Here is a 111,095-nt window from a genome sequence, read left to right on the forward strand (position 1 = left end):
GGCATTTCTCGGTGCAGACGGTCGGCGTCGCCAACCGCCTCGGCCGCGCCGGCAGCCCGATCTATCAGCGCTGGCAGGAGCAGTTGCTGAAGTACCGCGAGGGCAAGCCGCCCAAGTACGGTGCGATCTGGCTCACCTACTACCCGCATGTGATGGTCGAGTGGTATCCGCACGTGCTCACCGTCTCGACGCTGCATCCGGTCGGCCCGCAGAAGACGCTCAACATGGTCGAGTTCTTCTACCCCGAGGAGATCGTCGCCTTCGAGCGCGAATTCATCGAAGCCCAGCAGGCCGCCTACATGGAGACCTGCGCCGAGGACGACGAGATCGCCGAGCGCATGGACGCCGGCCGCCGCGCGCTGATGCAGCGCGGCGACGACGAGAGCGGCCCCTACCAGAGCCCGATGGAAGACGGCATGCAGCAGTTCCACGAATGGTACCGCCGCGAGATGAAGAGCCCCTGAGGCGATGCAGGCACTCTGGATGGTGCTGGGCGCACTGGTCTTCGCGACCATGGGCGTGTGCGTCAAGATCGCCTCGGCCTGGTTCTCCAGTGCCGAGCTGGTGTTGTACCGTGGCCTGATCGGCATCCTTTTCCTGTGGGCGCTGGCGCGCAGCCGCGGCGTCTCGCTGGGCACGCGCTATCCGCTGATGCACGGCTGGCGCAGCCTGATCGGCGTGGTGTCGATGGGCGCGTGGTTTTACTCTATCGCCCACATGCCGCTGGCCACCGCGATGACGCTCAACTACATGAGCAGCGTCTGGATCGCCGCCTTCCTGATCGGCGGCACGCTGCTGGCCTGGATGCCGGTGCCCGGGCGCGACGGCAGCCTGCCGCGGCCGCCGCTGCAGGGGCCGCTGATCCTCACCGTGCTTGCGGGCTTCGTCGGCGTGGTGCTGATGCTCAAGCCCAACGTCAACGACAGCCAGGGCTTCGCGGGCCTGGTCGGGCTGATGTCGGGCCTCACGGCCGCCTTTGCCTACATGCAGGTGGTGGCACTCTCGCGGCTCGGTGAACCCGAGGAGCGAACCGTGTTCTATTTCGCGGTGGGCTCGGCGATCGCCGGCGGCCTGGCCACGCTGCTCGGTGAAGCCACGCCGTGGGCCGAATGGACCTGGATGCATGCCCTGTGGCTCGCGCCCGTGGGCGTGCTGGCGGCGGTGGGCCAGCTGTGCATGACGCGCGCCTATGCAAGCGCCAAGACCGAGAGCGGGACGCTGCTGGTCGCCAACCTGCAGTATTCGGGCATCGTCTTCGGCGCGATGTACAGCGTGCTGCTGTTCGGCGACCGCATCGACGCGATGGGCTGGGCCGGCATGGTGCTGATCGTCTTCAGCGGCATCGCGGCCACCGTGCTGCGCCAGCGATCGCTGCCGAAGGCGCCGGCCGAAGAGCATTGAAGGATTTCGCATGTACACGACCCTGATCACCGCCGAGCAACTGACCGCCCTGCAGCGCAGCGCAGCGCCGCTGATGGTGTTCGACTGCAGCTTCGAGCTGATGAAGCCCGAGGCCGGCGCGCAGAACTACCGCGCGGCACACATTCCCGGCGCGCTCTACGCCGACCTCGACACCGACCTCAGCGCGAAGCACGGCATGCCGGGCGCGCACGGCGAGGTGGTGGTGGCGCAGGACGAGGGCCTGCCCGCATCGGGCGGCCGCCATCCGCTGCCGAGCCGCGAGAAGTTCGCGGCCTGGCTGTCGTCGATCGGCTTCGCCAACGGCATGCAGGCCGTGGTGTACGACCGCAACGGCGCCAACTACTGCGGCCGCCTCTGGTGGATGCTCAAGTGGATGGGCCACGAGGCCGTGGCCGTGCTCGACGGCGGACTGCAGGCCTGGCAGGCCGCGGGCGGCGCGGTCGCCAGCGGCGACGAGCCCGCGCGCTTCCAATCCAACTTCGTGGCCGCTGCGCCCTTGGTGGTGCTCGCCGACACGCAGCGCGTGCTCGCGCGGCTCGACCAGTCTGACCAGACGCTGATCGATGCGCGTGCCGCTGCGCGCTATCGCGGCGAGGTGGAACCTCTGGACCCGATCGCAGGTCACATCCCCGGGGCCCTGAACCGGCCCTTCACCGAGAACCTCGGCCCCGACGGCAAATTCAAGCCGGCCGCCCAGTTGCGCGCCGAGTTCGAGACCTTGCTGGCGGGCCGGGATCCGGCCACGGTCGTCCACCATTGCGGCAGCGGCGTGAGCGCGCTGCCCAACCTGCTCGCAATGCAGATCGCGGGCCTCGGGTCGACCGCGCTCTATGCCGGCAGCTGGAGCGAATGGAGCAACACGCCGGGGCTGCCGACCCGGCAAGGCGCAAACGCATGAATCCTGCACGGCTGCTTTCCACCTTCGCACTGCCTGCGCTGCTCGCGCTGCCGATCGCGGCCATCGCGCAGCAGGCACAGCATGCGCACGTGCACGGCCAGCTCAGGCTCGATGTCGCGATCGACGGCCCGACCGTGGTCATCGAGATGGATTCGCCGCTCGACAACTTCATCGGCTTCGAGCACGCACCGAAGACCGATGCCGAAAAGAAAACCGCAGACGACGCCGTCGCCCAGCTGCGCGCGGCCGACCAGCTGTTCAGGATCGACCCCGGCGCCAACTGCAAGCTCGGCCCGGTGACGCTGCGCTCCGCGGCGCTCGGCCTGGGCAAGGCGGACGCCGACGCCGCCGAAGGCCATGCCGACCTCGACGGCACCTTCGCCTTCAACTGCACCAATGCGCAGGCGACCAAGTTCATCGACGTCGCGCTGCTCGATGCCTTCAAGGGCATCCGGCAGATCGACGTCCAGATCGCCGCGCCGCAGGGCCAATTCAAGCGCACGCTCAAGCGGCCGACCACGCGACTGACCTGGGGCAAGTGATCTCTTCGTGACCCCGCTGCTCGTCGCCGAATCGCTGCGCTTCGGCTGGCCGGGTGCCGGCGTGCCCTGCATCGACATCGAACACCTCGAGGTGAGCGCCGGCGAGGCCGTGTTCCTGCACGGGCCGAGCGGCTGCGGCAAGAGCACGCTGCTGTCGCTCTTGGCCGGCGTGCTGGTGGCGGACGCGGGGCGCATCACGCTGCTGGGCCACGACTGGGCCGAGCTCTCGGGTTCCGCGCGCGACCGCTGCCGCGTCGCACATGTGGGCTACATCTTCCAGCAGTTCAACCTGCTGCCCTATCTCAGCGTGCTCGACAACGTGATGCTGCCCTGCCGCTTCTCGGCGCGGCGCATGGCGCAGGCCTCGACCGACGGCCCGGCGCGCGCGCAGGCCGAGCAGCTGCTCGAGCGCATGGGCCTGGACCGGAGCCTCTGGCCGCGCCAGGCCATGCGGCTGTCGGTCGGCCAGCAGCAGCGCGTGGCCGCGGCGCGCGCACTGATCGGCCATCCCGAAGTGGTGATCGCCGACGAGCCCACTTCGGCGCTGGACGAGGACCGCCGCGAAGCCTTCCTCGACGTGCTGCTCGCGGCCTGCGAGGCGAACCGCAGCGCGCTGGTGTTCGTGAGCCACGACCAGCGCATCGCGGCGCGCTTCGGGCGCCACGTGCTGCTGCCGCAGATCAACCGCGCGACGCAGGGGGCACTTCCATGAGGGCCCTGCTGGGCATCGCGTGGCGCAGCGCCTGGAACCGCCGCTTCACGCTCGCGCTCACCGTGCTCTCGATCGCGCTGTCGACCTTCCTGCTCCTGGGCGTCGAGCGCATCCGCACCGAGCTGCGCGAGAACTTCTCGTCCTCCGTCTCCGGCACCGACCTGATCGTGGGCGCGCGCACCGGCTCGACGCAGCTGCTGCTGTACTCGGTGTTCCGCATCGGCGCGGCCACCAACAACGTGCAGTGGAAGAGCGTGCAGGCGCTGGCCGCGCATCCGGGCGTGGCCTGGGTCGTGCCGCTCTCGCTCGGCGATTCGCACCGCGGCTTCGCGGTGCTGGCGACCACGCCCGACTACTTCGAGCATTTCCGCTACGGCAACCGCCAGCCGCTGCGCATGCGCGAGGGCAGGCCCTTCAGCGATCTGTTCGATGCGGTCATCGGCGCCGAGGTCGCGGACAAGCTGGGCTACCACGTCGGCCAGAAGATCATCCTCTCGCACGGCAGCGGCGAGCTCAACGTGGCCGAGCATGCCGACAAGCCCTTCACGGTGGTCGGCGTGCTGGCGCGCACCGGCACGCCGGTCGACCGCACGGTGCACATCGGCCTGGCGGCGATGGAAGCGATCCATCTCGAATGGGTGGGCGGCGCGCCGATGCCGGGCGTGAAGATATCGGCCGATCAGGTGCGCAAGTTCGACCTCACGCCGAAGAACGTGACCGCGGCGCTGGTCGGCCTGAAGAACCGCGCGGCCGTGTTCGCGGTGCAGCGCTGGGTCTCGACCTATGCCGGCGAGCCGCTGATGGCGATCCTGCCCGGCGTTGCGCTCGACGAGCTGTGGAGCGTGGTCGGCATCGGCGAGAACGCGCTGCTGCTGATGTCGGCGCTGGTCGCGCTGGTCAGCCTGGCCGGGCTGGTGTCGGTGGTGCTCGCGGGCCTCGACGAACGCCGGCGCGAGCTGGCCGTGTTGCGTGCAGTCGGCGCCAGCCTGCGCCACGTGCTGGCGCTGCTGGCACTCGAAGGCGCGCTGGTCACGGGGCTGGGCGTGGCGATCGGCATCGTCTTTGCCGTGCTCGGCATCGCCCTGCTCTCGCCGTGGCTGCAATCGCAATTCGGACTCGCGCTCACGCTGTCGGCGCCTACACTGAACGAAGGGCTGCTGGTGGCGAGCCTGCTCGTGGCCGGCTTCCTGGCCAGCCTGTTGCCGGGGATACGCGCGTACCGGCTTTCGTTGTCCGACGGCCTCTCTCCGAGAATCTGAACCATGACATTGCGTCTGCCTCTTGCTGCATTCGCTGCCGCCGTCTTCGCTGCCAGCGCCTTCGCGGCCGATCCCGCGCCGCAGGCCACCTCGCCCACCAACCCGATCGGCGGCAAGGCAGCCGCTGCCAAGGCCGCGCCGGGCGAGCCGCGGCTCATCGCGTGGGAAGAGCTGGTGCCCAAGGACTGGGATCCGATGAAGGCGTTGAAGGGCATGGACCTGAGCCAGCTCGACGACAGCGACCCACGCGCCAACGACCTGCTCATGAAATTGCAGGAAGCCTCGAACAACGCGCCGACCAACCCGGCGATGAACGGCGTCGACATCCGGATCCCGGGCTTCGTCGTGCCGCTCGAAGAGGACAAGGGCGAGGTCACCGAGTTCCTGCTGGTGCCCTACTTCGGCGCCTGCATCCACACGCCGCCGCCGCCCGCCAACCAGATCCTGCACGTGCGCGCGCAGGGCGCGAAGTTCCGCGCCATGGACACTGTCTGGGTCACCGGCCGACTGCAGACCCAGCGCAACGATTCGATGATGGGCGTGAGCGGCTACGACATCAGCGCCAAGAGCGTCACCCGGTACACCGGCGGCGCGAAGTAGAAAAGAAAGCCTCGCGCTCAGCGGCGCGGCGGCGCCACGCGTTCGGGCCGCACGCCCACACCCACGGCATACGCGGGCACGCCCTGCAGGATCGGAAATCGCTGCATCAGCCGCAGCGGCCACGGCACGCCGAAGGGCTGTGCGCGCGCGCCGCTCTGCAGCACCGGCGTGAGCAGCCGATCCTGGATGGCGACCTGCACCCATTGCGTGACGCGCGTGGGCAGCAGCCGCCGCGCCTGCACGCGCGCGAGCAGCGGCGTGATGGCATCGGCGCCGACGCCCGGATCCGCCAGCGCGTCGCGCAGCAGGTTGGCCGTGGCCACCGCATCCTGCACCGCGAGGTTGATGCCGACGCCGCCCACCGGCGACATCGCATGCGCAGCGTCGCCGATGCACAGCAGCCCCGGCCTCCACCATTGCTCGAGACGATCGACCGTGACGCTGAGCAGCTTGACGTCGTCCCAGCTCGCGATGCGGTCGACGCGATCGGCCAGGAAGGGTGCGGCCGCCGCCACATCGGCGCGAAAGGCCTCGAGCCCGCGCGCCTGGATCGCCGCGATGCCGCCCTTGGCGATGACGTAGGCGCATTGCCAGTAGGTATCGCGGCCGATGGTCGCCATGAAGTGGCCGGCATCGATGAAGCCGCCCGAGTCGCTCGGATCGCCGGGTGCGCGCGGCAGACGCATCCACAGCACGTCGATCGGCGCGCCGATGTCGCGCACCTTCAAGCCGGCCGCTGCGCGCATCGCCGAATGCCGCCCGTCGGCGGCCACCACCAGGTCGGCCGCGATGTGCTGCAGGCCTTGCGGCGTGCGCACCTGGACGCCCGTGACGCGGCCGTCGCGCTCGCTCAGGCCGGTCGCCTCGGCGTTCATCCACAAATGGAAGCCTGGGTGGTGCCTGGCCTCGTCCTGAAGGAAATCGAGGAAGTCCCATTGCGGCATCAGCGCGATGAAGGGGCAGGCGGTGGACAGCCGCGTGAAGTCGGCCAGCCGCATGCGCTGGCCCGACACCGTCGCGTAGAGCTGGCGCGCCTCGTCGTGCGGCCGCGCGAGGAAGGCATCGAGCAGGCCGAGGCCGGCCATCACATCGAGCGTCGACGGATGCACCGTGTCGCCGCGGAAATCGCGCAGGAAATCGCCGTGCTTCTCGAGCACGATCACCTCGACGCCGGCGTGCGCGAGCAGGAGGCCGAGCATCATGCCCGCCGGGCCGCCGCCGGCGATGCAGCAGCGCGCCGACAGCGGCGGCACCGAAGCGTCGGGCGAGGATGTGGGGGGAGTCGGGGACGGGTTCACGAGATGCGCCATGACGCAGGCATGTGCCTATGATGGTGCGGACCGGGTTTCATTCCAAGGAGCGCGCCATGTCCACCCATGTCTACAAGCTGATCGAGCTCACCGGCTCTTCGCCCACCAGCAGCGACGACGCGGTCCAGCGCGCCATCGCGAAGGCCAGCGAATCGGTGCGCAACATCCAGTGGTTCGAGGTGACCGAGACCCGCGGGCATGTGGTCGAAGGCAAGATCGCGCACTGGCAGGTGACGATCAAGGTCGGGTTCACGCTCGAAGCCTGAAGGCGCGCACGCCGGGCGCGGCGCGGGCACTCAGTCGGGCGCCTGCATCACGCGGTCGTGGTCCTCGTCGGCCGGCACGTGATCGGCGTCGAGGTCGCTCGCGTCGGTGAGGTCGATGCCGGTTTCCTCGGAGAGTTCGTCCGTGGTCTCGGCTTCGGCCTCGACTTCGGCCTCGTCGGCATCGGGTGAATCGAAGCCGTCGCCGAGCAGGGCGTCATCGGATTCGTCGTCCGGCGGTTCGCCGGTACGAAGGGTGGGATCGACGCGGATCATTTCGGGCTCCTTTGCTGCATCTCTGGTCTGGCCCCAGTGTGGGCCCGTTCCCCGAACGGTGCTTCAGCCGCCGGGCAACAAGCGTGTCAGAAAGTGCCCCGTGTGTCCAATCAATGCGTGGCCTTGCCGTCCGCCTGCGTCGAAGCCGGCGCGCCATGCCCGTGTTCGTGCCCGTCCTCGCCCTCGTGCGAGAGCCGGCTCACCACCGTCACGAGCACGATGCCGGCCACGAGCCAGACGATCTGCAGTGCGGTCTGGCGCGCAGGCAGGCGTTTTTGCAGCTGCGGGATGAGGTCGGCCAGCGCGACATAGACGAAGCTGCTGCCGGCCAGCACCAGGAAATACGGCAGCAGGCCGTGGAGCCGGTCGACCAGCCACCAGCCGACCGCGCCACCCAGCGCCGTCATGGTGCCCGCGAGCGACACCTTGATCAGCGCGGCGCGCGGGTTGGGCGAGCTCTGGCGCAGCACCACCAGATCGCCGATGTGATGCGGCACCTCGTGCGCCAGCACGGCCAGCGCCGCCACCAGCCCCAGGCGCAGGTCGGCGATGAAGGCCGAGGCGATCAGGATGCCGTCGCCGAAGCAGTGCACGCTGTCGCCCGTCAGCACCGCCCAGCCGCCGCTCTTGCGCGGTGCCGCGTGCGCGTGCGCGTGCGCGTGCGAATGATCGTGTGCGTGGTCATGGTCCGCATGGGCGTCGGGCGCCTCGCCGTGATGGTGCTCATGCCCGTGGTGCCAGAGCTCGGCCTTGTCGAGCAGGAAGAAGAACACCAGCCCGAACAGCAGCACGCCGAAGAGCAGGCCCGGCTCGATGCCGCTTTCGAAGGCCTCGGGCAGCAGGTGCATGAACGCGGTCGCCAGCAGCGCGCCGGCCGCCAGGCTCAGCAGGTGCTGCGGGTTCACGCCGCCGGCGCCCTCGCCGCGCACGCCGGCGCGCAGCAGCAGCGCCGCGATCCAGACACTGCCGATGCCGGCGAACAGGGTGGCGACGAGGATGGCTAACAGATTCATGACGGCTCGGATGACATGACAAAAAACAAAGCCGCCCATCGGACGGCTTTCGCAGGAAAGCGGCTTGCGGCGGCCAGGCCGCCCGCTGGCCTTGAACCAGGCCAGGGCTGCATTCATCTTATCAACCGTGTCAAGAGGATCTTGCGTAGGCCCGGGCCGCGAGCGCCGATGCGAGCACCACGGCCGGATCGATCAACCGCAATCCCGACACCGCCGCCACGCCCTGGAGCCCGAGCGGAATCTCGGTGCAGCCCATGACGATCGCCGCCGGCCCATGGCGCTCCGCCAGGCGCAGCGCGACCTCGGTGAAGCAGGCTTGCGCGAGGCGCATGTCGCCTGTCTTGACGCCGTCGTAGATGCCGCGCATCAAGGTCTGCCGCTCATCGGCCAGCGGCAGATGGCAGGCCAGCCCCGCGCCGGCCAGGGCCTGTTCGTAGAGGCCCACGCGGTAGGTGCCTTCGGTCGCCATCAGCGCGACCTCGCGCACGCCTTGCGCGGCCAGGTGCGACGACACCTCGCGCGCGACGTGCAGCACCTCGATCTGCGGAAAGCGTTCCTGCAGCGTGGCGTGCCATGCATGCGCCGTGTTGCACGCGATCGCCACCGCCTTGCTGCCCAGCGCCGCCAGCCGGCCCAGCGCCTGCAGCATCGGCTCCAGCGGCTGATGCGCGCCCAGCGTCTCGGCCGATTCGAGCGCGCCGCTGCGGTCCGGCACCGGCACCTGCGCGAGCCAGTGCTCGGGAAAGGACTGGTCCCGCACCGCCTCGCCGCGATCGCGCAGGTGGCGCGCACAGGCCTCCACGAACAGCCGCACGAAGTCCGCGCCCGCAGCCGGCCCCATGCCGCCCAGAATGCCGACCACCTGTGTCACACCCACTCCCGTTCCCACGATTGCGTTGTGCCCCCTACCAAAAATACCGCGGATCCGGCTCCGCCGGTCCGCCGCTATTGCCCCCGGCAGGGGGAAGGCGAAGCGACACGAAGTGCGCGCAGCCTGGGGGCGAGCTCATGTAGCGGGTTTGTCGCTGAAGGCCTTCAAGTTTTCCTTCAGCTGTGGGCTCATCGGCAGATTGAGCGAGGTGTTCTTCGGCGGGATCGGCGACATAAACCACTTGGTGTACATCTTCTCGAACTCGCCGCTCTTCATGAGACCGATGAAGGTATCGTCCACCAGCTTCTTGAAGGCCGGATCGTCCTTGGGCAGCATGCAGGCATAGGGTTCGACCTGCAGCGGCTCGCCGACCACTTCGTAGTCGCCAGGGTCCTTGCTGTTGGCGATCAGGCCGAACAGCAGGATGTCGTCCATCGCAAAGGCGGCCGCGCGGTCGCTCTGCACCAGCAGGAACGAGTCGTCGTGGTCCTTGGCCAGCACGATGTCCATGCCCAGCTTCTTCTCCTCGTTGTACTTGCGCATGACCAGCACGTTGGTGGTGCCGGTGGTGCTGACGATGGTCTTGCCCTTGAGGTCGGCATAGTCCTTGATGTGGGACGACTTCTTCACCAGGAGGCGCGTGCCCGTGTAGAAGTGGTTCACCGCAAAAGCCACGTCCTTGCCGCGCGCGGTGTTGTTGGTGGTGGAGCCGCACTCCAGGTCGATGGTGCCGTTGGTGATCAGCGGGATCCGGTTCTGCGAGGTGACCGGCATCAGCGCGACTTCGAGGTTGGGTTTGTTGAGCTTCTTCTTGACCGCATCGACCACCGCGTTGGAGAGTTCGACCGCAAAGCCGATCGGCTTGTTCGGCCCGTCGAGGTAGCTGAAGGGCACCGACGATTCACGGTAGGCCAGCGTGATCTTGCCGGAGGCGGCGATCTTGGCGAGCGTGTCGGCAGCCTGGGCGCCCGTTGCGACGGCGGTGAGCAGGACGGCGGCCATCAAGGCGGAGAATTTCATGCGAGCCCTTTCGTTGGGAATGAACGTGGCCGAGTGTAGGAACGATTCGCGCGCAGCCCACAATTCCTTTTGCAGGGCGGGTCATGATCAAAACTCATGGGCACGTCGGTAGATACCCGCAGGGCATGCGCTTTGGCTATGGCCCGCCGTGGTTTCGGCATTTCCCGCGCGGCGCGCAGCCGCCTAGAGTCGGCGCATCCTCCAACAACATCGACAGGAGCGCAATCTCATGCACGTCTGTGTGCTCGGCGCGGGCATCGTGGGCCTGGCCACCGCCTGGGAGCTGAACCGCCAGGGCCTTGAGGTGAGCGTGATCGACCGCGCCGCGCCGGGCGCCGGTGCGAGCGGCGGCAATGGCGCGCAGCTGAGCTACTCGTACGTGCAGCCGCTGGCCGATCCGTCGATCTGGAAGCAGCTGCCCAAGCTGCTGCTGTCGCCCTCCTCGCCGCTCAAGCTGCGCCCGCAGCTCGATCCGCTGCAGTGGCGCTGGGGCCTGGCCTTCATGGCGGCCTGCAATGCGCGCACCTCGCGCGAGACCACCGCCCGCCTGCTCGCGCTGGCCGCGCAGAGCCGCAGCGCCTTCGAGGCCATGCGGGTCGACATCGCGCCCGACTGCGACTTCTCCGCCACCGGCAAGCTGGTGCTCTACCCGAGCGCAGCCTCGCTCGAAGGCGCGCGCCGGCAGCTCGAACTGCAGCGCAGCATGGGCAGCGAGCAGCGGCTGGTCAGCGCCGACGAATGCATCGCCATCGAGCCTGCACTGGCGGCCTACCGCACGCAGATCGCAGGCGCCGTCCACACGCCGAGCGAGTGCGCCGCGGACTGCCTCAAGGTCTGCACCGAGCTCGTCCGCGCGCTGCGCACGCGCGGCGTGCGCTTCATGCTCGACACCGAGGTCGACGGCTTCGACCTGCGCGACGGCCGCGTGGCGGCGGTGCGCAGCAGCGCAGGCGACATCGAGGCCGATGCCTTCGTGATGGCGCTGGGCACGGCCTCGCACCGGCTCGGGCGGCAGCTCGGCGCCTACCTGCCGGTCTATCCGCTCAAGGGCTACAGCATCACGGTCGACGTCGATCCGGCGCCCGGCGCGGCACCGCGGGTGAGCGTGACCGACAGCGCCCGCAAGGTGGTGTTCGCGCGCATCGGATCACGGCTGCGCGTGGCCGGCATGGCCGAGCTGGTCGGCCACGATGCGAGCATTCCGGCCACGCGCATCGAGACGCTCGCCGCCGCGACGCGCGCGGTGTTTCCGCAGGCCGGCCGCTTCGATGCGCTGCATCCATGGACGGGCATGCGCCCGGCCACGCCGACCGGCGTGCCGATCGTCGGACGGCTCGACGGCGCGCCGTCCAACATGCTGTTCAACACCGGCCACGGCGCGCTGGGGTTCACGCTGGCCTTCGGGTCTGCATTGCGGGTGGTGCAGGCGCTGAGCGCCTGAGACACCGCGAGATCGATCGGCTATCGCATGCCCTCGATCGCCTCGCGCATGCAGCGGGTGATGCTGCGCACCGCGACCGAATCGGGCCGGCCGGCGAAGCGCAGCGCGCGGATCGGCACCGGGATGCCGGGCGCCAGCCTCAGCACGTCGACCTTGCTGCGGTCCGCCGAACTCGCGGTGCAGCCGTCGACCAGCGCGATGCCGAGGCCATGGTGCGCCATCGCGAGCGCCGCATGGTAGGTCTGCACCGTGACCACCGCCTGCCGGAAGCCGACCTCGGCCTGACGGCAGGCCTGGCTCAGGCTGGTGCCGACCGGGTCGCGGCTGTCCAGGCCCACCACCGGCAGATCGACCAGGTCGTGCAGCGCCACCGAACCGGCGCGTACCAGCGCGCGCGGCAGCATGCCCTTGGGCGCGATGCACACCATGCGGCTGTCCGCCAGATCCTCCTGCGTGAGCGAGGGATGCACGGCGGGGCTGAAGGCGAAGCCGACGTCGGCCTCCTGCAGCAGCAGCGCCGACATGATCTGCGGCGAATGCAGCGACTCGACCACCACGGCGACCGCGGGATGCTTCTCGCGAAAGGCCTTGAGCGCGCGCGGCAGCACCTCGTAGCTGAGCGCCAGCACGGTGAGGATGCGCAGCTCGCCCGCGTCGCTGCCGGTGCGCAGGTTGGCGGCCAGCCGCTGCACTTCGTCGAGCTGCGCGAACAGCTTCTCGATGTGCGGATAGAGCGCCAGCGCCTCGGTGGTCGGCGTGAGCCGCCCCTTGGCGCGCTGGAACAGCGAGAAGCCGAGCTGGATCTCGGCATGCTGCAGCGTGCGGCTGACCGCCGGCTGCGTGATGTTGATGAGCCTCGCCGCCGCGCTCACGCTGCCGGTGAGCATGATCGCGTTGAAGACCTCGATGTGGCGCAGGCGCATGGCGGAGGCGGCCGGCCGGCTAGTGCGCCTTGTCCCAGTTCGGGCCGAAGCCGATCTCGGCGAGCAACGGCACCTTCAGGTCTGCGACACCGGCCATGATCCGCGGAATCTCGGTGCGTACCCATTCGACCTCTTCGTCCGGCACCTCGAACACCAGTTCGTCGTGCACCTGCATGATCATCTTCGTGCCGCGCCGCTCGGCGTCGAGCACCTGCTGCACCTTGACCATGCTGAGCTTGATCAGGTCGGCCGCGGTGCCCTGCATCGGCGCGTTGATGGCGGCGCGCTCGGCGCCGCCGCGGCGCGGGCCGTTGGGCGAGTTGATCTCGGGCAGGTAGAGGCGGCGGCCGAACACGGTCTCGACGTAGCCCTGCTGCTTGGCCAGCAGCTTGGTCTCGTCCATGTAGGCCTTGACGCCCGGATAGCGCGCGAAGTAGCGGTCGATGTAGGAGGCCGCAGCCTTGGTCTCGATGCCGAGGTTGCGCGCGAGGCCGAAGCTGCTCATGCCGTAGATCAGCCCGAAGTTGATCACCTTGGCGTAGCGGCGCTGCTCGCTCGACACCTGATCGACTGCGGCGCCGAACACCTCGGCGGCTGTCGCGCGGTGCACGTCGATGCCTTCGGTGAAGGCGCGCAGCAGCGATTCGTCGCCGCTGATGTGGGCCATGATGCGCAGCTCGATCTGCGAGTAGTCGGAGCTCGCGATCACGCGGCCCGCGGGTGCCACGAAAGCCTCGCGCACGCGGCGGCCTTCGGCGGTGCGGATCGGGATGTTCTGCAGGTTCGGGTCGTTGCTGGACAGCCGCCCCGTCACCGCGACCGCCTGCGCATAGTGCGTGTGCACGCGGCCCGAACGCGGATTGGCGAGCTGGCCGAGCTTGTCGGTGTACGTGCCCTTGAGCTTGGACAGGCCGCGATGCTCCAGGATCTTGGCCGGCAGCGGAAAGTCCTCGGCGAGTTTCTCCAGCACCTCCTCGTCGGTGCTGGGCGCGCCGCTCGGCGTCTTCTTGACCACCGGCAGGCCGAGCTTGGTGAAGAACACCTCGCCGATCTGCTTGGGCGAGCCGAGGTTGAAGGGCTGGCCGGCGAGCGCGTAGGCCTCGTCCTCCAGCGCCATGATGCGCTTGCCGAGCTCGTTGCTCTGCGCGGCCAGCGTCGGCGCATCGATCAGCACGCCGTTGCGCTCGATGCGGTAGAGCGCCTCGCTCGAATCCATCTCGAGCTGGTAGATGAAGCGCAGCTTCTCGTCGGCCTCGAGGCGCGGCCAGAGCACGCGATGCACGTCCAGCGTCTGGTCGGAGTCCTCGCACGAGTATTCGGACGCCTTGTCGATCGCGACCTGGCTGAAGGAAATCTGGTGCACGCCCTTGCCGCAGAGGTCTTCGTAGTCGATTCCGCTGCGGCCCAGGTGCCGCTCGGCCAGGCTGGCCAGGCCATGCGGCTTGTGGACTTCCAGCACGTAGCTCTGCAGCATGGTGTCGTGCGCATAGCCCTGCACCTCGATGCCATGGTTGGCGAACACGTGGCGGTCGTACTTGATGTGCTGGCCGAGCTTCTTGCGCGTGCCGTCCTCCAGCCAGGGCTTGAGCTTCGCGAGCACTTCGTCGAGCGGCAGCTGGGCCGGCGCATCGGGGTAGTTGTGCGCGAGCGGAATGTAGGCCGCCTCGCCCGGCGTCACGCTGAAGCTCAGGCCCACGATCTCGGCACGCATCTCGTCGAGCGAGGTGGTTTCGGTGTCGAGCGCGACCAGCTCGGCGGCCTGGATCTTCGCCAGCCAGGCGTCGAAGGCCTCCCAGGTCATGACGGTGTCGTAGGCGAGGTTGGTGGCCTTGGCGGCCGCCTCGAAGCCCGGCTCGTCGAACAGGCCGGCGCCGGCCTCGGGACCCTTCCTGCGCTTGTTCTCCTCGATCAGCTCGGGCGACACCGCATGCGCCTCGAGCGTCTTGACCAAGCTCTTGAAGCCGTATTCCTCGTAGAAAGCCTTGAGCGCATCGATCTGCTGCGGGCCGATGGCGATCGCATCGAGGGCGGGCAGTCCGCTCACATGGCCGTCGAGGTCGCAGTCGGTGCGGATGGTCACCAGCTTCCTGCTGAGCGGCAGGCGGTCGATCGCCTGGCGCAGGTTCTCGCCGGCCTGCCCTTTCACCTCCGCGGCGCGCGCGATCAGCGCATCGAGCGAGCCATATTCGAGCAGCCACTTGGCGGCCGTCTTGGGGCCGACCTTCTCGACGCCGGGCACGTTGTCCACCGTGTCGCCGACCAGCGTCTGGTAGTCGATCATCAGGTTCGGCGGCACGCCGAACTCGGCCGTCACGCCGGCCACGTCGCGCTTCTTGCCGTTCATGGTGTCGATGATGGTGACGTGCTCGTCGACCAGCTGGCTCAGGTCCTTGTCGCCGCTGGAGACGATCACCTCGATGCCCTGCGCGGCGGCGGTGCGCGCCAGCGTGCCGATCACGTCGTCGGCCTCGATGTCGGGCACGCACAGCACGGGCCAGCCGAGCAGCCCGACCACTTTGTGGATAGGGTCGACCTGGGTGCGCAGGTCGTCCGGCATCGGCGAGCGGTTGGCCTTGTACTGCGGGTACCAGTCGTCGCGAAAGGTCTTGCCCGGCGCGTCGAAGATGCAGGCCGCATAGTCGGCGCGCACCTCGCGGCGCAGGGCCTGCATCATGTTGATCATGCCGCGGATGGCGCCGGTGGCCGGGCTGCTGGCATCGCCCGGCACGGCGCGCAGATCGGGCATGGCGTGGAAGGCGCGGTAGAGGTAGCTCGAGCCGTCCACGAGCAGCAGCGTTTTCTTGTCGGTCATCGGCGCATTTTGCCGTGCCGCACACGGGCGCCTTCATCACGCGGACGATCGCCGCCCGCTGACACCCGGAAGGGGAAGCGCCACCTACAATCCCTGCATGTCCTCCTCCAAATTCCTGTTCGTTTGCCGGCTCCGGCTTGCCTCGCTGGTTCTGGCCTGCGTCGCGCCGTTCGCCGTCGTCCACGCCCAGAGCGCGCCTCAGCCGGCGCCACCGCCGCCCGATGCGGTCCAAGGCCAGGACACGGCACCCGGCCGCCAGAACCAGAAGATCGAACACATCCACGTCGAGGACAGCGGCGCGTCGGTCGACGAGGTGCGCTACGGCGGCCAGACCCAGAGCATCACCGTGAAGCCGAAGGCCAACGTGCCCTCCTACCAGGTGCTGCCGAACGAAGGCGGCTACCGGCCCGGACAAAGCGAATCGGACACCGGCACCAACGGCAACGGTCCGCGGGTCTGGAACGTGCTCAAGTTCTGAGCGCGGGCGGTGGCGGTCTTCACGGAAGTCGGGTTCGACGAGGCCGACGCGCTGGTGCAGCGCCTCGGCCTGGGTGCGCTCGCCGCGCTGCGCGGCATCGAGGGCGGGATCGAAAACACCAACTACTTCGCGACCACGGCGTCGGGCGAGTTCGTCCTGACGCTGTTCGAGCGCCTCGGGGCCGAGCAGCTGCCCTACTACCTGTGCCTGATGAAGCATCTCGCGGCGCGCGGCCTGCCGGTGCCCGAGCCGGTGGCCGATCCGGCCATTGCGCCGCCCACGGGCCATGCGCTGTCGATCCCCGCCAACGCGCCGTGCGAGTTGCTGCTCTCGGTGGCCGGCAAGCCGGCCGCGGTCGTCCAGCGGCTCCAGGGCCACAGCGAACTCGCACCCACCGCGGCCCATTGCGCCGAACTGGGCCGGCTGCTGGCGCGCATGCACCTGGCGGCACGCGACTTCCCGCGCATCCAGCCCAACCTGCGCGGCCTGTCGTGGTGGAACGACACGGCGCCCGTGGTGCTGCCCCACCTGGATCCGCCGCAGGCCGCGCTGCTGCGCAGCGAACTCGCCTACCAGAACCACGTGGCCGAATCGTCCGCCTACGCAGCCCTGCCGCGCGGGCCGGTGCATGCCGACCTGTTCCGCGACAACGTGATGTTCGACGCTGCCCCCGACGGCGCATCGCCGCGGCTGACCGGCGTGTTCGACTTCTACTTCGCCGGCACCGACAGCTGGCTGTTCGACCTCGCCGTGTGCCTGAACGACTGGGCGATCGACCTGCCGAGCGGCCGCCACGAAGCTGCGCGCGCCGATGCGCTGCTGACCGCCTACGGCACCGTGCGGCCGCTGACCGGTGCCGAGCGCGCTCTGCTGCCCGCGATGCTGCGCGCGGCGGCGCTGCGCTTCTGGATCTCGCGCCTGTGGGACTTCCACTTGCCGCGCGAGGCGAGCATGCTCAAGCCGCATGATCCGACCCATTTCGAGCGTGTGCTGCGCGAGCGCGCGCGCCGGCCTTTCGAGCTGGCGGCCGCCGCCGAGGCGCTCGCTGCCTGAACCCAAGCGATGAAACTCAACCTCGTCCCCGCGCGCACCGGCGCGCTGTGGGTCCGCACCGGGCTCAGGGCTTTCGCCGTGCAGCCGCTCGCCTTCATCTCGCTGTTCTTCTTCTTCATGGCGCTGGTGTCGATCGCATCGCAAGTGCCGCTGGTGGGCGCGGCCGTCGCGCTGATGCTGCTGCCGACCATGACGCTCGGCCTCATGGCGGCCACCGCGCAGGCGGCGGCGCCTGAAAAGCCGCCCGCGGGCGCGGTCTTCATGGCGGCGCTGAATGCGGTGCGCAGCGACATGCGGCCGATGCTGGTGCTGGGCGTGCTCTACGCCGTCCTGTTTCTCGGCGTGATGGCGATCTCGGCGCTGGCCGACGGCGGCCAGTTCGCCAAGGTCTACCTGCTGGGCGGGCCGCTCACGCGCGAACTCGCCGAAAGCACGGAGTTCCAGGTCGCGCTGTGGATCGCGATGGCGCTCTACCTGCCGCTGTCGCTCGCCTTCTGGCATGCGCCGGCGCTGGTGCACTGGCACCACGTGCCGCCGGCCAAGAGCCTGTTCTTCAGCTTCGTCGCGTGCTTCCGGAATTTCGGCGCACTCACCGTCTACGGCCTCATCTGGACCGGCGTGTTCATTGGCGCAGGCATCGTGCTGAGCCTGATCGCCAGCCTGCTGGTCGCCTTCGGCGCGATGGGCATCGGCGAAGGCGCGTCGGCGGCGGGCGGCGCGGTGATGATCGGCGGCGCGCTGGTGATGGCGGCGATGTTCTTCGCGAGCACCTGGTTCACCTTCCGCGACAGCTTCAACGCCGACTAGGACGGCAACCCCGGCCCGTCATCGTGCCTACCCGAGGTCGAATTTGACGCCCTGCGCCAGCGGCAGCGAGCTGCCGTAGTTGATGGTGTTCGTGGCCCGGCGCATGTAGGCGCGCCAGGCGTCCGACCCCGACTCCCGGCCGCCACCGGTTTCTTTCTCGCCGCCGAAGGCGCCTCCGATCTCCGCGCCGCTGGTGCCGATGTTGACGTTGGCAATGCCGCAATCCGATCCGCTGGCAGCGGTGAAGCGCTCGGCCTCCCCGAGGTCGCGCGTGAAGACGGCCGAGGACAGGCCGTGGGCCACGGCGTTGTTCATGGCGATGGCGTCGTCGAAGGCGTCATAGGGCACGACGTAGAGAATGGGCGCGAAAGTCTCGCGCAGCATCGGACCCGTCTGCTGCGCGAATTCCACGATCGCCGGCCGTACATAGTGGCCCGCGCCCGCGCCGGCCTCCGGCTCTCCGAAGTGCACCTTGGCGCCGAGTGCCCGGGCATCGGCCAGCGCGCCCTGCATGGCGGCGAAGGCGCGTTCGTCGATCAGGGGGCCAACCAGCGTACCGTCTTCGAGCGGATCGCCCACCGGCAGGCGTGCGAAGACCGCGACCAGGCGATCCACCAGCGCCGCGTAGATCGATCGGTGCACGATCAGCCGGCGCAGACTGGTGCAGCGCTGACCGGCCGTACCGGCGGCGGCAAAGGCCACACCACGCACGACCAGTTCGAGATCGGCCGAGGGGCCGACGATGGCCGCGTTGTTGCCGCCCAGTTCGAGCAGCGAGCGCTTGAACCGGGAGGCGCATTCGACGGCCACCTTCCTGCCCATGGCCGTGGAGCCGGTCGCGCTCACCAGCCGCACCTTCGGGTGGGCGACCAGCGCCTCGCCGACGGAACGCTCGCCGATCAGGAGCTCGCTCAGGCCCGCCGGATCCAGTCCCGCCTCGACGGCGGCCTGTTGCATCAGGCTGTTCAGCGCGACGGCGCTGAGCGGGGTCTTCTCGGACGGCTTCCACGCCAGCGTGTTGCCGCAGACGAGGGCGATGGCCGCATTCCACGAGAACACCGCCATCGGAAAATTGAAGGCCGAAATGATGCCGACCAGTCCGAGCGGCTGCCAGGTCTCGAGCAGCTTGTGCTCAGGCCGTTCGCTGGCGATGGTCAGCCCGTAGAGCTGCCGCGACAGGCCGACGGCGAACTCGCAGATGTCGATCACTTCCTGGACTTCGCCCAGGCCCTCCTGCAGGATCTTGCCGGTTTCCAGCGTGATCAGCCGGCCGAGCTCGGCCTTGCGGCGGCGCACGGCGGCGCCGAAGGCGCGCACCAGTTCGCCGCGCTTGGGAGCCGGCACCTCGCGCCATGTCAGGAAGCGCTGGTGCGCGCGGTCGAGGGCGGCATCCAGCGCCGCCGGGCTCGTCGCTTCGATGCGTGCGAGCACGCTGCCATCGATCGGCGTGCGGACTTCGAGCGCGCCGGGCGCCCGGCTCTGCGTGTCGGCCCCGATGCCCAGGGCCTGGAAAATGGATGAAACGTCGTCGGCATGGGTCATCGATCAATCTCCGTAAGGGCCTGCGGTGCGTGCTTCAACTCGCCAGCGCATGTCCGCCGGCGGCCACGGGCCGCCCGCCGATCAGCACATGGCGCATGTTCTCGGCGGCTTCGAGCTTCTCGGGCTGCTTCAGGACATCGCCTTCCACCACGATGACGTCGGCAAGCATGCCCGCCTGCAGCGTGCCCAGCCTGTCGTCCACCTTGAGCAGGCGCGCCGTGTTCTTCGTCGCCACGAAGATCGCCTGCTCGGGTGTCAGGCCGCACTTCACGAGTTGCACCACTTCGCGCCCGGCGGAGCCGTGCGGCGTGAGCATCGAGCCCGCGTCGGTTCCGCTGGCGATGTTGGCGCCGATGTCGAAGGCGTACTTCACGTACTCGCGGTGCTTGCTCGTGCGCTCGCGCACGTTGTCGATGGTCGATTGGGGCACACCGTTCTCGGCGCCGAGAGTCAGGATGCGGTCCATCACCGTCAGCGTCGGAACCAGGAAGGCGCCGTGCTCGCGCGCAACCTCGGCACACTCCTCGTCGAAGTGCATGCCGTGCTCGATCGAGCGGCAACCGCTTCGGATGCTGTGCAGGATCGCGACCTTGTTGTGCGCGTGGACGGCCACGGGCACGCCGGCCAGCTTGGCGGTCTCGAAGGCGGCATCGAACTCGCTCGGGGAGAACTCCTCGGCGTCGATGCGGCCATGGGGGTCGATCACGCCGCCGGTCTGGAACAGCTTGATCCAGCTGGCGCCGGCCTTCACCTGCCGGCGAACGGCCGTGCGAACCGCGTCGACGCCGTCCACCATCTCGGAGACGTCGCCGTGGCTCTGGCAAATCCAGCAGGGCAGCAGATCGCCATGACCCCCCGTCGTGGTCAGCCCCTTGCCGCAGGGATGCATGCGGGGCCCGGGCATCACGCCCTTGTTGATCGAATCGCGCGCGGCGATGTCCAGGTGCGCCATGTCGCTGACGGTGCGGATCGTGGTCGTGCCGGCCGCGATCGTCTCGCGCAGGTTCCTGGCGATCTCGAACGCGACCTGCCCCACGGGCCGCGACATGAGTTCGCGCTGGATGTTGCTGGGACCGTTGAGGGAGATGTGGACGTGAACGTCCATCAGCCCCGGAAGGACCGAGGCCCCCGCGGCGTCGATGACCTGCGCGCCGCGCGGGATGGCCTTTGCGCTCTTCTTGCCGGCATGGGTGATCTTGCCGTTCTCGATCAGCACGAGGCCATCGGGGATCGCCGCGCCGCCGGTGCCGTCGACGATCTGGCCATCCACGATGGCGATGGTTGGGGTGATCGTCATCTGCTAGACCTCCTGCGGATCAAGGCCGATGTGGATCAGAGTCTCGCCGGTCGACATCACGGGTCCGGGGTGGATCGCCAGCACGATGCCCGGATGGGGCGCATGCGCGTCGCCCGCGGGGTGGCCGTGCAGGTCGAAATAGTTGCCGATCACGGTCCCCTTCTCGACCCGGTCCCCGCAACGGACCTTGCGCTGGAACATGCCGCCTTGCGTGGAATGCACCCAGGCGAAATTCGAGAAATGCCATTGCTTTCCGTAGTCGGTCACCACGCCGTCCAGCATCGACAGGTGCCGCATGACATTGCGCAGCCGCTCGGCGGTGTCGCGCACGGTCTCGTCGGTGAAGGCCGGTCCCTTGCCGCCGGCCTCGATGATGAAGGAGGGAATGCCGTCCTTGGCCGCGCTCATCATCGACGAGCCCGCGAGGATGTCCGGCGGCGCGGGCAGCGTGCTGCGGAAGCCGAAGGCGCGCGCGATGCCCTCCCCCTTCTTGCCGATCTCGCCCGGGATGTCGGCGAACAGCGCCCAGCGCACGTCCTCGGTCAGCGCCGTGTGCATGTCGATCAGGTAGTCGGCGTGCTTGCGCAGTTCGCTGTAGATCGCGTGCGCCATCTGCTGCGTGAGCGTGCCGGTCGCGCTGCCCGGGAAGCAGCGGTTGAGGTCGCCGCCGTTGTAGCCCTCGAACGGACTCATGCGCTGGTTCTTCTGGAACGCCGTCATGTTCAGGATCGGCAGCGCGACGACCGTCCCCTTGAGCGTGTCCGGCGACAGGGAGCGGATCAATTCGTGCAGCACGAACGCGCCGCAGTATTCGTTGCCGTGCACGCAGCCGTGCAGCCACAGGGTTGGCCCGTCCGAGGCGCCGCGCACCACCACGACGGGAATGAGGATGGGTTGCCCATCGGGCAACTCGCCGATCTTCAGGCGTCCTTTTGCAACGCCCGGGCCCTTCGAGACTGCCGTGCCGATTTCAATGGTGTCCATCGTGAGTTCTCCTTATCGAGCGGGCTGGGGATCGAGGCCGACATGGACCAGGATCTCGCCGTTGGGCATGACCGGACCGCCGCCGATCGCCAGGACGATGCCGGAGAAAGGACTCTTCGCCTCTTCCACCAGATCGCCGAACACGTCGTAGTAGCGGCCGACCAGATCGCCCTTGGCGATCCGGTTTCCGCATTTCACGGCCGGCCGGAAAAGGCCGCCGCGCGTCGCATTCACCCAGGCGAAATTGGAGAACAGGGTCAGCCCGCCATATTCGATGGTCTCGCCCGGGAGCATGTCGAGGTGGCGCAACACGTTGCGAAAGCGCTCGGCGCAATCGGCCACGGTCTCGGGGCTGAACGCCGAGCCGATGCCGCCGGCTTCAATGATCAGACCGGGAATGCCCTCCTTCGCCGCCTCGATCAACGCCGATCCGCCCAGCGTGTCGAGCGGTGTCGGCAGCGTGTTCTCGAAGCCGAATGCACGCGCCATGCCGTGCGCGACCTCGGCCTTGTCACCCGAGGGCGGCGCGTACAGGGCCCAGCGCGTGTCGGCCGTGAAGGCAGTATGGACGTCGACGAAATGCGTCGCGTGCTCGCGCAGATGCTGGTAGATATGGAACGCCATCTGCTCGGTCAGCGTTCCGCCGGGCTTGCCGGGAAAGCAGCGGTTGAGGTCGCCGCCGTTGTAGCCGTCGAACGGGCTCATGCGCTGCTGCCGCTGGAAGCCGGTGATGTTCAGGACCGGCAGCGCGACCACCGTGCCGCGCTGCAGCGTGAGTTCGCGCGTCAGGGCGTGGATGCTGAACGCGCCGCAATACTCGTTGCCGTGGACGCATCCGTGCATCCACACGACGGGGCCGTCTTCGGCGCCGCGCACGATGATCACGGGAATCTCCATCGGCGAACCGTCCGGCAGACTGCCGACCTGCAGCATGCCGTCGACCCGGCCGGGCGCGACGGAGACGGCAGTCCCGATCTCCATTTTCTTCAGGCTCTTCTTCATCAGTTGGTGCTCCTTCAAATGCGCATGATTCGGCGCATCCCGACGAGGCGCTCGACGACGAGGCCGAGAACCAGGATGAGCAGGATCTGCAAGGTGGTGATGGCCGCGATCACCGGCGTGCTTTCCCACTGGATCTGGGAAAAGATCTCGATCGGCAGGGTCGTCATGCCCGGGCCGGTGAGAAACAGGGCGATGTAGGCGTCGCCGAAAGAAATGATGAACGAGAAGATCAGCGCCGAGACGATGCCGGGCGCGGTCAGTGGCAGCACGATCTCCCAGAGCGCCCGCAGGCGCGATGCGCCGAGCGTCAGCGCCGCCGTCTCGAGTTGCGCGTCGACGCCGTCGAGGCTGGCCGAGACGCCAGCGATGGCGAAGGGAAGGCACAGCAGCACGTGTCCCGCAAGAAGCGCGAGGAAGCTCGGCAGCGGCACGAAATTCAGCGCGAGCAGCAAGGACATGCTGATGAGAATCTGCGGCACCATGGCCGGCAGCAGGGCCAGCGACTGTGCCAGCTCGCGCCGCTTGCCCGCGAAGCGGATGATCGAATAGGCGCTCAGGAACCCGATCAGCGTCGCGATCGGCGCCGTCAGGCTGGCCAGCTTGATGCTGAACAGGAAGGCGTCGACGAAGTTGTCGGCGCGGAAGAACTCGCCGTACCAGCGCAGCGAGAAGCCGCTGGGCGGGAAGGCGGTCGAACTGGTCGCCGTGAACGAGGTCAGGACGATGATCAGGATCGGCCCGAGCAGGAAGATGTAGATCAGCAGCACGGCCGCCAGCAGCAGCACGCGGCCCACGCCCCCGGCCTCGGAAGTCTTGTCAGCCATGGAGCGCCGCCCGTCGATCGCTGCGGAAATACAGGAAGATGATGACGAACTGAAGCAGGACCAGGATCGACGCCATCGCCGATCCGAGCGGCCAATTCAGCGTGTGCAGCACCAGCTCGTAGATCGACTGCCCCATCATCTGGACGTTCTTGCCGCCGAGCAGCGTGGGCGTGACGACCGAGCCCGCGCTGAGCGTGAAGACCAGCACCGAGCCCATGAGGATGCCGGGTCTGCTGAGCGGCAGCGTCACCTCGAAGAAAATCCGTGCAGTACCCGCGCCCAGCGTGCTGGCCGCCCGCCGCAGGCTGGGGTCCTGCGCGGTGAGCGACGAGAAGAGCGGAAAGATCATGTAAGGCAGCAGGATGTGGACGAGGGCCACGACGACGGCGGTCTGCGTGTTCAGGATCTGCAGCGGCTGGTGGACGAGGCCGGTCCACAGGAGCACACGGTTGATCAGGCCCTCCGCGCCGAACAGCACGATCCAGCCGTAGGTGCGAACGATCACGCCGGTGGTCAGCGGCGCGACGACCAGGAACATCAGCACGCCGCGCCAGGCCGATTGGGTGCGCGACAGGAAGTAGGCCATCGGATAGCCGAGCAGAAGGCTGCACAGCGTCGTCAGCGCCGCGAGCTTCAGCGTGAGGACGATGATGGCCCGGTAGTACGGATCCGCGATCAGGCGCAGAAAGTTCTCTGCGGTCGGATGCGGGATGTACAGGGCGAAGGCGTCGTACCTGAAGACACCCATCGCCAGGAAGAATCCAAGCGGCAGGACGAGGAAGACCAGGTACAGCACCGTGAGGGGCACGGCGAGCACCACGCCGAAGCGGCCGCCGCTCTGATTCATGTGGCGTCCACCTTCAACGCGCGGCATTCGGTGGGGAAAAGCCAGACGGCGTCGCCCGCCGCGAGTTGCCGGAAGCGCGGCAGGCTCGGCTTCGTGCAGACCAGGCGGACGCCGCTGGCCGTCTCCAGTTCCAGGCTCAGCTGTTCGCCGGAGAAGACGCGCTTCACGAGCCGGGCGGGGAGTGCCTCGCCCGACGCCGGCGCCTCGGTCATCAATTCGATGCGTTCGGGACGCAGCATCAGGTACGCGGCATCGCCGACCCGGAGGCTGCCCGGTACGGCCCTGGCCGGCAGGTCCGTATCGCCGGCTACGCGGATGCGAACCTCGCCCGATGCCTGCGCCGCCACCACCCGACCCTCGACCAGGTTCGCGTCACCGATGAACTCGGCGACGAAGCGCGTGGCCGGCGAGTCGTAGAGATCCTCGGGAGACCCGATCTGCTCGACGCGCCCCTTGTTGAGCAAGGCGACGCGGTCCGACATCTCGAAGGCTTCGTCCTGGTCATGGGTGACGAAGATCGTGGTGATGCGCAGGCGCTGCTGCAGGTCCCGAATTTCGTGCCGCATGCGTTTGCGCAGCATTGCATCCAGGTTGGACAGGGGCTCATCGAGCAACAGCACCTTCGGCTCGATCACCAGCGCGCGCGCGAGGGCCACGCGCTGCCGCTGCCCGCCGGACAACTGTTCGGGCATGCGCTCCTCGACCCCGGGCAAGCCGACGGTCTCGAGCATGCGGCGCACGCGCTCGCGGATCTGTTCGCGCGGCATCTTGCGCATGCGCAGGCCGAAGCCCACGTTGTCGAAGACGGTCTTGTGGGGGAACAGCGCGTAGTTCTGGAACACGACGCCCATGTCCCGCTTCGACGTCGCGACGCCGGTCATTTCGCGGCCGTCGAGTCGCACCTGTCCGGCCGTGGCGCCGACCAGCCCCGCAATGATTTGCAGCGTGGTGGTCTTGCCGCAGCCCGAAGGGCCGAGAAGGGTCAGGAACTCGCCGCGGCGGACATCGAGGTCGATCGGCCCCACCGCGGTCGTGGCGCCGTATCGCTTGCTGATGCCTTGCAGCACCAGAAGGGACTGCGGTGCTGCGGTACCCGCTTTCGCATCAGGCACCCAGTACCTCCTTGTTCCAGCGCTCGCGGTTGCGGTCGCGGTAGGCGAACTGCGCCATGTAGTCGAAGCGCCGGGCCAGCTTGCCGATGCCTTCCAGATCGGCACTGCTGAACTCGAGCTTCTTCAGGTCCGGCGGCAGGTTCTTCATCGCGTCCATGTTGGTCGGTGGGTAGCCGCACAGGCGGGCGAACGCGATCTGCTTTTCCGCGTCCAGGGTATCGTTGGCGAATGCTTCGGCCAGCTCGATGCTTTCCTTGGGACGGTTGGCGATGATCGCGGTGTTGTAGGTCCAGGACATGCCGCCTTCCTTGGGGATCACGAACTCGACCGGCGCGCCGGCCGCCTTGGCCTGCTCGGTGCGCGCGCCGAAATACGGGCAGATCCAGATCTCCTCGGACAACAGCAATTGCTTGGTGTGCTCGACGTTGTTGATGGTCTGCGCCTTGTTCGTCTTGTAGAGCGCCTTCAGCTTCTCGATGCCCGGATCGACCTTCTCCGTATCGCCGCCCGAGAGGAGGTTGATCGCATGGAACACCTGCTCGCCCGTCCAGACCCAATCGGGAAACCCGACCTTGCCGGCGAACTCCGGATCCCACAGATCGAACCACGAGGTGATCGGCTTCTTGATCCGCTTGGTGTTCACGGCGATCCCGTAGGGCGTATGGACCAGGCCGGCGAGATAGGGATAGCGGAAGGCGGGATGCACCTTCTTCATGTTGGGAATGCGCTCCTCTTTCCACTCGACGACCGAGCTCAACGCACCTTGCTGCGTCGACGTGCTCTGGTCGAGCTGCCCCATGTCCCATTGCGGGCGCGCCCGCTGCGCGATGATGAGCGGTTCGTAGCCGAGTCCGGTCTTCCAGATCGGCTTGATGGAATGCTTCTGGGCGAACGGCGTCACGAAGGTCTGGTCGAACCAGTCCTTCCATGAGCCGCCGGGGAACAGGAGCCGGAGCTCGGTGGCCTGGGCCGCCGACACCCGGCCGGGAAGGCCGCCCAGCAGTGCCGAAGCGACTCCCGCACTCAGAGCGCCGGAAAGAAACCGACGACGATCGAACTCACGATCCGACAAGCTTGCCATGGTGTTCTCCTGGAGTGAAATCATGTGGGTCGATGCCTGGCCGTCCGGGCGCGTGGCGTCGATCCCTTCGATGCCGGCGATGGCGCTTGCGCCGGGCGTTGCGCCCAGAACGGATCGGCCGTGATGACAGCCACCCTGCGGGCCGCATCGACCACGCGATCGGCGATCGCCTTGCGTCCCGCCGCATTGACGGCGATGTCGGGGAATGACAGCGAGAAGCCGATGGCCTGCTGATCGTCGGAACTGCCGACGGCGGCGCCGATGGCGCACATGCCGGCAAAGGCCGTGTCGCCGATGGCCCAGTGCTGCGCCCGCACCGTATCGAGTTCGGTCAGGAGCCTGGCGACCGGTCTGCGCGCGCCGCTCTTTCCTTCGACGAGCGCAGGCGGCAGGATCTTTCCGAGCTCCTCGTTCGGCAGGCGCGCAAGCAAGGCCTTGCCGAAAGCGGTGGTCGCGGCGGCCATCCGCGATCCTGCGTCCAGAATCATCTGGACGGGGTATCGCCCATGTCGCTTGCGAAGAATGACGATGTCCGCGCCGTTGAGAACGCCGACATAGCCTGTGAAGCCGGTCTCGTTGATCAGCACCTCGATCTCGGCCTCCACCAGCTCCACCACCTTGACGTGCGCGTAATAGAGCTGGCCGAGTCGGAAGGGCAGGAGGCCGACGCGATAGCGGCGCGTCGCCTCGTCCTGCTCCACCAGCCGCTGCTCGGCCATCGCCAGCATCAGCCGCGACACGGTGCTCTTCGGCATTGCGAGTTTCGCGGCGACTTCCGTCACCGCCAACTCGGGCGTGTCGGAAGAAAAACAACCGAGGATCGACACAGCGGATTCGAGAGAGCTCATCTTCTGTCCCACGGGATGAGACCGAGTTGCAAAGTTAATTCACTTTAGCACCCGGCCTGCAAAACCGTCAATCGGCAAGGCCGCGCGGCATGAGCCGAGGACCACGCACGAACGCGCGCCGAGGACGCATCTCGGACGTTCAGGGAGTTGTGTGGCCCGTGGATCGCAGGCGAATCGAGGCCGCTGCGACAGCGGCATCGACGGGCTTTTCCGTCAGCCCGTCGGGAGCGGGTTCCGCCTCTAGACCGGCGTCAGCTTCGCGACCGACAAGGCCAGCCACTTGACCCCGTGGCGCGGAAAGTTGACCTGGGCGCGCGCGTCGTCGCCGCTGCCTTCGAGCGCGAGCACGGTGCCCTCGCCGAACTTGTTGTGGAACACCTGCATGCCCGAGCGCAGGCCATGCGCGGGTGCCGTCTTTTGTGGCGGCACGGGCGGGTTCGCGAAGGTGTCCTTGCCATAGCCGCCGCCGCTTCCACCGCGCGTGGTCGCATAGCCGCCGCCATAGCCGAAGGCCGAGGGCGCGAAGCCCTGGTTCTTCGGCGTCAGCCACTTGAGCGCGCCTTCGGGCAGTTCATCGAAGAAGCGGCTCTTCACGTTGTAGCGGGTCTGGCCATGCAGCATCCGCGTCTGAGAGTGGCTCAGGTACAGGCGCTGGCGCGCACGGGTGATGGCGACGTACATCAGGCGGCGCTCTTCCTCGAGGCTTTCGTAGTCGCTCATCGAGTTCTCGTGCGGAAACAGGCCCTCTTCCATGCCGGTGATGAACACGCAATCGAATTCGAGCCCCTTGGCCGCGTGCACGGTCATCAGCTGCACCGCGTCCTGCCCGGCCTGCGCCTGGTTGTCGCCCGATTCGAGCGCGGCATGCGTGAGGAACGCGGCCAGCGGGCTCATGGTCTCGCCGGTTTCGGCGTCGGGCGCGAGCGGCTCGTCGCTGAGCGGAAGATTCGGATCGATGCCCTGGCTGGCCGGGGACTGGCGCAGCTCGTCGACCGGCAGCGCGACGGCATCGCGCCCGAAGCCTTCCTGCGTGACGAAGCTCTCGGCCGCGTTGACGAGTTCATCCAGGTTCTCGATGCGGTCGGCGCCTTCGCGGTCGGCCTTGTAGTGCTCGACGAGGCCGCTGTGGTCGAGCACCAGTTCGATGATCTCGCGCAGGGACATGCCGACGGTCTGTTCGCGCAGCACGTCGATCTTGGCGACGAAGGCCGAGAGGTTGGTGCCGGCCTTGCCGCCGACCACGCTCACCGCATCGTGCAGCGAGCGGCCTGCCGCCCGTGCCGCATCCTGCAGCTGCTCGATGGTGCGGGCGCCGATGCCGCGCGGCGGGAAGTTGACGATGCGCAGGAAGCTGGTGTCGTCGTCCTTGTTCTCGAGCAGGCGCAGGTAGGCCAGCGCATGCTTGATCTCGGCGCGTTCGAAGAAGCGCAGGCCGCCATACACGCGGTACGGCACGGCGGCGTTGAAGAGCGCGGTTTCGATCACGCGGCTCTGGGCATTGCTGCGGTAGAGCACCGCCATTTCCTTGCGCGCGATGCCGTCGCGCGCGAGCTGGCGCATCTCCTCGACCATCCATTGCGCCTCGGCGAAGTCGCTGGTCGATTCGTAGACGCGCACCGGCTCGCCGGGGCCCTGGTCGGTGCGCAGGTTCTTGCCCAGGCGCTTCTTGTTGTGGCTGATCAGCTCGTTGGCCGAGTCGAGGATGTTGCTGAAGCTGCGGTAGTTCTGCTCCAGCTTGATCTGGTGGCTGACCTCGAACTCGCGCACGAAGTCGGCCATGTTGCCCACCCGCGCGCCGCGGAAGGCATAGATGCTCTGGTCGTCGTCGCCGACCGCGATCACGCTGCTGTCGCCGGGCACGAAGCGGCCGTCGACGGTGGCGCCGGACAGCATCTTGATCCACGCGTACTGCAGCCGGTTGGTGTCCTGGAACTCGTCGATCAGGATGTGGCGGAAACGCCGCTGGTAGTGCTCGCGCACCGGGTCGTTGTCGCGCAAGAGCTCGTAGCTGCGCAGCATCAGCTCGCCGAAGTCGACCACGCCCTCGCGCTGGCACTGTTCTTCGTACAGTTGGTAAAGCTCGACCTTCTTGCGGTCGTCCTCGCTGCGGATTTCGACGTCGCGCGGACGCAGGCCGTCTTCCTTGGCGCCGGCGATGAACCACTGGGTCTGCTTGGCGGGAAAACGTTCGTCGTCGACGTTGAACTGCTTCATCAGCCGCTTGATGGCCGACAGCTGGTCCTGCGTGTCGAGGATCTGGAAGGTGGACGGCAGGTCGGCGAGCTTCCAGTGGGCACGCAGGAAGCGGTTGCACAGGCCGTGGAAGGTGCCGATCCACATGCCGCGCACATTGACGGGCAGCATCGCCGTCAGCCGCGTCATCATTTCCTTGGCCGCCTTGTTTGTGAAGGTGACGGCGAGGATGCCGCCCGGCGATACCTGGCCGGTCTGCAGCAGCCAGGCGATGCGGGTGGTCAGCACCCGCGTCTTGCCCGAGCCGGCGCCGGCGAGGATCAGCGCATTGCCGGCCGGCAGCGTGACGGCGGCACGCTGCTCCGGGTTGAGGTTGTGGAGCAGCGGCGAATCTGCGGGTGCCGCGAGGTCGGTGAGCATCCGTCGATTGTAGAAAGCATGGCGTATGGCGGTCATATGAACCGGTCGCATGCGTTCGGCGGCCGCACCGCGTAAAATCAGTCACCGGGCCCAAGTTTCTTGCGCCCGGTTTTTTGTGGGCGTTTCCTTTGTCGAAAACGCCTCGGAAACCGGCCGGACCAAGCGCTCAATCCACTGTCAAAGGAGCTTGGTATGCAGATTTTCGACTACGACAACATTCTTTTGCTGCCGCGCAAATGCCGCGTGGAAAGCCGCTCGGAGTGCGACGCCAGCGTCACGCTCGGCGGCCGCAGCTTCCGCATCCCGGTGGTGCCGGCCAACATGAAGACGGTGGTCGACGAGACCATCTGCACCTGGCTGGCGAAGAACGGCTACTTCTACGTGATGCACCGCTTCGACCTCGACAACCTGAAGTTCGTGCGGGACATGCAGGCCAAGGGCGTGTTCGCCTCGATCTCGCTCGGCGTCAAGCAGCCGGACTACGACACGGTCGACCGCCTGGTGGCGGCCGGCCTGGTGCCCGAGTACATCACGATCGACATCGCGCACGGCCATGCCGACAGTGTGAAGAACATGATCGCCTGCCTCAAGGAAAAGCTGCCGAAGTCCTTCGTGATCGCGGGCAACGTCGGCACGCCCGAAGCGGTGATCGACCTCGAGAACTGGGGTGCGGACGCGACCAAGGTCGGCATCGGCCCGGGCAAGGTCTGCATCACCAAGCTCAAGACCGGCTTCGGCACCGGCGGCTGGCAACTGTCGGCGCTCAAGTGGTGCGCGCGCGTGGCGACCAAGCCGATCATTGCCGACGGCGGCATCCGCGACCACGGCGACATCGCCAAGAGCGTGCGCTTCGGTGCGTCGATGGTGATGATCGGCTCGCTGTTCGCCGGCCACGAGGAATCGCCGGGCAAGACGGTGGAGGTCGACGGCGTGCTCTTCAAGGAATACTACGGCTCGGCCAGCGACTTCAACAAGGGCGAGTACAAGCACGTCGAGGGCAAGCGCATCCTCGAGCCGATCAAGGGCCAGCTGGCCGACACGCTGGTCGAGATGGAGCAGGACATCCAGAGCTCCATCAGCTATGCGGGCGGCAGGAAGCTCATGGACATCCGCAAGGTCAACTACGTCACGCTCGGCGGCGACAACGCGGGCGAGCATCTGCTGATGTAGGCAGCGCGAACGCGCGTGCAGCGCAGGGGCATGCGCCGGGTCGCGGGTTCTGGTTAAAATACGCGTCGCGTGGGGGGGTAGCTCAGCTGGGAGAGCGCCGCGTTCGCAATGCGGAGGTCGTGAGTTCGATCCTCATCCTCTCCACCATTCATCCAGATGTCATGCGGTCTGCAGCGGGGGTTTCGGCCCTGGCTTGCAGGCTTGCGTGATCGACCTCACCGCTGCGTGCAGCGCATCGGGACGCCTCATCGCCGGCGCGCTTCTCCATTCATGAGTTCCAGGAATCTACGCATTGCGGGGCCCGACTCCTCACCGTACGAGTTGGGACAGCCCCTGTCCGTCTACGACGGTGCCAGACACCTCGGCACCGTGACGACGGTGGTCCTGAGCAAGGACGGCGGCACCCTGCATCTCGGCGGTTTCGTGTCGTCGCCGATTCCGCAGCAGAGAATGCTTCGAAGGCTGGTGGTGGTGGAAATCACCGCATTCGTCGTCGACCGCTTCCCGGGCGTGCGGACGATCGGCTATACGCTGGGCCATCGCGTCGAAGGTCTGCGCGATGGCCTGGCGCTCGCCAGCGTGCGTGCGAGCCTGCTTCGCAGCATGGGCGGGGCGCAGATCAGGATCTCGCCGAAGCTCGGCGCCCGGGACGGTGGGCATTTCGTGGTCCAGTGCGTCTGGCACCGCAGCCCGCAGGCCCTCGATGCCCTCGCCCGCACGCTCACGCAGGCGCGCGAGGCCCATCAGCGACAGGAAGCCGCCTTCGGCGCTTCCCCCTTGAGCAGGTTGCGCGCCCTGATCGGCCGATTCCTCTAGCTAGCCCTGCTCAGGCATCGAGCGCAAGATGCTGGCCGTGCAGCGCAGCCGCGCTCGCCGAAGCCAGAAAACCGATGGTGCGCGCGGCCACCGCCGTCGAGACCCAGCCATCCGGGTTGGCATCGGGCATGGCCTGGCGGTTGGCCGGCGTGTCGAGCACGCTGGGCGCGATGCTGTTGACGTGGATACCGTGTGGCGCCAGTTCGGCCGCCGAGGCTTCCACCAGGCGCTGCAACGCGCTCTTCGATGCGATGTAGGCGGCCATCGAGGCAATGCCGCGCGCTGCGGTCTTGGCGGTGACGGCGACCACGCTCCCGGCCTTGCGCTCGATCATCGACGGCACCAGCGCCTGGGTGACCGCGACGAAGGACCATGCGTTCAGGTTCATCATCCGGTCCCAGGCGGCGCGGCTCAGGGCATGCACCGGCTCGCCCATCTCGAAGCCGCCGGCGATGTGGATCAGCGCGTCCACGTGCCGGAAGGCGGTGAGAATCCGCTGCGCCGCATCGGCCATGGCCGGCACCGCGGTCACGTCGGCCTCGATCAGCAGGTGCTGCGAGTTGTCGAGGCCCGGAAACGCATTGACCAGATGTTCCATGCGATGGTCGATCAAGGCCACGCGGGCGCCCTGATCGAGAAAATGCTGGACCACGGCGCGGCCCAGTGCGCCGGCGGCGCCGGTGATCACCACCTGCGGCGGGACGTTGGTTTCGATCATGGAAGGCTCCTTGTTCCGGCAGGCATGGTAACGCTGGACTCAGCGCAGAAGTGCCGGGGCCGGCAGCCGGGCCGCTTGAAGATGCCTGCATTTTCGATGCGGACCTGAATGCCAGGTGGCCGAGTATGGCTATAATCGTGGGATTGTCTGAATGACAGCAATGTCGATCAGGGGCTCTTAGCTCAGTTGGTAGAGCAGCGGACTCTTAATCCGTAGGTCGAGTGTTCGAGTCACTCAGGGCCCACCACCAAATCCAAAAGTGAATCAAGCACCCGGCGAGAAATCGCCAGGTGCTTTTTTCTTTCCACGCGCGATGTCAGTGGCCTTCGGCCAGTTGTTCGAGGATGGCCGGATTCTCCAGCGTCGAAGTGTCCTGCGTGATGGCCTCGCCCTTGGCGATGCTGCGCAGCAGCCGGCGCATGATCTTGCCGCTGCGCGTCTTGGGCAGGTTCTCGCCGAAGCGGATGTCGCGGGGCTTGGCGATCGGGCCGATCTCCTTGGCCACCCAGGCGCGCAGGTCGGCCGCGATCTGCCGGGCCTCCTCGCCATCTGGCCGTCCGCGCTTCAACACCACGAACGCACACACCGCCTCGCCCGTCACGTCGTCCGGGCGCCCCACCACCGCGGCCTCGGCCACCAGATCGGTCTTGGACACCAGCGCCGATTCGATCTCCATCGTGCCCAGACGATGGCCCGAGACGTTCAGCACGTCGTCGATGCGCCCCGTGATGCGGAAGTAGCCGCGCTCGGCGCTGCGCACCGCGCCGTCGCCCGCCAGGTAAATGGTGCCGCCCATCTCTTCGGGGAAGTAGCTCTTCCTGAAGCGCTCCGGGTCGTTCCAGATGGTGCGGATCATCGCCGGCCAGGGCCGCTTGATGACCAGCATGCCGCCGGCGCCGTTGGGGATGTCGCGGCCGGTCTCGTCGACGATCGCGGCCATGATGCCGGGCAGCGGCAGCGTGCAGGAGCCGGGCACCAGCGGCGTGGCGCCGGGCAGCGGCGTGATGACGTGGCCGCCGGTCTCGGTCTGCCAGAAGGTGTCGACGATGGGGCATTGCTCGCGCCCGACGTTCCGGTGGTACCACATCCAGGCTTCGGGGTTGATGGGCTCGCCCACGGAGCCGAGGATGCGCAGGCTGGACAGGTCCCAGTTCTTGGGGTGGACTTTCTCGTCGGTTTCGGCCGCCTTGATGAGCGAGCGGATGGCCGTGGGCGCGGTGTAGAAGACGGAGACTTTGTGTTTCTCGATCATCTGCCAGAAGCGCCCGGCATGCGGGAAGGTGGGGATGCCTTCGAACATGAGCTGCGTGGCGCCGGCGGCCAGCGGGCCGTAGGCAACGTAGGTGTGGCCGGTGACCCAGCCGATGTCGGCGGTGCACCAGAACACGTCCTCGGCACGGATGTCGAAGGTCCAGTCCATGGTGAGCTTGGCCCACAGGAGGTAGCCGCCGGTGCCGGGAAAGCCGGCCATCGCCTGGTCGTTGCTGCTGTTGCCCGAGCCGCCGATGGTCTCGGCACTGCGGTAGGTGGCATCGAGCAGCGTCAGGTTGCCGCCCACGGTCAGGCCGCCGATCGGCCTGGCATGCAGGCCCATCTCGATGCCCTGGCGCCGCGTCTTGCCGAAGTTCTTGAAGTAGCCGAAGCCGCTGGAGTCATCGGCCACGAAGAGCAGGTCGTTGCGATTGTCGGAGCGGAACACGCCGAGGTTCCAGGCCAGGTCCGGCTTCGCGACGCCGCGGAGGCCGGCCTCGAAAGTCGTCGTGACGACCTGCTTGAGCGGCGGATCGCCGGCGAAGGCGTTGGGCAGCTTGCACGGGCTGGCCGGATCGGCGCAACCCAGTTCGATCGCGGTCGGTGCACGGCTGCCCTGGTTGACGCCGGCATACAGCGTGACCGACGTGCTCGGCGCGAAGCTCAGGCCGACGGCGGGGTTGAAGCGGCTGAAGGTGTAGGCGCCGTCCAGTGAGCCCGGTCCGCCGCCGGGGTTGATGCCATCGACGTTGGTCACCGACGCGCGGTTGTAGCGGCCCGACAGTGTCAGGTGCGTCCGCGGGTCCAATTCGATCGTGTCGCTGGCATAGACGCTGCGGGTGCTCGACCAGCTCGACAGCGCAACGCGCGCGTCGAAGGCGTTCTCGGAATCCTGCGTGCCGTCGGCGAATGCGCCGGGGCCGAACACCGGCGTGATCGTGCGATCGGGGTTGAGGTAGCCGAACTGCGTGCTCTGCCCGAAGCGCACGCGGCTCGCGTCGTAGGCCGCGCCCACGACCACGAGATGCTGGAGGCCGCCGGTGCTCAGCTGCGCCGAGAGCTGGCCGGCCAGGCCGTAGTTGCTCTGCCGGGTCTCGGTGCGGTTGATGAGGCCATTGCATTTCTCGTTCGGCTCTGTGTTCAGCAGCGCATCGGCGATGCAGCGCCATTTCGGGAAGGGTGTGTTGGCAGCACTCGCGCCGCTGGTCGGATAGCCGACGAAGCCCGCGCCGGCCAGCGCGGCGCGCTCGGCCGCGCTGGGCTGATAGACCGACTCGCCGGAAGCGTCGTCGTTGACATCGCCGTTGAAGGTGCTCGTCCTGATGTTGCGGTAGTAGGCGTTGCCCGACAGCGTCACCGTGTCGCTCAGCGCCTGCGTCGCCGCCAGGTTCAGGAAGAGCGACTTGTTGCGCGTGGTATCGGGCACCGTGCGGACGCTGGCCCAGTCGCGCTGCAACGCACCCTGCTCCTGCGCGCCGTTGCCGGTGAGCTTGTTGTCGGCCAATGCCGCGGTCAGCGAGATGCTGCCGTCGCGCGTGGTGTGGCCGATCTTGGCGAAGAGCTGGCTCAGGTCGGACGGCGATGCGGCGCGCCATCCCTGCTCGTGGAAGCGGTTGCCCGTGACGAACCAGTTCATCCCGCTCTGCGCATTGCTGCCGCCGGTCTCGAACTCGGCTGCGACACGGCCGTAGGAGCCGCCGAGCACCTGCACCGAAGTCCCGGGGTCATGAAGACCGTCCTTGGTCTGTATCGCCAGCGCACCGCCCAGGGTGTTGAGGCCGAACAGCGGATTGCTCCCCGGCATGAGCGCGATCGACGAGATGGCCGAGCGCGGCACGAGATCCCAGCTCACCACATCGCCGAAGGGCTGGTTCAGCCGCACGCCGTCCATGAACACCGACAGGCCCTGGGGCGTTCCCAGCAGCGGCGAGGCGGTGAAGCCGCGGTAGCTGATGTCGGGCTGGAACGGATTGCCCTGCGTCTCGTTGACCGTCACGCCGCCTACGGCGCGCGTCAGGTAGCTCGACAGGTCGAGCGAATGCAGGCGGTCGAGGTCTGCATCGGTCGCCGTCTGCACGTTGGACGGAACCTGGTCGCGCGGCACGTCGAGGCCGGGCAGCGGCGCGGGCGCGACGACATTGATGGTGGCCGGATCGCCGGCAGTTGTCTGCTGCGCCGCGGCGCCCATGCAATGACACAGAAGCAGGCTCGCCGCGGCCAGCGGTGCGATCGCAAAGGCGGGAAAGTGCGCGCGGCGGTGCATGGTGTGTGTCTCCTTGGGCATCGTCATTCGTTCGGATGGACGCATGTGCGCCCATCGCCCAAGGTAAGAGGATCGGCGCCGCGGCGACAGGGAAAACTTCCCGCTGTCGACTCAGCACGCCTCGGAGGGGATGAGCCCGTGGCGAATCGCCAGGTGCGCCATGGCGGGACGCCCGGCGCTTCGGCGGCACCGTCGAGCAGTCGTTGCGGCAGGCCCAGGCTCAGGTAGCGCCGGCCTTCGAGCACCGTGTGCACGGCATCGATCAGGCACTCGGGCGCGCTGCTCTTCGAGACGAAGCCCAGCGCCCCGCGTTCGAGCGCGCGGCGCACCAGCATCTCGCTGTCGTGCATGCTGAAGATCAGCGTGCGTGCGTTCGCCACGCGCTCGCGCAGGCGGCGGATCAGCTCGAGTCCGCTGCTGCCCGGCATCGACAGGTCGGTGGCGGTGAGATCCGGCTCGTGGCGGGCGAACAGCGCGCAGGCTTCGTCGGCATGCCCTGCTTGCGCGACCACGGTCATGTCGCCATCCTGCTCCAGCAAGTGCCGGTAGCCGGCCCGCACCACCGGGTGGTCGTCGACGAGCAGCAGGCGGATCATGCGGTCACCTTGCGCGGCAACGCGTGTCCGGCGGGCAGCTGCATGCGCACGCACATGCCCGATCCCGGCGCGCTGAAGGCGTCGAACGCGCCGCCCGGCGCCGCGGCCCGCTCCGCCGCGCCGCGCAGACCGAAGCCGCGCGTGGATGCGGCAGGCGCGACACCGCGGCCGTTGTCCTCGATGCACAGCGCGAGGCCCGCAGGCGTCGATGCCAGCTCGACCTGCACGCGCGTGGCCTCGGCATGGCGAATCACATTGGCGAGCGCTTCCTGCGTCACGCGGTAGACCGCGGTGTCGACGGCCTCGCCCAGACCGCACAGCGCGCCCCGATGCCGGAAGATGCATGCGGTGCCGCTGCGCATCGACCAGTCGGTGCAGAGCGATTCGAGCGCGGCGATGAGCCCGAGTTCGTCGAGTTCGGCCGGTCGCAGCTTGTGCAGCAGACGCCGCACGCCGTCCTGCAGCAGTTCGGCGGACGATGAAACGCGCCGGGCCGCCTCGCCGATCTGGTCCGGCGCACGCGAGCGCTGGATGTAGGTGGCCTCGATGCGGATCGCGGTGCAGTGCTGGGCCAGCTCGTCGTGCAGCTCGCGCGCCAGCGCCAGGCGCTCGCTTTCCTGCACGGCGATGAGCTGCTGCGCCAGCTCGCGGTTGCGGGCGAGCCATCGTGCTGTCTCCCGGCGCCGGCGCCACGCGTACCACACCAGACCCAGCGACAAGGCGACGAACGCCGTGGGCAGCTCGTCGATCTGCCATGCCTCGTGACGGGCAAAGGCCACGGCCAGTCGCTCGTGCAGCTCGAACACGCTGGACAGCGCGAAGGTCGCCGCCGAGAGCACCAGCACCCAGGCCAGATCGACTCGCCACGAAGGGCCGGCGCCGCGATGCGCGGCATGCATCGACGCGATCATTGCCACGACACCAGCTCGAGCGTGCGCGTGCCGCCCGTGAGATAGGCGAGCCGCTCCGCGGGCTCGGTTCGTTCCACCCGGACCAGGCCCACGCCGGCGCAATACCACTCGGTGGTGCTCAAGGGCATGTCGCGCCAGCCGCGCACCGGGTCGGCGTAGAGCCGCAACGTGGCCGTGCCCTTGACGCGCAGGCAGCGGTCGAAGTGGCCTGCCGGCACGTCCACCACATCGTCCTCGGCCTCGATCTGGAAGTTCATCGGCACGTCCGGATGGGTGTAGCGGACTTCGCGCGGGAACTCGTTGCGCCGCATGAGCAGGTACGGCACGGTGCCCGCCCGCCATTGCGTGCCCCGGACGAAGGGCGCGCGCAGCACGAAGCGAAGCGGCTTGTCGGGCTTCGGCGCCGGGTCGAGATCGCTCTTGCTCGCCACGCGGTAGATGCCGGTCGAATCCGAGCGCAGCCAGTAGTCCACGCCGCTGTCGCTGCGCCGGCGCCATGCCGATCCGCCTTCGATCGCGGGGTCGGATTCGGCGCCGAGCGTGCGCATGACCAGGGTCTCGCGCTCGGTCGTGCCGTCTTCGGCCTGGGTGATGACGCGATAGGTCCAGCGGTGGCCGGCGTCGAGCGGAAACAGTGAAGCGGAGGTGCCGGCCTGCTCGCAACCTGCGATCGATGCGAGGCATGCGACACACAACGCGGCGCGGCGAAGACCCATGTCATTTCTCCGGCAGTTGCGGCACCGGCATGTCGCGCAGCTTGATGACCGTCTCGTCATGGCCCGGCCGCAACCATGCGAGCCCTTTCTTGCCGGCCTTGGGCTCGCTGGTGCCGATCTGTGTCACGCCTTCGCGAATCTTCTTCATGCCGTCGTTGAGCAGCGAATGCAGGTCCTTGTCGTACGGCAGTTGAAAGGCGCGCGGCTGCGCTGCCGGCTTGCCGTCTTCGATGGCGTTGACCCAGATGTAGAGCCCACCGGCTCGCTGGCCGGCGGGCTCGTCGATCACGGCGGCGAGCAGCACGAAGCGCTCGGGCATCGCGTCGGGGCTGGGCCATCCCCACATCCGGTGCACCACCTCGTCCGCGAAGAAATAAAGACAGGTCACGCCGACCACCAGCAGCCCCTTGAGCCAGGCCGGCCAACTCGACCACAGCAAGGCGAGCACCAGCAGCAGGACCAGGATGGCGAAGCTCAGGACGAGGCCGAGGGTCATAGCATCCGCACCAGCTTCTTGGGCAAGGTGTTGACGTTGGCGATGCGGCCGTCGGGCAGGATGGTGAAGCGCGCCGCAGTCGCCTCGTCGCCGGCCCGCGCCAGCGTGAGCTTGCCGTGGAACGCGATCTCGGCGCGCGGATTCACCTTGGTGACCGACACCGTCACTTCCACCGGTTGCCCGTCGCGCGACTGGTAGTACTGGACGTTGACCGTGAATTCGCCGGGGACGATGCCGCGTACCGTCACCACCTCCTGGCGGAACGGGCTGACGATGCGTCGGCCGTCGACCAGCGTCGATGCGTTCGCGTCGCCGCGGTCGTCACGGTCGAGGTACATCAGGCCGGCCTCGCGCTGCCGGAACCACACCAGGTTGCCGGCCGGATCCTGCACCCAGGTGTCGATGTCGTTCGGATTGCGATCGGGCCAGTCGACGGTGATGAGGTATTCGGCCTTCGATGGAATGTCCCCGGCCTTGAGCGCCTTCGGGTTCATCGCCAGCAGCGCCACGATGAAGCAGAAAACGAAGGCGATCAGCATGTTGAAGAGCATGTCGTAGAAGGGATCGACCTCGGCTTCGCGACGGACGTGACGGCGGCGCATGTCAGGCTCCGGGGATGGTCTGCCCTGCCAGCCCGATGCGCTGGATGTCGGCGACCAGCTGGTCGGCATAGCGATCGAGCCGCGTGAGCTGCAAGCCGAGCAGGATGTTGCCGACCAGCCCGACCATCGTGGTGAGCAGCGCCACGCCGAGGCCTGCCGTGAGGCTGCGCAACAGGTCCTGCGATTGCGCCGGGTCGAAGCTCTGCGTGTTGCCGATGTCCAGCGCCAGGATCGAAAAGCCGATCACCTTGCCGAGCAGGCCCAGCTTGAGCTGCGCGCCGTTCACCCACCATGCCGCGGCATGGGCGCCGTGCGTGCGCTCCATCAGCAGGTCGAGTGCGGTGTCGGCATCGGTCTTGTCATGCGACAGCACGCGCCAGTAGTCGGCGGCCCAGCACGCGGCTGCCGCGCCGCGTGCGCGCGCATCGCCGAGCGCGACGCGCTGTGCCTGCAGCACGCGCGCGCGTGCGCCGCACCACAGGGTCGCGGCGGCAAACACGATCACGATGGCCAGCGTGATGCCGGTCGGATCGGAGCGCAGCAACAGCGCCCACACGCCACGCGCGCCCAGCAGCCAGGTGGCGAAGGCGAAGGCGCCGGCCAGCGCGAGCCATTCGAACCACAAGGGCTCGGGCGCCGGCACCGCACGGCGCGGGCGGCCCGCTGCCCAGCGTCTGCCCGCCGCCCTCAGGCCGGCTTCGGCGCCCATGCCGTGCACCAGCCTTCGGCGGCGACGTGTTTGCGGCCGAACATCGCGCAGCCGGCCCATGGGTCTGCGGCAGCGCCCTGCCACATCGCGCAATTCACGCACCGCTGGGTGGCCGCGTGCCTGGGGTACTTCTTCGCATCGACGTTCCTGCTGTCGTGCCTGTAGCCCAGCTGCACCGCCGTTTCGTCGGCCTCCTCGACGTGGGGCGGCGCGGCCAGCGCACCGACCGGCGTCACGGCCAGCAGGCAGATGCCGCCGACCATGCGACCGACAAGCGCTCTCCTCGTGGCCTCGACGGCCACGCCTTCCTTGCCCTTTTCCATGGCGCCTGCCCCGGTCAGTTGGAGGCGACCTTGGCGTCCGCGGCCTTGGCCGTGCGCGGCGCATTGCCGCCGGAGGGGATCTTGAAGACCCACACCATGCCGCCCTGCTCCAGGAGGTTGACCTTCTTGGCCACCTCGCCGCCCCACAGCGGCACCGCGCCGCCCCAGCCCGACACCACGCCCACGTACTGCTCGCCGCCCTGCTGCCAGGTGATGGGCGGCGCCACGACGCCGGAGCCGGTCTGGAACTCCCACACCACCTTGCCCGTCTTCGCGTCGGCGGCCTTCAGGTAGCCTTCGGGCGTGCCCCAGAACACCAGGTTGCCGCCGGTGGTCAGCACGCCGCCCCACAGCGGCGCGCCGTTCTTCACTTCCCAGGCGATCTTGCCGGTCTTCGGATCGATCGCGCGCAGCGCGCCGATGTAGTCGTCGTTGAGCGGCTTGATCGTGAAGCCGGCACCCAGGTAGGCCGCGCCCTTCTTGTAGGCGACCGGCTCGTTCCAGATGTCCATGCCCCATTCGTTGGCGGGCACGTAGAACATCTTGGTGTCGGGGCTGTAGGCCATCGGCATCTGGTTCTTGCCGCCGAGGAAGCCCGGCGCGGCGAAGACGGAGCTGCCCTTCTTGCCGTCGGCACCGGCGGTCGGATCGCCGGGCCGGTTGTCCGCGATGAAGTTGGGGCGGCCGGTCTTCAGGTCGATGCTGCTGGCCCAGGTGATTTTCTTGACGAAGGGAAACGCATTGAGCAGCTGGCCCGTGGTCGCATCGTTCACGTAGAAGAAGCCGTTGCGATCCGCCTTGCCGCCGACGCGCTTGCCGTCCATGTCGAAGGTGACGAACTCGTTGACGCCGTCGAAGTCCCAGCTGTCGTTGGGCGTGCCCTGGTAGTGCCACTTGATCTGGCCCGTCTTCACGTCGATCGCCACGGTGGAGCACGAATAGAGGTTGTCGCCCTGGCGCAGATGGCTGTTCCACGGCGCCGGATTGCCGGTGCCGAAGTAGGCCAGGCCGGTCTTCGGATCGAAGGTGCCGCCGAGCCAGGTGGCCGCTCCGCCCGTCTTCCAGAGATCGCCGGGCCAGCTCTTGTTGGCGGTGCCCGAGATGCCGTTCTCCTTCTTGTTGCCGTCCTTGTCGTAGGTGTAGCCCATGTGGCCTTCGACCGTGGGCCGTGTCCACAGCAGCTTGCCCGTCTTGGGGTCGCGTGCCTCGACGCGGCCGACCACGCCGAACTCGCCGCCGGACACGCCGGTCAGCATCACGCCGTTGGCGATGATCGGCGCGGCCGTGGCCGAGTAGCCTGCCGCGTAGTCGTCGATCTTTTCCTTCCAGACCACGTCGCCGGTGTTCTGGTCGAGCGCCACGAGCTGGGCGTCGAGCGTGGCGAAGATCACCAGGTTGTCGTACAGCGCCGCGCCGCGGTTGACCACGTCGCAGCACGGCATGATGCCTTCGGGCAGACGATGCTCGTACTTCCACAGCTTCTTGCCGGTGGTGGCATCGAGCGCGAAGATGCGCGAGTACGACGCGGTGACGAACATCTTGCCGTTGCTGATGACGGGCTGCGACTCCTGCCCGCGCTGCTTCTCGCCGCCGAACGAGAAGGCCCACACCGGCGCCAGCCTGGCGACCGTGGCGGTGTTGACCTGCTTCAGCGGCGAATAGCGCTGCCCCTGGGTATTGACGCCCCAGGTCAGGATGTTGCCGCTGGCCGTGGCCTCGGACTGGATCATCTTGTCCGTGACCTGTGCGTCGGCCGCAGCCGCCGCCAGGCCGATGGAAATAAGAGCGGTCAAGAGCTTCAATTGCATGGTGTCTCCTCGTGGATGGATATCGCGGTTCGGACGCGCCCCTGTGAGCACGCCCATCACCATGCAGAGGGGCAATGTCCGTGCCACGCGCCGAAGCCGCTGCCGGCAACCGCGTTGTGGCAATAGCGGGCATGTGTCGCGCGATGGCGTGCGGGTTTTCCCGTTGGACTGCTACAAGGTTGAACAGCAGGCGCGGCGGCGATCGTGGCATCTCGCCACAGTGACAATCGGCGGGCGATCCCTACCCCGCGAGGTCTCACCCATGCCCCCTTCGATCACCGCCCCTTTCGGCGCCTGGCCATCGCCCATCACGTCCGAGCGGGTGGCGACGGCCCAGACCACGCTGATCGACGTGCTCCTCCACGAGGGCGTCGTCTACTGGATCGAAGGCAGGCCGCTGGAGGCCGGCCGCCATGTGCTGGTTCGCCTGGGTGACGACGGCGCGGGCGTCGATGTCACGCCACGGCCTTTTTCCGCCCGCACGCGGGTGCACGAATACGGCGGCGGCGCCGTCTCGCTGGCGGCCGGTGCGGTGTACTTTTCGAACTTCGCCGATCAACGTCTTTACCGGCTCGACGGCTCGGGCGTGCCGACACCATTGACCCTGGCGCCGGCGTCGAACGATGCCGTGCTGCGCTACGCCGATGGGCAGATCGACGCCGCGCGCCTTCTCTGGATCGGCATCCGCGAGGACCATCGGACGCCTGGCGCCGAGGCCGCCAACACCCTCGTCGCGCTGGGCCTGGGTCCGGCCGGCGGCGAATCGGTGCTCGTGCAAGGAAGCGACTTCTATGCCTCCCCTCGGCTGAGCCCGGATGGCCGGCTGCTTGCGTGGCTGGCCTGGGACCATCCCGACATGCCATGGACCGCCACCCAACTGTGGGTCGGCGAGTTCGACGGCGCGGCGGTCACGAATGCGGTCATGGTGGCGGGCGGCCCAGGCGAATCGGTGTTCCAGCCGGAGTGGTCGCCCGATGGCCTGCTCCACTATGTCTCGGACCGTTCGGGCTGGTGGAACATCTATCGGCGCGAAGCGAGCGGCACCGCCGTCAACCTGTGTCCCAGGACCGCGGAGTTCGGCCGGGCTCAATGGGGTTTCGGCATGTCGACGTATGCGTTCGTGTCGGCGCACCAACTGGTGTGCACGTACACCGAGGACGGCAGCGGCAAGCTCGCACTGCTGGACCTGCATGGCGGCGCGCTGACGCCGTTCGATCTGCCGTTCACGGAGTTTTCCTCGGTGAGGGCGAGTGCCGGCACGATCGCGTTCAAGGCCGGCAGCCCCACCGTGGCAGGCGCGGTCGTCGTTCTGGATGCGGCGTCGGGGCATGCTGCGATCGTCCGGAACACCACGGCCATGGCCGACGACCCGACCCTGCGCGAATACATCTCGACGCCCCGGTTGATCGAGTTCCCCACATCGCCGGGCGAAACCGCCTTCGCGCTGTTCTATCCGCCGGCCAACGCCGACTGCCAAGGCCCGCCGGGATCGCTGCCGCCCTTGCTGGTCAAGTGCCACGGCGGCCCCACCTCGTCCGCCTCCAGGAGCCTCGACCTGCGCACGCAGTTCTGGACCAGCCGCGGCATCGCCGTCGTCGACGTGGACTATGGCGGCAGCACGGGCTACGGGCGCGCCTATCGCAACCGGCTTCATCGCATGTGGGGCATCGTCGATGCACGGGACTGCGGCGCGGCCGCGTCGTATCTCGTCGCGAACGGGCTGGTGGATGCGGCACGCATGGTGATCACCGGCGGCAGTGCCGGCGGCTTCACCGCGCTGAGCTGCCTCACGCATGCAGACCCGGCGCTTCGAGGGCTTTTTCGCGCCGGCGCAAGCCACTATGGCGTGAGCGACCCCGAGGCGCTGGCACGCGACACGCACAAGTTCGAGTCCAGGTACATGGATTGGTTGATCGCACCGTATTCGGACGCCGGTCGTCAGACGTACATCGACCGCTCGCCGGTTCGCAACGCCGGCAGGATCGGCGCGCCGGTCGCCTTCTTTCAAGGCACGGAAGACAGGATCGTGCCGCCCAGCCAGACCGAGGAGATGGTCGCGGCCCTGCGCCGGCGAGGCATCTCCGCGCTGTACCTGCTCTTCGCCGGAGAACAGCACGGGTTCAGGCAGGCCACCCACATCCAATGGGCATTGGATGCGGAACTCTATTTCTACGCTGCGCTGGCATGGAGGTGATGCACGCCGCGCCAAAGGCAGATGGCAGCGCGGAAACAGAGCCCCCTCTCAGGCCTGATCGCCCGTGAATTTCGTCATCGTTGCCTCGCCAGCCGCATGGATGGCATCCCGCACGCACACCTTTCGAACGGTGAGCCACAGGATCCGGAGATCGAGCCAGATCGAACGGTGATCCACGTACCAGACGTCGCTGTCCTTCCACGCCAGGGCGTTGCGGCCATGGACCTGGGCCCGTCCGGTGATGCCCGGACGCAGTTCGTGGCGCCGACGCTGCGCGGGCGAATACAAGGGCAGGTATTCCATCAAGCCATGCGCAGGCGCCTCGCCGCGGCCGCCGCCGGCGGCAATGCAACGGAAGAAATGGAGATCTCGGGCACGCTATGCATCCGCGGCGCAGAGGAGAGCGCGGTCAGTTCCGCGGCGCGTCAATCGCCTTCGTACCAGCGGTCCTTGCCCAGCATCACACGATGATGTCCCTGTCCCGACGGCATCATCGGAAAGCAGTTCTCCTGCGCGGCCACCTGCACGTCGAGAAAGAACGGGCCCTCGTAGGCCAGACATTCGGCCAGCGCAGCGTCGAGCTCGGCCGGATCTGACACACGGCGTGCGCCCCAACCGAAAGCCTTGGCCAGCGCGACGAAATCGGGCAGCGCCTCATTCCAGCTGTGACTCAGACGATTGCCATGGTTCAGCTCCTGCCACTGGCGCACCATGCCCATGTAGCCATTGTTCGAGAGCACCAGCTTGACCGGCACACGATGCTGCATGGCGGTCGACAGCTCCTGGATGTTCATCAGCACCGACGCATCGCCGCTCACGCACACCACCAGCGCGTCCGGATGCGCGATCTGCGCGCCGATCGCTGCGGGCAGGCCGTAGCCCATGGTCCCTGCACCGCCCGAAGTGAGCCAGCGGCGCGGACGCTCGAAGCGCATGTACTGCGCAGCCCACATCTGGTGCTGGCCGACGTCGGTGGAGACGATCGCATCACGGCCTGAAATCGCTTGCTGCAGCGAGGTCATCAATTGCTGCGGCAGGATGACTTCCTCGTTCGGCACGAAAGCCAGGCAACGCTGCGCACGCCAATGTTCGATGCGCTGCCACCAGGGCGCCAGCCGCTCGGGCGCCAGACCGCCGAGTTCGGGCATCGCGAGCAACGCATCGAGCACCACACCGCAGTCGCCCACCATCGGCACGTCGACCTGGACCACCTTGTTGATGCTGCTGGGGTCGATGTCGATATGAATCTTGCGTGCGTGCGGACAGAACTCGTCGAGCTTGCCCGTCACGCGGTCGTCGAAGCGCGCGCCGACGCAAACCACGAGATCGGCTTCATGCATTGCCAGGTTGGCCTCCAGCGTGCCATGCATGCCCAGCATGCCGACGAAACCTGGATCGGAAGCCGGGAACGCGCCAAGGCCCATCAGCGTCAGCGTGCACGGCGCGCCGAGACGATGCACAAGGCGCGTGAAGGCCTCGCAAGCCGAGGGGCCGGCGTTGATGAGACCGCCTCCGCCATACACGATCGGCCGGCGCGCGGTGGACAGCAGATCCGCGGCGCGTTGCAGACTTCCGCGCGGTGGCTGAGACGTCGCGCCTTCACGGAGGGAGCGCGCCGGTGGCGACGTCGGTCCGCGGCCCAGCGGCGTGAGCTGGACGTCCTTCGGTACATCGAGCAACACCGGTCCCGGCCGTCCCGACGCCGCGATGTCCAGCGCGCGCCGCACCACGGCCGGAATGTCGTCGGCCACCCGCGTCTGGTGGTTCCACTTGGTCACCGGCCGAGACATCCCGAGCGCATCGCTTTCCTGGAACGCATTGGTGCCGATCACGGCAGTGGCGACCTGTCCGCTGATGCACAGCAGCGGCACCGAGTCGCTGATGGCATCGAGCAGCCCCGTGATGGTGTTGCCGACGCCGGGCCCCGAAGTCACCAGCACCACGCCCACGCGCCCGGTGGTGCGCGCATAGCCTTCGGCCGCATGAACGGCGGCCTGCTCATGACGCACAAGCACATGGCGCAGCCGGGGCTCGCCGTGCAAGGCGTCATAGAGCGGCAGGGCAGCGCCGCCGGGGTAGCCGAAGATCGTGTCGACGCCGCATTCGATCAACGTATGCAGCAGCGCCTCGGCGCCGTTGCGCGCACGCGCTTCGAGAGTGGCCGCATCCAACACGGGGCGAGACAACGAATGGGTAACGGTTTGCATGCGTCGATTCTTCCTAAATTGATGCAGAATTTGCTTCATTCTTTTGTCTGTATCGCGAGTTTTCATGAAAATCAGTCGCCAAAATCAAGATATCCACGAAGAATTGTTCGACAAACTCGATCTCGCGATCCTGCGTGTGCTGCTGGGCGACTCGCGCAAGACCCTGCAGGAGATCGGCACCGAAGTGGGCCTGTCGCCGACGAGTTGCTGGAACCGCATCAAGAAACTCGAGGCCCAGGGCGTGATCAAGGGCTACACGGTCGACCTCGACGCCGCCAAGCTCGGCTACCGCGACTCGGTCATCGTGCAGCTCACGCTCGAGAGTCACAACGACGAGACGCTTTATGAATTCGGCCGCGTGCTGGCGACCATTCCCGAGATCCAGGAGGCCTATCTGGTTTCCGGTGACTACGACTACTACATCCGCATTGCCGTGCGCGACACGCGCGACTATGAACGGCTGCTGCGCGAGAAGCTCTACAAGATTCCCGGCATCCGGCACAGCCAATCGCACTTCGTGCTGCGCGTGCTCAAGGAAGCAACGGTTCCGCTGGGTTAGCACCATGCGTATCGAAGATGCATTTCTTATCTTTTGAGAAAGATAAATAGATGACATTTAAGATACGACCTCGCGCACCACAGGCCACGCGCCGGACCGAGACATCGATGCCGCGACGAACACCATGGAGACCCTGCAAATGAAGCACGAGACTGGCGCAGCGCGCGGCCGGGCACCCCGAGGCCAAGCGAAAACGAAGCGCCACGCAGCCGCGGCCTCGGCGCCGGTCGCGATGGTCGGCCAGCAGATCCAGGAGGACCTGGTCGGCCGTGGCATCCGGCAATGGCGCAATGAGCGGCCCGATCTCGACAGCAGCGGCAAGGCGGTCGTCGGGCGCCTGCTGCGCCTGGAAGAGGTCGTGCTGCGCACGATCAATGCCGTGCTGCAGCCCTTGGGTCTGAAATACCAGGAATATGCGGTTCTGGCGACGCTGCGCGTCGCGGGTCCGCCCTATCGCCTGTCTCCGTCGCGGCTTCAGGCGACCTTGCTGTTCACCTCCGGCGGCCTGTCGAACCTGCTGAAGCGGCTGGAGCTCGAAGGCTTCGTGCGCAGATCGACGGATCCCAAAGACGGACGCGGTGTCGTCGTCAAGCTGACCGCCAAGGGCATGCGCATGGCCGACGACGCGATGCCCCGACACGCCGCCGCCGAATTGCATCTGCTGCGGATGTTCGAGCCCGAGCAGCGCGAAATCCTGGCCCAGTTGCTGAGTCGAATGATGGTCGGCAACGCACCGGAACTCGGGCCGGAATCGGCCTGACATCGGCGTCCGCCGGCATGCGACGGACGCTGGTATCGAAGGCGACTGCGTTGAAAGCGCGGCGTACGCCCACACGGAAGGAACGACGGGCCGACAGAATTTCGGTCTTCGCGACACTTTCGAATGCATGAACAGAGAAGGGGGGAGCCTCATCCTAATGCGGTACCTCGACCGGCTCGCCCGCATCGGCCCGGGTGCGACGTGGGCTGCGAATCAGCAGCAGCAGCGGAATAGCCGCGAGCGTGATCATCATCATGATCGCGAAATCGTCGAGATAGCCGATCAACGCGCCTTGCCGAGTGACCTCGGCATTCAGCACGGCGAGCCCCGGCATCGTGTCGGGATTCAGCAACGCGGGCAGGTTGATCAGGCCCTGGTTGCCGGGCGCCACCGTGGCGGCGATTTCGGCATGCGCCCTGCTGGAACCCTCGGTCAACAAGGCCTGCACGATCGAGATGCCCACGCTGCTGCCGATGTTGCGCAGCAGGCTGAAGACCGGCGTGCCCTGGTGGCGCAGTCGAGGCGCCAGCGTCGCGAAGGTCGCGGTCGACAGCGGCACGAAGGTGAATCCGATGCCAAGACCCTGAATGAAGCCCGAGGTGATGATCAGCGTGCTGTCCATCTGCAGCGTCATGCCCGTCATCTGCCAGAGCGAGAATGCCGTCAGACCAAAGCCGATCGCCATGATCGCGCGCACGTCCACTCGCTGCACCAGTCGCCCGACGGCGATCATCGCGATCATGGTGCCGACGCCGCGCGGCGCCGTCACCAGGCCGGTGTAGACCACCGGATAGCCCATCAGCCCCTGCAGGAAATTCGGCAGCAATGCCATCGTCGCGTACAGGATCATGCCGACAATGAATGCGAACAGCAGGCCGGTCACGAAGTTGCGGTCCTTGAGCAGATCGCGATCGAAGAACGAGACGCCCTCCACCGTCCAGGTATGGATGACGAAGAAAGCGAAGGCGATCAGCGCGGCGACCGCTTCGAGCTTGATCTCCCACGAATCGAACCAGTCGAGCTGTTCGCCCCGATCGAGGAAAAGCTGCAGCATCCCGATGGCCAGGCTCAGCGTGACGAAGCCGAAGATGTCCAGTCGCTCGCCCTTCGGCCGGCTTTCGGGCAGGTAGCGTCCGATGCCCCACAGGGCGATCAGCCCGACCGGCAGGTTGATGAAGAACACCCACCGCCAGTCGAAATTCTCGGTCAGCCAGCCGCCCAGCATCGGACCGAGGATGGGCCCCACCATGATGCCCGCGCCCCAGATCGCCATCGCCTGGCCGACCTTCTCGCGCGGATTGATGTCCAGCAGCACTGCCTGCGACAGCGGCACCAGCGACGCACCGAAAATACCTTGCAGCAGCCGCGCCGCAACGATACCCAGGAGTGAAGTCGCCAACCCGCACAGCGCCGACGCGACGGTGAAGCCGATCACCGAAATCAGGAACACCTTGCGCCGGCCCCATTGGCCGCAAAGCCACCCCGTCAACGGCAGCGCGATGGCGGCGGCCACGATGTACGAGGTGAGCACCCAGGTGATCTGATCCTGCGAGGCCTGCAGACTGCCCTGCATGTGCGGCAGCGCCACGTTGGCGATCGTGGTGTCGAGCGCCTGCATGATGGTCGCCAGCATGATCGAGATGGTGATCATCCCGCGATGCGCCACGCCGGTGCCGGGCTGCAGCGACGCAGGTGCGGAGCCGGCCCGCAGCGCAATGGCGCTCATCGAGCCTGCTCCGCGTCCTCGAGATCCAGTGCCATCAACCCCTGGCGCGCCTTGCCCAGCAGCGCCAGCAGCTGCGCGCGCTCGGCGGACGTGAATGCGGCAAGCGCCCGGGCGTGCAGCGAATCACTGATCGTGAGGGCGGCATCGAGTGCTTTTTCCGCACTCGGAGCCAGATGAACGCGGTTGACGCGGCGGTCGCTGCTGCTCGGCTCGCGCCGCAGCCAGCCCGCGGCCTCCAGGCGATCGCAAAGACTGCCCACCGCCATCGCGCTCAGGTCCAGGCGCTGCGCGAGCTCCACTTGCGAAAGCGGCTGCTCGTCACCTCGCATGGCCAGCGCGCCGAGCACCCGGCACTGCGCACGCGAAAGACCGATGCGCTTGCGCGCCAGCCGGTCGAACTGCTGACCGTAGAGCTTCGCGACGTCGTTGACCAGGAATCCGAAGCGCTGGGTGAAGTCTCTCTTCATAAGAGATGTGATTATAAATATACTTATTAAATTTCACCAGTTGCCAAAAGCAAAAAGCCCGCGCTTCGAAGAAGCACGGGCTTTTGAAATGATGCAGCAGCAGCGGGGCTGCGCGGGATCAGCGCGTAGGCTTGAAAGAACGCTTCTGCGCGTCGCGGGGCACGAAGACCTTGCCTCCGCCACCGCCGCCATGCGCGCCTGGGCCGCGCGGCGCGCTGTCGCCAAAGCCTGGCTTGCGGCCGTAGCCACCTTCGTCGCGCCCGGCGCCGAAGCCTGCATGACCCCGGTCCTGGAAGCCGCGCGGTGCCGGTGCGGCGGGGCCGCGCGAACCACGGTCATTGAAACCGCTGGCGCCCGCATAGCCGCCGCCGCTGCGGTGACCACCACCGCCGCCGAACTTGCGGTCACGCGAATGGTTGTCGCGGCCTCGGCCGCCGAAGTCGCCCTGCGGACGCGCTTGCGGCGAGCGCTGCTGCGGCTCGAGGCCGGGAATGACTTCGGCCTTGAACTGCTGCCGGCTGTAGGCCTCGATGTCGAAGATCTTGCGGCGATCGCGGAATTCGGCGAAGGTCACGGCCAGACCGTCGCGCCCGGCCCGGCCCGTGCGTCCGATGCGGTGGGTGTAGTCCTCGGCTTTCATCGGCAGACCGAAGTTGAAGACGTGCGTGATGGTTGGCACGTCGATGCCGCGCGCGGCCACGTCGGTGGCGACGAGGATCTGGACCTGGCCTTGGCGCAGCGCCATCAGCCGGCGATTGCGCAAGCCCTGGCTCAGCGCGCCGTGCAGCGCCACGGCGCTGAAGCCATCCTGCTGCAGATCGTTGGCAAGACCGTCGCATTCGACTTGCGTGCTCGCGAACACGATGGCCTGGTTGAGGGTGGTATCGCGCAGCCAGTGGTCGAGCAGCTTGCGCTTGTGCTGCATGCTGTCGGCCCAGAACAGCACCTGCTTGATGTTGACGTGCTTTTCCTGCGGGCTGTCGATGGTCACGCGCTGCGGCTCGCGCATCACGCGTTGCGCCAGCTGCTGGATGCGGGGCGCGAAGGTCGCGCTGAACATCATGGTCTGCTGGCGCTCGATGGTGAGCTGGTTGACTTCGGCGAGGTCGTCCGAGAAGCCGAGGTCGAGCATGCGGTCGGCCTCGTCGACGACCAGGAACTTGACCTGGTCGAGCTTGATCTGCATCGAGCGCTGAAGGTCGAGCAGGCGGCCTGGCGTGGCGACCACGAGGTCGGCGTTCTGCAGCTTGGCGATCTGCAACTGGTAAGGCATGCCGCCGACCACGCTGGCGATGCGCAGCCCACGGCAGTGCTTGACCAGGTCGATGGCATCGTGCGCGACTTGCTGTGCGAGTTCGCGCGTGGGGCAAAGGATCAGCGCGCCGGGTGTGGCCGCCTTGAAGTGGCGCGCGTTGGTCGGATCCTTGCGCTTGGGCTTCTTCGGCGGCGCTTCGCCGCGTACGGCGGCTTCGGCTGCAAGACGCTGGAATTCGGCCTTGGCCGCGGCCTCGGCTTCGGCCTGGCGCTGCAGCAGCGTGTGCAGCACGGGCAGCAGGAAAGCCGCCGTCTTGCCGCTGCCGGTCTGGCTCGACACCATCAGGTCGACGAAACGCGTGGCGCCACCGGCGCTGCCGCTGGCCGTCATGGCGCGCGGAATCACCTGTTCCTGCACCGTGGTGGGCTGGGTGAAGCCGAGGTCTTCGACCGCAGCGATCAGCTCGGGGGCCAGGCCCAGCTTGATGAAGCCATTGGGCAGCTTCGGCGGCTCGACCGCATCGATCGCTTCGAAAACGGCGGGGGCCTCACTGGTGGAGGAAAAGGATTCGCGCTCGGCGGCGAAATCATCGGATTGCACAGGCGCGAAGTCGCCCTGCGCTTCAAAAGCGTCGGTCATTCAAAAATTCTCATGCGCGAGCGCTGCCGTGGGCGACGCTCCGTCGGTGGTGAAAAACATCAACCATCCAACGACGTTCAGCAAGGACTTTCGTCTTCGCTGCGGCCCGATCAAAGGGGCGCGATGTGCAAGATAGGGAGATGCAAGAAACGCTACCGCAACCTGTTGCGCTGCAGCGAAGCTTATGATTATCGCACGGCCTCGGGTTTTTACCTAATCCTGCAGCCGCAGAAAGGTCTGCCGGTAGTGCGCGAGTTCCTCGATCGACTCGTGCACGTCCGCCAATGCGGTGTGGGCCTGCTGCTTCTTGAACGCGGCATAGGCAGCCGGCTTCCAGCGCTTGGCAAGTTCCTTCAAGGTGCTGACGTCGAGATTGCGGTAGTGGAAGTACGCTTCCAGCTTCGGCATGTATTTCACCAGGAAGCGCCGGTCCTGCCCGATGGTGTTGCCGCACATCGGTGAGCCGTGCTTCGGGATGTAGCGGGAGATGAAGTCGATCAGTTGCTTCTCCGCTGCCGTTTCGTCCAGTGTGGAGGCCTTGACCTTCTCGATCAGTCCGCTGCGGCCGTGCGTGCCCTTGTTCCAGGCATCCATGCCGTCGAGGACCTCGTCGCTCTGATGGATGACGAGCACGGGGCCATCGATGCGCGGCTCGAGATCGGGGCCGGTCACGACCACGGCGATCTCGAGCAGGCGTTCCTTTTCGGGATCGAGGCCGCTCATCTCGCAATCGAGCCAGACGAGGTTCTGATCGCTCTTCTTGAGCGTGGTGGCGGGCACGGGCGCAGTCGGGTCCAGGGATTCGGGCATCGGGCGATTGTCGTCGATGGCCCCACTCACGAATGGGAAACGCGCGGGCTAAACTCCACGGGCCATGTCCAGCCCTCTTTCCGCCTCCCTCGTTCTGACGCTCGCGTTCGCCTTCGCGCTGACCGCTGGGCTGGCCGTCAAGTTCTGGCTCGCCACGCGGCAGGTGCGCCATGTGGCACGGCATCGCGATGCCGTGCCGGCTGCCTTCGCGCAGGCCATCACGCTCGCAGCCCATCAGAAGGCCGCCGACTACACGGTGGCGAAGACCCGTTTCGGCCTGCTCGAAATGGCATGGAGCGCGACCGTGCTGCTCGGCTGGACCCTGCTGGGCGGCCTCGACATGCTCAACAAGCTGTTGCTGGCCTGGCTCGGCGGCGGCATGCTGCAGCAGCTGGTGCTGCTGGCGGCCTTCGCGCTGATCGGCGGACTGCTCGAGCTGCCGTTCACGCTGTGGCAGACCTTCAGGCTCGAGGAGCGCTTCGGCTTCAACAAGATGACCTGGCGGCTCTGGCTCGCCGATGCGGCCAAGGGTCTGCTGCTGGGCGTGCTGATCGGTCTGCCGATCGCGGCACTCATCCTGTGGCTCATGGGCGCCGCCGGCAGGCTGTGGTGGCTGTGGGCATGGGGCGCCTGGATGGCGTTCAACCTGCTGCTGATGCTGATCTACCCGAGCTTCATCGCGCCGATCTTCAACAAGTTCAAGCCGCTGGACGACGCCGCGCTCAAGCTGCGCGTCAATGCGCTGATGCAGCGCTGCGGCTTCGCGGCCAAGGGCCTGTTCGTGATGGATGGCAGCACGCGCAGCGCGCATGCCAATGCCTATTTCACCGGCTTCGGCGCCAGCAAGCGCGTGGTCTTCTACGACACGCTGTTGCGCCAGCTCAGTGCCGGCGAGGTCGAGGCCGTGCTGGCCCACGAGCTGGGCCACTTCAAGCACCGGCATGTCATGAAGCGCATGGCCGCGATGTTCGCGCTCAGCCTGGCCGGGTTCGCGCTGCTGGGCTGGCTCTCGGGCCACGCGTGGTTCTATGCCGGCCTCGGCGTGCAGCCCAACATGGCGGCACCCAACGATGCGCTGGCGATCCTGTTGTTCATGCTCGCGGTGCCGGTGTTCGGCTTCTTCGTCGCTCCGCTGCCGGTGCGCATCTCGCGCAAGCACGAATTCGAGGCCGACGCCTACGCGATCGCGCAGACCAGCGGCGCCGACCTTTCCGCAGCGCTGCTCAAGCTCTACCAGGACAACGCCTCGACGCTGACGCCCGACCCGGTGTTCGTCAAGTTCTACTACTCGCATCCGCCTGCATCCGAGCGCCTGGCGCGTATGGCTGCGGCCTGACTGAAGAAAGGCCCATCATGAGCAGCATGCTGAAGCCCAAGGACTGGAAGACGACTCACCGCCGCGCGCTGAGCGCCACCGAGATCGTGGCCGGCCTGGCCCGGCTCGAAAGCTGGAAGCTCACCGGCGACGGCGCCGATGTCGCGATCGAGAAGACCTTCACTTTCGCGAACTACTTCGAGACCATCGCTTTCGTGAATGCCCTGGCGCTGGTCGCGCACAGGCAGGACCACCATCCGGACCTGTCGGTGCACTACAGCCGCTGTGTCGTGCGCTTCAACACGCATGATGTCGGCGGCATCTCCGCCGCCGACTTCGATTGCGCGGCGCAGGCGGATGCCCTGCTGGCCGCCTGAGCGCATGGAAGCCGCCGTTGGCTAAGCAGCGCGGCGCCGCAAGCGATGCGGCATTGCGCGAAGGGCTGGTCATCGCGAGCCATGGCCGCCACTGCCTCGTCGAAACGCCGCAGGGCGATCGCCTGATCTGCCATCCACGCGGCAAGAAAAGCCAGGCCGTCGTCGGCGACCGCGTGCTCTGGCAGGCCAGCGAGGACGAAGGCACCATCGAGCAGGTCAGGCCGCGCAAGAACCTGTTCTATCGCCAGGACGAGATCCGGACCAAGTCCTTCGCGGCCAATCTCGACCAGGTGCTGATCCTCATCGCAGCCGAGCCCGAGTTCTCCGAAACCCAGCTCGCACGCGCACTGATCGCCGCCGCGGCCGAACGCATCGTGCCGGTCATCGCACTCAACAAGAGCGACCTGGTCAAGCCTTTCGAACGGGCCTGGGCCAGGTTGGCGCCCTACCGCCGCATGAAGTACGACGTGCTTGCGCTGGCATTGACCGCGCACGGCGAGGCCGACCGTGCCACGCTGACCACGCTGCTCGCGGGCAGGACCACGCTCGTGCTGGGCCCCTCCGGCGCGGGCAAGAGCACGCTGATCAATCTGCTGGTGCCCGGCGCGCTGGCGCTGACCGGCGAGATCTCGCAAGCGCTCAACTCGGGCAAGCACACCACGACCAGCACGACGTGGTACTGGGTGGACGCTGCGCGCACCACCGCGCTGATCGACTCGCCCGGCTTCCAGGAATTCGGCCTGCATCACATCGAGGCGATGCAGCTCGCGCACCTGATGCCCGACATCGCCGAGCATGCGTCGGGCTGCAAGTTCTACAACTGCACGCACCTGCACGAGCCGGGATGCGGCGTGATCGCGCAGGTGGAGTCGCCCGGTCGCTCCGGAACGATCAGCGCCTCGCGCTACCGGATCTACGGCGAGCTGTTCGCGGAACTGAGCCGCACGCGCTACTGAGCCGCGCCGAGGATATCGCCGAGCGCATCGACGAGCGCCGCGCACTGGTCGCGCGTGCCGATGCTGATGCGCAGGTACTGCGCGATGCGCGGCTGATTGAAATGCCTGACCAGCACCGCGCGTTCGCGCAGCGAGGCCGCGAGACGGGCCGCATCGTGCGCAGCATGCCGGACGAACACGAAATTGGCTTGCGAAGGCAGCACCTCGAAGCCGAGGTCTTCCAGCTGCAAGGTCAATCCTTCCCGCGTGTCGATCACCGCGTCGCGCGTCTTGATGAACCACGCTTCGTCCTCGAAGGCCGCGATCGCGCCCGCGGTCGCAAGACGGTCGAGCGGATAGGAATTGAAGCTGTTCTTGACGCGCTGAAGACCTTCGATCAGATGCGCGTGGCCGCAAGCAAAGCCGACACGCAGCCCTGCAAGCGAACGCGATTTGGACAGCGTCTGAACGACCAGCAGGTTCGGATACCGGGCGATCAATGGCATCGCGCTTTCTCCGCCGAAATCCACATAGGCCTCGTCCACCAGCACCACGCGACGGGGACACGCATCGAGCAGCTTTTCGATGCACGCGAGCGGCATCCCGATACCGGTCGGCGCATTGGGATTCGCCAGCACGATGCCCGCGCAACCGGCCGCAGCACGCGCGGCCAGCGCATCGGCATCGATGCGCAGACCCTGATCGACCGGCTGCAGCTCGCAGTCGATGCCGTAGAGCTGCGCGTAGACGCGATAGAAGCTGTAGCTGATGTCAGGCATCAGCAAGGGCTCGGCCTGCTGGAAGAAGGCGAAGAAGGCATGGGCCAGTACTTCGTCGGAGCCGTTGCCGGCGAACACCTGCGCGGACGCGAGACCGTAGCGCGCCGCAATCGCCTCGCGCAGCGTGACCGATTCGGGATCGGGATAGCGCTCGAGTCCGTTGGCGGCCGCGGCCTGAACGGCATCGATCACGCGCGGCGACGGCGGATAGGGGTTCTCGTTGGTGTTCAGCTTGACGAGCTTCGCGATGCGCGGCTGCTCGCCGGGAACATAAGGCTCCAGCGCGCCGATGCGCGGACTCCAGAAACCGGGGACGCCACGCGAGGCCGACACGGCTTCGCTCACCCCAGCAATCGCGCCAGGGTGAGCAGCGCGAGCAGCACCATCCACATCACGACCGAACGCCAGACCAGCCCGACGACGCTGCGCAGATGCGCCGGCTCGGGCTCGCGTCCCGGCGTGCTGCCGCTGTCGGGGCCGCGGCCGCCGGCGAAGGAATCGCCGGCCTGCGCACGCGACAACGGATCGGCGAGCACCGGTGCCGCGCTCAGCGTGCCGCCGCCGAGCCTCACGTTCACCGCGCCCGAGGTCGCGGCGAGGATCACGCCATCGTTCTCGTTGGGAAAGCGCCGCGCATCGTTGCGCCAACAGTCGATCGCCTCCTCGAAACTGCCGACCACGGCGAAGCCGAGCGCCGTGATGCGCGCGGGCAGCCAGTCGATCAAGGTCCAGGCGCGCCTTGCAGCCTGCTGGACCCAGATGCTGGAGGGCTGCATCGAAGCACCGTTCTTGTGGATCCAGTAGCGAGAAACGAATTCGCTCATGCGGTAGAACACCGCGCCGGCCGGCCCGAGCCCGATCGCGGCCAGGACCGAGAACCAGGCCAGCACGCCGAACACATGCCGGTGCGCCGCGATGACCGAATGCTCGATCACATGCCGCACGATTTCGCTGCGCGGCAGATCGGCCGCATCGACATGCTGCCAGTGCGCGAGCAATGAACGGGCGAGCGGCTCGTCACCCTCGTCGAGCGCGTCGCGAATGCCGGTGAAGTGATGGCTGAACTGCCGGAAGCCGAGCGTGACGTACAGCACCGCAATGCTCCAGAGCACCGCGAACGGCAGGCCCAGGGTCAGAACGAGCAACCAGTGCACACCGAGCACGATCAGCGTCGGCATGAGCACCGCCAGGCACCAGGCCACCCAGCCATGGTGCGGCTTGCCCGCGTCGAAATTGCGGCTGGTCCAGCGCGTCCATGCGAGCACGCCGCCGTAGACGGGGTTGTGGTACGCGAGCGGTCGCACCTGCTCGATCAGCAACGCGCACAGGATCGCAAAGAAGCTCATCCGTGGATTCTAGGGTGAGCCCTCCGCGCGCTGCCCCATGGGCGAATCTATGCCGAAAGAAAGCGGTAGAGATTGCGCAGCATGCCGGCCGTCGCGCCCCAGACGAAGCGCTCACGCGTGCCGTCCTGGTAGGGCATGGACAACCATTCACGCGAGCCGAAATCGGGGTCGATCCGCACATGGCGCCGATGGTTCGCGGGATTCATCAGATAGGCGAAAGGCACCTCGAAAGCGTCGGCGACCTCATCAGGATTGAGGGTCAGTTCGAAATCCGGACGCACGAGGGCGACGACCGGCGTCACGACGAAGGCGGTCACCGTGGTGTAGGTCGGCAGGCTGCCCAGCACCTCGATGTAGTCAGCCGAGAGGCCGACCTCCTCCCACGCTTCACGCAGCGCGGCAGCGGCGATATTGGCATCTTCGGGGTCGACCCGTCCACCAGGGAAGGCGACCTGGCCTGAGTGCGTGGACAAATGGGTCGTCCGCTCGGTGAGCAGGATCGTCGGCTCGTCCCTCATCACGATCGGCACGAGCACGGCGGCTTGTGCCGGCATGCGGTCCGTCAGTTGGGGTTCACGCCGCAGTTCGGGCGCCCAGACGGGAGGCGTGGCAAAGCGCGCTCGCAGGGCACGTGCGGTGAGCCTTGCGGGCGGAACTGCCGGCAACGCCGAATCGATGCCGATCACCGGAGCCTGGCGCGGGTCGAACGATCTCAGTGCCGACGGCAGGATGGCGTTGATGGTTTCGACGGAGGAAGCGCGCATGGCGGGCGATGGAGCGGTCAAGAAAGAATACGGGTCAAGTAAAACGCAGAAACGGCGCCGGCGCGACACGCAGCACCACAACATAAATCACGCTTGCCTCGCTGCAGCACGGGGCCAATGCAAAAAGCCGCCTCGAACGGCGGCTTTTTGCGAGGCAGGCAGGCACTGCTTATTGAGCGGCCGAGGCTGCCGACGACTTGCCGGGCAGCTTTTCCTTGATGCGAGCCGAACGGCCGCTGCGCTCGCGCAGGTAGTACAGCTTGGCGCGGCGCACATCGCCGCGGCGCTTGACTTCGATGCCGGCGATCAGCGGGCTGTAGGTCTGGAAGGTGCGTTCCACGCCTTCGCCGCTGGAGATCTTGCGCACCGTGAAACCGCTGTTGAGGCCGCGGTTGCGCTTGGCGATCACCACGCCTTCGTAGGCCTGCACGCGCTTGCGGGTGCCTTCCACGACGCTCACGCTGACGATGACGGTATCGCCGGGCATGAAATCGGGGATCTTCTTGCCGAGCCGGGCGATTTCTTCCTGCTCGAGGGTCTGGATGAGGTTCATGATTTCCTGGATTCGATCGTGCTCGCGCTACACAAAAGGCGCCTTCGAAAGAGTCGGCGCGGCCGGGCAGAGGATCGGGGAGCCAAAGATTATAGCTTTTTCCGGAGTGCCTTCTCATCGAGCGGGCTGAGCCGGCCCGCAGCGCGCGCCGCGTCGATCAGATCGGGTCGCTTTTGCCGGGTGATCGCCAGCCGCTGGTCGCGCCGCCAGCGCTCGATCTGCACGTGATGGCCGGACAGCAGCACCGCCGGCACGCCCTCGCCGTTCCATTGCTCCGGCCGGGTGTAATGGGGGCAATCCAGCAAGCCATCGAGCGCGGGATTGAAGCTGTCCTGGACATGACTGGCTTCGTCGCCGAGCACACCCGGCTGCAGCCGGGCGACCGCGTCCAGCAGCGCCATGGCAGCAACCTCGCCGCCCGACAACACGAAATCGCCCAGGCTGATCTGGTGCGTGACGCGCGCGTCGATGAAGCGCTGGTCGATGCCCTCGTAGCGGCCGCAGACCAGAACGGCGCCCTCGCTTGCCGACCACCGCTCGACGGCCTCGTGGCGCAGGCTTTCGCCGATCGGAGAGAACAGCACCACGGGCGCCGCGGCCGCACGCGCTGCCAGCGCGGCATCGAGACAGGCCGACAACGGCTCGGCCATCATCACCATGCCGGGACCGCCACCGAAAGGCCGGTCGTCGACGCGCCGGTAGTTGCCTTCGGCGAAGTCGCGCGGATTCCAGAGCACGACCTCGACCTGCTTCGACTCAAAAGCGCGGCGCGTGACACCGTTCGCCAGAAAGGGCGTGAAGAGTTCGGGAAACAGGGTGATGACGTCGAAGCGCATGGCGCCGCCCCTGCCCGCTCAATAGTCCGGCTGCCAGTCGACCGTGATCAGCCGGCCGGGCAGATCGACCTTGTCGACGAAGGCCGAGACGAAGGGCACCATGCGCTCGACGGGCTTGCCGTCCTCCTGGGCTTCCAGCACCAGCGTGGTCTGCGGGCCGGTGGCGAGCAGTTCGCGCACGGTGCCAAGCACGATGCCTTCGCGGTTCACGACCGAAAGCCCGATGAGGTCGACCCAGTAGTACTCGTCCTCGGCTGCCGTGGGAAAGCTCGAACGCGGCACGAACACCCGCGCGCCGCGCAGCGCTTCGGCCGCGTTGCGGTCCGCCACGTCTTCCGACGAGGCGACGATGCAATCGGAGTGTTCCTTGGCCTCGCGGATCGCGAGCCGGAATGCGCTGGCCGTCTTGGCGCCCGGCGGCTGCAGAAACCAGCGCTTGGAGGAAAAAAGCGCCTCGGGACTGGCGCTGTGGGGCAGGACCTTGAACCAGCCCTTGATGCCCCAGGCGTCGGCGATGCGCGCCACTTCGATCGCGTCCGCCGGCAATTCGGCGGCTTCGAGGGTGGGCAGCATCGCCGGGCCGGCGGCTTAGGCTGCCGCCTTGGGCGCCGCGTCGGCAGCTTGCTTGATCAGACGGTGGACGGTCGGCGAGGCTTGCGCACCGACGCTCTTCCAGTAGGTCAGGCGATCCTGCGCAATGCGGATGCTTTCTTCGTTTTCCTTGGCCGTGGGATTGTAGAAACCCAGGCGTTCGATGAAGCGGCCATCGCGGCGAACACGCTTGTCCGACACAACGATGTTGAAGAACGGACGGCCTTTGGAGCCGCCGCGGGAGAGTCGAATGACGACCATGATTTATCCTTCGGGTGGTGCAGCAAACCGAGAAGGTTCGCCCACGGTGTTCTTCCAGCGTCGAGACACGCGACATGGCCACCCGGCCAGCGACACGCTGAAAAGCCCACGATTATAGCCCGCTCCACTTTTTCAACCACCCTGGCAGCGCCAAGCGCCCCCGAATGACCACCATCCGCCCCAGCCGCGACGAAGACGTCGCGGCCATCACGACCATCTATGCCCACCATGTGCTGCACGGCACGGGCACCTTCGAGACCGAGCCCCCCACCGAGGCCGACATGGCAGCCCGCCGCGCCGATGTGCTGTCGAAGAACCTGCCGTACCTCGTCGCCGAACGCGAGGGCGAGCTGCTCGGCTTCGCCTATTGCAACTGGTTCAAGCCACGCCCGGCCTATCGATTCTCGGCCGAGGACTCGATCTACCTGGCCGAAGGCGCGCGGGGCCAGGGCCTCGGCACGCAGCTGCTGGCGGCGCTGTCAAAGGCCGCCGAATCCGTCGGCGTGCGCAAGCTCATCGCGGTGATCGGCGACTCCGCCAACGCAGGGTCGGTCGGGGTTCACCGCGCCCAGGGCTTCAGCCACGTCGGCGTGCTCAAGGACTGCGGCTGGAAGTTCGGCGAGTGGCGCGACGTCGTGCTGATGGAAAAGGTTCTGGGCGAAGGCAGCTCGACGAGGCCCGAATGAAGAACAAGACCCTGACGGCCTGGCTGGCCTTTCTTGGCGGCCCGCTGGGCCTGCATTGCTTCTACCTCGGCGGCTTCGGCAGCATCCTGGGATGGCTGCTCCCGATCCCCACCGCACTCGGGCTGTATGGCCTCGAACGCGTCAAGCAGTTCGGCATGGACGACGGCCTGAGCTGGGTACTGATTCCACTCCTGGGCTTCACCATCGCGGGCTGCGCCCTGACCGCCATCGTCTACGGACTGATGACGCCCGAGAAGTGGAACGCACGCTACAACGCCGGCCAGCCGCTCGAAAGTGCCGCAGGCAGCACCAACTGGCTCACGATCGGCGCCATCGTGCTGGCGCTGATGATCGGCAGCACGGTCCTCATGGCCAGCATTGCCTTCAGCTTCCAGCGCTACTTCGAGAACCAGGTCGAAGAAGGCCGGTTGATGTCCCAGTAGTGCGTCAGAACACCTGGATCCCGATCCAGTAGGCGATCGCCGCCACGAAGGCCGAGGCCGGAATCGTGAAGATCCAGGCCCACACGATGTTGCCCGCCACGCCCCAGCGCACCGCGCTGGCGCGCTGCGTCGAGCCGACGCCGACGATGGCGCCGGTGATGGTGTGCGTGGTCGACACCGGGATGCCCAAGGCAGTGGCCAGGAACAAGGTCAGCGCGCCCCCCGTCTCGGCGCAGAAGCCGCCCACGGGCTTGAGCTTGGTGATCTTCTGGCCCATGGTCTTGACGATGCGCCAGCCGCCGAACATGGTGCCGAGCGCGATTGCCGTGTAGCAGGCCACGATCGTCCAGGTCGGCGGATTGGCCGCATCGGCGGCCGCATAGCCGGTCGCGATCAGCAGCATCCAGATGATGCCGATCGTCTTCTGCGCATCGTTGCCGCCATGGCCGAGGCTGTAGGCGCCGGCCGAAATGATCTGCAGGCGCCGGAACCAGCGGTCGACGCGCGACGGCGTCGAGGTCCTGAACACCCAGGCCACCACGACCATCATGAACGAGCCGAGAAAGAAGCCGAGCAGCGGCGAGATGAAGATGAACGCCACCGTCTTCCAGATGCCCGAGGCGATCAGCGCACCAGAGCCGGCCTTGGCGATCACCGCGCCCACGATGCCGCCGATGAGCGCATGCGAGGAGCTGCTCGGAATGCCGTAGTACCAGGTAACGAAGTTCCAGCTGATGGCGCCGACCAGCGCGCCGAACACGACGTGCACGTCGACGACGCCCGGCTGCACGATCCCCTTGCCGACAGTGGCCGCGACGCTCAGATGAAAGACGAAGATCGCGACCAGGTTGAAGAAAGCCGCGAACACCACCGCCTGCCCGGGCTTGAGGACGCCGGTCGACACGACGGTGGCGATCGAATTCGCCGCGTCGTGGAAGCCGTTCATGAAATCGAAGGCGATGGCCAACACCACCAGCACCACCACCACCCAGAGGGCGACCTGAACCGTTGCCATTCGCCGTCCGTGCTCAGGAATTCTCGAGGACGATGCCCTCGATGACGTTGGCGACATCCTCGCACTTGTCGGTGATCGTTTCGAGCAATTCGTAGATGGCCTTCAGCTTGAGGACCTCGCGAACGTCGGGCTCTTCGCGAAACAGCTTGCTCATGGCGCTGCGCATCACGCGGTCGGCGTCGGATTCGAGCCGGTCGATTTCCTCGCAGGCCTTGAGCGTGGCTTCGGCCGTGGCCGGGTCGGTGATCTTGGAGAGGAACTTGACCGCGTCCTTGACGCGTTCGCAGCATTTCACGCTGAGCGTCGTGAGGCGGGTGATCTCCTCGGTCATGTGGCGCACGTCGTAGAGCGCCATGGTCTCGGCCGAGTCCTGGATCAGGTCGGCCACGTCGTCCATCGTGTTGATCAGCTTGTGGATCTGCTCGCGATCGATCGGCGTGATGAAGGTCTTGTGAATCAGCCGGTTGACGTCGTGCGTCACGCGGTCGGCCGCGCGCTCTGCGTTGTCGACATCGCGGTTGTACTGTTCGCGCAGGTGCAAGTCGTTGTAGTTCGCCACCAGTTGCTCGAACGCGCGCGCGGCTTCGACGATGCGGTCGGCGTGCTGGTTGAACATCTCGAAAAAATTCCCCTCGCGGGGCAGCAGCTTGCCGAACATGGCGATCTCCTGGATTCGCGGCCATCACATGCGCGTGACGCCATCGTGAAAAACCGCGCAAGTGTAATGGGCGGGGCCGGCGTCGGCCTCAGAGCCGCTCGATGCGCTGGTCCGCCACCTGCGCCAGCTGACCGGGCGTGACCAGCTCGGGCGCGATCTCGGCCAGCGGCAGAAGCACGAAGGCGCGCTGCGCGATGCGCGGATGCGGCAGCGTGAGCATCGCCGTGTCGATCACGGCATCGCCATGGCGCAGCAGGTCGAGGTCGAGAGTGCGCGGCGCGTGACGGTAGGGGCGCTCGCGGCCTGCGCCGAGTTCGAGGCGCTGGAGTTCGGCAAGCAGCGCATGCGCGTCCATCGCGGTATCGAGCCCGACCACCGCATTGATGAAATCCGGTCCATCGGCATCGACAGGCGCACTGCGGTACAGCGAGGACCGCGACGCGACACGGGTGCGCGGCAGCCCGTCCAGATCCTGCATCGCCCGGGTCACCGTCGCGCGCGCGTCGCCGAGGTTGGCGCCGATGGCGACGTAGGCCCGGATCGTCATTCGGCGGCAGCGCTGCCGGCTTCGCCGCCGCCGCCGGTGCGCGGCTTGCGCCGGCGGCGTCGCTTGCGGGGCGCCGTGGCGAGTTCGCCGTCCGGCGGCAGCGCCGCCTCGTCGGCCTGCGCCGCTGGCGCGCTGGCCGGCGCCGCATCCGCTGCCCGTGCGGGCACCCGCTGGCGCGTGCGCTTGTGCTGCTCGTCGCGCACCTGCTCCATCAGGTCCTGCCGGCGCACGTCGTCGGCCGTGCTGAATTCCTGCCACCACTCGGCGATCGCCTCGCCGATCTCGCCGACATCCGCGCGCAGCCGCATGAAGTCGAAGGCCGCGCGAAAGCGTGCCTGCTCGACCAGGCTGTAGGGCGTGGCACCGCTGCGCTTGTCGAAGCGCGGCTGCATCATCCAGATCTCGCGCATGTCGGCCGCGAGCTTGCCGCGACCGGACACGTCGCCGATGCGCGAATTGAACACGTCGTCGATGGCGTCCTGCAGCGCGGGAAACGCGGGCTGCGAGCGCTGGCCGTTGCGGCCTTCGATGCGCTGCGCCCAACCGTCGCGCACATCGGCCCACAGCACGCAGGCCAGCAGGAAGCTCGGCGCCACCGGCTTTCCCTCACCGACGCGGCGGTCGGTGTCGAGCAGCGCGGCCTTGACGAAAGGCTGGTCGGCACGCTCCACCACCACGTCGAGCAGCGGATAGATGCCGGTCGCCAGGCCGAGCTTGCGCAATTGCGCCACCGTCGCGATCGAGTGACCGGTCTGCAGCAGCTTGAGCATCTCGTCGAACAGCCGGCTTTGGGGCACGTCGGCCAGCAGCCGGCTCGACTCGACCAGCGGCGCCGCCGTCTTGGGCTCGAGCTTGAAGCCGAGCGCGGCGAGCTTGGCCGAAAAGCGGATCGCGCGAATGATGCGCACCGGATCCTCGCGGTAGCGCGTGATCGGATCGCCGATCATGCGCAGCGTGAGCTTGTTCGCGTCCTTGATGCCGTTGTGATAGTCGACCACCACCTGGCTGGCCGGGTCGTAGTACATCGCGTTGACGGTGAAGTCGCGGCGCGCGGCATCCTCTTCCTGCGGACCCCAGACGTTGTCGCGCAGGACGCGGCCGCTGGCGTCGACGGCGTGCTTCATGCCGGCGAGCTCGCTCTTGCTGGTGCGCTCGTTGCCCGCCACCTGCTCGGCGCCCACGCTTTCCATGTAGGCGCGGAAAGTCGAGACCTCGATCACCTCGTGCTCGCGCCCGCGGCCGTACACCACGTGAACGATGCGAAAGCGCCGACCGATGATGAAGGCGCGGCGAAACAGGCTCTTCACCTGTTCGGGCGTGGCGTTGGTGGCGACGTCGAAGTCCTTCGGCCTGAGGCCGAGCAGCAGGTCGCGCACGGCGCCGCCGACCACATAGGCCTCGTAGCCCGCATCCTGCAGCGTGGTGACCACGTTCCTGGCGCGTTCGTCGACCAGGGACGGATCGATGCCGTGCACCGACGCGGCCACCTCCTGGCGCTTGCCGAAGCGGTTCTTGCTGGAAGCGGCATCAGCGGATTTGCCGAGGAGTTTGTCGATGAATTTCTTGATCATTGGAGAGAGGAGACGCAACGCGCGCCCTTATTCATTTTCGAGCATCGACCGGATCAGCGGGATGGTGATGGCGCGCTGGGTCTGCAGCGCATAGCCGTCGAGTTGCGTGAGCAGTTCCATCAGGCTGCCGAGATCACGGCTGAAGCGATGCAGCATGTAGTCGAGCACTTCGTCCGACAGCATCACGCCGCGATCGTCCGCGGCCTGGCGCAGGACGGCACGGCGCTCGGTTTCGCTCAGCACCTGCAAGTGGAACACATGGCCCCAGCCGAGGCGCGTGCGCAGGTCCTCGCGCAGCGGCAGGTCGGCCGGCGGCACGGTGCCCGCCGCCACCACGCCGCGCTGCAGCGTCTGCGCATTGACGAACCAGTTGAAGGCCGCGTGCTGCTGCACCGCGGTGTAGAGATGCACGTCGTCGAACAGCACGGCACCCCAGCGGTCATCGAACTCGGGCGGGTCCATCACGCCGGCATGCAACCACCCGGTGCTCGCGCCCTGCTCGCGCAAGGCGCTGCGCACCGCTTCGAGCAGGTGTGTCTTGCCGCTGCCGCCCTCGCCCCACAGGTAGGTGGGCACCGGCGAATGGACCGTGGGCGAGCGCGCATCGCCCACCCAGAGCGTCAGATGCCGCAGCGCGGGCTCGTTCGGCCCGGCAAAGAAACCCGCCAGCGTCGGACCGGACGCGATGCCGATGTCGAGCGCAAGCTGCTTCATGCCATGGCCGCTGCGAGCGGCTGGGGTGGCGCGGGTGACGCGGAACGAGGGTTCATGGGACAGGGCATGGCCGCCCTTAAAATCGTGAGGAATTCTATCGGCCCGACCACTGCGGTTGCCGGCGTCATTGTCCTCCTGTTCGACCTTCCCCTCTTTCGTCCGCTCAACCCCATGAACTCCAACCCGACCACCCCGCTCAGCTACAAGGACGCCGGCGTCGACATCGATGCCGGCGACGCGCTGGTCGATCGCATCAAGCCGCTGGCGAAAAAGACGATGCGCGAGGGCGTGCTGGCCGGCATCGGCGGCTTCGGCGCCCTGTTCGAAGTGCCCAAGCGCTACAAGGAACCCGTGCTGGTGAGCGGCACCGACGGCGTCGGCACCAAGCTCAAGCTCGCCTTCGAGTGGAACATGCACGACACAGTGGGCATCGACCTGGTCGCCATGAGCGTGAACGACGTGCTGGTGCAGGGCGCCGAGCCGCTGTTCTTCCTCGACTACTTCGCCTGCGGCAAGCTCGATGTCGACACAGCCGCCGCCGTGGTCGGCGGCATCGCGCGCGGCTGCGAGCTGAGCGGCTGTGCGCTGATCGGCGGCGAGACGGCCGAAATGCCCGGCATGTACCCGGCCGGCGAATACGACCTCGCGGGCTTCGCAGTCGGCGCGGTCGAAAAGTCGCTGATCCTCACGGGCCAGGACGTCAAGCCGGGCGACGTGGTGCTGGGCCTGGCTTCGGCCGGCGTGCATTCCAACGGCTTCAGCCTGGTGCGCAAGGTGATCGAGCGTGCCGGCAAGGATCTGCCCGCGACGCTCGACGGCCGCCCCTTCCGAGAAGCCGTGATGGCGCCGACCCGGCTCTATGTGAAGCCCGTTCTCGCCGCGCTGGCGAAGCACCCGATCAAGGCCCTGGCGCACATCACGGGCGGTGGCCTGCTCGAAAACATCCCGCGCGTGCTGCCCGAGGGCACGGCCGCGCACCTGCGCAAGGGCAGCTGGCCACGGAGCGAGCTGTTCGCCTGGCTGCAGAAAGTGGCCGGCATCGACGACATCGAGATGAACCGCACCTTCAACAACGGCATCGGCATGGTGGTCGTGATCACCGCCGCCGAGGCGGCCGCCTGCGCGGCGACGCTGCGGGCGGCCGGCGAGACGGTGCACGAGATCGGCACCATCGCCGAGCGCGGCGCCGGCGCCGCGGTGGTCGTTGCCTGAGCCGCCGCAGCGCGTGAGCGAGACCCCGCCTCCGGCGTCACGGACCCTGATTGCGGCGAGCTACCTGCTCATCGCCAGCGCTCTGCTGCTGGTGATGTGGCATGGACTGCTGCCCGGCCTGCTGTGCATCTGCATCGGCTTTCTCGGCACGCGCTGGATCGCCCGCGTGCTGGACCTCGCCTTGCGGCGATCGCTGCCTGCGCGCGCGGGCACGGCGATGCCGCGCACACCCTCCTCGCTGTCGCGCGGCATCGCCGCCACGCTCATGATGCTGGCTCCGATCGGCATGCTGATCGTCGCGTTTTCCGAAGCGCGCGAATTCGTCCTCAACGCGCCGGAGCAGTACCAGGAATTGCTCGACTACATCGCCCGTACCATCCTGGAATTGCGGCTCAAGCTGCCGCCGGAGATCGGCGCCTACCTGCCCGAGGGTTCGGCCGAAGTGCAGCGCATCGTCGCCGGCTACCTGCGCGCGCAGGCCGGGGCGCTCGCACTGACCGGGCGCGCATGGCTGGCCGGGGTGCTGTTCTCGTACGTCGGCCTTATCGTGGGCGCATTGGCGGCCGTCTCGAAGCCTCCGGCCACCGGCCGGCCCCTGACCCATCAGCTGAAGCAGCGCATCACGCTGTTCGGGCAGGCCTTCGGCCAGATCGTGGCAGCCCAGTTCTGGATCGCTGCGTTCAATGCCCTGCTGACCTCCGTCTTCCTGCTGTTCGTGCTGCCGCTGTGGAGCCTGGAACTGCCCTATGCCCCGGCATTGATCACGCTGACCTTCGTCGCCGGCCTGGTGCCGATCGTGGGCAACCTGGTGTGCAACACCGTCATCACGCTGGTCGGGCTGTCGGTCTCGCCCTTCGCCGCGGCGGCCTGCCTAGTGTTCCTGATCCTGATCCACAAGGCCGAATACCTCATCAATGCCAAGGTGGTCGGCAGCCGGACCCATATGACGGTCTGGGAGCTGCTGGTCGCGATGTTCGTCGCCGAGGCAGTGTTCGGCCCGGCCGGGCTGGTGGCCGCGCCGCTCTTTTATGCCTACGTCAAGAAAGAGCTGCAGGTGGCCGGGCTGGTCTGAGAGACTGCGTGTCCGGATCCGATCGATTCTTGTCCCGCATGGCGCGGACGAGACACATGGTGTCCGAGAAGAATACGGCGCATCATTCACTCGACGAGAAAGAGCATCCGCCATGAAAAGCTGTCTGATAGTGATCGACGCCCAGGAGTCCTTCCGCCAGCGCCCGTACTTCACCCGGCGCGACTTCGTGCCCTACATCGCGGCCCAGAACGCGCTGATCGAAGGCTGCATTGCCGCCGGCATTCCGATCGTGCGGATCTTCCACGTCGATGGTCCCGCCAGCGCGAGCAACCCCTTCGCGGTCGAATCGGGCCACGTGCGCCCGCTCGAAGAGCTCGCGCGCTTCGATGCCGCCGCGACCTTCACCAAGCACCGGCACAGCGCCCTGGTCCACACAGGGCTCGAGGCATGGCTGACCGAGAAACGGCATCGGCCGGCTGATCGTGAGCGGCATCCGTACCGAGCAGTGCTGCGAAACCACGACGCGCCACGCATCGGACCTCGGCTGGACCGTCGACTACGTGATCGATGCGACGCTGACCTTCGACATGGTGCAGCCCGACGGCCGGCCTTGTCCGGCCGACATCAAGGCACGCACCGCCACCGTGCTGCAGGACCGCTTCGCGCAGGTGTGCAGCGTCGACGAGGCACTCGCGCGCGCCGGCGCGGCTGTCGCCGCTGACGTGAGCGCGCCGGCGGCCGATCCGCGTCGTCTTCGTCCTGCTGACCACAGCTGGTACTCGACTGGGCCGGCCCGGCGGAAGCGCTTCGCATCACGAATCAGTTGCTGCTGGCGGCCGGCCAGCCGGCGCCTTCGAGATGGACTTCGCGAGCCCGCGCCGGCCTCGATCAGTTTCGGTCGGCGTCGCCTTGTCGGGCTTGTGCCGCTGCCGACGCAATGGCGGGTCCACCTGGATCGTGCTGCTCGGCCTGCCCGGCCACACCATCGCAGTCGACAGCGACGAGACGCAGGAACTGCTGCACTGGCTGCGCGGCCAGCATTTCGAGCGTGACCGGCTGGAACTGATCACGGTCTGTGCCGGCGCACTGCTCGCGGCGCATGCGGGCCAACTCGCGGGCCGTCGCGCAACCACCCATCACCATCACCTCGACGAACTGCGGCAGGTCGAGCCGCGCTGCGAGGTGGTGAGCAACCGCGTGTTCGTGCTCGACCCGCCCGTCTACAGCAGCGCCCGGCGTGACGACCGGCCTGGACCTGATGCTGCATCGCATTGCGAACCTGCGGCGAAGCCTTGGCGGCACAGGTCGCGGCAGACCATGGTGATGGCGCTGCGGCGCGGGCCGCAGGATCCGGAGTTGTCGCCCTTTCTCGCCTACCGCAACCACCTCCATGCCGCCTTGCACCGCGTGCAGGACGCCGTGAGCGGGCAGCCGCAGGACGACTGGACCGTGCCGCGCATGGCCGAGGTGGCGCATACCTCGGCACGGCATCTCACGCGTCTCTTCGTCGAGCATGCGGGCATCGCGCCGCTCGAATACCTGCGGCGCCTGCGGCTCGCGACGGCCAGCTGGCGCTGGCATCCGCGCCAGCGTCACGGGCGGCCGAAGTCTCGGGCTTCGGCTCCGACGCAATTGCGCCGCGCCTGGCACCAGTTCGGTGACAGGATCGCCGTCGGGCGCGCAAAGGCTGCCGGGCGTTAGCCGTGCGCGTCAGCCGCGCGCGTCTCGCCGATCCCGCGGCCGGCATCGTCCGGCGACCTGCCGCCGTCCCGCGAGAGCCATTCGCTCGCATGGCGACGCAGGGCCCCGATCGCCGCTGGATCCACGAGAGTTCCATGACCGCGAGTTGGCAACCCGGCCGCCGCCGCACCCAGTCCACCGGGACCGGGAATCCGAAGCCCGTTTCCACCGCCGATCGCACCGCCTCGAGTTCATCGGCCAATGCTCGAGCGCCGTCGCCTCGCCTCGGCCGCTTCACGCAGCCTTGCGACCCACTCGGATCGGGCAACGCGGCACGGCGCGCGCCGGAGTGCCGAGAGTCCGCTCAGCAGGGCGTGCGAGCGAAGCAGGAATCGCAGCGCCGCGAGGGCACGCGGCCACATCCATCGCGGGTCGCGCAACAGGTCCGCCACGGCCGTCGACAGCGCGGCATCGGCGTTGTGGGCGTTGCGCCGCGCCAGCCGGTAGGCAAGGTCGTCGTGCGCGCCGGCGCGGTACTGCTCGATGGCCTGACGAAGATAGGCTGCGTGGTTGCGCAGGCTGGCCGCGGCCAGTTCGTTGATGCGCCGCGCCTGCCAGTAAGGCAGCACCAGCAGGAGCGCGAGAGCCGCGATCACACAGCCGGCGGCCGCGTCGGCCAGCAACGGCGCGATCGACGCCACACCGAGCTTCGCCGGACTGGAACACAGCATCACCAGCAGCGCCATTGCCGCGGTCGCGCGCAGCGAGCGCTCGTCGCGCGCCGCGAAGAAAAACACGCCGGCCGCCACGGCCAGCAGCGCGTGCGGCAGCGGTTGCGCAAGCACCTGCTGCAGCCCCCAGCCGGCCGCGATGCCGACCAAAGTGCCGGCCATGCGACGGCCGATGCGCGCGACGGTTTCACCGGCGCTCTGCTGGCAGACCAGGAGCGCCGCGAGCAGGATCCAGCCGCCCTGCGACGGACGAAGCAGCCACGCCGCGCCGCCGCCGACCAGCAGGGCGAGCGTCAGCCGCAATGCGTGGCGAAACAGCGCCGAGCGCGTCGCGAGCTGGCGCCGCACGCGCCTGGCCGCATCGCGCCACGAGCGCGGTGCGCGGTCCAGCGGACCCAGGTCGGTACGCACCGTGCGGCCGGACGGCTGGCTCGCGCTGGCGAGTCGCTCCTCGAGCTGCGCGAGGTTCTGCGCGATGGCCTCGATCGACGGCAGCGACGCCATCCGATCCGGCATGGCGGCGCTGTCGCGCGCATGCGCGATCGCGGTATGCAGATCCGCCAACGCGCGCTCGCCCCCGGCCTCGGTCGCCAAGGGCTCGTGCCGCTCGATCGAACGGGCCAGGCGGATGCAGCCCTGCCCGAGCAGGTCGAGCACCTGCCGGCAGCGCACCAGCAGGGCGTCGTGCAGCGATCCCTCATCCGGCGGGCCGGTGTCGTGATGGAACGCGCTGGCGCGCTCGTGCACGTCCTGTGCGATCAGGTAGAGCCCGCGATAGCGCGCGATGCATTCCGTCGGCGCACCGGTGCCGATGCGGCGCAGGATGCTCTCCTTGGCCGCATTGAGTCCCGTCACCACCGCCGCATTGAAGAGCGCCAGCGACAGGCCCTCGCGTTCGAAGTCAGGCCCGCGCGCGGCGCCGGACAGCGAGGCCCTGAAACGCATGCCGTCGCCGAGCGCATCGAACAACCGCACCAAACGCAGCTGAACCGGCTGTGCCGGCAGCACCGCGCACCAGAGCACCGACAGCAACCCGTACCCCGCCGCGCCGGCCAGCAACAGGCGCAGCAGGTGCCCGCGTTCGATGCCCGTTGCAGGTGCCTGGCCGACGGCCAGCACCACGGACAACGCAAGGATCAGCGTCGCATGGCCGATCGGCTTGTAGCGCACGTCGACGGCGCCCAGCATCGTCAGGCAGAACGCCGCCGCTACGAGCACCGCGGCGAAGATCAGGGGCTTGTCGAAGAGCAGCGCCGCCACCGACGCGGCGATCGCCAAGCAGATCCACGCGAAGAGCTGCGTGCGCAAGCGCCCGCGCCAGCTGTCGTCGGTCTCGGCCAGCGCACTCGCGGCAATGCCCAGCAGGACGGGCGGCGCCGCTTCGAGGTGGCCGCCGAACCCGCAAAGCGCCGCCGCACTGCCCAGCGCGATCAACACCCGCAGCGGCTGGCCCCGACGCGCGAACGCACTCAGCCACCGACGGAAGGTTTCGATGGCAGGAAAGCCCATGGCTGCGATCCTGCACGATACGTGCCACCCCGACGGCCAAAGACCCTGCCTACGACAGGTAGCCGCAGAAGCGCAGCACGTGCCCGTCGGGCTCGCGGATCGCGAATTCGCGCAGGCCCCAGGGCTGCGATACCAGCGCCTCGACGATGGCAACGCCGCGCTTCACGTAGGCCGCATGCAGTCCGTCGACATCGCGGCCGACATGGATCACGATCTCGCCGCGCCATGCCACCGCATCGCGCCGGCCGCATTGCCAGAGGCGGATGTACACCGGATCGCCATAGCTGCGATCGCCTTTCTTCACGCGCGCATAGCTCGGCGGCTCGCCCGCGATGAAGTCGAGCTCGAAGCCGAGCACGTCGCAGAAGTAGCGCGCCGCCCTTGCCGCATCCGCCACCGGCAGCACCGGCTGAATGCCGTGGAACTCGTGCAGCGTGCCGAGATCCACCGCCGCGGCCCTGGCGGCGTCCATCAGTTCCTCGCGCGGCGCAAGGCGGCGACCCGTTCGGCGACGGCATCGAGATCGAGTGCATCCTCGGCATGCGCCAGATAGGTCTCGAGGTCGCGCACCGCCAGTGCGGTGTTGCCCTGTTCGGCATGCGCGAGGCCGCGGTCGCGATGCTCGCCCCAGGCCTCGGGAAGCAGGGCGACCAGGCGGTCCTGCACCGCGATCGCACGCTGCCAGTCTTCCTGCGCGCGATGGATTTCCTTCAGGTTGCGCAGCATCCGGCCGATGATCTCGCGCGGTGCCGCCGGCTGCAGGTAGAGGCCGAGCGGCACATCGAAATCGCCGACCAGGCCATTGCTGCGCTTGTAGGGTTCGAGCCGTTCGCTGAGTTCCTCGCGCGACAGCGACTTGCCGGTGAAGGGGTCGATCACCACCTGTCCCTTCGGCAGCGTCACCTTCAGCATGAAATGGCCCGGAAAGGCCACGCCGCGCGCCTGCAGGCCCAGGCCCTGGGCCAGTTCCATCCACAGCACCGCGAGCGAGATCGGAATGCCGCGCCGCGTGCGCAGCACCGCGTTCAGGTAGCTGTTGTCGGGGTCGTAGTAGTCGTTGACGTTGCCGCCGAAGCTGAGGTCGTGGAAGAAGAACTGGTTGAGCGCGCGCAAACGCTGCAAGGGCGCCGCGTCCGCCGGCAAGCGCCGCCGCAGCCGCGCGAGCAGTTGATCGATGTCGCCCAGCACCTGCTGCACGTCGAGTTCCGGGTATTCGTCCTGCGCGAGACTGGCGGCCGCTTCGAGCAGCGGGAACTGCTCGTCGCTCTTCACGAGCGATTCGAAGTACTCGAGAGCGGTGGGCGTCGAAAAGCTGAACGTCATGTGTCTTTGTAGAGGAGCGCGGCGGGAGCGTCAAGACGGCACCGCCGCTTGCGGCGCCTGCAACGCTCAGTGGCGCATGAAACTGCGCAGCTTGAGCCCCGCCGCGGCGAGCACCGCGAAATAGAGTGCGGCGGCGCCCGCAATCAGCGCCGCCAGCAGGCCGATGCGGTACAGACGATGCTCGCGCAGGCCGATCCAGTCGAAATGCTGGTTGCCCCAGACCAGGAGCGCGGCGAGCAGCAGCGCGGCGGCAAGCACCTGCAGCAGGAACCTGCCCCAGCCGGGCTCGGGTTTGTAGCTGCCGCGCCGCATCAGGCCGACGAGCAGCCACGCCGCATTGACCATGGCGCCGATGCCGATCGTCAGCGTGAGCGCCGCGTGCTGCAGCACCGGCACCAGGAACACGTTGAGCACCTGGGTAAACACCAGCACGCCGACCGCGATCAGCATCGGCGTGCGCATGTCGTGCTTCGCGTAGTAGCCGGGCGCAAGCACCTTGATCGCCACCAGGCCGATCAGCCCGACGCCATAGCCCATCAGCGCCACCGTGGTGCGCTGGACGTCGACATCGCTGAACCTGCCGTTGTGGAACAGCACCGCGACCAGCGGCTGCGAGAACACCAGCAACGCCACCGCACAAGGCACCGAGAGCAGCACCACCAGACGCAGACCCCAGTCGAGCATCGCCGAATAGTGCGCGTCGTTCTTCGCCGCGCGCGCGGCGGCGAGCTGCGGCATCAGCACCACGCCGAGCGCCACGCCCAGCATCGCGGTCGGGAACTCCATCAGCCGGTCGGCGCTGGTGACCCAGCTGACGCTGCCCTGCGCGAGGTGCGAGGCGATCTGCGTGTTGATGAGCAGCGAGATCTGCGCCACGCTGACGCCGACCAGCGCCGGCAGCATCAGCCGGACGATCTTGCGCGTCGTGGGGTCGGCCCACGCAATGCGCATCGCGTCGATGCTGGCGCCGATGCGCGGCATCATGCCGAGGCCGCGCAGCGCCGGTATCTGCAGCGCCAGTTGCAGCGCGCCGCCGACCATCACACCGACACACTGCGCATAGATCGGCTCGATCCCATGACGCCTGAACCAAGGTGCGCCGACGACGATCGACAGGATCAGCGCCACGTTCAACAGCACCGGCGAAGCCGCCGGCACGACGAACTTGCGCCAGGTGTTCAGGATGCCGCCGGCCAGCGCCACCAGCGACATGAAGCCGATGTAAGGGAACATCCAGCGCGTCATCACGACCGCCGCGTCGAATCCGTCGGCGGTCTGCTTCAGCCCGCTCGCCATGGCCAGGACCATCAGCGGCGCCCCGACCACGCCGAGCACGCACACCACCACCAGTGTCCACACGAGCAGCGTCGCCACATGGTCCACCAGTTCCTTGGCACCCGTTTCGCCGCGTTCCGTCTTGCAGGCCGCCAGCACCGGCACGAAAGCCTGGCTGAACGCCCCTTCGCCGAACACCCGGCGAAAGAGATTGGGGATGCGGAACGCGACGTAGAACGCGTCGGTCAGCGCGCTGACGCCGAACACCGAGGTCATGAGCACGTCCCGGATGAGACCCGTGACCCGGGAGGCGAGCGTCAGCAGGGAAACGGTGGAGGCAGATCTGAAGAGCGACACCGCCGGAAGTGTAGGTGCACTCGATGCGCCCTCTTTCACGGACGCGCAACGCGTCGGACCAACTCCAGAAATACCGCGGATCCGGCTCCGCCGGTCCGCAGGTATTGCCCCCTGCAAGGGGGTTGCAGGCTACACGAAGTGAGCAAGGCTGGGGGTTTGCTAGAATTGTTGGCTTTGCTGCATCATCCCCAGACACCAAGGAAACTCATTTATGGCATCCGCCAAGCCCAAGAAAAAGAACCCGCGCCTCGCGTCGGGCCGTAAGCGCGTCCGCCAGGACGTCAAGCTCAACGCCGCGAACACCTCGCTGCGCTCCAAATACCGCACCGCCGTGAAGAATGTCGAAAAGGCCGTGCTGGCCGGCGACAAGACCAAGGCGGCCGAACTCTTCGCGAAGGCCCAGAGCATCGTCGACACCGTCGCCGACAAGGGCATCTTCCACAAGAACAAGGCAGCGCGCGACAAGAGCCGCCTGTCGGCCAAGGTCAAGAACCTGGCCCTCGCCCCTGAAAAGGCCGCCGCCTGACGTCATCAGGCAAACAGCCCGGACCGGCCTTCGTCCAGTCCGCCGTTTGATCGGGGTGCGCTGCAGCAAAGTGAAAAACCGCCTTCGGGCGGTTTTTTCATGGGCGCGGCCCTTGCCCGCTTTCAGACCCGGCCGGCCTGCGGCGGCTTGACCGGCGCCGGCGACGCATCCGGCACCAGGCAGGCTTCGGCGACCTGCAAGCCGTTGTCGCGGGCGAAGTTCATCACGAAGTCCCAGGCCATCACGTTGGCCTCGCGCAGTTCGCGGCTGACGACCACGCACTTGATGCCGTTGATGATCGTCGGCACGCACCACGGCGAATAGCTCAGGTGACTGCCCGGATAGGCGCCGCCCGGCCGGAACGAACACATCACGCCCGCCAGCCGCTCCGCCCAGTCGCTCGGGCGAAAGGTCCGGCCGTCCTCGGTGAGGCCCTGGATGAAGACTTCTTTGGCGTTGGGAGAAATCATCGGTTGGCGTGAAGGAGGCGCAGGCGCTTGCTGCGCCGCACAACGATTCTATCCGGGGGTTCCGCGAGCGATCCACGCGGGCATTGCTGTAATGCGCAATCCTCAACGACGCTGTCAAACCGGCCGCCTAGAATCCGCGTTCCCTTTTCTGGAGATCCCCATGAGCGCCGCTGTCGCACCCTCGTCGCCCCACGTCATGAACACCTACGGCCGCCTGCCGATCGCGTTGTCGCACGGCCAAGGCTGTCGAGTGTGGGACACCGAGGGGCGCGCCTACCTCGACGGCCTGGGCGGCATCGCCGTCAACACGCTCGGCCACAACCATCCCGAGCTGGTGCCTGCGCTGCAGGACCAGATCACCAAGCTGATCCACAGCTCCAACTACTACTACGTGCCGGGCCAGGAGCAACTCGCGGCCAAACTGACCGAGCTTTCCGGGCTCACCAACGCCTTCTTCTGCTGCACCGGCCTGGAAGCCAACGAAGCCGCACTCAAGCTGGCACGCAAGTTCGGCCATGACAAGGGCATCGAGCGGCCGGAGATCGTGGTCTACGAGGCCGCGTTCCATGGCCGCAGCATCGCCACGCTGTCGGCCACCGGCAACCCCAAGGTGCAGAACGGCTTCGGCCCGCTGGTCGAGGGCTTCATCCGCGTGCCGCTCAACGACTTCGACGCGCTGAAGGAGGCGACCGAAGGCAATCCGAATGTGGTGGCCGTGTTCTTCGAAACCATCCAGGGCGAAGGCGGCATCCACCCGATGCGCTGGGAGTACCTGCGGCAAGTGCGCCAGCTGTGCGACGAGCGCGACTGGCTGATGATGATCGACGAAGTCCAGTGCGGCATGGGCCGCACCGGCAAGTGGTTCGCGCACCAGTGGGCCGGCATCAAGCCGGACGTGATGCCGCTGGCCAAGGGCCTCGGCTCGGGCGTGCCGATCGGCGCCGTGGTCGCCGGCCCGCGCGCCGCCCACATCTTCGGCCCCGGCAACCACGGCACCACTTTCGGCGGCAACCCGCTCGCGATGCGCGCCGGCATCGAGACCATCCGCATCATGGAAGAGCACCAGCTGCTCGACAACGCGGCCAAGGTCGGCGCGCACCTCAAGGCCGCGCTGGAGCACGAGCTCGGCAGCCTGCCCGGCGTGACCGAGATTCGCGGCCAGGGCCTGATGCTCGGCATCGAGCTCGACCGGCCCTGCGGCGTGATCCTGAACCGCGCCTGCGACGCCGGCCTGCTGCTGAGCGTGACCGCCGACAACGTGATCCGCCTGGTGCCGCCGCTGATCCTCAGCATCGCCGAAGCGGACGAGATCGTCGCGCTGCTGGCACCGGTCGTGAAGGCCTTTCTTGCGGAGCCTCGGCCATGAGCGCGGCACCGGCGATTCGGCACTACCTCCAGTTCTCGGACTTCACGGCCGACGAGTATGCGCACGTGTTCGCACGCGCCGCACTGATCAAGAAGAAGTTCAAAGCCTACGAAAAGCACCAGCCGCTGGTCGACCGCACGATGGCGATGATCTTCGAGAAGGCCTCAACCCGCACGCGCGTGAGCTTCGAGGCCGGCATGTACCAGTTGGGCGGCAGCGTGGTGCACCTGACCACGGGCGACAGCCAGCTCGGCCGCGCCGAGCCCATCGAGGACAGCGCCAAGGTCATCAGCCGCATGGTCGACCTGGTGATGATCCGTACCTTCGAGCAGACCAAGATCGAAGCCTTCGCGGCCCATTCGCGCGTGCCGGTCATCAACGGCCTCACCAACGAATTCCACCCCTGCCAGATCCTGGCCGACATCTTCACTTACCTCGAGCACCGCGGCACGAATTCGGAAGGAATGCCGGACCCGGCCTTCCTGGCCGGCAAGACGGTCGCCTGGGTCGGCGACGGCAACAACATGGCCAACACCTGGCTGCAGGCCAGCGAGATCCTCGGCTTCAAGGTGCACGTGAGCACGCCGAGCGGCTACGAGGTCGACCAGTCGATCGCCGGCATCCGCTCGTCGGACAGCTACCAGGTCTTCAAGGACCCGATGGAGGCTTGCCGCGGCGCCGACCTCGTGACCACCGACGTCTGGACCAGCATGGGCTACGAGGCCGAGAACGAGGCCCGGCGCGCGGCCTTCGCCGACTGGTGCGTCGACACCGAGATGATGCGCGCGGCCCAACCCGACGCGCTCTTCATGCACTGCCTGCCCGCGCATCGCGGCGAGGAAGTCGAGGCCGACGTGATCGACGGGCCGCAATCGGTGGTCTGGGACGAAGCCGAGAACCGCATGCATGCGCAGAAGGCATTGATGGAATTCCTGCTTCTCGGCAAGGTCTAGCAGAAGTCGAGGCTCAGCGCGCGGCCAACTTGCCGAGAAGCGCTTCGTTGTCCCTGCAGATCCGCCGGAACGCCGCGCTGATCCGCCGGTCGGCCGCGGCAAGTGCCCAGAAGGCAACAGCGGCGCGCGCCGCATCCTGCCAGGCGACTGCGTCCGCGGGCAGCGGCAAGCGCGGCGCGTAGTTGCGAGGAGGCAGTTCGACCCCGCGCACGGGTGCATAGGCCATCGGCAACATGTCGTAGATGAGCGCCAGTTGCAGCACATGGGTGTCCCCTTGTCGGGACGGCACGAATGACAGGTTGCCGTCGTGCATGTCGGTGTTGCCGATGAGTTGCCCGAAGAGCCACACGCGCAGGATGCGGCCAAGGTCCTGCGTCTCCAGCCAGCCCTTCTGCGCCAGAGGCTGGACCGCCTGCGCCCAAGGGCGCCCCGCGCTGCCGACGAAAGCATTGTTCAAGGCGGACCACGACACCATGCCCGAACGACCCAGCGTGCCATGGCGATCGAAGCGGTCGACTTCCAGAAATGTTCGGCCCGCGTGTGCGTAGACACGCGAGCGTGCAGTGGCGATGCCGGCGTGTTCCTCGAGCGCGCGTCCGGCCAAGTGTTCACACACCAGAAGGTCCGACCAGCGCTGCGTGCCCGGCGAATCGTCCGACCCCGAGAACTTGACCAGCACATGCTGCTGCGCGCCATCGGCTCGCTGCCGCAGGGTCGTGAACTTCGGGAACTCGCCGCCGGCCGAGGATCCGGCCACCCCCAGTTCCAGCGCCTGCGAAGCAAGCTTCGGATACTCCCTGGCCAGCTTCGAATCCGGCAATCCCGCAGGTGAGTCGCCGGATTTCACGCGCTGCACCTGGTCGAGCCACAAGCGGCAGGCCGGCGCGCCCACCAGCAGATCGCCCGCGGTGTCCGCGCCCAGGATCGACAGCGCATACAACACATCGTCGTCCGACCAGGCCGTCGGATCCTCGCCGACCTGGAGTACCGCGGCGTGTTGCCGCGCGAACGTGCGGCCCATGAAGCCCTGCGGCCGCATGTCCTGCATCGGATACGGCAAGCCTTCGAACCAGCCATCCTGCATCTCCCCGTCGAGCGGCCATCCGAAGTCGCCGCTGTAGCTGAGGGCCGTGCCGTCGGGGTGGACCAAGTCCAGCGCCGCAATCTGCTCGGGCGTCCCTTCCCGGTCGATGCGAAAAAGCGGCAGCGACTCCAGCGACCCGCGCAGCGCGCGCCTGGCTGCGTACTTCGTGCGACGCGCTCGCCCCCGCACGATGAGCGCGCCCTCCGCGGCCCGCGCAGCCCGGCTCAACGTCGGCCGGCTCGCCCCCATCAGCTCGGCGAGCCTGTTGGCCGGCTGCGGGCCTTTCGCACGAAGAAGGGTGACTGGGTCGATAGGCATAGTGAAACAATTTCTTGCGTCAATATTTCTCCATTTCTTCAAGGGAAAAGCTCTGACGCATCTCGACAGTATGAATCGATTTGTGAAACGATTCTATCGACAAAGCCAAGATGGAAGCCGTTGCTAATAACCGACACCACAACCCACCAAGCAGCGCTAACTTTGCGTCATGAACCAACGCATCTGGGATATCTCGCCGCCGGTGCATGAAGGTGCGCCGGTCTTCCCCGGCGACACGCCCTACCGGCAGCGCTGGGCCGCAACGATCGCGCCCGGCTGCCCGGTCAATGTCAGCGAGATCACGCTGTCGCCGCATGTCGGCGCGCATGCCGATGCGCCGCTGCATTACGACCCGGCAGGCACCACCATTGGCGAAGTCGACCTCGCACCCTACCTCGGCCCGTGCCGCGTGATCCATGCGATCGCACGCGGACCACTGGTCGAATGGACGCACCTCGCGCATGCGACCGACCTCCTGCCGCCGCGCGTGCTGGTGCGCACCTATGCGCACGCGCCGGTCGAGCGCTGGGATGGCGACCTCGCCGCATTCGCGCCCGCCACCATCGAACGGCTCGCGGCACTCGGCGTAACGCTGATCGGCATCGACACCGCAAGCATCGACCCGGCCGACAGCAAGACGCTCGACAGCCACCAGGCCGTCCGCCGCCTCGGCCTGCGCGTGCTCGAGAACCTCGTGCTCGACGACGTGCCCGAGGGCGACTACGAACTCATCGCATTGCCGCTCAAGCTCGTGAGCGCCGATGCTTCCCCCGTGCGTGCGATCCTGCGCGAACTTCCATCCGATCGACCATGAACCTCGACGACTGCCGGCGCCTCGATGCGCAAGACCCTCTCGCCGCCCTGCGCGGCCAGTTCCTGCTGCCCGACGGCGTGATCTACCTCGACGGCAATTCCCTCGGCGTGCTGCCCCGGGCCGCGCCGTCGCGCATCGCCGAAGTGGTCGCGAAGGAATGGGGCGAGGGCCTCATCCGCTCCTGGAACACGGCCCAATGGTTCGACCTGCCGCAGCGCCTCGGCGACAAGGTCGCGCGCCTGATCGGCGCCGCACCCGGCGAGGTCGTGTGCACCGACAGCACCTCGGTCAATCTCTACAAGGTGCTGTTCGCCGCGCTGTCGCAAGCGAAGGCGACCAGCCGCCGCATCGTGCTCAGCGAGCGCAGCAATTTCCCGACCGATCTCTACATCGCCGAGTCGCTGTGCCGCGAGCGCGGCTTCACGCTGAAACTGATCGACGCCAGCGAATTGCCCGCCGCGCTGAACGACGCGGTGGCCGTGCTGATGCTCACGCACGTCAACTACCGCACCGGCGCGATGCACGACATGAAGGCGCTCACCGCGGCCGCGCATGCCGCCGGCGTGCTCGCCGTGTGGGACCTCGCGCACAGCGCCGGCGCAGTGCCGGTGGCACTCAACGACAGCGATGCCGACTACGCGATCGGCTGCGGCTACAAGTACCTGAACGGCGGGCCCGGCTCGCCGGCCTTCGTCTGGGTGCACGCGCGCCATGCGGACCGCTTCGAGCAGCCGCTGTCGGGCTGGTGGGGCCATGCGGCGCCCTTCGAATTCACACCGCACTACCAGCCCGCGTCGGGCGTCGCACGCTATCTGTGCGGCACGCAGCCGATCGTCGCGCTGGCCGCGCTCGAGTGCGGACTCGACACCGTGCTCGCGGCCGAGCCTTTCGATGGCGCACAGGGCAGCATGGCCGCGCTGCGCGCCAAGTCGCTGGCGCTGACCGACGCCTTCATCGCGCTGGTGGAGGCACGCTGCCCCGGCCGCTTCACGCTCGTCACGCCGCGCGAGCACCACTTGCGCGGCTCGCAGGTCTGCCTCGCGATGAGCGGCAACGGACCCGGCGCCTACGCGATCGTGCAGGCGCTGATCGCACGCGGCGTGATCGGCGACTTCCGCGCCGGCGATTCGCAGATGCCCGACATCCTGCGCTTCGGCTTCACCCCGCTCTACCTCGGCTTCGAGGATGTGTGGCGCGCGGTCGAACACCTCGTGCAGGTGCTCGAGACCGACGAATGGAAGCGCCCCGAGTTCAACCAGAAACTGGCAGTGACCTGAAAGCGCCCGATGAGCACCGAAAAGATCGTCCACGACGAAAAGGCGCAGCTCGATTTCAGCGCCTCGATGAGCTACAGCGACTACCTGAGCCTCGACGCCATCCTCAACGCCCAGCATCCGAAGTCGCCCGCGCACGACGAGATGCTCTTCATCGTCCAGCACCAGACCAGCGAACTCTGGATGAAGCTGATGCTGCACGAGCTGCGCGCCGCGATCCGCTGCGTGGCGGCCGACGACCTGTCGAGCGCCTTCAAGATGCTGGCGCGCGTCTCGCGCATCATGGAGCAGCTGGTGCATGCCTGGGACGTGCTGGCCACCATGACGCCGCCCGAATACAGCGCGATGCGGCCCTACCTCGGCAGCTCCAGCGGCTTCCAGAGCTGGCAGTACCGCTGCATCGAATTCGCGCTCGGCAACAAGAACGCCGCCATGCTCAAGCCGCATGCGCACCGGCCCGACCTGCTCGCGCAGGTCGAGCAGGCCTGGCGCGCGCCCTCGCTCTACGACGAGGCTTTGCGCCTGCTCGCGCGTCGCGGGCTCGACGTGCCGGCCGACCATGTCGAGCGCGACTGGACACAGCCCTACGAACTCAGCGATGGCGTCGAACAGGCCTGGCTGGTGATCTATCGCAATCCGAAGGACCACTGGGACCTCTATCAGCTCGGCGAGGAGCTGACGGACCTCGAAGACGCTTTCCGCCTCTGGCGCTTCCGCCACGTGACCACCGTGGAGCGGGTGATCGGCTTCAAGCGCGGGACCGGCGGGACCGGCGGCGTGAGCTATCTTCGCAAGATGCTCGACGTGGTGCTGTTCCCCGAGATCTGGAAGTTGCGAACGGATCTCTAGAACCCGCATGGCGCGCACTCACGACCCACCTGGAGACAACGCGATGACCAGCGATTCCTTCGACGACACCGAACTGGGCCAACTGCGCGAGCATGGCATCGTGCTCTTCGCCAAGCGCGTGATCTTCGATGCCCGACCGCCGATGCCGGCCGACCAGATCGCCGCGGTGCAGGCCGTCTGCGCCGGCCCGCTGCCGCCCGAGCTCCTTGCGCTCTGGCGGCAGACCGCCGGCGGCCGCATCGACTACGACCTGCATCTGCGCATGAACGGCTGCGAGGAAGCGGTGAGCTGGACCGAGCTGTTCTGGAACGGCAGCGACACCGCGCAGACGCTTCGCGGATGGATCGCGCACGAACTCGAAGGCGCTGCGCAAGCCCCGCGCGAGGGCGCCTGGGACGGCAAGCTCGTCAGCCTTCCCATCGGCGGTTTCGAAGACAGCGACCGCATCTACGCCGTCGTCGAGCCGGGCGCGGACCATGGCCACATCCTCGCGTGGAAACAGGGGCTGCCCCAGCCATGGGTGCATGCGATGCACGAAGACGGCATGACCACGCTCGCGGCCGACCTGTGTGCGGCGTTCGACGTGCTGCATCTCGACGAGGATCCGCTCGAGGCGATCGGCGACTATTTCACCGGACAGGCGCTGCTCGAGTACCTCGACGAGCGGCACGAGGCGCACGGACTGTCCCTCGAACTCATGGACCGGCTGATCGCGTTCTACCGCCGCGCGATGGTCGACTGGCGCACGCCGCTGGCCGATGGCACGCTGGGCGGAGACGGGCCGCTCTCGCGCATCGCACTGCGCCACGCGATCGCCACTGATGACGCGGCGCTGATCGATCGGCTGGCCGCAGTCGACGTCGCGCTCGACGGTCCGCTGCTCGGCAGCGCGATCGCGACCGACCTGGCGGTGAGCCACGGCGCCCACGCGGCCGCCGCGGCGCTGGTGCACGCCGGCGCGCCCGTCGCGCCGGATGCGCTCGATGCGATCGACAGCGCGCTGTCGCCCGACCTGGCAGCGATGTTGCTGGCGCATGGCGCCCAGCCCAGCGCGACGGCCATCGCCGAGTGCGTGGCCTGCGGCGCACCCGCGGCTGCACGCCTGATCGCCGAGGCCTACGCACAAGCCCACGACGATCTGCCGGCCGCCTATGCCGCGGTCAGAGACGACCTGCTTGCCGAACTCGAAGGCGCATTGGCCGACGTGCGCACCGGCGAGGTCAGCCACTACCTCGGCGCTGACGAACTCGCGCACCGCATCGACCACCTTCAGACCTTCAGTCTCTGAGTCCGGTCAGCCGCCGTAGAGCCACGGCACGTCGAGCAGCCGGGCGCCGAGCAGGCGCAGCGCCGCGTCGCGGCCCGCACGCAGAAGGCCCGTGGCATGGAAGATGTCGCCGTTGCGCCGTGCACGTGCCTGCACCTGCGCGTTGCGCTGCCAGCGCGCGTCGGCATAGCGCGCGAGCGCCGCCGGCACCGTTTCCGACGGGCCGCCGCCCAGCGCATCCGCCAGCGCGACCGCATCCTCGATCGCCATGCCGGCGCCTTGCGCCAGGTAAGGCAGCATCGGATGCGCCGCATCGCCCGCCAAGGCCACGCGCTCGCCGGCCATCTGCTGCGGACCCCTGAGCGGCGACCGATCGCTGAGCGTCCAGGCACGCCATGACGGCATCGCTTCGAGCAAGCCCTGCAGCGCTGTGCCGGTATGGCCGGTCGCCGCCTGCAGGGCGGCGAGGCTGGTGGATTGGTCCCAGTCGCGCGCATCGCCGGCGGGTGCCGCCTCGGCCAGCACCACCACATTGAGCGCCTCGCCTCGGCGCACGGGATAGGCCACCGCATGCAGGCGCGGTCCGAGCCAGACGCTGACCTGCGTGCTGCGCAGCGGCCTGGGCAGCGCCGACTGCCGGACCAGCGCGCGCCAGGCCGTGTGGCCGGTCGTGCGCGGCGGCGCAGCGTCCGTGACGCAGGATCGCACCGTACTCCAGAGACCGTCGGCACCGATCAGCACATCGCTTTCCCAGGCCCGCGCATCGGTGCTGGACGCGCAGACCGCACCGCCGCGCGCCACCACCTCGGCCACGCGGACACCGGTGTTGAGCGTCACGGCCCCGCTCGCGCGCACGGCTGCCAGCATCAACGCATGCAGGTCTGCACGGTGCGCGCAGAGGTAGGGCGCGCCGTAGCTGTGGAGCATCGCGTTGCCGAGCGGCAGGCGGGCGATCTCGCCGCCGTCGAGGGCGCTGCGCACGACCAGCGCGTCGGGCCGGGCCGCGATGCGCATCAGGGCCGGCCCCACGCCCAGCGCCTGCAAACGGCGCGTGACGTTGGGTCCGAGCTGGATGCCGGCACCGGCCTCGCCGAAGACCAGGGCCTGTTCGAGCAACTCGATGCGATGGCCGCGGCGCCCCAGCGCCAGCGCGCTCGCCAGGCCCGCGATGCCTCCGCCTGCGATCAGGACATGCGCTGCCGCCATGCCGCGTTCAGCGAAGGCGCGTTGCGGGCGTTCCGGATTCCGGCTCGGAGGAGGAAGCGCTTTTCGGCGTGCAGGCACCGCAGCTGTCGCACGCACCGCAGCCCGAGGATTTGGCGAGCGAGGCCGCCAGCGCTTCGGCGCGCTGCGCGTCCACCAGCCCTGCGCGCTGCGAGCCCGCGGCAAGCCCGGCGGCCGCAGCGCGGCGCCAGGGCGCCGGCATCCAGCGCCAGACGGCGTAGAGCGCGGCGAGCGCGACGATCAGCGCAACGACGATCTCTTGGGTCATTTCATCCTCCAGTGAATGCGAGCGCCACCCGGTAGGTGATCAGGCATGCAATATAGGCCAGCGCGAACAGATAGCCCGCCATGATCCACACATAGCGCCACGAACCGGTTTCGCGCTTGACGGCGGCCAGCGTCGAGACGCATTGCGGCGCGAACACGTACCAGACCAGCAGCGACAGCGCGGTCGCCAGCGACCAGCTGCCCGCGATCAGCGGCCCGAGCTGGCCGGCCACGTCCTCGCCGGTGGCCGAGAGCGCATACACCGTGCCGAGCGCGCCCACCGCCACTTCGCGCGCCGCCATGCCGGGCACCAGCGCGATCGAGATCTGCCAGTTGAAGCCGATCGGCGCGAAGATGTATTCGAGCCCGCGGCCGATCATGCCGGCCAGGCTGTACTGGATCGCCGGCCCGGTCGCGCCTTCGGGCGGCGAGGGAAAGGTCGACAGGAACCACAGCAGGATCGTCAGCGTGAGGATGATCGTGCCCACGCGCTGCAGGAAGATCCATGCGCGCTCGTAAAGGCCGAGCGCGAGGTTGCGCACGCTGGGCCAGCGATAGGCCGGCAACTCCATCATCAGCGGCGAATGCTGCTGGTTGTCGCGAAAGCGCTTCATCGCCCAGGCCACGGCCATCGCAGAGACGATGCCGAACAGATACAGCGCGAACAGCACCAGCCCCTGGAGATTGAACACGCCGCCGACGGCGCGTTCAGGGATGAAGGCCGCGATCAGCAGCGCATAGACCGGCAGCCGCGCCGAGCAGGTCATGAGCGGCGCGATCATGATGGTGGTCAGCCGGTCGCGCCAGTTGCTGATGGTGCGCGTGGCCATCACGCCGGGAATCGCGCAGGCAAAGCTCGACAGCAGTGGAATGAACGAACGGCCCGACAGGCCCACCGTGCCCATCACGCGGTCGAGCAGGAAGGCCGCGCGCGGCAGGTAGCCCGAATCTTCCAGCGCGAGGATGAAGAGGAACAGGATCAGGATCTGCGGCAGGAACACGATCACGCTGCCGGCCCCCGCGATGACGCCATCGACCAGCAGGCTTTGCAGCATGCCCGGCGGCATCACGTCCCTGATGAAGGCGCCCAGCGCGTCGGTGCCGGCCTTGATCGCGTCCATCGGCACGTTGGCCCAGCTGAACACGGCCTGGAACATCAGGAACAGCGTGACGGCGAGCACCCCCATGCCCCACACGGGATGCATCACCACGCGGTCGATGCGGTCGCTGGTGACCAGGCTGCCGATCGGCTCGCGCACCGCCAGGCCGAGGATGCGACGCACCTCGCGCTGGGTAGCGAGCACGTCATCCAGGCCCGGCGCCTGCCAGGGCCGCGGCGCTGCGGCGACCACGGGCGTGTCGAGCGCTTCCAGCAGCCCTTGCGCCCCGCCCGTGTGGACGCCGACGGTCTCGATCACCGGCACGCCGAGCTCGCGCGACAGCGCCGCGACATCGACCGCGATGCCCTGCTTCTTCGCCATGTCGGTCATGTTGAGCGCCATCACCATCGGCAGGCCGAGGCGCTTGGCTTCCAGCACCAGCCGCAGGTTGAGGCGCAGGTTGGTGGCATCGGTCACGCATACCAGCAGATCGGGCAGCGCCTCCTTGCTCCTGCCGGTGACCACGTCGCGCGTGACGGCTTCGTCGGCCGAGAGCGCGTTGAGGCTGTAGGCGCCCGGCAGATCGAGCACGAAGACGCGCCGGCCGGCGGCCGTGCGCAGTTGCCCTTCCTTGCGCTCGACCGTGACCCCGGCGTAGTTGGCCACCTTCTGGCGGCTGCCGGTCAGCAGATTGAAGAGCGCGGTCTTGCCGCAATTGGGATTGCCGAGCAGCGCGATGCGGTCCGGCGGCGCGGCCGATATCGCAGCACCCGGCTGGAAATGCAGCGTGGCCTCAACCATGGTTCACCGCCCCCGGCGTGACGCGAATGAGCGCAGCCTCGTGCCGACGCAAGGCGAAGGTCGTGTGGCCCAGGCGCACGGCCAGCGGCTCGCGGCCCGGCACGCCGCTGGCGACGATGCACACGGCCTCGCCCGGCACGAAGCCGATCTCGGTCAGGCGCAACACCAGCTCCTGCTCGTCCGGCTCGCGAGGGCGCATCACGTCGAGCACCGTCGCCCACTGGCGATTGGGGAGCTGGTCAAGGGAGATGGTGGCCGAAGCCACGCCGGTCATTGTGGTCACCCGCGGGTCCAAATCGTCAAAATGAGAATTATTCTCGAAAACACGAGCGTTTGGCCAACTGCAGCGAAAGTAACCTTTTGCGCTGCGGCATCATCCCGGCATGACGGACGATCCCACCGAGTTCCCCCCGACGCCACTTCCATCCGCTTCATCTCGCGAGCCGCAGCCGCCGACGAGCATCTTTCGTTGGATCGCCGAGGGATTGCGCGCCGCCGTGCTGCTCGCACCCCGCGTCACGGCGGCGCCAACGCCGTGGCAATTGCTCGTGCTCGTGCTGCTTCCCAACCTGCTTGCCATCGGCGTCCAGCGCTTCGAGGTCGACGGCCCGGCTCGCTTCAACGCCGCCGCCGAACTCAACGTGCTGTGGGCCAGCGCGCTGATGGTGTGGGTGGGCTGGGGCGCGCTCTATCGGCACCCTTCATCGGCCGGCGCCGATGCAGACGGCGCCCCTCTCGGCCGATGGTTCGTCCTGGCGACCTGGGCTGGAGCGCCTTGCTATCTGCTGATGACGGGAATGTCGCTCGCCTACATGCGCGGCTGGCTGCCGAAGCCGCTCACCACGGTATCGGGTTTCTGGGCCGTCTACGGCGCCTTGCTCGGATGGTGGTTCGTCGCGGCGGTGCGTCTGGCGGCGCGCTACATGCCGACTCGACAGCGCCTCTTCCTGTTTGTCCCGGGCATCCTGGCGATCCTGGCGATCGGCATCTGGCAGGGCATGCAGGAGGATCAGGAACGCATCTGGCTGCGCGACACCAGCGCATCGACCGAGCCCCGGCGTCCGAGGCTGCAGCTCACGCAGGAAGTGTTCGAAGAGCAGCAGGCGATCTGGCAGCGCAGCGTCGCGGCCATCACGCCGCGGCGGCCCGGCGAGCCGAACGTCTACGGCCTCGTGTTCGCGCCCTACGCGACCGACGATGTCTTCCTGCGTGAAGGCACCATGGTCGCGCACCTGCTCGAAGACCGCTTCGACGCGCAAGGTCATGTGCTGAAGCTCATCAACCATCCCACCACCACGCACGAACTGCCCTGGGCCACGCCGCTCAATCTGCAGCGCGCGGTGAAGGCGATCGCAGCGCGCATGGACCCCGACAAGGATCTGCTCGTGGTCTACCTCACCTCGCACGGCGGCAGCGACTTTCAGCTCGCCGCGGCGCACTGGCCGCTCACCGTGGTACCGCTCACGCCCGAGGCCCTCGAGCAAGCGCTTGATTCGGCGGGCATCCGGCACCGGGTGATTGCCATCTCGGCCTGCTTTTCGGGCGGCTGGATCGAGCCGCTCGCGAACGAGGACAGTCTCGTCATGACCGCCGCCGATGCCGAGCACACCTCCTACGGCTGCGGCCGGCTGTCCGAACTCACCTTCTTCGGGCGCGCGGTCTTCGACGAGCAATTGCGCAAGAGTCGCTCCTTCGAGCAGGCTTTCGCCGCGGCCGTCCCCGTGATCCGCCAGCGTGAAATCGATGCCGGCAAGGAAGACGGCTTCTCGAATCCCCAGATCCGTGTCGGCGCGCACATCCGGCCGATGCTGGAGCGGCTGGCGCAACGGCTCGGCCAGACTCAGAACTGACGCCGGACGGCCGGCAGGATCCTGATCAGCCCGCCAGCAACTGCCGCAGCACGAACGGCAGGATCCCGCCGTGCTTGTAGTAGTCGACCTCGATCGGCGTGTCGATGCGCAGGCGCACCGTGACCTCCTGGTGCGTGCCGTCGGCGCGCCGGATCACCAGCTTGACGTCCATCTGCGGCTTGAGTTCGCCGCCGATCACCACGTCGACTTCCTCGTCGCCGGTGAGGTTGAGCGCCTGCCACGAGTCGGCGCCGCGGAACTGCAGCGGCAGCACGCCCATGCCGACCAGGTTGGCGCGGTGGATGCGCTCGAAGCTGCGCGCGATGACAGCCTTGATGCCCAGCAGCTGCGTGCCCTTGGCAGCCCAGTCGCGCGATGAACCGGTGCCGTATTCCTCGCCGCCGAACACCACGGTCGGCACGCCCTTGGCCATGTACTTCATGGCGGCGTCGTAGATGAACATCTTCTCGTTGCCGGGCTGCAAGCGCGTGTAGCCGCCCTCTTCCTGCGTGCCATTGGCATCGGGCGGCAGCATCAGGTTCTTGATGCGCACGTTGGCGAAGGTGCCGCGCACCATCACGTCATGGTTGCCGCGGCGCGAGCCGTAGCTGTTGAAGTCGGCCTTCGACACGCCGTTCGCCTTGAGCCAGATACCGGCCGGTGAATCTTCCTTGATAGAGCCGGCCGGCGAAATGTGGTCGGTGGTGATCGAGTCGCCGAACAGCGCCATGACCCGCGCGCCGGTGAATCCCGCATCGGCGGCATGCGGCTGCATCTTGAAGCCCTCGAAGAACGGCGGCTCGGCGATGTAGGTGGACTTCGGCCAGTCGTACACCTGGCCCGACGTGCCCTTGATGCTGCTCCACAGCTTGCCCGGGTTGTCCTTGATCTGCTCGTAGTTCTTGCGGAAGGCCTTGGCGTTCGTCGCATAGCGCAGGTTCTCGTCGATCTCCTGCATGCTGGGCCAGATGTCGCCCAGGTAGACGTCCTTGCCGTGCTTGCCTTTGCCGACCGGCTCGGTCATCAGGTCGACCATCACGCTGCCCGCAATCGCATACGCCACCACCAGCGGCGGCGAGGCCAGGAAGTTGGCCTTGATGTTCGGATGGATGCGCGCCTCGAAGTTGCGGTTGCCCGACAGCACGGCGGCACCGATGAGGTTGTTCTGGGTGATGACTTCGTTGATCTCGGGCGTGAGATCGCCCGAATTGCCGATGCAGGTCGTGCAGCCATAGCCCGCGAGGTAGAAGCCGAGCTTCTCGAGGTAGGGCAGCAGGCCGGCCTTCTCGAGGTATTCGGTCACCATGCGCGAGCCCGGCGCGAGCGAAGTCTTGACATGCGGCTTGACGCGGAGGCCCGCCTGCACCGCCTTCTTGGCGAGCAGGCCGGCGGCCAGCATCACGCTCGGGTTCGAGGTGTTGGTGCACGAGGTGATGGCCGCGATCAGCACGTCGCCGTTGCCGATCGTCACCTCGCCCTTGGGCGGCGGCGGCGCCGTGGCGCCCACGTGGGCAGCCGCCTTGGTGGACCGGTTGGCGAACATCTCGACCTCGGCGAGGGGCGCGCCCGGCTTCGGCGTCGGGGGTTCCTGCTCCGCCGCTTCGCCCTGGTGCGACAGCGGATGGCGCAGCCTGAGCTTCTCGGCCGGCTGGTTGAAGCCATTGGCCTCGTTCGGCTTGCTGTAGAGCTCGGAGAATTTGGTCGCGAGATGGCCGAGGTCGATGCGGTCCTGCGGCCGCTTCGGGCCGGCCAGGCTGGGCGACACGGTGCCGAGGTCGAGCCGGACCACCTTGGTGTAGTGGAGCTCGCCGGGCGCGGGCATGCCGAACAGGCCCTGCGCCTTGTAGTAGGCCTCGAAGCGCTCGATCTCCTTGGCGGTGCGGCCGGTGCCCTCGAAGTAGGCCACCGTCATCTCGTCGACCGGGAAGAAGCCCATCGTGGCACCGTACTCCGGCGCCATGTTGCCGATGGTCGCGCGGTCGGGCACCGTGATCGTCGCGGCGCCGGGACCGAAGAACTCGACGAACTTGCCCACCACCTTCTCGCCGCGCAGGATCGCCGTGACGTACAGCACCAGATCGGTCGCCGTCACGCCTTCGCGCAGTTGGCCGCTGAGCTCGAAACCCACCACGTCGGGCGTCAGCATGTAGACCGGCTGCCCGAGCATCGCGGCCTCGGCCTCGATGCCGCCCACGCCCCAGCCCACCACGCCGATGCCGTTGACCATCGTGGTGTGGCTGTCGGTGCCGACCAGCGAGTCGGGGTAGTAGACGGGCGGGTCGCCCTGGTCGTTCGGGTTCTTGTAGACGCCGCGCGCGAAGTACTCCAGATTGACCTGGTGCACGATGCCGAAGCCCGGCGGCACGACGCGGAAGGTGTCGAAGGCCTGCATGCCCCACTTCATGAACTGGTAGCGCTCGTTGTTGCGCTGGAACTCGAGCTTCATGTTGAGATCGAGCGCCTTGGGCGTGCCGTAGTAGTCCACCATCACGGAGTGGTCGACCACCAGATCGACCGGCACCAGCGGCTCGATGGTCTTGGGCGACTTGCCGAGCTTGTCGGCCACGCTGCGCATGGCGGCCAAGTCCGCGAGCAGCGGCACGCCGGTGAAATCCTGCAGCACCACGCGCGTCACGACGAAGGGAATCTCCTCGGTGCGTTCGGCGTTCGGCGCCCAGTTGGCGAGCTGCTCGACGTGCTCGGCCGTGACCTTCTGGCCGTCGCAGTTGCGCAGCACCGATTCGAGCACGATGCGGATCGAGACCGGCAGCTTGTCGACGTTGGGATAGCGCTTGGCGAGTTCCTTGAGCGACCAGTATTTGCCGGACTTCCCCGATGCAGTCTTGAAGGTCTTGAGCGTAGAAGCGAAGGCGTGTACCGGTTCTTTGGCCATGAAGCAACTCCTGTGAATCGTGGAAGCACCTCGAAGATAGCAGGGTTCGATGACAGCGGCCCGGCGGCGCGTTGCAGCCCTTCCGGCGGTGTCGGCCTCCTCATCCGGTCCGCTCGGCCCGAGGTCGATGACGCGAGAGGTCATGGCCGCTGCGCATGCCCTTCACTACGATCGCAGTCATGACTTCGCACACCCTGCAACCCACCGCCGCCGATTCCTTCGGCACCCATCTGCGCCACTGGCGCCGGCACCGCCGCCTGAGCCAGCTCGACCTCGCGAACGAAGCGCAGGTGTCGACGCGCCATCTGAGCTATGTCGAGACCGGCCGCGCCGAGCCCAGCCGCGAGATGGTGCTGCGGCTCGCGGAGCGGCTCGAGGTGCCGCTGCGCGAGCGCAACGCGCTGCTGGTGGCGGCCGGCTATGCGCCGATGTACCGGCAGCGCTCGCTCGACGACCCGGCCCTCGCGTCGGCCCGCCGCGCGGTCGACCTGGTGCTCAAGGGCCACGAGCCCTTCCCGGCGCTGGCGGTCGATCGCCACTGGAACCTGGTGGCGCACAACGCGCTGGTGCCGCTGCTGATGGCCGGGGCCGCCGCCGAGCTGGTCACGCCGCCGATCAACGTGCTGCGGCTGAGCCTGCATCCCGATGGCCTCGCGCCGCGCACCGCGAACCTCGCGCAGTGGCGCGCGCACCTGCTCGAACGTCTGCAGCAGCAGATTGCCGCCACCGGCGACGCCGTCCTGGTCGCGCTGCACGACGAGCTGGCCGCCTATCCCGCGCCCAGCGTGAGCCACGACACGCCGGCCGCCGGCGGCGAACTCGCGGGCGTGGTGGTGCCCTTCCAGCTGGTGACGCCGAACGGCGTGCTGAGCTTCATCAGCACCACCACGATCTTCGGCACGCCGGTGGACGTCACACTGCAGGAACTGGCCGTGGAGTCGTTCTTTCCGGCGGATGCGCAGACGGCGGCTGCATTGACGGCGATGGCATCCCAGCCGCGCGACTGAATCCGGCGACCGGGCCGGCCGGCGCGAAATCGTCCACCTGGATCACCTTGTCGGCAGCCTGCAGATAGGCCAGCGCCAATGCCGGGTCGGCAGCGGAGCGTGCCGCTTCATCCAGCGAATTCGTGCGCCGCAGCACCTTGTTGAGCGCGGCGGTCTCGTCGCCCAGGCGAGCGCCGAGTTCGAGCGCGTGCATCAGATCGCGCAAGCCGCCGGCCGCAGGCTCGCTCAGGTCGGGACACAGCCGCGCGACGATGTCCGGCTGCGTGCGCAGCAGTTCGGCCAGCGCCAGCAGTTGCACGTCGCGCAGCGGCGCGAGGTGCGCGATGCGCCGCAGCACCAGCGCGCCGATCACGCGCCGGCCGCCGGTCGGCAGGTTGGCGTAGAGCTCGCGCAGGATCCGGCCGGCGGCGTCGATCTGCAGCCGGATCGCGGCCTGCGCGAAGGGCAGCAGCGCGGGCGCCGCATCGACCTGATAGCGCCACACACACGCGCTCGCGAGGTACAGGTGCGCGAGCACGTCGCCCAGCCGCGCCGACAGCAGCTCCATGCGCTTGAGCTTGCCGCCCAGCAGGCCCATCGCGAGATCGGCGGTCAGCGCGTACTTGGCGCTCATGTGCGCGATGAGCCGCGCTTCGCGCGCGAGCGCCTCGGGCGGCTCGCCCACCAGCGGCGCGCCGAACAGGCTGTGCCACAGATTGCGTATCACATGACCGCCATGCGCGATCAGCGCGCGGCCCAGCGCCGCCTCGTCATGCGCCTGCACTGCAGCCATCTCGTCGAGCACGTGCGGATGGCAGCGCACCGCCCCCTGGCCGAACACGATCAGCGCGCGCGTGAGGATGTTCGCGCCCTCCACCGTGATCGCGATCGGCGCCTGCCGGTAGGCGATGCCGAGCAGGTTGGACGGCCCGGCGATGATGCCCTTGCCGCCGAGGATGTCCATGCCGTGGTTGACCGCGCGCCGTCCGGCCTCGGTCAGCTGCACCTTGAGGATCGCGCTCGCCACGCTGGGCCGCTCGCCGGCATCGAGCGCCGCGGCGGTGAAGCGGCGCGCCGCGTCGCTCGCATAGAGCTCGGCCGACATCTGCGCCAGCAGACCCGCGATCGCATGGAACTTGCCGATCGGCAGACCGAACTGCTCGCGGATCTGCGCGTAGCCGTTGCTGACATAGAGCGCGGTCTGCTGCATCGCCGAGCCGAGCGCCGGCAGCGAGATGGCACGGCCGGCGGCCAGGCATTCCATCAGCATGCGCCAGCCCTGGCCCACTTGCGCCTCGCCGCCGATCACCCAATCCATCGGCACGAACACCTGGTGGCCATGGATCGGTCCGTTCATGAAGGCGCTGTCCATCGGGCGATGCCGGCGTCCGATCCCCATGCCCTCGTGCGGCACGGGGATCAGCGCACAGGTGATGCCGAGTTCGCGCTCGCCTTCGGGCCGGCTGTCGTCATACGCATGGAAGGCCAGCCCGACCACGGTGGCGACCGGCGCGAGCGTGATGTAGCGCTTGTCGAAGTCGACCAGGAAGCCGCGCGTGCGCCGCCCCTCGAATTCGCGCTCGACCACCACGCCGCGGTCGGGGATCGATGCCGCATCGGAACCTGCATAGGGCGAGGTCAGCCCGAAGCACGGCAGCTCGCGCCCGTCGGCCAGGCGCGGCAGGTAGTGCTGCTTCTGCGCGTCGGTGCCGTAGCGCAGCAGGAGCTCGGCCGGGCCCAGCGAATTGGGCACCATCACCGTGACGGCGGTGGCCACGTTGACGGTCGCGATGCGGGCCACCACCGTCGCATGCGCAAAGTGGCCGAAGCCGAGGCCGCCGAAGGATTCGGGAATGATCATCCCGAAGAAGCGGTTCTCGCGCAGATAGCGCCAGACCTCCGGCGGCAGGTCGTGCGCCTGATCGATCGCATGGTCGTCGAGCATGCCGCACAGCGCGCGCACCTCGTGGTCGAGGAAGGCCTGCTCGCGTGCGCTCAGACGGTTCGGACCGGCGGTGCCGAGCGCGCTGAAGTCCGGCCGTCCCGCGAACAGCTGGCCCTCGAAGCCGACCGTACCCGCCTCCAGCGCGGCACGTTCGGTGTCGCCGAGCGGCGGCAGCGCGCGGGAGAAAGGCTGCATGGCCCATCGGCCGATCATGGATGCGAAGCTCATGCGAAATGCCTCCGTGGCCACGGTCCAGCGCCGCGGATCCAGGCCGATTGTCGGCCTTGGCACCCGCATGGCGGCCGGCCGAAGACCTCCATGCCTGTCGGAGACGGCCCAACGAAAAAGCCCCGCAGATGCGGGGCTTCTTCATCCGGTGGCCGAAGCGATCAGGCGGCGACGCCGTCGGCCACGTCCTTGTACTCGTCGATCTTGTCGAAGTTGAGGTACTGGTAGATCTGCGCGCTGGACGCATCGAGCACGCCGACGCTCGCCATGTACTCTTCCCTGGTCGGAATCCGCCCGAGTCGCGAGCAGATCGCGGCCAGTTCGGCACTGCCGAGGTACACGTTGGCGCCCTTGCCCAGGCGGTTCGGGAAATTGCGCGTGCTGGTCGACATCACCGTCGCGCCCTCGCGCACCTGCGCCTGGTTGCCCATGCACAGCGAACAGCCCGGCATCTCGGTGCGCGCACCGGCATTGCCGAACACGCCGTAGTGGCCTTCCTCGGTGAGCTGCGCCGCATCCATCTTGGTCGGCGGTGCGATCCACAGCTTGACCGGGATGTCGCGCTTGCCTTCGAGCAGCTTGGACGCTGCGCGGAAGTGGCCGATGTTGGTCATGCACGAGCCGATGAAGACTTCGTCGATGGTGGCACCGGCGACCTCGCTCAGCGTCTTCACGTCGTCGGGGTCGTTCGGGCAGGCGACGATGGGCTCGTGGATGTCGGCCAGGTCGATCTCGATCACGGCGGCGTAGTCGGCGTCGGCATCGGCCTTGAGCAGCTGCGGATCCTTGAGCCAGGCTTCCTGGGCTGCGATGCGGCGCGCCAGCGTGCGCGCGTCGGCATAGCCCTCGGCGATCATCCACTTCATCAGCGTGATGTTGCTGTGGATGTACTCGACGATCGGTTCCTTGTTGAGGTGCACCGTGCAGCCGGCGGCCGAGCGTTCGGCCGAGGCGTCGCTGAGTTCGAAGGCCTGCTCCACCTTGAGGTCCGGCAGCCCTTCGATCTCGAGGATGCGGCCCGAGAAGACGTTCTTCTTGCCCTTCTTCTCGACCGTCAGCAGGCCGGACTTGATCGCGTAGAGCGGGATCGCGTTCACCAGGTCGCGCAGCGTGACGCCGGGCTGCATCTTGCCCTTGAAGCGCACCAGCACGGATTCGGGCATGTCGAGCGGCATCACGCCGGTGGCGGCCGCGAAGGCGACGAGGCCGGAGCCCGCGGGGAAGCTGATGCCGATCGGGAAGCGCGTGTGGCTGTCGCCGCCGGTGCCGACGGTGTCGGGCGTGAGCAGGCGGTTGAGCCAGCTGTGGATCACGCCGTCGCCCGGGCGCAGCGAGACGCCGCCGCGGTTGGCCATGAAGTCCGGCAGCTCGTGGTGCATCTTGACGTCGACCTTCTTCGGATAGGCCGCCGTGTGGCAGAAGGATTGCATCACCAGGTCGGCGCTGAAGCCGAGGCAGGCGAGGTCCTTGAGTTCGTCGCGCGTCATCGGGCCGGTGGTGTCCTGGCTGCCGACCGAGGTCATGCGCGGTTCGCAGTACGTGCCGGGGCGCACGCCCTGGCCTTCGGGCAGGCCGCAGGCGCGGCCGACCATCTTCTGCGCCAGCGAGTAACCCTTGTGGGTGTCGACCGGGCTCACCGGCAGGCGGAACAGCGTCGAGGCCGGCAGGCCCAGCGCCTCGCGCGCCTTGGCCGTGAGGCCGCGGCCGATGATCAGCGGAATGCGGCCGCCGGCGCGCACTTCGTCGAACAGCACCTCGCTCTTGACCTTGAACTCGGCGATGACCTTGCCGTCCTTCAGCGCCTTGCCCTCATAGGGACGCAGCTCGACCACGTCGCCCATGTTCATCTGGCTCGCGTCGAGTTCGATCGGCAGCGCGCCCGCGTCTTCCATCGTGTTGTAGAAGATCGGCGCGATCTTGGTGCCGAGGCACACGCCGCCGAAGCGCTTGTTGGGGATGAAGGGAATGTCCTCGCCGGTGAACCAGAGGACCGAATTGGTGGCGCTCTTGCGCGACGAGCCGGTGCCGACGACGTCGCCGACGTAGGCGACGAGATGGCCCTTTTCCTTCAGCGACTCGATGAATTTGATCGGGCCGCGCTTGCCGTCCTCTTCGGGCGTGATGCCGGGGCGCGCGTTCTTGAGCATGGCCAGCGCATGCATCGGGATGTCGGGACGCGTGGTGGCGTCGGGCGCGGGCGAAAGATCGTCGGTGTTGGTTTCGCCGCTGACCTTGAAGACGGTGATGGTGAGGCTCTGCGGCACTTCGGGCCGGCTGGTGAACCATTCGGCATCGGCCCAGCTCTGCAGCACGGCCTTGGCATGGACGTTGCCCTTGTCGGCCTTTTCCTTGACGTCGTGGAACTGGTCGAACATCAGCAGGGTCTTCTTCAGGCCCTCAGCCGCAACGGCACCGACTTCGGCGTCATCCAGCAGGTCGATCATCGGGCCGATGTTGTAGCCGCCCAGCATGGTGCCCAGCAGCTCGGTCGCGCGGGCACGGCTGAGCAGCAGGTTCTTCTCGGTGCCGTGCGCAACCGCCGCCAGGTAGCTCGCCTTGACCTTGGCCGCATCGTCGACGCCGGCCGGCACGCGATAGGTGAGCAGCTCAAGCAGGAACTCGCCGTCCTTGCCCGTCGCACTCTTCATGAGCTCGATGACCTCGGCGGTCTGCTTGGCTGTCAGCGGCAGGGGCGGAATGCCGAGCGCGGCGCGCTCGGCGACATGGTCAACGTAGGCTTGCAACATCTTCTTTTCTCCGGAACAAAGGGCGGGCGGCTGCGGCGTGGAGGACGCAGCCGCGCCTTGACGACTTTTCTTACTTCTTGCCTGCGGACGGCGCGTCGGCGCCGTCGAACAGGCTCTTGGGCGGGTTCTTCTTCATCTCTTCCTCGACTTCGATCTGCTTGGCGGCCTGGCAGTCATCGGCGAGGCGGATGCCCTGCTTCTGGCTCATCAGCATCGACTTGTTGCCGAGCTGCAGCCACATGGCGCCGGCCCGCGGATCCTCGAGGCGGATCGCGCCGGTGCGGCTTTCGACCGGGTGCATGCGGAAGCGCTGGCCGCCGAGCGTGAGGTTGAAGAAGCCGGGCTTCTTGTCATCCGCCTCGACATTCACGCTGGCACCGAGCTCGCACTTGACCGAACCGGTGAGCACGCGTTGCGCCACGGCCAGATCCTCGGGCGACAGCGTGACGTTGGTGTCGTCGCTGATGGGCTGGGCTTCTTCGACTTTCTTGAGGACGCGCTTGGGCACGACCTTTTGCGCCACGGCCTTGGCCTTGGTCTTGGCGCGCTGCTTGAGCGGCGGCTTTGCCGACGAGGCGGCAGCGGCGGGCGCGGCGGCGTGGCCGGTGGTCTGGGCCATTGCCGCCATCGGCAGCGCGAGGGCTGCGGCAGCGATCAGCACGATGGTCTTCATGGGTTCTGTTCTTTCGGGGGTTGGTTTTCAGGAGGAAGCCGGCGCAAACCAGTCCCGTGTTTCGGAAGGCAGCGCGCGGCCCGTGGCATGGGCCCGCTCGAGCACCTGCCAGAAATGACGGTAGCTCGCGCGGTCATGCAATGTGCCATCGATACTGACCGGCGCCCACGCCGCACGGGCGGCCGAGGCAATGATTTTTGTAGCGATTTGAATCTGCCGGTCATCGGGCGCGAAGGCCTCGAGGATCGGACGGATCTGATTCGGATGGATGCTCCACATGCGCATGTAGCCGAATTCGCCGGCCGCTTTCTTCGCGGCGGCGCGCATGGCGCCGACGTCGTTGAACTCGGTCACGACGCAGTGCGAAGGCACCTTGCCGTGCGCGTGCGCGGCCGAGGCGATGTCGAGCTTGGCGCGCACCACCAGCGGATGGGTGAACTGCCCGGCGGCGCCCATGCCCTCGGCGGGTATCGCACCGCCGTGGGAGGACACGAAATCCATCAGCCCGAAGCTGAGCGACTGCACCCGCGGATGGGCGGCAATTGCGAAGGCGTGGTGCACGGCCAGCGGGGATTCGATCAGCACGTGCAGCGGCAACGCCTCGGCGCCGGCGGCATCGAGCGCCTCCACGGCCACGCGCACGTCGTCGATCGATTCGACCTTGGGCACCATCAGGTGGCTCAGGCGATGGCCGGCGCCACCGGCGATGGTGACCACGTCGCCCGCAAAGGCCGGATGGTCGACCGGATGAACGCGCGCGCCCACGCGCATGCCGGGTGCCGCGGAGCGCGCGAGCTCGCCGATCAGCGCCGCATGTTCGGCCTCGAAGCCGATCGGCGCGCCGTCCTCGCAATCGAGCGTGACGTCGAACACGCAGGCGCCGAACTCGGCCGCCATCTCGGCCTGCAGCGCCAGGCTCTTGCGCATGCGCGCCTCGACACCGCTGTAGTGGTCGCACACGGGCAGCACGACCGCGCCGGCCTGCGCGCCGAGCAGCGCATCGCGCGGGTGAACGGCAACGCTCATGATTTGCGCTGCGCCACGATGAACATGCGCGGAAAGGCCAGCAGCAGGCGGCCGTCGGTGCGCGGCGGATAGGCCTCGGCGACGCGGCGCTCGTATTCAGCGAGGTAGCTGGCCTGCAGGTCCGGCGGCAGGCGGTCGACGAAGGGCCTGAGGCCGGTGCCGCGCACCCATTCGACGATGGCGGCCGCGGACACCATCGGATGCTGGTAGGCGGTGCGCCAGACATCGACCTTCGCGGCATCGGCCGCGAGCAGGTCGTAATAGCCATCGATCGACAGCAGGAGAGTGCGCAGCTTGTCGGCATCGCCGATCGCCTGCGCCCACGGCGCCTCGGCCGCGAGCTCGCGCATCAGGCGATGCGTCGCCTCCTGGCGGTTGTCGGGCATCTGGATCGCGAGCACGCCGCCCGGCGCCAGCGCAGCGAAGAGGCGCGGGATCAGCGTCTCGTGGCCGGGCACCCATTGCAGCGCGGCGTTGGCGTAGATCAGATCGGGCGGCGACTCGGGCCGCCAGGTCGCGATATCGCTGAGTTCGAAGTGCGCCTGCGGCAGGCGCTCGCGCGCGCTCGCCAGCATGGCCTCGGAATTGTCGGTGCCAACGACCGTGGCACCGTCGAAGCGCTGCACCAGCAGCTCGGTGGAGTTGCCCGGCCCGCAGCCGAGGTCGACCACCTGCGCTGCCCGTGCCAGCGGGACGCGCGCCAGCAATTCCTGCGCCGGCCGCGTGCGCTCGTCTTCGTAGCGGCGGTAGAGCGCGGGGTTCCAGTCGAGCATCTGGGAGCGGCTCAGAGCAGGTGGGCGACGCCGGCCTGTTCGTCCTGCAGCTCTTTCAGCGTCTTGTTGATGCGCTCCTGGCTGAAGGCGTCGATCTCGAGGCCTTCGACCAGCTTGTATTCGCCGTTCTCGGTGGTGACCGGGAAGCCGAAGATCACGTCCTTGGGGATGCCGTACTGGCCATCCGACGGAATGCCCATCGTGACCCACTTGCCGTTGGTGCCGAGCGCCCAGTCGTGCATGTGGTCGATGGCGGCGTTGGCGGCCGACGCAGCGGACGAGAGACCGCGCGCATCGATGATCGCAGCGCCGCGCTTGCCCACGGTGGGCAGGAACACGTCGGCGTTCCAGACCTGGTCGTTGATCAGGTCCTTGACCTTCTTGCCGCCGACGGTGGCGAAGCGGTAGTCGGCGTACATGGTCGGCGAGTGGTTGCCCCAGACGGTGAGCTTCTCGATGTCGCCCACGGCGGTGCCGGTCTTGGCGGCGATCTGGCTGGCGGCGCGGTTGTGGTCGAGACGCAGCATGGCGGTGAAGTTCTTGCGCGGCAGGCTGGGCGCGCTCTTCATCGCGATGTAGGCGTTGGTGTTGGCCGGGTTGCCGACCACCAGCACCTTGACGTTGCGGCTGGCCACCTTGTCGAGGGCCTTGCCCTGAGCGGTGAAGATCTGGGCGTTGGCGGCCAGCAGGTCGGCACGTTCCATGCCGGGGCCGCGCGGACGGGCGCCGACCAGCAACGCGTAGTCGGCATCCTTGAAGGCGACCATCGGGTCGCCGGTGGGGATCACGCCGGCCAGCAGCGGGAAGGCGCAGTCCTCGAGCTCCATGATCACGCCCTTGAGCGCCTTCTGGGCCTTCTCGTCCGGGATCTCGAGCAGTTGCAGGATGACCGGCTGGTCCTTGCCGAGCATTTCGCCCGAAGCGATGCGGAACAACAGGGCATAACCGATTTGGCCGGCGGCACCAGTGACGGCAACGCGAACGGGCTTCTTGCTCATGGGATAACTCCAGGAAATGATGAAAACGGTGCGCAGCCGCGAGAGCGCGGCCGCTGCGTCGAACCGGGCAGCGACGCCCGGACGAACCCTGGCCTGTGGCCGTCTGCGATTTTATGCCGATTTGCGGTTTCGATGGCGCTTGTCTTATGTCTTATATAAGATTCGGCTGATATGACCACCTCCCGCTCCTGATGGCCGAACTCGCAACGCCGTCGTTCAGCCCGCTCTACCTGCAGATCAAGGCACTGATCCTGCAGAGCCTGCACGCCGGCGAGTGGAAGCCGGGCGAGCCGATCCCGAGCGAAATCGATCTGGCCGCGCGCTTCCACGTCAGCCAGGGCACCGTGCGCAAGGCGATCGACGAGCTGGCGGCCGAGAACCTCGTGGTGCGCCGCCAGGGCCGGGGCACTTTTGTCGCGACGCATGCCGAACAGCATGTCCAGTACCGCTTCCTGAAGCTGGTACCCGACAGCGGCGATGTCGACAGCGAGGGACCGGCCGATCGCGAGATCGTCGATTGCCGCCGCCAGCGCGCCAGCGCCGACATCGCGCGCGCGCTGGCGCTTCGCACCGGCGACGCCGTGCTGCAGGTGCGGCGCGTGCTCGCCTACCGTGGCACGCCGACCATCCTGGAGGATCTCTGGCTGCCCGGCGTGGCCTTCAAGGGGTTGACTGCGGAGCGGCTGAACGCCTGGCACGGCCCGATGTATGCGCTGTTCGAAACCGAGTTCGGCGTGCGCATGGTGCGCGCCGAGGAAAAGATCCGCGCCGTGCTGCCCGACGCGGCGCAGGCCGCGCTGCTTCGCATCGAGACGACGACGCCGCTGCTGAGCGTGGAGCGCGTGGCGCATACCTATCACGACACGCCGATGGAGCTGCGGCGCGGCCTCTATCGCACCGACACGCACCACTACAAAAACGACCTCGGCTAAGCCGAGCATCCGACAGTGGCGGTGTGGTGACTGGGCAGGCTCACGCAGCCCGATGGTGCATTGCAATACAATTTTTCGTTGTTTGCATTTCTGCCAAAGAACAAGCCGCCCCTCGAAAAAACCGAAAGCCCCCAATGACAGAGCTGGCCACACCTCCCCGACCACCACGGCGCGAGTTTCGTAACATCAACGCCTTCACCGATCTGACGACCTACCGGCTGCCGCCGGCCGGCATCGTGTCGATCCTTCACCGTGTGAGCGGCGTGCTGATGTTCCTGCTGCTGCCTTTCATCATCTGGATGTTCGACGCGTCCGTGTCTTCCGAGATCTCGTTTGCCCGCTTCAAGGCCGCCTTCAACAGCGGCCTTGGTTTCGTTCCGGGCTGGTTCCTGAAGCTGGTGGCGCTGGCATTGATCTGGGCGTACCTTCATCACTTCATCGCCGGGCTGCGCCATCTGTGGATGGACGTGAGCCATGCCGCGGTGAACAAGGAATTCGGCAAGAGCTCGGCGCTCGCGACGCTGGCGCTGAGCATCCTGCTGACGATCGTCCTCGGCGCCAAGCTGTTCGGCATCTACTGAGAAGGAGCACGCAATGTCTGTGAATTACGGCTCCAAGCGCATCGTCGTCGGCGCACATTACGGTTTGCGCGACTGGCTCAGCCAGCGCATCACAGCCAGCCTGATGGCGCTCTTCACCGTCGTGCTGCTGGCCCAGGTGCTGTTCACGCGCGGGCCGATCGGCTACGACCTCTGGGCCGGCATCTTCGCCGCGCAATGGATGAAGGTGCTGACCTTCGTGGTGATCGCCTCGCTGCTCTATCACGTCTGGGTCGGCATGCGCGACGTCTGGATGGACTACGTCCAGCCGGTCGGCATCCGCCTGGTGTGCCAAGTTTTCACGATCGTCTGGCTTGTGGCATGCGCGGGTTGGGCCATTCAAGTGCTCTGGAGAGTGTGACCCCCATGACCTATACCAAAGAACAAATCACCAAGCGCAAGTTCGACGTCGTCATCATCGGCGCCGGCGGCTCGGGCATGCGTGCCTCGCTGCAGCTGGCGCGCGCCGGCCTCAACGTGGCCGTGCTCTCGAAAGTGTTTCCCACCCGCTCGCACACCGTGGCGGCGCAAGGCGGCGTCGGTGCCTCGCTCGGCAACATGAGCGAGGACAACTGGCACTATCACTTCTACGACACGATCAAGGGCTCCGACTGGCTCGGCGACCAGGACGCGATCGAATACATGTGCCGCGAAGCGCCGAAGGTGGTGTACGAGCTCGAGCATTTCGGCATGCCCTTCGACCGCAATCCGGACGGCACGATCTACCAGCGGCCGTTCGGCGGCCATACGGCCAACTACGGCGAGAAGCCCGTGCAGCGCGCCTGCGCGGCGGCCGACCGCACCGGCCATGCGATGCTGCATACGCTCTACCAGAAGAACGTCGAGGCCCGCACGCAGTTCTTCGTCGAATGGATGGCGCTCGACCTGATCCGCGACGCCGACGGCGACGTGGTCGGCGTGACCGCACTCGAAATGGAAACCGGCGACCTGCACATCCTGCAGGCCAAGACGGTGTTGCTGGCGACCGGTGGCGCAGGCCGGATCTTCGGCGCGTCGACCAATGCCTTCATCAATACCGGCGATGGCCTCGGCATGGCGGCCCGCTCGGGCATCCCGCTGCAGGACATGGAGTTCTGGCAGTTCCACCCGACCGGCGTCGCCGGCGCCGGCGTGCTGCTGACCGAAGGTTGCCGCGGCGAAGGCGCGATCCTGATCAACAGCAACGGCGAGCGCTTCATGGAGCGCTACGCGCCGACCCTGAAGGACCTGGCGCCGCGCGACTTCGTCTCGCGCTCGATGGACCAGGAAATCAAGGAAGGCCGCGGCTGCGGGCCGAACAAGGACTACGTGCTGCTCAAGATGGACCATCTGGGCGCCGAGACGATCCACAAGCGGCTGCCCTCGGTCTACGAGATCGGCATCAACTTCGCCAACGTCGACATCACCAAGGAACCGATTCCGGTCGTGCCGACCATCCACTACCAGATGGGCGGCATCCCGACCAACATCCACGGCCAGGTGGTGATCCAGAAGGGCGACGACAACAGCGCCGTGGTCAACGGCCTGTACGCGGTCGGCGAATGCTCCTGCGTGAGCGTGCACGGCGCGAACCGCCTGGGCACCAACTCGCTGCTCGACCTGCTGGTGTTCGGCCGCGCGGCCGGCAACCACATCGTCGAATTCAACGACAAGCTGAAGGAACACAAGGCGCTGCCGGCCGGCGCCGCCGACCGCACGCTCGAACGCCTGAACCAGCTCGAGGCCTCGACCTCCGGCGAGTACGCACAGGACGTGGCCGCCGAGATCCGTGCCGTCATGCAGCAGCACGCCGCGGTGTTCCGCAAGCAGGATTCGATGGACGAAGGCGTGCGCAAGATCGCGGCCGTGCGCGAGCGCGTCGCCGGCGTCACGCTGAAGGACAAGTCGCGCGTCTTCAACACCGCGCGCATCGAGGCGCTGGAAGTCGACAACCTGATCGAGGTGGCGCAGGCCACCATGGTCTCGGCCGCCGCCCGCAAGGAATGCCGCGGCGCCCACACGGTCGAGGACTACGAGCGCGCGGCCGACGATCCGGTCGCGCCGCTGGGCCGCGACGACGCCAACTGGATGAAGCACACGCTCTGGTATCGCGAAGGCAACCGCCTCTCGTACAAGCCGGTCCGCATGAAGCCGCTGACGGTCGATTCGGTCCCGCCCAAGGTCCGCACCTTCTAACCCACGAGACACGCAACAAGGCCCTCACGATGAAGCGCACATTCCAAATCTACCGCTACGATCCGGACAAGGACGCCAAGCCCTACATGCAGACCATCGAGATCGAACTCGACGGCCATGAACGCATGCTGCTGGACGCCCTGATGAAGCTCAAGGCGCAGGATCCGTCGCTGTCGTTCCGCCGCTCCTGCCGCGAAGGCGTCTGCGGCTCGGACGCGATGAACATCAACGGCAAGAACGGCCTGGCCTGCCTGACCAACATGAACACGCTCAAGGGCACGGTGGTTCTCAAGCCGCTGCCCGGGCTGCCCGTGATCCGCGACCTGATCGTGGACATGACGCAGTTCTTCAAGCAGTACGACTCGATCAAACCCTACCTGCAGAACGACACGGTGCCGCCCGAGAAGGAGCGCCTGCAGTCGCCCGAGGAGCGCGAAGAGCTCAACGGCCTCTACGAATGCATCCTGTGCGCGAGCTGCTCGACGAGTTGCCCGAGTTTCTGGTGGAATCCCGACAAGTTCGTCGGCCCCGCGGGCCTGCTGCAGGCCTACCGCTTCATCGCCGACAGCCGCGACGAAGCCACTGCCGAGCGCCTGGACAATCTCGAGGACCCGTACCGCCTGTTCCGCTGCCACACGATCATGAACTGCGTCGACGTGTGCCCGAAGAACCTGAACCCGACCAAGGCGATCGGGAAGATCAAGGAACTGATGGTGCGTCGCGCCATCTAGGACCATGGATTCCACGAACGACACCGGCAGCAATTCCCGGCCTCCCGACGCGGCGGCTGGGGAGCTGATCGGCGTGCGTGCGTTGAGCAAGCTGAAGTGGCGTTGCCGCCGCGGCCTGCTGGAGAACGACCTGTTCATTGCCCGCTTTTTCGAACGGCACGAGGCAAGCCTGACCTGCGGGCAGGCGCAGGCACTGGAGACATTGATGGATCTGTCGGACAACGATCTGCTGGATCTTCTGCTGCGCAGGAAGGAGCCCGTGCCCGGATGGGCCGGTGCCGAAGTGGCGGAACTGTTGCAGCTGATGCGTACCGACGGCGCGCAATCCCTATCTTCCTGAACAATTCTTTGAAAGACCCGAAATGAAAGCTTCCGAGACCAAGGCCAATCTGTCGTTCAGCAACGGCGGTCAGAGCATCGAGTTGCCGATCTACAAGGGCACGATGGGCCCCGACGTGATCGACATCCGAAAGCTCTACGCTCAGACCGGCATGTTCACCTACGACCCGGGTTTCATGTCGACCGCGTCTTGCGAATCGGCCATCACCTACATCGATGGCGACAAGGGTGAGCTGCTCTATCGCGGCTACCCCATCGAGCAATTGGCCACCAGTTGCGACTTCATGGAGACCTGTCACCTGCTGCTGTACGGCGAGCTGCCCGACACGGCCAAGAAGGCCGACTTCACCAAGCTCGTCACGAACCACACGATGGTCAACGAGCAGATGCAGTTCTTCCTGCGGGGTTTCCGCCGCGACGCGCATCCGATGGCCATCATGACCGGCCTGGTCGGCGCGCTGTCGGCCTTCTATCACGACAGCACGGACATCAACAATCCGAAGCACCGCGAGATCGCGGCCATCCGCCTGATCGCGAAGATGCCGACGCTGGTCGCCATGGCCTACAAGTACACCGTGGGCCAGCCCTACATGTACCCGAAGAACGACCTGAGCTACGCGGGCAACTTCCTGCACATGATGTTCGCCACGCCCTGCGAGACGTACACCGTGAGCCCGGTGCTCGAGCGCGCGCTCGACCGGATCTTCATCCTGCATGCCGACCACGAGCAGAACGCGTCGACCTCGACCGTGCGCCTGTGCGGTTCGTCGGGCACCAATCCCTTCGCCGCGATCGCTGCGGGCGTGGCCTGCCTCTGGGGCCCGGCCCACGGCGGCGCCAACGAGGCGGCGCTCAACATGCTCTACGACATCCAGAAGGCCGGCGGCGTCGAGAAGATCGGCGAGTTCATCAAACAGGTCAAGGACAAAAATTCGAACGTCAAGCTGATGGGCTTCGGGCACCGGGTCTACAAGAACTACGACCCGCGCGCCAAGCTGATGCAGGAGACCTGCAAGGAAGTGCTGGGCGAACTGGGCCTGGAGAACGATCCGCTGTTCAAGCTCGCGATGGCGCTCGAAAAGATCGCGCTGGAAGACGAGTACTTCGTGTCGCGCAAGCTCTACCCGAACGTCGATTTCTATTCCGGCATCGTGCAGCGCGCGATCGGCATCCCGGTGCCGCTGTTCACCGCGGTCTTCGCGCTCGCGCGCACGGTCGGCTGGATCGCGCAGCTCAACGAGATGATCGGCGATCCCGACTACAAGATCGGACGTCCGCGCCAGCTGTTCGAAGGCTCGCCCAAGCGCGAGGTCAAGCCTATCGCTGCGCGCTGAAAGTCGCGTCGCGCATCAAAAAAGCGGACTGCGGTCCGCTTTTTTTCGCCTGGCTCATCGCGCACCGGCATCAAGGTCATCGCGGATCGCGATGTCATTGGGGGAAAAACCAATAGAAAATACACGCCTCCATCTCCATACGAGATGCCAACGCCGCCCATGATTTCCTCCGAGCGCAGTTTCGCCCGCCGCATCGACCTCACGTCGCTGCAGCTGTTCGTGGCCGTGTGCGAACTCGGCAGCATCGGGCGCGCGGCGGAACGCGAGTTCATTGCCGCGTCGGCGATCAGCAAGCGGCTGTCCGACCTGGAAGCCACCCTGGGCACGCCCCTTCTGTACCGGCATGCGCGCGGCGTCGATCTGACGCCGGCCGGCGAGAGCCTGCTGCATCACGCGCGCTCGGTGCTCTACAGCCTCGAGAAGATGCAGGGCGAACTCAGCGAATACGCCGACGGCGTGCGCGGCCATGTGCGCGTGCACGCGAACATCTCCGCCATCGTGCAGTTCCTGCCGGAAGACCTCGGTGCCTTCACGCGCGCGCACGACGGCATCAAGATCGACCTCGAGGAACACCTGAGCAGCGAGGTGGTGCGCGCCGTGCACGAAGGCGCGGCCGACCTCGGCATCTGCCACCTGCCGGAAGGCACGAGCGAGTTGCAGAGCCTGCTCTACCGTCGCGACGCGCTGGTGCTGGTCGTGCCCGCGGACCATCCGCTGGCGGCACGCCACTCGATCGATTTCGTCGATTCGCTGGACGCCGACCACGTCGGCCTGCATACCAACAGCTCGATCTACGTGGCGATGCACCAGGCCGCCCTGGCCGCCGACCGCACCATCAAGCTGCGCATCCACGTGACCGGGCTCGACGCCATGTGCCGCATGATCGACAACGGCCTGGGCCTGGGCGTGATGCCGCTGCGCGCCTTCGAGCTCATGCAGGGCGGCATCGGCCGCGGCCTGGCGAGCGTCGCGCTCGACGACCCCTGGGCTGCACGCGAAATCCGGCTGGTCGCACGCGACTTCTCGACGCTGCCGGTCGCCGCCCGCATGCTCGTCAAGCACCTCCATGCATCCGCGCCGGCGAGCGAGCAGCTCGCCGCTTGAAGACAATCCCATTTCCCACGAAAGAGACCACCATGGCACGCACGCTCTACGACAAACTCTGGGACGAGCACGTCGTCCACACCGAGGAAGACGGCACCGCGATCCTCTACATCGACCGGCATCTGGTGCACGAAGTGACCAGCCCGCAAGCCTTCGAAGGGCTGCGCGAAGCCGGCCGCAAGCTGTGGCGCATCAGCTCGGTGGTCGCCACGGCCGACCACAACACGCCGACCACGCATTGGGAGCTCGGCTACGACGGCATCGCCGACCCGATCAGCAAGGAACAGATCACCACGCTGGACAGCAACATCAAGGAATTCGGCGCCGCCGCCTTCTTTCCCTTCCTGAGCAAGCGGCAGGGCATCGTGCACGTGATCGGACCGGAATCGGGCGCGACGCTGCCCGGCATGACAGTGGTCTGCGGCGACTCGCACACCTCGACGCACGGCGCCTTCGGCGCGCTCGCGCACGGCATCGGCACCAGCGAGGTCGAGCACGTGATGGCGACGCAGACCCTGCTGGCCAAGAAGGCCAAGAACCTGCTCGTCAAGGTCGAAGGCAAGCTGGCCCCGGGCTGTACCGCCAAGGACATCGTGCTGGCCATCATCGGCAGGATCGGCACCGCCGGCGGCACCGGCTACACGATCGAGTTCGCCGGCGCCGCGATCCGCAACCTCAGCATGGAAGGCCGGATGACCGTGTGCAACATGGCGATCGAGGCCGGTGCGCGGGCCGGGCTGGTGGCGGTGGACGAGAAGACCATCGCCTACGTCAAGGGCCGCGCGCTCGCGCCGACCGGCGTCGAGTGGGACCAGGCGGTCGCCTACTGGAAGACGCTGCAATCGGACCCGAACGCGCATTTCGACGCCGTGGTCGAACTCGACGCGGCGCAGATCAAGCCGCAGGTGACCTGGGGCACCTCGCCCGAGATGGTCGTGCCGGTCGACGGCCGCGTGCCGGATCCGGACAAGGAGAAGGACGCCAACAAACGCGGCGCCATCGAGCGCGCGCTGACCTACATGGGCCTGGAGCCGAACAAACCGATGAACGACATTCTGATCGACAAGGTGTTCATCGGCTCGTGCACCAACAGCCGCATCGAGGACATGCGCGAAGCCGCTGCGATGGTCAAGAAGCTGGGCCAGAAGGTCGCGAAGAACGTGAAGCTGGCGATGGTCGTCCCAGGCTCCGGCCAGGTGAAGGAACAGGCCGAGCGCGAAGGGCTCGACCAGATCTTCAAGGCCGCGGGCTTCGAGTGGCGCGAACCGGGTTGCTCGATGTGCCTCGCGATGAACGCCGACCGGCTGGAGCCGGGGGAGCGCTGCGCCTCGACCAGCAACCGCAATTTCGAAGGCCGGCAAGGCGCGGGTGGCCGCACCCACCTGGTCAGCCCCGCCATGGCTGCCGCCGCCGCCGTGCACGGCCATTTCGTCGACGTTCGCCAGTTCGCCTGATCCGAGGAGCAAGAACACCATGCAGAAATTCACCGTGCACAAGGGCCTCGTGGCGCCGATGGACCGCGAGAACGTCGACACCGACGCCATCATCCCCAAGCAGTTTCTGAAGTCGATCCGCAAGACCGGCTTCGGCCCCAACCTGTTCGACGCCTGGCGCTACCTCGATCCGGGCGAGCCGGGCCAGGACCCGAAGTCACGCCGGCCGAACCCCGACTTCGTGCTGAACCAGCCGCGCTATGCGGGCGCCTCGGTGCTGCTCGCACGCAAGAACTTCGGCTGCGGCTCGTCGCGCGAACACGCGCCCTGGGCGCTCGACCAGTACGGCTTCCGCGCGATCATCGCGCCGAGCTATGCCGACATCTTCTTCAACAACAGCTTCAAGAACGGGCTGCTGCCGATCGTGCTCGCCGAGTCGCAGGTGGCGCAGTTGTTCGACGAGGCGCTTGCCTTTCCCGGCTACAGCCTCACCGTCGATCTCGAGCGGCAGGTGATCGTCAAGCCCGATGGCAGCGAGCTGGCCTTCGAGGTCCAGGCCTTCCGCAAGTTCTGCCTGATCAACGGACTGGACGACATCGGCCTGACGCTGCGCCACAAGGACAAGATCAAGGCTTTCGAGGCGGAACGCCTGGCGCAGA

The 111,095-nt window shown here is 67.4% G+C and carries 105 protein-coding genes, 2 tRNA genes and 3 pseudogenes (2 of these 110 only partly in view); 47 read left to right on the top strand and 63 right to left on the bottom strand.

Annotated features, from left to right (window positions below; genetic code table 11):
- The 7 genes in view from E5P2_RS19530 to E5P2_RS19560 are tightly spaced (at most 10 nt apart) and all read left to right on the top strand, a layout consistent with a single transcriptional unit that may run on beyond the window.
- Nucleotides 1-464: the 3' portion of an aromatic ring-hydroxylating oxygenase subunit alpha gene (locus E5P2_RS19530; RefSeq protein ID WP_162568751.1), read on the top strand. It extends 676 nt beyond the left edge of the window; the window shows 464 of its 1,140 coding nt (coding positions 677-1,140); its start codon lies beyond the left edge, outside the window; it ends in the stop codon at nt 462-464.
- Nucleotides 465-468: 4 nt separating this feature from the next.
- Entirely contained in the window at nt 469-1,401 is a 933-nt protein-coding gene (locus E5P2_RS19535; protein ID WP_174259885.1) for a DMT family transporter, read from the top strand.
- Between the two features lie 10 nt (nt 1,402-1,411).
- A complete protein-coding gene (locus tag E5P2_RS19540; RefSeq protein WP_162568752.1) occupies nt 1,412-2,320 on the top strand; it encodes a sulfurtransferase in 909 nt (302 codons plus the stop codon).
- Nucleotides 2,317-2,862, top strand: a complete 546-nt coding sequence (locus tag E5P2_RS19545; protein ID WP_162568753.1) for a DUF2796 domain-containing protein — start codon at nt 2,317-2,319, stop codon at nt 2,860-2,862. The genes E5P2_RS19540 and E5P2_RS19545 overlap by 4 nt, the downstream gene beginning before the upstream one ends.
- Nucleotides 2,863-2,869: 7 nt before the next feature.
- Entirely contained in the window at nt 2,870-3,574 is a 705-nt protein-coding gene (locus E5P2_RS19550) for an ABC transporter ATP-binding protein (protein WP_162568754.1), read from the top strand.
- Nucleotides 3,571-4,833: an ABC transporter permease gene (locus tag E5P2_RS19555; protein ID WP_162568755.1), complete on the top strand. Its 1,263-nt coding sequence runs from the start codon at nt 3,571-3,573 to the stop codon at nt 4,831-4,833. The genes E5P2_RS19550 and E5P2_RS19555 overlap by 4 nt, the downstream gene beginning before the upstream one ends.
- A gap of 3 nt (nt 4,834-4,836) precedes the next feature.
- A complete protein-coding gene (locus E5P2_RS19560) occupies nt 4,837-5,433 on the top strand; it encodes a DUF3299 domain-containing protein (protein ID WP_162568756.1) in 597 nt (198 codons plus the stop codon).
- A 17-nt stretch (nt 5,434-5,450) separates the two neighbouring features.
- Here E5P2_RS19560 and E5P2_RS19565 read toward each other — a convergent pair whose 3' ends face one another.
- The gene (locus tag E5P2_RS19565; RefSeq protein ID WP_269475694.1) at nt 5,451-6,731 is read right to left on the bottom strand and encodes an FAD-dependent oxidoreductase; all 1,281 of its coding nucleotides are present in this window, start codon (nt 6,729-6,731) and stop codon (nt 5,451-5,453) included.
- Between the two features lie 68 nt (nt 6,732-6,799).
- Here E5P2_RS19565 and E5P2_RS19570 point away from each other — a divergent pair, with 68 nt between their 5' ends.
- Nucleotides 6,800-7,009 carry a dodecin gene (locus E5P2_RS19570; protein WP_162568758.1) on the top strand — a complete coding sequence of 70 codons (210 nt, stop codon included), beginning with the start codon at nt 6,800-6,802 and terminating at the stop codon, nt 7,007-7,009.
- Between the two features lie 30 nt (nt 7,010-7,039).
- Here the strand turns inward: E5P2_RS19570 and E5P2_RS19575 are convergent, their stop codons facing one another.
- From E5P2_RS19575 to E5P2_RS19590, 4 genes are all read right to left on the bottom strand, one after another.
- The gene (locus E5P2_RS19575; RefSeq protein ID WP_162568759.1) at nt 7,040-7,282 is read right to left on the bottom strand and encodes a hypothetical protein; all 243 of its coding nucleotides are present in this window, start codon (nt 7,280-7,282) and stop codon (nt 7,040-7,042) included.
- A 110-nt stretch (nt 7,283-7,392) separates the two neighbouring features.
- Complete coding sequence (locus E5P2_RS19580; protein WP_162568760.1) at nt 7,393-8,295, bottom strand: ZIP family metal transporter; 903 nt, start codon at nt 8,293-8,295, stop codon at nt 7,393-7,395.
- Nucleotides 8,296-8,425: 130 nt separating this feature from the next.
- On the bottom strand, nt 8,426-9,172 hold the full coding sequence (locus tag E5P2_RS19585; RefSeq protein WP_162568761.1) for an aspartate/glutamate racemase family protein: 747 nt from the start codon (nt 9,170-9,172) through the stop codon (nt 8,426-8,428).
- A gap of 129 nt (nt 9,173-9,301) precedes the next feature.
- Entirely contained in the window at nt 9,302-10,186 is an 885-nt protein-coding gene (locus E5P2_RS19590) for a transporter substrate-binding domain-containing protein (protein ID WP_162568762.1), read from the bottom strand.
- A 229-nt stretch (nt 10,187-10,415) separates the two neighbouring features.
- On the opposite strand from E5P2_RS19590, the gene E5P2_RS19595 reads away from it, so the two are divergent.
- Nucleotides 10,416-11,627: a D-amino acid dehydrogenase gene (locus tag E5P2_RS19595; RefSeq protein ID WP_162568763.1), complete on the top strand. Its 1,212-nt coding sequence runs from the start codon at nt 10,416-10,418 to the stop codon at nt 11,625-11,627.
- A 20-nt stretch (nt 11,628-11,647) separates the two neighbouring features.
- On the opposite strand, the gene E5P2_RS19600 is transcribed toward E5P2_RS19595, so the two are convergent.
- Both E5P2_RS19600 and polA read right to left on the bottom strand, forming a co-directional pair.
- Nucleotides 11,648-12,550 (bottom strand): LysR family transcriptional regulator, encoded by a 903-nt coding sequence (locus E5P2_RS19600; RefSeq protein ID WP_162568764.1) that lies wholly within the window; start codon nt 12,548-12,550, stop codon nt 11,648-11,650.
- 19 nt (nt 12,551-12,569) lie between these two features.
- A complete protein-coding gene (polA, locus tag E5P2_RS19605) occupies nt 12,570-15,362 on the bottom strand; it encodes a DNA polymerase I (protein WP_162568765.1) in 2,793 nt (930 codons plus the stop codon).
- Nucleotides 15,363-15,459: 97 nt separating this feature from the next.
- Between polA and E5P2_RS19610 the strand changes: the two genes are divergently transcribed.
- The 3 genes from E5P2_RS19610 to E5P2_RS19620 are packed head-to-tail and all read left to right on the top strand — an operon-like array spanning nt 15,460 to nt 17,700.
- Nucleotides 15,460-15,840: a hypothetical protein gene (locus E5P2_RS19610; RefSeq protein WP_162568766.1), complete on the top strand. Its 381-nt coding sequence runs from the start codon at nt 15,460-15,462 to the stop codon at nt 15,838-15,840.
- A 9-nt stretch (nt 15,841-15,849) separates the two neighbouring features.
- Nucleotides 15,850-16,893, top strand: coding sequence for a homoserine kinase (locus tag E5P2_RS19615; RefSeq protein WP_162568767.1), 1,044 nt, complete (start codon nt 15,850-15,852; stop codon nt 16,891-16,893).
- 9 nt (nt 16,894-16,902) lie between these two features.
- A complete protein-coding gene (locus E5P2_RS19620) occupies nt 16,903-17,700 on the top strand; it encodes a BPSS1780 family membrane protein (protein WP_162568768.1) in 798 nt (265 codons plus the stop codon).
- Between the two features lie 27 nt (nt 17,701-17,727).
- Here the strand turns inward: E5P2_RS19620 and amaB are convergent, their stop codons facing one another.
- From amaB to E5P2_RS19670, 10 genes are all read right to left on the bottom strand, one after another.
- Nucleotides 17,728-19,242 carry an L-piperidine-6-carboxylate dehydrogenase gene (gene amaB / locus E5P2_RS19625; RefSeq protein WP_162568769.1) on the bottom strand — a complete coding sequence of 505 codons (1,515 nt, stop codon included), beginning with the start codon at nt 19,240-19,242 and terminating at the stop codon, nt 17,728-17,730.
- Between the two features lie 34 nt (nt 19,243-19,276).
- Nucleotides 19,277-20,539 (bottom strand): metal-dependent hydrolase family protein, encoded by a 1,263-nt coding sequence (locus E5P2_RS19630; RefSeq protein ID WP_162568770.1) that lies wholly within the window; start codon nt 20,537-20,539, stop codon nt 19,277-19,279.
- A 3-nt stretch (nt 20,540-20,542) separates the two neighbouring features.
- Nucleotides 20,543-21,523 (bottom strand): succinylglutamate desuccinylase/aspartoacylase family protein, encoded by a 981-nt coding sequence (locus E5P2_RS19635; protein ID WP_162568771.1) that lies wholly within the window; start codon nt 21,521-21,523, stop codon nt 20,543-20,545.
- 12 nt (nt 21,524-21,535) lie between these two features.
- Nucleotides 21,536-22,525, bottom strand: a complete 990-nt coding sequence (locus tag E5P2_RS19640) for a succinylglutamate desuccinylase/aspartoacylase family protein (protein WP_197908525.1) — start codon at nt 22,523-22,525, stop codon at nt 21,536-21,538.
- Between the two features lie 14 nt (nt 22,526-22,539).
- Nucleotides 22,540-23,349 carry an ABC transporter permease gene (locus tag E5P2_RS19645; RefSeq protein ID WP_162568772.1) on the bottom strand — a complete coding sequence of 270 codons (810 nt, stop codon included), beginning with the start codon at nt 23,347-23,349 and terminating at the stop codon, nt 22,540-22,542.
- Nucleotides 23,342-24,196: an ABC transporter permease gene (locus E5P2_RS19650; protein ID WP_162568773.1), complete on the bottom strand. Its 855-nt coding sequence runs from the start codon at nt 24,194-24,196 to the stop codon at nt 23,342-23,344. Before E5P2_RS19650 ends, E5P2_RS19645 begins: the two co-directional genes overlap by 8 nt.
- Nucleotides 24,193-25,308, bottom strand: coding sequence for an ABC transporter ATP-binding protein (locus E5P2_RS19655; RefSeq protein WP_162568774.1), 1,116 nt, complete (start codon nt 25,306-25,308; stop codon nt 24,193-24,195). Before E5P2_RS19655 ends, E5P2_RS19650 begins: the two co-directional genes overlap by 4 nt.
- Nucleotides 25,301-26,389, bottom strand: coding sequence for an ABC transporter substrate-binding protein (locus tag E5P2_RS19660; protein ID WP_162568775.1), 1,089 nt, complete (start codon nt 26,387-26,389; stop codon nt 25,301-25,303). Before E5P2_RS19660 ends, E5P2_RS19655 begins: the two co-directional genes overlap by 8 nt.
- 20 nt (nt 26,390-26,409) lie before the next feature.
- Nucleotides 26,410-27,237, bottom strand: coding sequence for an IclR family transcriptional regulator (locus E5P2_RS19665; protein ID WP_162568776.1), 828 nt, complete (start codon nt 27,235-27,237; stop codon nt 26,410-26,412).
- A gap of 240 nt (nt 27,238-27,477) precedes the next feature.
- Nucleotides 27,478-29,850 (bottom strand): UvrD-helicase domain-containing protein, encoded by a 2,373-nt coding sequence (locus tag E5P2_RS19670; protein WP_162568777.1) that lies wholly within the window; start codon nt 29,848-29,850, stop codon nt 27,478-27,480.
- A 192-nt stretch (nt 29,851-30,042) separates the two neighbouring features.
- Here E5P2_RS19670 and E5P2_RS19675 point away from each other — a divergent pair, with 192 nt between their 5' ends.
- The 3 genes from E5P2_RS19675 to E5P2_RS19685 all read left to right on the top strand — a co-directional run bounded on the left by E5P2_RS19675 (nt 30,043) and on the right by E5P2_RS19685 (nt 31,836).
- Nucleotides 30,043-31,020, top strand: a complete 978-nt coding sequence (locus E5P2_RS19675; RefSeq protein WP_162568778.1) for a GMP reductase — start codon at nt 30,043-30,045, stop codon at nt 31,018-31,020.
- A 71-nt stretch (nt 31,021-31,091) separates the two neighbouring features.
- A tRNA-Ala gene (locus tag E5P2_RS19680) sits at nt 31,092-31,167 on the top strand.
- Nucleotides 31,168-31,290: 123 nt separating this feature from the next.
- Nucleotides 31,291-31,836, top strand: coding sequence for a hypothetical protein (locus E5P2_RS19685; protein WP_162568779.1), 546 nt, complete (start codon nt 31,291-31,293; stop codon nt 31,834-31,836).
- 10 nt (nt 31,837-31,846) lie between these two features.
- Here the strand turns inward: E5P2_RS19685 and E5P2_RS19690 are convergent, their stop codons facing one another.
- On the bottom strand, nt 31,847-32,554 hold the full coding sequence (locus E5P2_RS19690; RefSeq protein WP_162568780.1) for an SDR family NAD(P)-dependent oxidoreductase: 708 nt from the start codon (nt 32,552-32,554) through the stop codon (nt 31,847-31,849).
- Between the two features lie 171 nt (nt 32,555-32,725).
- On the opposite strand from E5P2_RS19690, the gene E5P2_RS19695 reads away from it, so the two are divergent.
- A tRNA-Lys gene (locus E5P2_RS19695) sits at nt 32,726-32,801 on the top strand.
- A gap of 69 nt (nt 32,802-32,870) precedes the next feature.
- Here the strand turns inward: E5P2_RS19695 and E5P2_RS37790 are convergent.
- The 10 genes and pseudogenes from E5P2_RS37790 to E5P2_RS19745 form a co-directional block, all read right to left on the bottom strand.
- Nucleotides 32,871-35,441: a TonB-dependent receptor domain-containing protein gene (locus E5P2_RS37790; RefSeq protein ID WP_232080924.1), complete on the bottom strand. Its 2,571-nt coding sequence runs from the start codon at nt 35,439-35,441 to the stop codon at nt 32,871-32,873.
- Nucleotides 35,442-35,573: 132 nt separating this feature from the next.
- Nucleotides 35,574-36,113 (bottom strand): annotated as a pseudogene (locus E5P2_RS37795) (TonB-dependent receptor); the annotation flags it as partial.
- Nucleotides 36,092-36,664 (bottom strand): response regulator, encoded by a 573-nt coding sequence (locus E5P2_RS19710; protein WP_162568781.1) that lies wholly within the window; start codon nt 36,662-36,664, stop codon nt 36,092-36,094. The pseudogene E5P2_RS37795 and the gene E5P2_RS19710, both read right to left, overlap by 22 nt.
- Nucleotides 36,661-37,575, bottom strand: coding sequence for a histidine kinase (locus tag E5P2_RS19715; RefSeq protein ID WP_232080925.1), 915 nt, complete (start codon nt 37,573-37,575; stop codon nt 36,661-36,663). Before E5P2_RS19715 ends, E5P2_RS19710 begins: the two co-directional genes overlap by 4 nt.
- Nucleotides 37,572-38,291, bottom strand: coding sequence for a hypothetical protein (locus E5P2_RS19720; RefSeq protein ID WP_232080763.1), 720 nt, complete (start codon nt 38,289-38,291; stop codon nt 37,572-37,574). Before E5P2_RS19720 ends, E5P2_RS19715 begins: the two co-directional genes overlap by 4 nt.
- Before the next feature lies 1 nt (nt 38,292).
- Nucleotides 38,293-38,787 (bottom strand): hypothetical protein, encoded by a 495-nt coding sequence (locus E5P2_RS19725; protein ID WP_162568783.1) that lies wholly within the window; start codon nt 38,785-38,787, stop codon nt 38,293-38,295.
- Nucleotides 38,784-39,389 carry a hypothetical protein gene (locus tag E5P2_RS19730; RefSeq protein WP_162568784.1) on the bottom strand — a complete coding sequence of 202 codons (606 nt, stop codon included), beginning with the start codon at nt 39,387-39,389 and terminating at the stop codon, nt 38,784-38,786. Before E5P2_RS19730 ends, E5P2_RS19725 begins: the two co-directional genes overlap by 4 nt.
- Before the next feature lies 1 nt (nt 39,390).
- Nucleotides 39,391-40,098, bottom strand: coding sequence for a MotA/TolQ/ExbB proton channel family protein (locus E5P2_RS19735; RefSeq protein WP_232080764.1), 708 nt, complete (start codon nt 40,096-40,098; stop codon nt 39,391-39,393).
- Nucleotides 40,077-40,421 carry a high-potential iron-sulfur protein gene (locus E5P2_RS19740; protein WP_162568785.1) on the bottom strand — a complete coding sequence of 115 codons (345 nt, stop codon included), beginning with the start codon at nt 40,419-40,421 and terminating at the stop codon, nt 40,077-40,079. The genes E5P2_RS19735 and E5P2_RS19740 overlap by 22 nt, the downstream gene beginning before the upstream one ends.
- Nucleotides 40,422-40,435: 14 nt before the next feature.
- The gene (locus E5P2_RS19745) at nt 40,436-42,229 is read right to left on the bottom strand and encodes a PQQ-dependent methanol/ethanol family dehydrogenase (protein ID WP_162568786.1); all 1,794 of its coding nucleotides are present in this window, start codon (nt 42,227-42,229) and stop codon (nt 40,436-40,438) included.
- Between the two features lie 262 nt (nt 42,230-42,491).
- Here E5P2_RS19745 and E5P2_RS19750 point away from each other — a divergent pair, with 262 nt between their 5' ends.
- Nucleotides 42,492-44,423, top strand: coding sequence for a dipeptidyl-peptidase 5 (locus E5P2_RS19750; protein ID WP_162568787.1), 1,932 nt, complete (start codon nt 42,492-42,494; stop codon nt 44,421-44,423).
- Between the two features lie 48 nt (nt 44,424-44,471).
- On the opposite strand, the pseudogene E5P2_RS19755 reads toward E5P2_RS19750, so the two are convergent.
- Nucleotides 44,472-44,729, bottom strand: a pseudogene (locus tag E5P2_RS19755) (sugar transferase); the annotation flags it as partial.
- 119 nt (nt 44,730-44,848) lie between these two features.
- On the bottom strand, nt 44,849-46,630 hold the full coding sequence (ilvB, locus tag E5P2_RS19760) for a biosynthetic-type acetolactate synthase large subunit (protein WP_162568789.1): 1,782 nt from the start codon (nt 46,628-46,630) through the stop codon (nt 44,849-44,851).
- Nucleotides 46,631-46,694: 64 nt separating this feature from the next.
- Between ilvB and E5P2_RS19765 the strand changes: the two genes are divergently transcribed.
- Together E5P2_RS19765 and E5P2_RS19770 are read left to right on the top strand one after the other, a co-directional pair.
- Nucleotides 46,695-47,189: an Lrp/AsnC family transcriptional regulator gene (locus tag E5P2_RS19765; protein WP_162568790.1), complete on the top strand. Its 495-nt coding sequence runs from the start codon at nt 46,695-46,697 to the stop codon at nt 47,187-47,189.
- A gap of 139 nt (nt 47,190-47,328) precedes the next feature.
- Nucleotides 47,329-47,949 (top strand): MarR family winged helix-turn-helix transcriptional regulator, encoded by a 621-nt coding sequence (locus E5P2_RS19770; protein ID WP_232080765.1) that lies wholly within the window; start codon nt 47,329-47,331, stop codon nt 47,947-47,949.
- Nucleotides 47,950-48,103: 154 nt separating this feature from the next.
- On the opposite strand, the gene E5P2_RS19775 is transcribed toward E5P2_RS19770, so the two are convergent.
- The 4 genes from E5P2_RS19775 to orn form a co-directional block, all read right to left on the bottom strand.
- Nucleotides 48,104-49,675, bottom strand: a complete 1,572-nt coding sequence (locus tag E5P2_RS19775; protein ID WP_162568791.1) for a DHA2 family efflux MFS transporter permease subunit — start codon at nt 49,673-49,675, stop codon at nt 48,104-48,106.
- A complete protein-coding gene (locus E5P2_RS19780; protein WP_162568792.1) occupies nt 49,672-50,142 on the bottom strand; it encodes a MarR family winged helix-turn-helix transcriptional regulator in 471 nt (156 codons plus the stop codon). Before E5P2_RS19780 ends, E5P2_RS19775 begins: the two co-directional genes overlap by 4 nt.
- A gap of 118 nt (nt 50,143-50,260) precedes the next feature.
- Nucleotides 50,261-52,036, bottom strand: coding sequence for a DEAD/DEAH box helicase (locus E5P2_RS19785; RefSeq protein ID WP_162568793.1), 1,776 nt, complete (start codon nt 52,034-52,036; stop codon nt 50,261-50,263).
- A gap of 213 nt (nt 52,037-52,249) precedes the next feature.
- Nucleotides 52,250-52,846, bottom strand: a complete 597-nt coding sequence (gene orn / locus E5P2_RS19790) for an oligoribonuclease (protein WP_162568794.1) — start codon at nt 52,844-52,846, stop codon at nt 52,250-52,252.
- Between the two features lie 64 nt (nt 52,847-52,910).
- Between orn and E5P2_RS19795 the strand changes: the two genes are divergently transcribed.
- Genes E5P2_RS19795 through rsgA form a run of 3 tightly spaced genes read left to right on the top strand, consistent with a single transcriptional unit; the run spans nt 52,911 to nt 55,494 of the window.
- Nucleotides 52,911-54,182: a M48 family metallopeptidase gene (locus tag E5P2_RS19795; protein WP_162568795.1), complete on the top strand. Its 1,272-nt coding sequence runs from the start codon at nt 52,911-52,913 to the stop codon at nt 54,180-54,182.
- Nucleotides 54,183-54,199: 17 nt separating this feature from the next.
- On the top strand, nt 54,200-54,538 hold the full coding sequence (locus E5P2_RS19800) for a 4a-hydroxytetrahydrobiopterin dehydratase (protein WP_162568796.1): 339 nt from the start codon (nt 54,200-54,202) through the stop codon (nt 54,536-54,538).
- Nucleotides 54,539-54,555: 17 nt separating this feature from the next.
- Nucleotides 54,556-55,494, top strand: coding sequence for a ribosome small subunit-dependent GTPase A (rsgA, locus tag E5P2_RS19805; RefSeq protein ID WP_162568797.1), 939 nt, complete (start codon nt 54,556-54,558; stop codon nt 55,492-55,494).
- Here the strand turns inward: rsgA and hisC are convergent.
- From hisC to rpsP, 7 genes are all read right to left on the bottom strand, one after another.
- Nucleotides 55,488-56,597: a histidinol-phosphate transaminase gene (gene hisC, locus E5P2_RS19810; protein WP_232080766.1), complete on the bottom strand. Its 1,110-nt coding sequence runs from the start codon at nt 56,595-56,597 to the stop codon at nt 55,488-55,490. The two genes, rsgA and hisC, sit on opposite strands and share 7 nt — an antisense overlap.
- Nucleotides 56,594-57,598, bottom strand: a complete 1,005-nt coding sequence (locus E5P2_RS19815) for a CobD/CbiB family protein (protein WP_162568798.1) — start codon at nt 57,596-57,598, stop codon at nt 56,594-56,596. Before E5P2_RS19815 ends, hisC begins: the two co-directional genes overlap by 4 nt.
- A 47-nt stretch (nt 57,599-57,645) precedes the next feature.
- Nucleotides 57,646-58,362: a CoA pyrophosphatase gene (locus E5P2_RS19820; RefSeq protein WP_162568799.1), complete on the bottom strand. Its 717-nt coding sequence runs from the start codon at nt 58,360-58,362 to the stop codon at nt 57,646-57,648.
- A gap of 169 nt (nt 58,363-58,531) precedes the next feature.
- The gene (rplS, locus tag E5P2_RS19825) at nt 58,532-58,915 is read right to left on the bottom strand and encodes a 50S ribosomal protein L19 (RefSeq protein WP_162568800.1); all 384 of its coding nucleotides are present in this window, start codon (nt 58,913-58,915) and stop codon (nt 58,532-58,534) included.
- A gap of 89 nt (nt 58,916-59,004) precedes the next feature.
- Nucleotides 59,005-59,751: a tRNA (guanosine(37)-N1)-methyltransferase TrmD gene (gene trmD, locus E5P2_RS19830; protein ID WP_162568801.1), complete on the bottom strand. Its 747-nt coding sequence runs from the start codon at nt 59,749-59,751 to the stop codon at nt 59,005-59,007.
- A gap of 18 nt (nt 59,752-59,769) precedes the next feature.
- Nucleotides 59,770-60,324, bottom strand: coding sequence for a ribosome maturation factor RimM (rimM, locus tag E5P2_RS19835; RefSeq protein ID WP_162568802.1), 555 nt, complete (start codon nt 60,322-60,324; stop codon nt 59,770-59,772).
- Nucleotides 60,325-60,339: 15 nt separating this feature from the next.
- Nucleotides 60,340-60,603 carry a 30S ribosomal protein S16 gene (rpsP, locus tag E5P2_RS19840; protein ID WP_162568803.1) on the bottom strand — a complete coding sequence of 88 codons (264 nt, stop codon included), beginning with the start codon at nt 60,601-60,603 and terminating at the stop codon, nt 60,340-60,342.
- A gap of 164 nt (nt 60,604-60,767) precedes the next feature.
- On the opposite strand from rpsP, the gene E5P2_RS19845 reads away from it, so the two are divergent.
- Together E5P2_RS19845 and E5P2_RS19850 are read left to right on the top strand one after the other, a co-directional pair.
- On the top strand, nt 60,768-61,289 hold the full coding sequence (locus tag E5P2_RS19845) for a GNAT family N-acetyltransferase (protein ID WP_162568804.1): 522 nt from the start codon (nt 60,768-60,770) through the stop codon (nt 61,287-61,289).
- The gene (locus E5P2_RS19850) at nt 61,286-61,732 is read left to right on the top strand and encodes a hypothetical protein (RefSeq protein WP_162568805.1); all 447 of its coding nucleotides are present in this window, start codon (nt 61,286-61,288) and stop codon (nt 61,730-61,732) included. Before E5P2_RS19845 ends, E5P2_RS19850 begins: the two co-directional genes overlap by 4 nt.
- 4 nt (nt 61,733-61,736) lie before the next feature.
- Here E5P2_RS19850 and E5P2_RS19855 read toward each other — a convergent pair whose 3' ends face one another.
- From E5P2_RS19855 to hda, 5 genes are all read right to left on the bottom strand, one after another.
- Nucleotides 61,737-62,747 (bottom strand): inorganic phosphate transporter, encoded by a 1,011-nt coding sequence (locus E5P2_RS19855; protein WP_162568806.1) that lies wholly within the window; start codon nt 62,745-62,747, stop codon nt 61,737-61,739.
- A 13-nt stretch (nt 62,748-62,760) separates the two neighbouring features.
- The gene (locus E5P2_RS19860; RefSeq protein WP_162568807.1) at nt 62,761-63,405 is read right to left on the bottom strand and encodes a DUF47 domain-containing protein; all 645 of its coding nucleotides are present in this window, start codon (nt 63,403-63,405) and stop codon (nt 62,761-62,763) included.
- 88 nt (nt 63,406-63,493) lie between these two features.
- A complete protein-coding gene (folK, locus tag E5P2_RS19865) occupies nt 63,494-63,952 on the bottom strand; it encodes a 2-amino-4-hydroxy-6-hydroxymethyldihydropteridine diphosphokinase (protein WP_162568808.1) in 459 nt (152 codons plus the stop codon).
- Nucleotides 63,949-65,523, bottom strand: coding sequence for a polynucleotide adenylyltransferase PcnB (gene pcnB / locus E5P2_RS19870; RefSeq protein ID WP_162568809.1), 1,575 nt, complete (start codon nt 65,521-65,523; stop codon nt 63,949-63,951). The genes folK and pcnB overlap by 4 nt, the downstream gene beginning before the upstream one ends.
- A 27-nt stretch (nt 65,524-65,550) precedes the next feature.
- Complete coding sequence (gene hda, locus E5P2_RS19875) at nt 65,551-66,237, bottom strand: DnaA regulatory inactivator Hda (protein ID WP_162568810.1); 687 nt, start codon at nt 66,235-66,237, stop codon at nt 65,551-65,553.
- A 171-nt stretch (nt 66,238-66,408) separates the two neighbouring features.
- Here hda and purM point away from each other — a divergent pair, with 171 nt between their 5' ends.
- The 4 genes and pseudogenes from purM to E5P2_RS19895 all read left to right on the top strand — a co-directional run bounded on the left by purM (nt 66,409) and on the right by E5P2_RS19895 (nt 70,183).
- On the top strand, nt 66,409-67,449 hold the full coding sequence (gene purM / locus E5P2_RS19880; RefSeq protein ID WP_162568811.1) for a phosphoribosylformylglycinamidine cyclo-ligase: 1,041 nt from the start codon (nt 66,409-66,411) through the stop codon (nt 67,447-67,449).
- A 13-nt stretch (nt 67,450-67,462) separates the two neighbouring features.
- The gene (locus tag E5P2_RS19885; RefSeq protein ID WP_232080767.1) at nt 67,463-68,521 is read left to right on the top strand and encodes an AI-2E family transporter; all 1,059 of its coding nucleotides are present in this window, start codon (nt 67,463-67,465) and stop codon (nt 68,519-68,521) included.
- A gap of 112 nt (nt 68,522-68,633) precedes the next feature.
- A pseudogene (locus tag E5P2_RS37800) lies at nt 68,634-69,195 on the top strand (isochorismatase family protein); the annotation flags it as partial.
- A gap of 145 nt (nt 69,196-69,340) precedes the next feature.
- Nucleotides 69,341-70,183 carry an AraC family transcriptional regulator gene (locus tag E5P2_RS19895; protein ID WP_332107571.1) on the top strand — a complete coding sequence of 281 codons (843 nt, stop codon included), beginning with the start codon at nt 69,341-69,343 and terminating at the stop codon, nt 70,181-70,183.
- Nucleotides 70,184-70,413: 230 nt separating this feature from the next.
- On the opposite strand, the gene E5P2_RS19900 is transcribed toward E5P2_RS19895, so the two are convergent.
- From E5P2_RS19900 to murJ, 4 genes are all read right to left on the bottom strand, one after another.
- Nucleotides 70,414-72,402: an FUSC family membrane protein gene (locus E5P2_RS19900; RefSeq protein ID WP_232080768.1), complete on the bottom strand. Its 1,989-nt coding sequence runs from the start codon at nt 72,400-72,402 to the stop codon at nt 70,414-70,416.
- Between the two features lie 49 nt (nt 72,403-72,451).
- Nucleotides 72,452-72,874: a bleomycin resistance protein gene (locus E5P2_RS19905; RefSeq protein WP_162568813.1), complete on the bottom strand. Its 423-nt coding sequence runs from the start codon at nt 72,872-72,874 to the stop codon at nt 72,452-72,454.
- The gene (locus E5P2_RS19910) at nt 72,874-73,725 is read right to left on the bottom strand and encodes a SirB1 family protein (RefSeq protein WP_162568814.1); all 852 of its coding nucleotides are present in this window, start codon (nt 73,723-73,725) and stop codon (nt 72,874-72,876) included. Before E5P2_RS19910 ends, E5P2_RS19905 begins: the two co-directional genes overlap by 1 nt.
- Nucleotides 73,726-73,791: 66 nt before the next feature.
- Nucleotides 73,792-75,357, bottom strand: coding sequence for a murein biosynthesis integral membrane protein MurJ (gene murJ / locus E5P2_RS19915; RefSeq protein ID WP_162568815.1), 1,566 nt, complete (start codon nt 75,355-75,357; stop codon nt 73,792-73,794).
- A gap of 211 nt (nt 75,358-75,568) precedes the next feature.
- Between murJ and rpsT the strand changes: the two genes are divergently transcribed.
- Nucleotides 75,569-75,883: a 30S ribosomal protein S20 gene (rpsT, locus tag E5P2_RS19920; protein ID WP_162568816.1), complete on the top strand. Its 315-nt coding sequence runs from the start codon at nt 75,569-75,571 to the stop codon at nt 75,881-75,883.
- Nucleotides 75,884-76,005: 122 nt separating this feature from the next.
- Here the strand turns inward: rpsT and E5P2_RS19925 are convergent, their stop codons facing one another.
- On the bottom strand, nt 76,006-76,353 hold the full coding sequence (locus tag E5P2_RS19925; RefSeq protein ID WP_162568817.1) for a DUF3579 domain-containing protein: 348 nt from the start codon (nt 76,351-76,353) through the stop codon (nt 76,006-76,008).
- 160 nt (nt 76,354-76,513) lie between these two features.
- On the opposite strand from E5P2_RS19925, the gene E5P2_RS19930 reads away from it, so the two are divergent.
- Together E5P2_RS19930 and argF are read left to right on the top strand one after the other, a co-directional pair.
- Nucleotides 76,514-77,719: an aspartate aminotransferase family protein gene (locus tag E5P2_RS19930; protein WP_162568818.1), complete on the top strand. Its 1,206-nt coding sequence runs from the start codon at nt 76,514-76,516 to the stop codon at nt 77,717-77,719.
- The gene (gene argF, locus E5P2_RS19935) at nt 77,716-78,672 is read left to right on the top strand and encodes an ornithine carbamoyltransferase (protein WP_162568819.1); all 957 of its coding nucleotides are present in this window, start codon (nt 77,716-77,718) and stop codon (nt 78,670-78,672) included. The genes E5P2_RS19930 and argF overlap by 4 nt, the downstream gene beginning before the upstream one ends.
- A 13-nt stretch (nt 78,673-78,685) precedes the next feature.
- Here the strand turns inward: argF and yjjJ are convergent, their stop codons facing one another.
- Entirely contained in the window at nt 78,686-80,074 is a 1,389-nt protein-coding gene (yjjJ, locus tag E5P2_RS19940) for a type II toxin-antitoxin system HipA family toxin YjjJ (RefSeq protein WP_162568820.1), read from the bottom strand.
- A gap of 169 nt (nt 80,075-80,243) precedes the next feature.
- Between yjjJ and kynB the strand changes: the two genes are divergently transcribed.
- Genes kynB through E5P2_RS19960 form a run of 4 tightly spaced genes read left to right on the top strand, consistent with a single transcriptional unit; the run spans nt 80,244 to nt 84,299 of the window.
- Complete coding sequence (gene kynB / locus E5P2_RS19945) at nt 80,244-80,888, top strand: arylformamidase (RefSeq protein ID WP_162568821.1); 645 nt, start codon at nt 80,244-80,246, stop codon at nt 80,886-80,888.
- Complete coding sequence (kynU, locus tag E5P2_RS19950; protein WP_162568822.1) at nt 80,885-82,165, top strand: kynureninase; 1,281 nt, start codon at nt 80,885-80,887, stop codon at nt 82,163-82,165. Before kynB ends, kynU begins: the two co-directional genes overlap by 4 nt.
- Nucleotides 82,166-82,174: 9 nt before the next feature.
- Nucleotides 82,175-83,011: a tryptophan 2,3-dioxygenase gene (kynA, locus tag E5P2_RS19955; RefSeq protein ID WP_162568823.1), complete on the top strand. Its 837-nt coding sequence runs from the start codon at nt 82,175-82,177 to the stop codon at nt 83,009-83,011.
- 43 nt (nt 83,012-83,054) lie between these two features.
- The gene (locus E5P2_RS19960) at nt 83,055-84,299 is read left to right on the top strand and encodes an SMI1/KNR4 family protein (RefSeq protein WP_162568824.1); all 1,245 of its coding nucleotides are present in this window, start codon (nt 83,055-83,057) and stop codon (nt 84,297-84,299) included.
- 6 nt (nt 84,300-84,305) lie between these two features.
- Here the strand turns inward: E5P2_RS19960 and E5P2_RS19965 are convergent, their stop codons facing one another.
- From E5P2_RS19965 to E5P2_RS19980, 4 genes are read right to left on the bottom strand one after another with little or no spacing between them, the layout of a single operon-like run.
- Nucleotides 84,306-85,484 carry an FAD-dependent monooxygenase gene (locus tag E5P2_RS19965; RefSeq protein WP_162568825.1) on the bottom strand — a complete coding sequence of 393 codons (1,179 nt, stop codon included), beginning with the start codon at nt 85,482-85,484 and terminating at the stop codon, nt 84,306-84,308.
- A 7-nt stretch (nt 85,485-85,491) separates the two neighbouring features.
- The gene (locus tag E5P2_RS19970) at nt 85,492-85,770 is read right to left on the bottom strand and encodes a DUF6587 family protein (protein WP_162568826.1); all 279 of its coding nucleotides are present in this window, start codon (nt 85,768-85,770) and stop codon (nt 85,492-85,494) included.
- A 1-nt stretch (nt 85,771) separates the two neighbouring features.
- Nucleotides 85,772-87,670: a ferrous iron transporter B gene (feoB, locus tag E5P2_RS19975; RefSeq protein WP_162568827.1), complete on the bottom strand. Its 1,899-nt coding sequence runs from the start codon at nt 87,668-87,670 to the stop codon at nt 85,772-85,774.
- On the bottom strand, nt 87,663-87,944 hold the full coding sequence (locus E5P2_RS19980) for a FeoA family protein (RefSeq protein ID WP_162570572.1): 282 nt from the start codon (nt 87,942-87,944) through the stop codon (nt 87,663-87,665). The genes feoB and E5P2_RS19980 overlap by 8 nt, the downstream gene beginning before the upstream one ends.
- Before the next feature lie 109 nt (nt 87,945-88,053).
- On the opposite strand from E5P2_RS19980, the gene E5P2_RS19985 reads away from it, so the two are divergent.
- Entirely contained in the window at nt 88,054-89,520 is a 1,467-nt protein-coding gene (locus E5P2_RS19985; protein ID WP_162568828.1) for a C13 family peptidase, read from the top strand.
- 25 nt (nt 89,521-89,545) lie between these two features.
- Here E5P2_RS19985 and acnA read toward each other — a convergent pair whose 3' ends face one another.
- Nucleotides 89,546-92,413 carry an aconitate hydratase AcnA gene (gene acnA / locus E5P2_RS19990; protein ID WP_162568829.1) on the bottom strand — a complete coding sequence of 956 codons (2,868 nt, stop codon included), beginning with the start codon at nt 92,411-92,413 and terminating at the stop codon, nt 89,546-89,548.
- Nucleotides 92,414-92,592: 179 nt separating this feature from the next.
- Between acnA and E5P2_RS19995 the strand changes: the two genes are divergently transcribed.
- The gene (locus E5P2_RS19995; protein ID WP_162568830.1) at nt 92,593-93,420 is read left to right on the top strand and encodes a helix-turn-helix transcriptional regulator; all 828 of its coding nucleotides are present in this window, start codon (nt 92,593-92,595) and stop codon (nt 93,418-93,420) included.
- Here the strand turns inward: E5P2_RS19995 and E5P2_RS20000 are convergent.
- The 6 genes from E5P2_RS20000 to E5P2_RS20025 all read right to left on the bottom strand — a co-directional run bounded on the left by E5P2_RS20000 (nt 93,326) and on the right by E5P2_RS20025 (nt 101,789).
- Nucleotides 93,326-95,572 carry an acyl-CoA dehydrogenase gene (locus tag E5P2_RS20000; RefSeq protein ID WP_162568831.1) on the bottom strand — a complete coding sequence of 749 codons (2,247 nt, stop codon included), beginning with the start codon at nt 95,570-95,572 and terminating at the stop codon, nt 93,326-93,328. The genes E5P2_RS19995 and E5P2_RS20000 overlap by 95 nt on opposite strands.
- Before the next feature lie 161 nt (nt 95,573-95,733).
- On the bottom strand, nt 95,734-98,319 hold the full coding sequence (locus E5P2_RS20005) for a bifunctional aconitate hydratase 2/2-methylisocitrate dehydratase (protein ID WP_162568832.1): 2,586 nt from the start codon (nt 98,317-98,319) through the stop codon (nt 95,734-95,736).
- Between the two features lie 70 nt (nt 98,320-98,389).
- On the bottom strand, nt 98,390-98,992 hold the full coding sequence (locus tag E5P2_RS20010; RefSeq protein ID WP_162568833.1) for a hypothetical protein: 603 nt from the start codon (nt 98,990-98,992) through the stop codon (nt 98,390-98,392).
- Between the two features lie 27 nt (nt 98,993-99,019).
- Entirely contained in the window at nt 99,020-100,018 is a 999-nt protein-coding gene (locus E5P2_RS20015) for an HpcH/HpaI aldolase/citrate lyase family protein (RefSeq protein ID WP_162568834.1), read from the bottom strand.
- Nucleotides 100,015-100,791, bottom strand: a complete 777-nt coding sequence (tam, locus tag E5P2_RS20020; RefSeq protein WP_162568835.1) for a trans-aconitate 2-methyltransferase — start codon at nt 100,789-100,791, stop codon at nt 100,015-100,017. Before tam ends, E5P2_RS20015 begins: the two co-directional genes overlap by 4 nt.
- An 11-nt stretch (nt 100,792-100,802) precedes the next feature.
- Entirely contained in the window at nt 100,803-101,789 is a 987-nt protein-coding gene (locus E5P2_RS20025; RefSeq protein WP_162568836.1) for a malate dehydrogenase, read from the bottom strand.
- 191 nt (nt 101,790-101,980) lie between these two features.
- Here E5P2_RS20025 and E5P2_RS20030 point away from each other — a divergent pair, with 191 nt between their 5' ends.
- The 10 genes from E5P2_RS20030 to leuD form a co-directional block, all read left to right on the top strand.
- On the top strand, nt 101,981-102,721 hold the full coding sequence (locus E5P2_RS20030; protein WP_162568837.1) for a GntR family transcriptional regulator: 741 nt from the start codon (nt 101,981-101,983) through the stop codon (nt 102,719-102,721).
- A gap of 134 nt (nt 102,722-102,855) precedes the next feature.
- On the top strand, nt 102,856-103,302 hold the full coding sequence (gene sdhC / locus E5P2_RS20035; protein WP_162568838.1) for a succinate dehydrogenase, cytochrome b556 subunit: 447 nt from the start codon (nt 102,856-102,858) through the stop codon (nt 103,300-103,302).
- A gap of 13 nt (nt 103,303-103,315) precedes the next feature.
- Nucleotides 103,316-103,681 (top strand): succinate dehydrogenase, hydrophobic membrane anchor protein, encoded by a 366-nt coding sequence (gene sdhD / locus E5P2_RS20040; protein ID WP_162568839.1) that lies wholly within the window; start codon nt 103,316-103,318, stop codon nt 103,679-103,681.
- Between the two features lie 5 nt (nt 103,682-103,686).
- Complete coding sequence (gene sdhA / locus E5P2_RS20045) at nt 103,687-105,495, top strand: succinate dehydrogenase flavoprotein subunit (protein ID WP_162568840.1); 1,809 nt, start codon at nt 103,687-103,689, stop codon at nt 105,493-105,495.
- 29 nt (nt 105,496-105,524) lie between these two features.
- A complete protein-coding gene (locus E5P2_RS20050; protein WP_162568841.1) occupies nt 105,525-106,226 on the top strand; it encodes a succinate dehydrogenase iron-sulfur subunit in 702 nt (233 codons plus the stop codon).
- A gap of 4 nt (nt 106,227-106,230) precedes the next feature.
- Nucleotides 106,231-106,566, top strand: a complete 336-nt coding sequence (locus E5P2_RS20055; protein WP_162568842.1) for an FAD assembly factor SdhE — start codon at nt 106,231-106,233, stop codon at nt 106,564-106,566.
- A gap of 22 nt (nt 106,567-106,588) precedes the next feature.
- On the top strand, nt 106,589-107,899 hold the full coding sequence (gene gltA, locus E5P2_RS20060) for a citrate synthase (protein ID WP_162568843.1): 1,311 nt from the start codon (nt 106,589-106,591) through the stop codon (nt 107,897-107,899).
- Nucleotides 107,900-108,058: 159 nt separating this feature from the next.
- A complete protein-coding gene (locus tag E5P2_RS20065) occupies nt 108,059-109,003 on the top strand; it encodes a LysR substrate-binding domain-containing protein (protein ID WP_162570573.1) in 945 nt (314 codons plus the stop codon).
- 32 nt (nt 109,004-109,035) lie between these two features.
- Nucleotides 109,036-110,457 carry a 3-isopropylmalate dehydratase large subunit gene (gene leuC / locus E5P2_RS20070; RefSeq protein ID WP_162568844.1) on the top strand — a complete coding sequence of 474 codons (1,422 nt, stop codon included), beginning with the start codon at nt 109,036-109,038 and terminating at the stop codon, nt 110,455-110,457.
- 19 nt (nt 110,458-110,476) lie between these two features.
- Nucleotides 110,477-111,095 carry the 5' portion of a 3-isopropylmalate dehydratase small subunit gene (gene leuD / locus E5P2_RS20075; RefSeq protein ID WP_162568845.1) on the top strand. It continues 32 nt past the right edge of the window, so the window shows 619 of its 651 coding nt (coding positions 1-619); it begins with the start codon at nt 110,477-110,479; its stop codon lies off the right edge, out of view.

The sequence above is a fragment of the Variovorax sp. SRS16 genome (assembly GCF_901827165.1).
Classification (GTDB): Bacteria; Pseudomonadota; Gammaproteobacteria; order Burkholderiales; family Burkholderiaceae_C; genus Variovorax.

Bases quoted from the DNA above. Each gene is read 5' to 3' on its own strand.
- E5P2_RS19820 (WP_162568799.1), bottom strand. From the start codon at position 58,362: ATGCGCGCTTCCTCCGTCGAAACCATCAACGCCATCCTGCCGTCGGCA.
- purM (WP_162568811.1), top strand. From the start codon at position 66,409: ATGAACTCCAACCCGACCACCCCGCTCAGCTACAAGGACGCCGGCGTC.
- E5P2_RS19740 (WP_162568785.1), bottom strand. From the start codon at position 40,421: ATGGAAAAGGGCAAGGAAGGCGTGGCCGTCGAGGCCACGAGGAGAGCG.
- E5P2_RS19595 (WP_162568763.1), top strand. From the start codon at position 10,416: ATGCACGTCTGTGTGCTCGGCGCGGGCATCGTGGGCCTGGCCACCGCC.
- E5P2_RS19540 (WP_162568752.1), top strand. From the start codon at position 1,412: ATGTACACGACCCTGATCACCGCCGAGCAACTGACCGCCCTGCAGCGC.
- E5P2_RS19650 (WP_162568773.1), bottom strand. From the start codon at position 24,196: ATGAATCAGAGCGGCGGCCGCTTCGGCGTGGTGCTCGCCGTGCCCCTC.
- E5P2_RS19620 (WP_162568768.1), top strand. From the start codon at position 16,903: ATGAAACTCAACCTCGTCCCCGCGCGCACCGGCGCGCTGTGGGTCCGC.
- leuC (WP_162568844.1), top strand. From the start codon at position 109,036: ATGGCACGCACGCTCTACGACAAACTCTGGGACGAGCACGTCGTCCAC.
- E5P2_RS19715 (WP_232080925.1), bottom strand. From the start codon at position 37,575: ATGATCGCGTCGATGCATGCCGCGCATCGCGGCGCCGGCCCTTCGTGG.
- folK (WP_162568808.1), bottom strand. From the start codon at position 63,952: ATGACGATCCGGGCCTACGTCGCCATCGGCGCCAACCTCGGCGACGCG.
- amaB (WP_162568769.1), bottom strand. From the start codon at position 19,242: ATGACCCATGCCGACGACGTTTCATCCATTTTCCAGGCCCTGGGCATC.
- sdhD (WP_162568839.1), top strand. From the start codon at position 103,316: ATGTCTGTGAATTACGGCTCCAAGCGCATCGTCGTCGGCGCACATTAC.
- rimM (WP_162568802.1), bottom strand. From the start codon at position 60,324: ATGCTGCCCACCCTCGAAGCCGCCGAATTGCCGGCGGACGCGATCGAA.
- kynB (WP_162568821.1), top strand. From the start codon at position 80,244: ATGAACCAACGCATCTGGGATATCTCGCCGCCGGTGCATGAAGGTGCG.
- E5P2_RS19765 (WP_162568790.1), top strand. From the start codon at position 46,695: ATGAAAATCAGTCGCCAAAATCAAGATATCCACGAAGAATTGTTCGAC.
- tam (WP_162568835.1), bottom strand. From the start codon at position 100,791: ATGCTCGACTGGAACCCCGCGCTCTACCGCCGCTACGAAGACGAGCGC.
- argF (WP_162568819.1), top strand. From the start codon at position 77,716: ATGAGCGCGGCACCGGCGATTCGGCACTACCTCCAGTTCTCGGACTTC.
- E5P2_RS19900 (WP_232080768.1), bottom strand. From the start codon at position 72,402: ATGGGCTTTCCTGCCATCGAAACCTTCCGTCGGTGGCTGAGTGCGTTC.
- pcnB (WP_162568809.1), bottom strand. From the start codon at position 65,523: ATGATCAAGAAATTCATCGACAAACTCCTCGGCAAATCCGCTGATGCC.
- rpsP (WP_162568803.1), bottom strand. From the start codon at position 60,603: ATGGTCGTCATTCGACTCTCCCGCGGCGGCTCCAAAGGCCGTCCGTTC.
- E5P2_RS20050 (WP_162568841.1), top strand. From the start codon at position 105,525: ATGAAGCGCACATTCCAAATCTACCGCTACGATCCGGACAAGGACGCC.
- E5P2_RS19815 (WP_162568798.1), bottom strand. From the start codon at position 57,598: ATGAGCTTCTTTGCGATCCTGTGCGCGTTGCTGATCGAGCAGGTGCGA.
- E5P2_RS19775 (WP_162568791.1), bottom strand. From the start codon at position 49,675: ATGAGCGCCATTGCGCTGCGGGCCGGCTCCGCACCTGCGTCGCTGCAG.
- E5P2_RS19780 (WP_162568792.1), bottom strand. From the start codon at position 50,142: ATGAAGAGAGACTTCACCCAGCGCTTCGGATTCCTGGTCAACGACGTC.
- E5P2_RS19660 (WP_162568775.1), bottom strand. From the start codon at position 26,389: ATGGCAAGCTTGTCGGATCGTGAGTTCGATCGTCGTCGGTTTCTTTCC.
- E5P2_RS19720 (WP_232080763.1), bottom strand. From the start codon at position 38,291: ATGGGTCTTCGCCGCGCCGCGTTGTGTGTCGCATGCCTCGCATCGATC.
- kynA (WP_162568823.1), top strand. From the start codon at position 82,175: ATGAGCACCGAAAAGATCGTCCACGACGAAAAGGCGCAGCTCGATTTC.
- rpsT (WP_162568816.1), top strand. From the start codon at position 75,569: ATGGCATCCGCCAAGCCCAAGAAAAAGAACCCGCGCCTCGCGTCGGGC.
- E5P2_RS20015 (WP_162568834.1), bottom strand. From the start codon at position 100,018: ATGAGCGTTGCCGTTCACCCGCGCGATGCGCTGCTCGGCGCGCAGGCC.
- orn (WP_162568794.1), bottom strand. From the start codon at position 52,846: ATGCCCGAATCCCTGGACCCGACTGCGCCCGTGCCCGCCACCACGCTC.
- E5P2_RS19645 (WP_162568772.1), bottom strand. From the start codon at position 23,349: ATGGCTGACAAGACTTCCGAGGCCGGGGGCGTGGGCCGCGTGCTGCTG.
- E5P2_RS19685 (WP_162568779.1), top strand. From the start codon at position 31,291: ATGAGTTCCAGGAATCTACGCATTGCGGGGCCCGACTCCTCACCGTAC.
- E5P2_RS19970 (WP_162568826.1), bottom strand. From the start codon at position 85,770: ATGACCCAAGAGATCGTCGTTGCGCTGATCGTCGCGCTCGCCGCGCTC.
- acnA (WP_162568829.1), bottom strand. From the start codon at position 92,413: ATGGCCAAAGAACCGGTACACGCCTTCGCTTCTACGCTCAAGACCTTC.
- E5P2_RS19965 (WP_162568825.1), bottom strand. From the start codon at position 85,484: ATGGCGGCAGCGCATGTCCTGATCGCAGGCGGAGGCATCGCGGGCCTG.
- feoB (WP_162568827.1), bottom strand. From the start codon at position 87,670: ATGGTTGAGGCCACGCTGCATTTCCAGCCGGGTGCTGCGATATCGGCC.
- E5P2_RS19710 (WP_162568781.1), bottom strand. From the start codon at position 36,664: ATGATCCGCCTGCTGCTCGTCGACGACCACCCGGTGGTGCGGGCCGGC.
- E5P2_RS20025 (WP_162568836.1), bottom strand. From the start codon at position 101,789: ATGAGCAAGAAGCCCGTTCGCGTTGCCGTCACTGGTGCCGCCGGCCAA.
- E5P2_RS19690 (WP_162568780.1), bottom strand. From the start codon at position 32,554: ATGATCGAAACCAACGTCCCGCCGCAGGTGGTGATCACCGGCGCCGCC.
- E5P2_RS19925 (WP_162568817.1), bottom strand. From the start codon at position 76,353: ATGATTTCTCCCAACGCCAAAGAAGTCTTCATCCAGGGCCTCACCGAG.
- E5P2_RS19980 (WP_162570572.1), bottom strand. From the start codon at position 87,944: ATGACCGGCGTGGCTTCGGCCACCATCTCCCTTGACCAGCTCCCCAAT.
- E5P2_RS19675 (WP_162568778.1), top strand. From the start codon at position 30,043: ATGCAGATTTTCGACTACGACAACATTCTTTTGCTGCCGCGCAAATGC.
- E5P2_RS19570 (WP_162568758.1), top strand. From the start codon at position 6,800: ATGTCCACCCATGTCTACAAGCTGATCGAGCTCACCGGCTCTTCGCCC.
- E5P2_RS19635 (WP_162568771.1), bottom strand. From the start codon at position 21,523: ATGGACACCATTGAAATCGGCACGGCAGTCTCGAAGGGCCCGGGCGTT.
- E5P2_RS20010 (WP_162568833.1), bottom strand. From the start codon at position 98,992: ATGAAGACCATCGTGCTGATCGCTGCCGCAGCCCTCGCGCTGCCGATG.
- gltA (WP_162568843.1), top strand. From the start codon at position 106,589: ATGAAAGCTTCCGAGACCAAGGCCAATCTGTCGTTCAGCAACGGCGGT.
- kynU (WP_162568822.1), top strand. From the start codon at position 80,885: ATGAACCTCGACGACTGCCGGCGCCTCGATGCGCAAGACCCTCTCGCC.
- E5P2_RS20005 (WP_162568832.1), bottom strand. From the start codon at position 98,319: ATGTTGCAAGCCTACGTTGACCATGTCGCCGAGCGCGCCGCGCTCGGC.
- E5P2_RS20055 (WP_162568842.1), top strand. From the start codon at position 106,231: ATGGATTCCACGAACGACACCGGCAGCAATTCCCGGCCTCCCGACGCG.
- E5P2_RS19800 (WP_162568796.1), top strand. From the start codon at position 54,200: ATGAGCAGCATGCTGAAGCCCAAGGACTGGAAGACGACTCACCGCCGC.
- E5P2_RS19895 (WP_332107571.1), top strand. From the start codon at position 69,341: ATGGACTTCGCGAGCCCGCGCCGGCCTCGATCAGTTTCGGTCGGCGTC.
- E5P2_RS19535 (WP_174259885.1), top strand. From the start codon at position 469: ATGCAGGCACTCTGGATGGTGCTGGGCGCACTGGTCTTCGCGACCATG.
- trmD (WP_162568801.1), bottom strand. From the start codon at position 59,751: ATGCGCTTCGACGTCATCACCCTGTTTCCCGAACTCTTCACGCCCTTT.
- E5P2_RS19640 (WP_197908525.1), bottom strand. From the start codon at position 22,525: ATGAAGAAGAGCCTGAAGAAAATGGAGATCGGGACTGCCGTCTCCGTC.
- E5P2_RS19610 (WP_162568766.1), top strand. From the start codon at position 15,460: ATGTCCTCCTCCAAATTCCTGTTCGTTTGCCGGCTCCGGCTTGCCTCG.
- E5P2_RS19665 (WP_162568776.1), bottom strand. From the start codon at position 27,237: ATGAGCTCTCTCGAATCCGCTGTGTCGATCCTCGGTTGTTTTTCTTCC.
- yjjJ (WP_162568820.1), bottom strand. From the start codon at position 80,074: ATGCCTATCGACCCAGTCACCCTTCTTCGTGCGAAAGGCCCGCAGCCG.
- E5P2_RS19555 (WP_162568755.1), top strand. From the start codon at position 3,571: ATGAGGGCCCTGCTGGGCATCGCGTGGCGCAGCGCCTGGAACCGCCGC.
- E5P2_RS19860 (WP_162568807.1), bottom strand. From the start codon at position 63,405: ATGTTCGGCAAGCTGCTGCCCCGCGAGGGGAATTTTTTCGAGATGTTC.
- E5P2_RS19855 (WP_162568806.1), bottom strand. From the start codon at position 62,747: ATGGCAACGGTTCAGGTCGCCCTCTGGGTGGTGGTGGTGCTGGTGGTG.
- E5P2_RS19905 (WP_162568813.1), bottom strand. From the start codon at position 72,874: ATGGACGCCGCCAGGGCCGCGGCGGTGGATCTCGGCACGCTGCACGAG.
- E5P2_RS19730 (WP_162568784.1), bottom strand. From the start codon at position 39,389: ATGCGCCGCCGTCACGTCCGTCGCGAAGCCGAGGTCGATCCCTTCTAC.
- E5P2_RS19575 (WP_162568759.1), bottom strand. From the start codon at position 7,282: ATGATCCGCGTCGATCCCACCCTTCGTACCGGCGAACCGCCGGACGAC.
- E5P2_RS19545 (WP_162568753.1), top strand. From the start codon at position 2,317: ATGAATCCTGCACGGCTGCTTTCCACCTTCGCACTGCCTGCGCTGCTC.
- E5P2_RS19985 (WP_162568828.1), top strand. From the start codon at position 88,054: ATGACGGACGATCCCACCGAGTTCCCCCCGACGCCACTTCCATCCGCT.
- sdhC (WP_162568838.1), top strand. From the start codon at position 102,856: ATGACAGAGCTGGCCACACCTCCCCGACCACCACGGCGCGAGTTTCGT.
- sdhA (WP_162568840.1), top strand. From the start codon at position 103,687: ATGACCTATACCAAAGAACAAATCACCAAGCGCAAGTTCGACGTCGTC.
- E5P2_RS19770 (WP_232080765.1), top strand. From the start codon at position 47,329: ATGAAGCACGAGACTGGCGCAGCGCGCGGCCGGGCACCCCGAGGCCAA.
- E5P2_RS19560 (WP_162568756.1), top strand. From the start codon at position 4,837: ATGACATTGCGTCTGCCTCTTGCTGCATTCGCTGCCGCCGTCTTCGCT.
- E5P2_RS19795 (WP_162568795.1), top strand. From the start codon at position 52,911: ATGTCCAGCCCTCTTTCCGCCTCCCTCGTTCTGACGCTCGCGTTCGCC.
- E5P2_RS19600 (WP_162568764.1), bottom strand. From the start codon at position 12,550: ATGCGCCTGCGCCACATCGAGGTCTTCAACGCGATCATGCTCACCGGC.
- E5P2_RS19750 (WP_162568787.1), top strand. From the start codon at position 42,492: ATGCCCCCTTCGATCACCGCCCCTTTCGGCGCCTGGCCATCGCCCATC.
- E5P2_RS19630 (WP_162568770.1), bottom strand. From the start codon at position 20,539: ATGACGATCACCCCAACCATCGCCATCGTGGATGGCCAGATCGTCGAC.
- E5P2_RS19930 (WP_162568818.1), top strand. From the start codon at position 76,514: ATGAGCGCCGCTGTCGCACCCTCGTCGCCCCACGTCATGAACACCTAC.
- polA (WP_162568765.1), bottom strand. From the start codon at position 15,362: ATGACCGACAAGAAAACGCTGCTGCTCGTGGACGGCTCGAGCTACCTC.
- E5P2_RS19960 (WP_162568824.1), top strand. From the start codon at position 83,055: ATGACCAGCGATTCCTTCGACGACACCGAACTGGGCCAACTGCGCGAG.
- E5P2_RS19910 (WP_162568814.1), bottom strand. From the start codon at position 73,725: ATGACGTTCAGCTTTTCGACGCCCACCGCTCTCGAGTACTTCGAATCG.
- E5P2_RS20000 (WP_162568831.1), bottom strand. From the start codon at position 95,572: ATGAGCTTCGCATCCATGATCGGCCGATGGGCCATGCAGCCTTTCTCC.
- E5P2_RS19850 (WP_162568805.1), top strand. From the start codon at position 61,286: ATGAAGAACAAGACCCTGACGGCCTGGCTGGCCTTTCTTGGCGGCCCG.
- E5P2_RS19785 (WP_162568793.1), bottom strand. From the start codon at position 52,036: ATGACCGACGCTTTTGAAGCGCAGGGCGACTTCGCGCCTGTGCAATCC.
- E5P2_RS19735 (WP_232080764.1), bottom strand. From the start codon at position 40,098: ATGGGCGCCGAAGCCGGCCTGAGGGCGGCGGGCAGACGCTGGGCAGCG.
- ilvB (WP_162568789.1), bottom strand. From the start codon at position 46,630: ATGCAAACCGTTACCCATTCGTTGTCTCGCCCCGTGTTGGATGCGGCC.
- E5P2_RS19745 (WP_162568786.1), bottom strand. From the start codon at position 42,229: ATGCAATTGAAGCTCTTGACCGCTCTTATTTCCATCGGCCTGGCGGCG.
- hda (WP_162568810.1), bottom strand. From the start codon at position 66,237: ATGAAGCAGCTTGCGCTCGACATCGGCATCGCGTCCGGTCCGACGCTG.
- E5P2_RS19590 (WP_162568762.1), bottom strand. From the start codon at position 10,186: ATGAAATTCTCCGCCTTGATGGCCGCCGTCCTGCTCACCGCCGTCGCA.
- E5P2_RS19580 (WP_162568760.1), bottom strand. From the start codon at position 8,295: ATGAATCTGTTAGCCATCCTCGTCGCCACCCTGTTCGCCGGCATCGGC.
- E5P2_RS19725 (WP_162568783.1), bottom strand. From the start codon at position 38,787: ATGACCCTCGGCCTCGTCCTGAGCTTCGCCATCCTGGTCCTGCTGCTG.
- E5P2_RS19670 (WP_162568777.1), bottom strand. From the start codon at position 29,850: ATGCTCACCGACCTCGCGGCACCCGCAGATTCGCCGCTGCTCCACAAC.
- rplS (WP_162568800.1), bottom strand. From the start codon at position 58,915: ATGAACCTCATCCAGACCCTCGAGCAGGAAGAAATCGCCCGGCTCGGC.
- E5P2_RS20030 (WP_162568837.1), top strand. From the start codon at position 101,981: ATGGCCGAACTCGCAACGCCGTCGTTCAGCCCGCTCTACCTGCAGATC.
- E5P2_RS37790 (WP_232080924.1), bottom strand. From the start codon at position 35,441: ATGAACTGGTTCGTCACGGGCAACCGCTTCCACGAGCAGGGATGGCGC.
- E5P2_RS19995 (WP_162568830.1), top strand. From the start codon at position 92,593: ATGACTTCGCACACCCTGCAACCCACCGCCGCCGATTCCTTCGGCACC.
- E5P2_RS19845 (WP_162568804.1), top strand. From the start codon at position 60,768: ATGACCACCATCCGCCCCAGCCGCGACGAAGACGTCGCGGCCATCACG.
- E5P2_RS20065 (WP_162570573.1), top strand. From the start codon at position 108,059: ATGATTTCCTCCGAGCGCAGTTTCGCCCGCCGCATCGACCTCACGTCG.